The sequence below is a fragment of the Occultella aeris genome (assembly GCF_902703175.1).
Taxonomy (GTDB): Bacteria; Actinomycetota; Actinomycetes; order Actinomycetales; family Beutenbergiaceae; genus Occultella; species Occultella aeris.
The window spans coordinates 1-108,801 of the sequence record NZ_CACRYJ010000036.1; the positions used below are offsets into that span (position 1 = coordinate 1).

Sequence of the window (108,801 nt, forward strand, 5' to 3'; positions counted from 1 at the left end):
GCTGGGGGTGGGGGCCGATCTGTCCGGTGCTCAGGTGGTGGGCGATGAGGTCGGCGAGGATGTCCGAGCGCAGTTGTTCCAGAGTGCGGGGGTCGCCTGTGGCTTTGGCGGTCGCGGCCGCGGCGTCCAGAGTGAGGTCGAAGGTGAGGGCGTCGGCGGCCGGCCAGTACAGGGTCTGGCTGGCCATGCCGTCGGCGACCATCCGGGCCCGGGAGACGTACCGCTTCTCGGACGCGACCTGGGCGCGTTGGGTGAAGCTGGCCGGGTCTGCCTGCGCGACGGCGGTGGCGATCTCACGCTGGAGGCGGTACCGGGTCCACCCCGGTGCCTTGGGCAGGATCTCGGCCTGGACCTCCAGCGCCGGTTCGGCGTCCAGCACCGCGACGGCGGTCGCGATCAGGTCCGCTTTGGCGGCGTCGATGTGCCCGGCTGCCAACGCGTCACCGGTCGGCGCGGCGATCGTGGTCTGCAGCTTGCCGACGCTGATGAGCCGGTTCGCCTCCCGCTTGGAGCACCCGAGCCGGGGGGCGATCTCCTCGGCGGCGATGCTGGAGCGGAAGTTCGTCTTGCGGTCCAGCACGGCGGGCTTGTCCATGCTCATCGGGACCCGTCCGGCGAGCTCGGCGGACGCGGCCCGGACACCGGCCGCGCAGGCGGACTCCAGGTGCCGCCACAGGGCGATGAGTTCGACGAGGTCGTACTCATCGATCCCGGACAGGTCCCGATCGGGACCCAGCGCCCGTTCGAGCTCGGCCAGGGTGAAGGAATCCACGCGTGGGCGGTCGGCGAGGGCCTCGAAATCGACCGGGGGAATCTCATCGGAGCCACCCGACCCGCAGAGGTCGGCGTCCTCGACGGGGAACTCCTCGACCCGGTCGAACAGGGCGTAGGAGGCCTCCAGCCAGGCCCGGTCGGTGGCCAGCTCGGCCACGTCCCAGGGCGGGGTCCCGACCTGGCCCCCGACCTCACTGCCACTCGACTCGTACACGTGTTCTATCCTAGGAGCCCACCCCAGAATCCGCAAGATATCAACGAAAATGTGGACTCCGAGACATCAGCCCGCACCCTGTGGATGAGGCTTCATCAACAGATCAGGTGGAGGATGCGGCAGCCGTATTGGTGTCGTTCGGACCGGTCGTGGACCCGGCTCAACGGATCGGTTGGAGGTGGTCGCGGTCCTGGTCCTGTTCGGACCGGTCGCGAGCCCGGCTCATCGGATCAGGCGGAGGCTGCGGTCCTTGAGCGGATCAGACCGGTCGCCAACTCGGTCAGTGGATCCGTGCGCAACGAGTAGTACGCCCAGCGTCCACGTTGCTCCCGCGCAAGCAGTCCGGCGCTGACCAGGATCTTCAAGTGGTGACTCACGGTCGGCTGGGACAGGCCCACCGGCTCGGTGAGGTCGCACACGCAGGCCTCACCATCGGGCTGCGCGGCGATGATCGCAAGGAGCTGGACGCGGGTCGGGTCGGCGAGCGCCTTGAATCCCTGTGCGATGTCCCGAGCGGTCGCCGGGTCGAGGGCGGCGTCGCCGGCGGGAGGCGCGCAGCAATCAGCGCCAACGGAGGCGAGTCCGACGGTGGTCGACATGGGTCCATTCTGGCATAGATTGACAATCTTCGATGCGTAGCCCAACCTTGCCATATTGATGTTTCTCGATGGGAGCGCAGAGATGAGCAGCACAGCGGACGTCAGGCGGGACGAGTTGCCGATCGTGGTGATCGGAGCCGGGCCGGTGGGGCTCGCCGCCGCGGCGCACCTGCTGGAACGCGGCCTCGAACCGCTCATCATCGAGTCCGGCGACGGTCCAGGGTCCGCCATCGCCTCCTGGGGCCACGTGCGGCTGTTCTCGCCCTGGCGGTACGACGTCGACGGCGCGGCGCGGCGGCTCCTGGAACCCACGGGCTGGCTGATGCCGGACGCCGAGGCGTTGCCCACCGGCGCCGACCTGGTCACGCGCTACCTGACCCCGCTGGCCCAGACCGATGCGATCGCATCCCGGCTACGGACCCGAACGCGCGTCGTCGGAGTCAGCAGGGACGGCGCCGACAAGACCCAGAGCCTCGGACGCGACCGCCGGGCCTACCTGGTGCGGGCCGTCGTCGGTGAGGGACCCGACAGCGTGGACATCCTCGCCCGCGCAGTCATCGACGCCTCCGGCACGTATGGTCGGCCCAACCCGCTGGGTCGGGGTGGTCTGCCCGCTGTGGGCGAGGATCGGGCCGGCGAGTATATGACCGGGCCGCTCCCGGACGTCCTCGGTGCCCAGCGGCACCGGTTCGCAGGCCGCCACACTCTCGTCGTCGGCATGGGGCACTCCGCCGCGAACAGCCTGTTGAGCCTGGTAGAACTGGCCGAGTCCGAGCCAGGCACCACGATCACGTGGGCGATCCGGGGCGGCTCGGCCCGTCGCCTGTTCGGCGGCGGGGCCGACGACGAGCTGCCTGCGCGCGGCCTCCTCGGGACCAAGCTCCGCGACGCCGTCGACGCCGGCCGGCTGCAGTTGCTCACCAGGGTTCGCATCGAGGAGCTCCGTCCGAGCGGTGACACGGTCAAGGTCCTCGGCCACACCAAGGACGACCGCCTCGACCTCGACACGCATGCGATCGTCAACGCGACCGGCTTCCGCCCCGACCTGGACATGTTGCGCGAGGTTCGCCTCGACCTCGACCCCGTCGTGGAGGCGCCGACGGCGCTGGCGCCCCTGATCGACCCGAACCAGCACTCCTGTGGCACCGTTCCTCCGCACGGGGAGCGCGTCCTGGCGCACCCCGACGACGGGTTCTACCTGGCCGGCATGAAGTCCTACGGCCGTGCGCCCACCTTCCTGTTGGCGACCGGGTACGAGCAGGTCCGCTCGATCGCCGCCGCACTGTCGGGGGACCGGGTCGACGCGGACACGCTCCAACTGAGCCTGCCCGCTACCGGGGTCTGCTCCACCGATCTGCCGGGAGACTCCGACGGCGGGTCCGGCTCGTGTTGTGGTGCGTCGCCCGACGAGCCCCAACTCGTCACGCTGGGAGTAGGCGCGGCAGCGGGTGTCGGGTTCGCCACCGGCGTGGTGCACGGTCGCTCGGGCGATACGCCGAGGGACTGAGCCCGGGTCGGTCGCAGGCCGCATCCCGGCCCCGGCCCAGCACCCCACCCGGCGTACTCGAGCGCCCGGCGAGCGCCATCCCCTAGGCTGACGGCGAGACGGGGGTGGGGCGCGATGCTACGGGTGACGCTGCGCGGGTCGGGCGTGCCGACGGTGGTGCTCGGGTCCGGAGACACCCTGCTCGTGGGTCGATCGCCGGACAGTGCACTGCCCGAGGTCGACGCGGACACCCAACTGCATCTCACGGCCCTCGCGCTGCCCCGGGTCGCACCGCACGTCTCCCGCGTGGTCGGTGAGGTCCAGGTCGGCGAGGAGGTCGTCCGGCTCCGGTGGCGCGGCAGCACCGGCGCCCAGCTGTCCTCCCTGTTCGACGCCCCCGGCGGCGCGCGTCGGGTAGCCCTCTCCGAGGGCATGGCCGCCCTGCTCGACGAGGGCGAGAACCACCTGCTCGTCCTGCGCGGCCGGCAGACGCCCACGGGGACCTTCACCGACCTCGTCCTCGTCGTGGACGTCGAGGAGGTCCGCGACGAGCCGGCGCCGGTAGCGCTGGTCGCCGAGGGCGACCCCGACGGCGCCGCCACCGCCGACGCACCGCACCTGGAGCGCTGGTCGCGAGAGTGGTACGTCGCCCTGGCCCTCGCCGAGCCCTGGTTGACCGGCGCGGACGACTACCCCCGGCCGCCTTCGAACCGGGAGATCTACGAGCGCATCCTGCACTGGCGCGGCCACGCCTGGAACCTCGAACGCGCGCAGCGCGTGGACGACGCGATCCGCTCCGTGGCCCGCCTCGCGTTCGGCCCGGACGACGACCCGTTCACCGTGACGGAGGGCCGCGTGCAGAACGTGAGGTTCGCCGTCGGGCGCCGTGCCGCGGAGGTGCGACTGGTGACGACGGCGGATCTCGAGGCCGTTCACGACGCCCGTTCACGCGGTGCCGGCCTCAATCCTGGGGCTCCGACCGCGCTGTAGCGGCGGAACGTTCCACCCCCTGTTCGCTGGCTTCTCCGGCGGCGGCGCTCCTAGCGTCGAAGGCAGGTCGACAAGGCGTCGACGAAGCCGCAGGAGGACACCATGACGTACGACCGCTCGCAGTTCTACGGCATCGACACCGAGTACTCCCGGGACGCCTCCCGGAACATGGACACCGGCGCCCAGGACCTCAAGTCCATGGTCGGCAACGTCTCCGCCATGCTCGAATCCGTGCTCTGGATCGGGCCCGCCGCCAGCAAGTTCAAGCAGGACTGGGACGGCTCGCTGCGCCCCGAGCTCGAGGCTGCCACGGACTCCCTCAGCGAGAACGCGGCCGAGCTGCGCCGCCGCGCGGACCTCCAGGACGAGGTCTCCAGCTGACGTCGCCGGCCGCAGCCGGGGCGGAAGTTTCCACCCCCACAGCGCTGGCCCCGGCAGCGACCCGGTGCCTAGCGTCATCGACCAGCAGCACCGGCCACCCGCACCACCGGGCCGGGCACGACCCAGCAGTTCCGACAGACCAGAGCGACTTCCAGAAGCAGAGAGGAGACCGGCGATGACCGGGTTCCAGGGCGCCGACGTCAGCGCACTCGACGAGATGGCCCAGAAGGCCCAGGAGGGTGCCGACTACGCGAAGATGATCGCAAAGGCGCTGAAGCTCGTGGTCAAGGCACTCCGGGCGATGAGCTGGACCGGCTGGGCCGCCGCGTTCGCCAACTACCTCGAGTTCACCGTGATCCCGTGGATCGAGACCACCGGTGAGGCGCTCGAGCGGTTCGCCAACATCCTCAAGGCCGCATCGGCCCTGCAGAAGTCGGTCAGCGGCGACTCGCCATCGGTCTCCATCCCGGCGAGCGCCTACACCAGCCCGAACATGCCGGCCACGACGGCGGTCAACCCGCCGATGCTGTCCGCGCCGCTGCCGGCCATCTCGAACGGGCAGATGCCCACGGGTGCCGTCGGTGACGGGGCCGTGGTGATCACGCCGACCGGCGTCGGCTCCCGGTCCAGCTCGCTCGGCAACACCGGATCGAGCGGCGGTGGCGCCACGATCATCACCCCGGACGGGCTGACCATCCGCTGGGACGGCACGGGCACCCTCGGCCTGTCCACGGGCGGCTCGGCCTCCGGCTCCACGAGCCTGCCCACCGCGATCTCCGCCCAGGGCGCGGCCTCGGCCGCCGTCGGCGGGGGAGCTGCGGCGATCGCCCCGGTGGCCGCTGCGGCGCTCGCCGCGGGCGGCTCAGGCTCCGGCCCGACGGCGTCCGGCGGCTCCGGCTCGTCGGGCTCGCTCGGCGCGGGGTCACTGGGGTCGACGTCGCTGGGCTCCCCGGGTTCGTCCGGAAGCTCCGGTGGTGGGTCCGGCTCGAGCGGTGGCTCTGACACTGGACCCGGCGGCATCGGCTCCGCCGGCGGCGGGCTCGGCTCGGGTGGCTCCGGGTCGGCCGGTTCCGGTGGCTCGGGCCTCGGCTCCGGATCCCTCGGCCGCGGCGGCCCTGGCATCACGGCGGGTGACCCGGCGACAACATCGGCACCGGTCACCTTCGGTGCCCCGGGCGGGTCCAGCATCGGCACCGCCACCGGCGGCTCGCCCCCGCTGCTCGGCGCGGACACCGTGGCCGGCGGCTCCTCGACCAACCCCGCTCTCCTCGCGGCACCCCTCGGGCTCGCCGGACTGGGCACCGCGGCACTCGGTGCCCTGCGCCGGAAGGACGGTGATCTGCCCGAGGGGTTCGACGACGAGGACTGACCCCCCGACCTGACCGCACGACCAGCAGCGACCAGTACGACCAGCAGTCACCAGTTCCGACCAGCACGAACCACCCAAACCGCTGAGCGACTCAGCGCCTACGAAGGGACACACCATGAGCACCACCGTCTACGGCATGGACATCACCGCCGCACGCGACCTCGTCCGGGTGATGAACTCCGACGCCGACGTGATCAACCAGCTGACTGCGCAGCTGACGCAGCAGCTCGAGGCGACCCCCTGGTACGGACCCGACGCGCAGCGATTCACCAGCGACTGGCAGGGCCAGTACGTACCGGCCCTGCAGAACGTGGTCCAGGCGCTCCAGGAGAACGCCACGATCCTGAGCCAGCAGGCCGACGACCAGGAGCGCGCCTCCTCCTGACCCGGCCCTCGCCGTCGACCACGGCGGGCTCCGCCGACGGCCGGCTCCCCTCCCCGGGAGCCGGCCGTCGCGCTGTCCGGGCAGCGTTCGGCCGCCGACTACGACGTGGTGATGGGCGCGGATTCCACGTGAGCGATAGCCCAGTCCAGCGCATAGTCGGCGACCTCTTCCCAGCCCGGTTCCGCGCAGATCCAGTGCGAACGCCCCGGGAACTCGTGGTACTCGGTCAGGGAGGGGGACTTGGCCCAGTGCTTCGCATTGGACTTGTTCACCGACGGCGGCATGATGTGGTCCTCGCTGCCGCCGATGAACAGCAGCGGAGCGCGCTCGATCGAGTAGTCGACCCAGGTCTCCTGCGGACCCGGCTTGAGGTTCGCAATCAGCCCGTACGCCCACACCCAGTTGCCGGGCGCCGCGATCGCGTACTTGCGCCACACCGCGTCGGAGTCCTCCCTCGACAGCGTGTTCGCGAACGCGTAGTGGAACTCCTCCGGAGTGAACGCGACGGCCTTGTGGAAGTTCGCCGGGTTCTTCAGCGCCGGGAAGAGGGAGCGCACCTGCGACAGCGGGCTCACCCGCACGCCCTCGGTCGGGGCGGAGTCGACCACGACGGCTGCTGCGCCGAGGCCGCGCGCGAGGAGCAACTGGGTCAGCGCCCCGCCGAAGGAGTGGCCCATGATCACGGGCGGCCGGGGCAGCGCCTCGATCTGAGCCGCGAGGTGGTCGACGGTCTCCGGAACGGTCACGTTCGCGATCACGTCGGGATTCTTGCGGAGCTCTTCGACCTCGACCTCGAAGCCGGGGTAGGCGGGGGTGAGCACGGTGAAGCCCTTCGCTTCGTAGTGCGCCTTCCATCCTTCCCAGCTGCGTGGAGTCATCCACAGTCCGTGCACGAGGACGATGGTGTCCGGGGTTGGTGGGTGCGACATGATCCTGCTCTCTGTGTAGGGGGTGGGTGGTCAGGCCTCGACGAACGCGAGAAGGTCCGCGTGCAGCCGGTCACGGTCGGTGTCGGGCAATCCGTGTGCCCCGCCCTCGTAGACCGTCAACGTCGCACCTGGGATCAGCGCGGCCGAGCGTTTGCCGCCGACCTCGAACGGGACGATCTGGTCGTCGTCGCCGTGGATGATCAGCGTCGGCACGTCGACCTTGGCCAGGTCCGGACGGAAGTCCGTTGCCGAGAAGGCGGCGATGCACTCGTACGCTGCTCGATGTCCGCACGCCATGGACTGCAGCCAGAACGCGTCACGAACACCTTGGGAGACGTCGTTGTTGCGGTTGTTGCCGAAGAAGGGACCGTCGGCGAGGTCGCGGTAGAGCTGGGAGCGGTCGGATGCCTCGCCGGCTCGAATCCCGTCGAAGACAGCGAGCGGCAATCCTCCGGGATTGTCGTCGCCCTCCAGCATGAGCGGCGGCACCGCCGACACGAGAACCAGTTTGGCGACACGCTCGGTGCCGTGTCGTCCGATGTACCGGACGATCTCCCCGCCCCCGGTGGAGTGGCCCACCAGGGTGATGTCGGTCAGGTCGAGGAGGTCGATGAGGCACGCGAGGTCGTCGGCGTACGTGTCCATCTCGTTGCCGTGCCAGGTTTGGCTGGAACGCCCGTGTCCGCGGCGGTCGTGCGCGATCGCCCGGTGGCCGTTCTCGGCGAGGAAGCGCGCGGTTGCTTCCCATGCGTCGGAGTTCAGCGGCCAGCCGTGGCTGAGGATCACCGGCGAGCCGTCGGTGCCCCAGTCCTTGTAGAAGATCTGTGCGCCGTCCTCGGTGGTGATGAATGACATCGCGGACTCCCGGCTCGAAGGGTGAGGGACTCCACCGATCGTGCCGACCTAGGGCTTCGACCGAACCACGTGGTCCTCGTAGTCGTCCTCCGTGTCTGCAGGAGCGAGCCTCTCGGCGAGCTGGCGACGGGAACTGACGCCGAGCTTCCGGAACACCTTCCGGAGGTGATAGTCGACGGTGTTCGTGCTGATGAAGAGCGTGGAGCTGATCTCCTGGTTCGTGCTTCCGGCAGCGGCCATGCTCGCGATCGTCTCCTCACGCGGAGTGAGTGAGGCGACTCCGGAGACCTCGGTTCGCGGCGCGTGCTCACCGGTTGCCGCGAGCTCCGACCGCGCGCGGTTCGAGAAGCTCGGTGCTCCGGCCCGTTCGAAGATCGATAGCGCCGCACGCAGCTGCTGCCTCGCGTCCCGTCTGCGTTTCATCCGCCTGAGCCACTCGCCGTAGAGGAGCCGGGCGCGGCCGAGGTCGCCGGTCGCGGTGCTCTGCTCCAGCCATCCGATGGCCGACACGAACAGCGCTTCGGCATCGGAGTCCGGCGCGAGCAGGGCGTCGCAACGGTCGGCAACTCCACGGATCCACGGTGTGCCGCTGACGGCGGCGTGGTGGCGCAGCCTGCCGGCGGCCGCGGCGGCGGCGTCGGGGTGGCCGCTTCGAACCGCTGCCTCGATGTACTCGGGCCACTGTTGGTAGGTGACCTGCAGGAAGGGTCGCTCGATCATCGGCTTGAGTCGCTTGTACGCGTCGACGTAGTGGCCCTCCGCGATGTCCCGCACGCTGAGCCCGGTCATCGCGATCGTCCAGGCGCCACCGAAGCCGGTGCCGATCGTCGCCTCTGCGATCGCCTCGACCTGCGCCCGGGGTGCACCTACCCACGCCAGGTAGGAGGCGTTGACCACCTGTTCCCCGGGGTAGCCGATCGCGCGGCGCAACTCCCGCACCTGTTCGACGTATCGACCGGCGGCGATCGGGTCGCCACGGACGAGCTCGAGGATGCTGAGCACCCAGAGCGAGGTGTCGAGGACCCTCAGGGAGCCGACATCGCGGGCGGCACGAGCCGTACGCTCGAGCAGCTCCACGCTCGCCCGCTCGTCCCACAGACCCATTCCGAGCGCGACGCCGAATCCGAGTTCGAGCAGCGTGGCGTCGTCGCAGGCCTGCAGCATCTCGACGGCGGCGCGCATGGCCGGCACCGCCTCGTCGTATGGGAGCAGGATGTGCGCGCTCAGCGCGCCGAGTGCGATGGAGAGCGGCCCGTCCTGGGACTGGGCGCCCGCGCGCAGGCGCAGCCCGAGCTGCTCGAGCGAGACGCCCTCCATCATCCACTCGGTGGTGAGCGCGAACTCGAACGCGCGGATGAGCGTGCGTTGCTCCAGCTCCGGCAGTGCGCCGTGGAAGGCGTCGGCCGCCGCGAGGAGGTCGGCCGGGGCGCGTCTGATGCCGATCGGATCGCCGAGGAAGACTGCGAGCATCGCGCGCAGGCTTGTCGATCGCCCCCGCCCGATCGTGTCGAGCGCTCGTTCGTCGAGGTCGTCGAGGAGAGAGAACGCGAACTGTGCAGCGCCCGCTCCTGCCGCCGCCTCGGCCGCCGCGATGAGGCGGCCGTTGCGGATACCGGCGTCGGAGGTCAGCTCGGCGGCACGTGCCAGCGAGTAGGCACGCGACGACAGGCCTCCCCGCATCCCCGCCCGGTCTGCGGCGGCCTCGAGTCGGTCGGCAACCGCGTCATCAGTGCCCGTGGTGGCGGCAGCGGCGTGCAGCGCCTCCACATCCGGCAGACCTCGCTCTGCGGCGACACGCGCGAGCGCGTCGTGAACCCGGCGGCGGTCGGTCCCGGGGAAGGCGCTGTAGACCGCGGACCGCACGAGGGGGTGCCGGAAGCGAACGGCGCTCCGGTGCACAGCGACGAAGCCCGAGTGTTCAGCCAGGTCCGCCACCTCGCCCGCCAGGCCGATTCGGCGTGCGGCGCCCTCGATCAGGTCCGTCGAGCCGGTGGGCTCCGCAGCCGCCAGCAGCAGCCAGGTCTGTACGCTCGCAGGGTACTCCCGCAGTTCTCGGGTGTAGTGCTGCTCGAGTCGCCGGCCGATGGGGAAGGGTTGCTCGGCGAGGGAGGCGTCCGTCAACTGCTCGACGGTGAAGTCGTGAGACAGGTCGATCATGGCCAGCGGGTTGCCTCCCGTCTGCTCGGCGATCTGGGCCGCCAGATACGGATCGAAGACGCCGGACGTCGATTCGCGCAGGAGCTGCACTGCCGACAGCGGGTCGAGTCCGCCCAGGCGGTGAGTGGGCACACCGGCAGTGATCAGGTCGAAGGGGCCGTCGTCACGCGCCGAGAAGAGAAGCACGACGGACTCGGCCTTCAGCCGCCGGGAGACGAACGCCAGCACTTCCAGGGACTCTCGATCGAGTTGGTGGGCGTCGTCGATCACACACACCACCGGTCCGTCCTCACCCGCCGCCGCGAGGAGGGAGAGCATGCCGAGGCCCACGAGGTAGCGATCGGGCGGGGGGCCGTCTGCCGCTCCGGCCGCCACTCGCAGCGCGTCCCGTTGATGTGCCGGCAAGGCGCCGAGGAACGGCTGCAGCGGCGTGCCCAGCCGTTGCATTCCTGCGAACGGAAGAGCCGACTCGGCCTGGAACCCGTCCACACGCAGTAGGAGAGCGCTCTCGATCGACTCCGTCACGGTGCGCAGGAGCGCAGTCTTGCCGATCCCGGGTTCGCCCCGAAGAACGAGCGCCGCGCTCACGCCGTTGCGGGCACCTGTGACCAAGCCCTCGATCAGCCGGATGTCGTCGGCCCTGCCATACAGAGGCGAAGCGGACCGGTGCTGTGCGAAGGGCACCATGCGACCTCCCTTCGTGGAGGCTCGGACGGCTTGCTGGTGCGCCAAGAGTGTCGGAGAGCTGGATCGCTTGTCGAGACCCGGCCGGCAGGTTCCTTGAAGCGGCCGGCGACGCCGCCGTGCGGCAGCACGCGGCGGAAGTTTCCACCCCACCGTGCCTGGACCGCGGTCGCAGGCACTCATAGCGTCATCGGCAGGACAGATCCGGCCAGTGATGAGGAGCCCGCCGTGTGGCGAGTGAGTGTGCGACCGAGTGCGGAGAGCAGGCTCTCCCCGGTCGACGTGGTGGTCACCGCGGACGCCGGCGGCAAGGTCGGCGACCTCGCTGCGAGCCTGGGCACACACCTCGGTGGCGGCGCCGGTCAGCTGCTGCTGGCCCCGACGACCGGCGGACGACCCTGGTCCGCCGACACTCCGCTGTCCCAGGCGCCGCTGCGCGACGGCGACATCCTCGAGGTCGCCTCGGTCCCGGCCGAGTGGCTGACCCGCCCCGGCCGGACCGGCACCGCCCGCGCCGTCGTGCACGTGGTCGCCGGCCCCGACGCGGGCACGCAGATCCCGATCACCGGCGAGGTCGCCACGATCGGCCGCTCCGCCGATGCCGCCGTCCACCTCAACGACCCGCTGGTCAGCCGCCACCACGCCCAGATCCTGCTCACCGACACCCCCGTCGTCGTCGACCAGGGCTCCGCGCACGGCACCCGCGTGGCCGGGCGGGCCGTGAACCGGCCGCAGGCGCTCGCCTGGGGCGAGCAGATCACGGTCGGATCCTCGGTGCTGGTGATCCGGCAGGCGGGCCGATCCGGCACCGACGCGGGGCCCGACGGCGGGGGCGAACGTGGCGTACTCCGCTCGCCCCGGTTCGGGGTGCGGGTCGAGGCGCTCGAGCATGGGATCCCGGTGGCCCCGGCGCAGGTCCGCAAGATCCAGGTCCCCTGGCCGATGATGCTCCTGCCGATGCTCATGGGTGGCGCCATGTTCGCGCTGATGCGCAACCCGTTCTCCCTGATCTTCATGCTCGGATTCCCCACGATGATGGGCGTCAACTACCTCATGCAGGTGCGCACCGCCCGCCGCGAGCACGCCGAGCAGGCCGCGATCTGGCGCGAGGAGGTCGACGGGATCCTCACCCTGATGGACACCGCGGCACGCTCGCAGGCGGAGCAGGCCGCCGACGACGAGCCCGAGCTCGACGTCGTCCTGGCCCGGGCCACCTCCCGCGACCATCGGCTCTGGACCCGCCAGCGCGAGGATGCCGACTTCCTCACCGTCCGCGCCGGCCGCGGCCCGCGCCCGGCCCTGGTCACCGCGAAGCTGCCGGGCACCCAGGGCGACCGGGTGCTGCGCGCTGAGGCCGCCGCGGCGATCAACGACCGCGCCACCCTGCCCGAGCAGCCGGTCCCGGTCCCGCTCGCGCAGGCGGCGCTGACGGCGGTCGTCGGAGCGACGGCGGACGTCGACGCCTGGGTGCGCGCCGCCGTCGTGCGCCTTGCGGTGACCCACTCCCCGAACGAGGTGCGCTTGGCCGCGGTGCTCGGCGCCGACCGCTCGCACGTGGAGTCCTGGCTGCGCTGGCTGCCGCACGCCGCCCCGCTCGCCGGCGGCACCGCGTGCGTCAGCGTCGGCGCCGGCGACGGGCAGCGCCTGCTCGAGGAACTAGCCGTCGCCGAACCGGCAGGCCTGCACACCGTTCTTCTGGTCGACGGCGGCGCGCAGGTCTCCCGCCGCCTCGTCGAGGCGGTGGCCGGGGTCGCGCAGGACCCGGAGCGCCGACTGCACCTGATCTGGATGGGGGCGAGCCTCACCGAGGTGCCGGCCGCGACCGACCTGGCCGTCGACCTGACCAGCTCGACGCTGCAGCGCGCCGCCCGCGGTGGCGTCGAGGAGCTCACCCACCGCGACGCCCTCGACCTGACCACGGCCTGGCGGGCCGCGCGGGCGCTGTCCGGGTACAAGGACGAGGCCGCGGTGGTGGCCGCCGAGTCGATGCTGCCGCAGCAGGTCCGGCTGCCGGGGCTCACCGGCGACCTCGTGGATCCCGACGACGTGGAGCGCCTCATCGAGCGCTGGGCGGCGAGCACCGGGCTGCGTGCCCAGCTCGGCACCGGCGGCGACGGCGTCATCTCCATCGACCTGCGCGAGGACGGCCCGCACGGACTGGTCGCGGGCACCACCGGCGCCGGCAAGAGCGAGCTGCTGCAGTCCCTGATCGCCTCGCTCGCGATCAACAACCCACCGTCGCGGATCACGTTCCTGCTCGTGGACTACAAGGGTGGCGCCGCGTTCCGCGAGTGCGCGCAGCTGCCGCACTCGGTCGGCTACATCACCGACCTCACCCCGGCCCTGGTGCAGCGGGCCCTGACCTCCCTGCACGCCGAGCTCACCGCCCGCGAGCACCTGCTCGCCACCTACGGCGCGAAGGACCTGATCGCCCTCGAGCGCAGCCACCCTGAGGCGGCGCCGCCGAGCATGCTCATCTGCGTCGACGAGTTCGCAGCCCTGCTCGCCGAGGTGCCCGAGTTCGTGGACGGAATGGTCTCGATCGCCCAGCGTGGCCGGTCCCTCGGCATGCACATGCTGCTCGCCACCCAGCGCCCCGCCGGTGTGGTCACCCCGCAGATCAAGGCGAACACGGACCTTCGGATCGCGCTGCGGGTGGCCTCGCCGGACGACTCCACCGACGTGATCGACGCCCCGGACGCCGCGCACCTGTCCCGGCGCACCCCCGGCCGGGCCTGGCTACGGCGCACCGGCCACGGCACTCGCGAGCTCGTCCAGGTGGCGTTCGTGGGCGCCCACGAGGAGCTGCACGAGGTCGGCGACGCCGTTCGGGTGGCCCCGTTCACGGCCCGCGACCTGCCCGGCCCGGCCCGCTCCGGTGGCACCCGGATGCACCCGAGCACCGACCTGGAGCGGATCGTGGCCACCGCCACCACCGCATTCCTGCGTACCGGCCGACCGGCCCCGAAGAAGCCGTGGATCCCGCCGATCGCACCCGAGCTGCCGATGGTGTGCACCGCGCCCGGCGAGCTCGCCCTCGGCGCCGGCGCCCGCGACGAGGCCCTCGTGGCCGGCGGCGCGAGCGACGTGGTCCGCGCCGTGCAGGCCACCGGCCAGGTGATCCTCGGCATGGTGGACCGCCCCGCGCAGCAGTCCCAGGTCCCGTTCGTGGTGGACTACGCCCGTTCCGGGCACCTGCTCGTGTTCGGGTCCTCCGGCGCCGGCAAGACCGAGCTGCTGCGCACCCTGGCCGCCTCCGTCACCGCCGGCAGCCAAGGCAACTCCGGCACGGCGGCCGTCGCCGACTGCGTCTACGGCATCGACGCCGGCGGTGGCGGACTCACCGTCCTGGAGCGGCTCGACTCGGTCGGCTCCGTGGTCGTGGAGCAGCAGCTCGAGCGGATGCTGCGGCTGATCAGGATGCTGCACCGCACCGTCACCGAGCGCAACGCCGCGCTGGCCTCGCGCGGGGTCGCGGACCTGGCCGCGCTCGCCGCGACCGGGGTGGACCTGCAGCGCATCCACCTGCTCATCGACAACCTGCCGGCCGTGATGGACTCCCTCGAGGGCGGCGGCGCGGCCCGGCGCCAGCATGGCGAGCAGCTGCTCACCATCCTCCAGGAGGGACGCCGCGCCGGCGTGCACATCACCGCGACCGCACCGCAGCGCACCGGGCTGCCGAGCCAGTTGCAGGCCGCCTTCGGGCAGCGTCTCGTGATGCGGATGACCGTCACCGACGACTACGCCATGCTCGGGGTCCCCGCAAATGTGCTCGACGGCGAATCCCCGGCCGGGCGGGCACTGTCCGGTAAGGACGAGGTCCAGATCGCGACCCTCGGCGGCGCCGGGACCCCACTGCAGGCGCAGCGCCTGGACGAGCTGATGGCCGTGGTGGCCGAGCGGTACGCCGGCGAGCCGCCGGCCGCCGTGCCGGTGCTGCCGACCCGGCTGCCGCAGCACCTCCTGCCCGCGCCCACGGCCGACGAGCTCTGCCTCGGCGCCGAGGAGAGCTTCGTGGCCCCGGTCAACCTGGCCCTGCGGGCGGCGCCGCTGCTGATCACCGGCCGGTCCCGATCCGGCCGCACCAGCGCGTTGCTCGGGGTGGCGCAGCTCGCCCGCCGCTCGAGCGCCCCGCCGGTGCGGATCGTGTTCGCCGGGCCGCGCGCCCAGGCTGTCGTGGCGGTGCCTGGCGGCACGCTGTCCGCCGCGGAGGTGTCCGACGACGTCCTGGCCACTCCCGAGGAACTGCTCGCCTGGGTGGAGGGTGGCGGCATCCGCGCAGACGGCGCCACGGACGACGACTGGACCCTCCTGCTGCTGGACGACCTGCACGAGTGGGAGCGCGCCTGGGAGGCCAACGGCCCCGAACGGCGTGCGCTCGAGGCGCTCGCCGCCCACCTGACGTCCATGCCGGGCGGAAGCACCGCCGTCGTCGGCGTTGCGGACCCGGACGACGCCCGCTCCCGCCAGCACATCCCGGGCGTGATCGCCCTGCTGCGACGCTCACGCCGTGCGGTACTGCTGTCCCCGGAGATGGGCGACGGGTCGCTGGTGGCGGCGCAGATCCCGATGAACAGCCACGAGCCGCTGACCGGCGCCGGTCGAGGGCTCCTCGTGAACGGCGGATCGTCGCACGTTCTCCAATTAGTATCGGCCTCGGTGGAGGGGGCCCGATGATGGCACGGAGCAAGCGCAGTCCGATGACCTGGTGGCGCTCGCGCACCGCGGGCCGCGGCCGTGACCGCGGCTTCGTGGAGGCCGGCGTGGCCGCGGCCGGCGGCCTGCTAGTGGTGGGCGCCGTCGTCGGCAACGGGGTGGCCGCCGCGCTGATCGACATGTCCGACGGGCAGACCTGGTTGGCCGACGACGACGGCCGCGTGGTGCAGATCAATCCGGCGACGGGTCAGCCCGAGCGGCGCCTGATCATCGGCGAACCCGGCAGCGAGCTTGAGGTCTCCCAGCGGGACGGGCAGCTCATCGTCACCGACCTGACCACCGGGATGATCACCGCCGTCGACCTGGCCAGCCTCGTTGCCAGCGGCGCCCGCGGCGTGGACCCCGAGACAGAAGTGCTCGTCGGGGGAGGCCAGGTGGTCCTGGTCGACCTCGAGCCCGGCACCGTCCGGGCCGTGGACCCGCTCACCCTGCGCGATCTGGGCCGACCCTTCCGCACCGATGACCTCGCCGACGCCGTGATCGACGACGAGGGGTCGGTCTGGATCATCGGCACCGGCGGCACTCTGACCGAGCTCGACTACTCCCCGGACGCGGCCGAGTTCGTCACGTCGACGTCCCGGCCGGTCGCCGGGGCGGGCCCGCAGTCCCGGCTGGTGCCGCACGCGGCCGGGGTGACCGTGTTCGCTCCCGACCAGGGCTCTGTGGTGCAGGTCGGCGCCGGGCGGGATCTCGCGGTCAGCGTCGCGGCCTTGGAGGGCACCGTCGCCGAGGCGGACTACGCGCCGGCCGACCTGGTCCCGGCCTCGGCGGAGGAGGCCGGCCGGGTGTTCCTGCTCACCGACGGGCGGATCCTGAACGTGGATGTCGGCGGTCTCGGTTGTGAGCGGCCTGGCAGCCCGGCCGTGTTCGCGGCCAAGGTGTACGTGCCGTGCCTGGGCAACGGCCGGGTCATCGTTCTGGACTCGGCCGGCGCCCGGGCCGGGGCGGACATCGTGGTTCCCGGTGGTGGCGACCCGACCCTGGTGGTCGACGACGGGCGGCTCTACGTGAGCACCCCGGCCGACGGCCGGATCGTGGTGGTCCAGCCCGACGGGTCCACCCAGATGGTCGACGTCGCCGCGGCCGAGGTCCCGGTCCAGGCCGTGGACCGTCCCCCGCCCGCGAGACCCACGCTGCCCGTGACGACTCCGCCGGTGAACAACCCGCCGGTGAACAACCCGCCGGTCAACGTGCCGCCGCCGGCCACGCCCGACCCCGATCCGACCAGTGATCCGACCGACGGCGGGAACGGCAGCAACGGGAACGACGCCGACCTGGCGCCCTCCGGCCTCGCCGCACAACTGCGGGCCGACGGCACGGTGACGCTCACCTGGACGCCGCCGGTGACCACGCCCGAGTCGGTCCGGGTGACCAGCTCGGACGGTGTCGCAGACCGGGCGGTCGCGCCCGGCGCCACATCCGTCGAGGTGCCCGGCCTGTCCTGTGGCTCGATGATCACCCTCACCGTGACCGCGACCCACTCCGGCGGCAGCACCGGCGTCGGCTCCACCGGGATCCGCACCGCCGACTGCGTGACCGGAGTGAACCCGGCCGACCTGGCGCCCACGGACGTGCAGGCGGCACTTCGCGCCGACGAGAGCGTGCGGGTCACCTGGACGGCCCCCGTCGAGCTGGCGAACGAGATCCGAGTGACGAGCTCGGACGGCACCGCGAACCAGACGCTCGCCGCCGACGCCACCACGGTCGACCTGACCGGGCTGACCTGCGGGCGCAGCGTCACCATCACCGTGACCGCGTACCACGACGGCGGCATCACCGGCGCAGCGAGCGGCACGGCGACGACCGCGGTGTGCGCGGTGGACCCGGCCGACCTGGCCCCGACTGGGGCGAGCGCGGCCCTGCGCGCCGACGACAGCGTCCGGGTCAGCTGGACCGCGCCCGCGGTCGCGCCGAACGACTACCGCGTCACGAGCTCCGACGGCGCGGCCAGCCAGATGGTCGCCGCCGGCGCGGCGTCCGTGGACCTGTCCGGCCTGACCTGCGGCCGCACGCTGACGTTCACGATCACCGCGAACCACGACGGTGGGCAGACCGGTCAGGCGACCGCGAGCGCACGCACTGCCGACTGCCCGACGACTCCGCCGCCCACGGTGGAGGCGACCGCCCCGTCGAACGTCGGCGCGACCCTGAACGGCGACAACACCGTGACGGTGTCCTGGACGGCTGCCAGCTCCGGCGCGGACGAGTACCGGGTCTCGCCGAACGGCGGCGCCGCGACGTCCGTGACCGGGACGTCCGCGACCCTGACCTTGGCGCCTGGGACGTACACGTTCACCGTCACCACCCAGCTGGACGACACGAGCGCCACGTCCGCGGCGAGCAACGCCGTGACCGTGGCGGGGGCACCCGGAGCCCCGGGCACGCCGTCGATCAGCGGCGTGACGAACAACGGCTCCCAGGTGCAGGCGAACGTGTCCTGGTCCGCCGCCCCCGCGAACGGCGCCGCGGTGACCTACACGGTCACCTACACCGGCGGCTCGCTCACCACGACGGGCACCTCGACCGCGCTCACGATCAACTGCTCCGGTGCGTCACCGTGTGCCGCCGGCGGCACCCTGGACGTGAGCGTCACCCCGTCGAACGCGATCGGCACCGGACCCGCGTCGTCGGGGTCCGCGAGCGTGCCCGCGCCGCCGCCCACCGCGCCACGGAACGGGGATGCGGTTGTTTCGGGGATCTCCAACGCGAGCGCGAATGAGGACGCGCAGGTCTCGATCGGCCTCAACCCTCCGTCGCACTGGGCGAGCGACCCCGCAGGTTGTCGCCTGGTCCTGGGGGGCGTGTTGAGGGGAACCTACGACGTCGCATGCAACGCCACCTATTACTCGGTGCGGAACGTGCACGCTGGCGGCGATGCGACGGCCTACCTGGTAGCGAACAGCAACGGCGCGGTGTCAGCGACGTACTCGACGTTCATCCTCGGCCGCGACGACCAGTACTGGTGCAACGACCGAGGGGTCTGCTACCAACCGAAGTCGAATCCTTACGTGGACGACGACCCCGTGGTCGAGGTCACGCCGATTCCCTGGGCGCCGCCCGAGGTGCCCAGCCCACCCGTCTTCGCCGCCGGCTTCGGCCTGCTCGGTGCTGCCGGTCTGCTGCGCACCCAGCGCCGCCTGGCCGGCCTCCCGGTCACCGGTGCGGCCGTCACCAGCATGACCGGCATCCATCCCGCCCCGGCCAGAGCGAGCACGCCCACGGTGCCAGCGACCGCCGTCGACCCTGATCGATCCGACCCGACCGGAGACGAGCCCCGATGACTGAGAACCCCCTGGCCCCCACCGAGGCCGACGTCGCCCGGTTCCGCCTGTTGCACGATGCGGTGGTCGACGCCGTGTCCGTCGCCCTACAGGGCAAGCGGCCGGTCATCGAGCTGGCCACCGTGTCCCTGTTCGCGGGCGGGCACGTGCTCCTCGAGGACGTCCCCGGCACCGGCAAGACCACTCTGGCCCGGGCGATCGCCGCGGCGCTCGGCGGCTCCTCCCGGCGGATCCAGTTCACGCCGGACCTGCTCCCGGCCGACGTCACCGGAACGTCTGTGTTCGAGCCCGGCACCGGCCAGATCAGCTTCCGCCCCGGCCCGGTGTTCACGAACGTGCTGCTCGCCGACGAGATCAACCGGGCCGCCGCGAAGACCCAGTCCGCGCTGCTCGAGGTGATGGCCGAGCGGACCGTCACCGTCGACGGGATCGGACACACGGTGCCCGACCCGTTCGTGGTCATCGCCACCCAGAACCCGATCGACCTGGACGGCACCTACCGGCTCCCGGAGGCCCAGCTCGACCGGTTCCTGGTGCGGATCACGCTCGGCTACCCCGACGTCGAGCACGAGCTGGCCGTGCTGCGGCCGGGCTCGCGCGCCGGCGTGGTCGAGGAGGTCCCCGAGGTCACCACCGCCGAGGCAGTGGCCGCCGCCTCCCGCCAGCTGCGGCACCTGCATGTGGCCGAACCGATCCTCACCTACATCCGCGCCATCGGGGCGGCCACCCGCGCCGACTCCCGGCTCCGGCTCGGGGCGAGCACCCGGGCCCTGCGTGGCCTCGTGGCCGCCACCCAGGTCTACGCCGCCGCGCAGGGCCGCCACTTCGTGGTCCCGAGCGACGTGCAGCGCCTCGCTGGTCCCGTGCTCGCACCCCGCCCGGTGCCCGCATGACGCGGAACGGGCCACCCGTTCCGGTCCGGCCCTGCCCCCAACTCCCGGTCGGGCTCCCTCCCCAACCGGCCCTCCTCCGCGGTGCGATTCCGCGGATCATTCGCCCGATCCGCCGCACAATCGCACGCTCGCGACTGAGGGCTCCGGTCGAGCGTGTGGTTCTGCGGCGCTTGCGGGCTGTCCGCCGCACAATCGCACGCTCGCGGATGATCGGTCGGCGGGATGGCCGGGCAGTGGGGTGGCCGGCTGGCTGACCCGTCGGAGCCGTCGCTGGTCGGGGGCGGTCCGATGAGGCTGACCGGCCGCGGGTGGGCCGTCCTGATCTCGACAGCGATGCTGCTCGGGTTCGGGCTGTGGGCCCGGTATCCGGGCCTCGTCGGGCTCGGCGCGGTCCTCGCCGTAGCGCTGATGTGTGCGCTCGTGACCGTGCTGGTCCCCGCGCCGCTGCGGATCCGACGCCGGGTGCGCCCGCCGCGGGTGGCCCGCCTGGAGGAGTGCTCGGCGACGGTCGAGGTCACGAACGCGTCCACGTGGCTGGCCCAGTCGGTCACCGGGCACGACCTGGTCGGGGGGCGGCGCACCCCGTTCGTTCTTCCCCGGATGGCACCCGGTGCGACCGTCAGCACCGACGTGCCGATCCCCACGACCCACCGCGGCGTGATCGACTTCGGTCCGCTGACCCTGCACCGGTTCTCGTTCCTGGACCTGATCGAGGTCGGCCAGGAGCACGGGGACAGCGCCTCGGTGCTCGTGGAGCCGCGGATCCTGGACGCGCTCGGGCTCCCGGCCGGCGCCCGCCGTGGGCACATCGGCGCCGACGAGCGGATCGCCCACGGCGGCACCGACCTCGTGGGGCTGCGCGAGTACGTGGCCGGTGACGACCTACGCCGGCTGCACTGGGCCACCAGCGCCCGCCGCGCGACCCTCATGGTCCGCGAGGACGCCGACCCCTCGGCCCCGCACCTGACCGTGCTCCTCGACGACCGGGCCGATTCGTATGTCGCCTCCGACGGCGAGGACTTCGAGGACGCCGTCGACGTCGCCGCCAGCCTGCTCGCCGCGGCCGCCGGGGTCGAGAGCCCGGCCCGCATCGTCACCCTCAGCGCCGGCCTCGACGAGCAGCTCCCGGCGCCTGCCCCCGCGACCGGTCCGGCCGGGCTCGACCCGCACGTGCTCGGCGCCCTCGCCAGGCTCGAGACAAGCGACGGCGAGCACAGCGCCGGTCTGTTCGCCGGCTCCCCGGATGTGCTGGCGGTGATCACCGGACCGCGCAGCGACCTCGGTGACCTGCTGCTCACGGCGTCCGGAGCGCCGTCGGGCGCGGTGCTCGTCGTGGATCGGCGGCCCGAGGCGCTCGTCTCCGCCCAGCAGGGCGTGCTGGTGCTGCGCGGCCCGCGCGCGGAGGAACTCGTGCACGGCTGGCGGACGGCGGTGGCCCGATGAGCAGATTCGTCACCGCGGCCTGGTCCGCGCTCGTGGTGGCGCTGTCCACCCTCCCGCTCGCCGCCGGGTACTCCGCGCCGCTCGCGATCGGGGTGCTGATCGGCTGTGCGATCGTCCCGTTCGGCGTCGCTGGCCTCGGCAGGGTCGTCAGGATCGGCCGCGGCTGGGTCGCCGTGGCGGGCACGGTGCTCGCCGTCAGCGCCGCACTGATCCTGCTCGACGGCGTCGACACCGAGTCCCAGGCGGTGCCCGGGTGGCGCGCCAGCCCGGCGCTGAGGGTGCTCGGCCCGTTGATCGACTCGGTGCCGCGGCTGCTCACCGCGCCCCGCCCAGCACCGGCGGACGTGGGCTACCTGGTGCCGACGGCGCTGCTCGTCTGGATCGTCGCCCTCGGCGTGGCCGTGGTGGCCGTCGGGCGCGCCCGCGCGACCGCGGCCCCGCTCGTCGGTGCCGTGGCCCTGCAGGTGGCGGGTGGACTGCTCACCGCCGGTCGCGGGGACTCCAGCGGCGCGGTCGCCCTGGCCACCGCCGTCGTGCTGCTGCTCGGCTGGGTGCTGCTGCCCTCGCAGGCGCGGGCCTCGGCCCGGGTCGGCGGAGTGGGTGCCACGGAGGCTGCCGGGGCGGCTGCGCCGACCGCGGCAAGCGGGCCCGGGGCGGCTGCTGCGCCCACGACCACCTCGGCCACAGCGCGCCGTGGCCTGCTGGTGCCCGCGGTCGCTGCCCTGATCCTCGCGTCGTTCGCCCTCACCGCGGTGGCGGTACCCACCGTGCGGTCCTTCGAGCCGCGCACGCTGGTGCCGCCGCCGGAACTTCCGCTGGCCGCGACGAACCCGATCCCCACCCTGTCCCTGTGGAACTCCCGGCCGGACACCCCGGTGCTGAGCGTGAGCCCGGACGGCGCGAGTCTGCCGGAACGGCTCACCATCGCCGCGCTGCCCGATTTCGACGGCGCCGCCTGGACGATCGACGCCCGGCTCCGTGCCGTAGGGGTCGTCGACGATCCCGACCTGGATCCCGGCACCCGGCAGCGGGAGGTCGCCTACGTGCTCACCGACTCCGCGCTCGGTGGCGTGTGGGTGCCGTCCGCCGGGATGGCGCAGTCCGTGTCCGGCGCCGACGTGCTGATGGACACCGACACCGGCGTGCTCCTGGCACCCGAGGGCCTTGGCGACGACCCGGTCACGATCCACGGACTCGTCGACGCACCCGTCGACACCGAGATCGGCCGGGCCGGGACGCCGATGGCCGAGGTCGCCGCCCGGTACCTCGAGTTGCCCCGGATCCCAGCGTCGCTGCGCGAGGAGTCGGCGGCGCTGATCCAGGGCACGACCTCCCGCTGGGAGCAGGCGCTCGCGATCGCCGAAGGTGTCCGGGGGGAGCGGACCCTGGACGTGGGGGCACCTTCGGGATCGTCCTACGGGCGCATCCAGGAGTTCTTGTTCCTGCCGGCGGCCGACGGCGGCCAGGTCGGCACGTCCGAGCAGTTCGCCGCGTCCTTCGCGGTGCTCGCTCGCGCCGCGGGCCTGCCCACCCGCCTGGTGATCGGGTTCGACCTCACCGACGCGGTGGCCGGCGCCGACGGTTCCGTGACGGTGACCGGCGACGACGCGCGCATGTGGGCCGAGGTCTACTTCGCCCGCGCCGGCTGGGTGGCCCTCGACGCGAGCCCGGCCACCAGCACCGACACCGGCGACCTCCCGGAACCGCCGACCAGCGACGACCAGCCCGATCGACCGGAGGACGTCGGCGCCGAGGACGACCAGGACACCGAGGAGAACGTGGCCGAGCCCGGTGACGACGCCGACGGCCGAACCGCAATGAACCTCGTCACCGGCCTGACCCTGCTCGCCGGTCTGGCGCTGCTCGGGGTGTTGGCCGTGGCCGGGCTGGCCACGGCCCGCGCGGTGCGCCGGCGCCGGTGGCGGGCCGGCGGAGCCGTGGGCGCCTGGGCGCAGGTGCTCGACGCCGCCGTGCTCGCCGGGCGACCGGTGCCGCGCTCGAGCGCCGCTCCCGACGCGGCGCGCGTGCTGGCCGGCGCGGGTGAGACCGGACATGCGGCGCGAGACCGGACCCTGGGAGGTCCGGTCTCGGGGGGATCGTCCGGTCTCGAGGGCGATGGCGGTGGCGACCTTGGGTCGGGCGGGGTCGCGGCGGCCCCGGAGGGCCGGGGCGCGACCGCGCTGATGCTGGCCGAGCGTGCCGAGCGAGCCGCGTTCGGACCGGAGCCACGCGCGGTGGCGAGCACCGCCGTCGGGCAGTCGGTCCCGGCCGGAGCGCTATCGGGGGCGACGTCCGACTGGGAGCTGGCCACCGCCGTCGAGCGTGACCTGCGCGCGAGCGCGAGCGCGTGGCGGCGCGCGGTGTGGTGGGTCTCGCCGGCGGTGTTCGGAGGCCGCAGGGCCGACCGGTAGCGGTGGCCGGCAGCACCCCAGCGGCTCGCCACCCAGCGGGCGGCGGTTCCAGGACGGCGAGCGTGCCGGTGGATCAGGCGGGTTCTAGGCTGTCCGGGTGATCCGACTCAGTGCACCCAGCGTCCCGGCCGACCCGACCTCGAAGGAGCGTCTCGCCGCCCGTGGTCTCGACTACCGCACCGTCGACACCGCCGACCGCGCCGCGTTCCTGAACGCGATGCAGGCCGTGACGCGCGGGTTCCTCGGACCGGAGATCACCGGCGCGGCCGTCGCCGAGGAGTCCGAGCCGACCGAGGGTCGACGCTACATCGGCATCTTCGACGCCGGCATCGCGCAGCCGCAGGTGCCGGTCGCGACGACCGACTCCTGGGTCACCCCGCTGAGCGTGCCCGGCGGCGAGCTCGACATGTGGGCCATCAGCGGCGTCACCGTCGCCGGTACCCACCGGGGCCGCGGGATCGCGCGGGCCATGCTCGAGGGCGAGCTCCGCGCCGCCGCCGACGCCGGGCTCGCCATCGCAGGCCTCACGGTGACCGAGACGACGCTCTACGGCCGATACGGCTTCGGCGCCGCCGTCCCGATGAGCACCTGGACGATCGACACCCGCCGCGCCGGGTGGGCCGGCCCCGACGTCGACGGCCGTGTCGAGTTCGTCTCCCGGGAGCAGCTCGCGAGCGACCTCGGACGGGTGCACGAACGGGTGCGTACCCGGCGCGGTGGGGAGATCGCGGCGTGGCCCCGGCGGTGGCGCCAGGCCGCGGGCTTGTCGACGTCGGTGAAGGACGGCGACCACGCCCGCGGCGTGCGCTACGTCGATGCCGACGGCGAGGTCCGCGGCGCCCTCGCCTATCGGGTGATCGAGAACGAGCGCGAATTCACCCAGTCCCGGCTCAACATCGGCGCCCTCGTCACCGAGACCCCGGACGCTGCCGCCGCACTGTGGGGATACGCGGTGCAGCATGCGCTCGTCGCGGAGGTCACGGCGTCCTTGCGGCCGACCGACGACCCGGTGCGCTGGCTGGTGCGGGACGAGCGCGGCGCGGTCCAGACCATTCGCGACCACGGGTGGCTGCGGATCCTGGACCTTCCGCAGGCGCTCCAGGCACGGACGTACTCGGCCGCCGCGGACGTGACGCTCGAGGTCACCGACCCGCTCGGACTGACGAGTGGGACGTGGCGGGTGCGGACCGCACTCGATGGCGGGGTCGAGGTGTCGCGCGTGAGCCCGGGGGAGTCGGCTGCTTCGGCGGAGTCGGGCGCTTCGGGTGCGTTGGCGGAGTCAGGTGCGACCGGCGTCGCGGACGTGCATCTCGGCATCGCCGAGCTGTCCGCGGCCTACCTCGGTGGCACACCCCTGACCGGGCTGCTCGCGGCGGGTCGGATCGCGGGGGATACGGCCGCCGTCGCCGCCCTCGATGCCGCCCTACGCCCCGCCCAGCCGCCGACCCTCAGCATCTGGTATTGAGCCGCGCACGCTCTGCGGCGCCCGTCTCCGCCGCTGACCAACATCCCTGGACATCACCTAGCACCTATCGCGCTCACATCGCACCGTCCGACGGTGCGATCTGACCGTGGTGGGTGCAATCTCAGCGTGGCGGGTGCGATCAACGGCAGAGGGTGTCGGTGGAGCCGGCTTCCAGGCCGGTCTCGGTGATGGCGTACCCGACGATCGCGTAGCAGTCGCCGGTGGCGTCCGGGTCGAGGCCCTCGACGACGTACTCGCCGGGGTCCGACGTGAGCTGCTGGAGCACGCTGGCCGGGGAGCCGTCCGCGGGGACGCTGACGATGAGGAGGTAGTCGACCTCGGACGGGGCAGGTGCCCAGGTCAGCAGCACCGAGGTGCCCTGTGGCGTGAGCACCGGGTTGACCGGAGCCAGGTCCGGATTGCCGACGGTGGGCTGCGGCGGGGCGTCCCCGGTCTGGACGTCGGTCGGAGCCTCCGGTACGTTCACGCCGGTCTGCGAGGGAGTCGGGTCCGGCTCCTCCTCGCCGCCGAGCAGCGCGGACCCGATCCCGAACGCCGCGCCGACCAGCAGTGCGCCGCCGACGAATGCGACGATCCGCCGCCACGTCGTCCCGGACCCCTCGCCGGCCTTGGCCGGGGCGCCGGCCGGGGGCTCGGGCGCAGGTTCCGGGCTGAGGCCGGTGGCGCCGTCGTCGACCTGGGCAGGCGAGCTCTGGTGCCCGACGTGCGCGAGCACCGAGGGGGCCAGCGGCGAGGGCTGGGGTGCCGGTTCCGGTGCGGCCGGCGGTTGCCCGGGTGCTGACGTCTGGACGGAAGCCGCCGACGGCGGCGCGTCGGTACCCGTGGTGCCCGGCGCCCACGAGGGCGGTGCGTCGCCGGCCGCCGACGGCGGTGCCGCGGTCGCGGCAGCGGTACCGGCGGGTGGGGCTGTCCCGGTCGGTGTGCTGGGCGCGGTCGGGACGACGGAGGGCGCCGCGGCCGCTGCCGCAGCGGGCGCCGCGGCTCCGCTCGCCGGGTCCCAGGACCGGTCTTCGGTCCGGATCGAGCGCAGCCGGTCCAGCGCCTGGGCGGCCGTGGGACGCCGCGCGGGGTCCGCGTGCAGGCCGGCCTCGATCAGGTCGCGCAGCCCGGCGGGCAGATCGTCGCTCTCCAGCGGTCGGCGCGCGCCGGTGCGGACCCGGCGCAGGTAGGACAGCGCCGTGTCGTCGTGCGGGTCGAGCGCAGCGAACGGGGCCCGCCCGTCGAGCAGCGTGAACAGGGTGGACGCGAGGGACCAGACGTCGTCGGCCTCGGTCGGGGGCAGGCCGTCGAGCACCTGGGGGGAGGCGTGCCGGTAGCTGAACCGCTCCACGGAGGCGGTGTGCCCGGCATCCGCCATCCGTGCGATGCCGAAGTCGCTGAGCACGTAGGACGTCGGCAGCAGCAGGATGTTCTGCGGCTTCACGTCCCGGTGCAGCACGCCGCGCGTATGCGCGAACGCCAGCGCGTCGGCCACGGCGGTGCCGGCGGCCACGACCTCGGAGACCGGCAGGGCGCCGTGTGCACGGACCCGGTCGTGCAGCGACCCGAGATCGTGGAAGTCCATGATCAGGCAGGGGTCGCCGTCGGAGGTCGTGGTGGTGTCCAGCACGTTGACGATGTGCGGGTGCTGGCGACCGAGGGACACGGTGATCGCAAGTTCGCGCTCGAACCGGGCGGCCGCCGACGGATCCGCGGCGATCACCTTGATCGCGACGTCCCGGTCGAGGCTGTCCTGACGCGCCCGGTACACGACGCTGTCACCGCCGGTCGCGACCTCGACCAGGTGGGAGTAGCCCGCGACCGACACCGCCGACGGTGACGCCGGGGTCCGGTCGACCGGGCCGCCGGCAGAGCGGGTGGGGTCGTTCGCACCGGCGGGACCGGACCGTCGGCGGGACGTGGCGCCGACCGCTTCCGCCAGCGGACGCGGGGCAGCGGGTGCCCAGTCGTCGTCGGACACGCGGACCCCCTCCCCGGACGGGCGCCTTCGGCCTGGCACCTGAGACCGAGAATAGGCGGTGCCCGGCGCGATCGTGGCGTGGCCGGTGGTGGAAGGTTCCGCACGCGCTGCTCTGGCTCACGGCTCCTGGTGTCGTCGAGCACTCGTCCTCGCCCGGCACGCCGAAGCTGGTCCCTTGCTACGGTGGCCGGATGGCACGTCGTCCCGGTATCGACCGCCGAGCCGAGCCGTGACGAGTCCCGACGACGAACGGGTCCTGACCTGGATCCGTGACGTGCTCGGCCGCGACGTACGGATCGGCGAGACCGTCCCGTTGACGGGCGGCCTGTCCGAGGCGATGTTCCGCCTCGACCTCACCGGCACCGACGTCGCCGCCGCCGTGGTCCTGCGGCGCTGGCCGAACGACGGTGACTGGCAGCGCGACTCGGTGCGTCGGGAAGCCACCGCGCTGACCCTGCTCAGCGGCCGCAGAGTCGGAGCCCCCGAGCTGATCGCCACCGACCCGGCGGGGGAGTGGACCGGTCGCCCCGCCAACCTGATGACCCACCTCCCCGGTGCAGGTCAGCTCCGTCCTGCGGATGTCGAGCGGTGGACCGGTGAGATGGCGGCCCGGCTGGCGCTGATCCATGATCAGCCGCGCGATCCGCACCAGCCGATCAGCAAGAAATGGGTCGACCTGGACGACCAGGACCGACGCGCCTGGCTGGCCGACCTGCCCCATGGCGACGAGGCACTCTCCCTCGCGCGTGCCGCCACCGTTCCCGTCAGGGAGGTGTTCGGCCACGGTGACTACCAGCACTTCAACCTGCTCTGGAACCGGGGACGGCTCACCGGGGTCGTCGACTGGACGATGAGTGGGGTGGCCGACGCGGGTCGGGACGTCGGTCACTGCGCGCTCAACCTTGCCGTGCTGTACGGGCCGGACCGGGCCGGGCGATTCGTGGCGCACTACGAGGCGATCACCGGGACGCGCGTCGATCCGGCATGGCTGATGTCCGAACTGCTCGACTTCTCACCGGCGTGGCCCGAGTTCATCCCGCGGCAGGTCGGCGGTCGCGTCCCGGTCGACCGGGCCGGCATGCGTGGCCGGGTCGAGGAACTCATCGTCGAGGTCCTGCGCGCCGCCGGCTGATTCCAGCGGTCGCGCCCGGTTCCGCACGTGCATCATCGGCTCGCAGCGCCGAGCGCGGGCGATGGTGCCAGACTCGTCCAGGGGCAGCGGGGCGAGCGAGCGACCTCGCAGGCAGCGACGGGGAGGCACCCGATGGCGTCGACGACGAGTTCTGCCGAGGCCCTGCCGGTCGGCAAGGTCCGAACGATCTTCGCCGGCCTCATGCTGGCGATGCTGCTCGCCGCGCTCGACCAGACGATCGTCGCGACGGCGCTGCCGACGATCGTTTCCGACCTCGGCGGGGCGGAGCACCTCTCCTGGGTGGTGACCGCGTACATGCTCGCGAGCACCGCGACGACGGTGCTCTGGGGCAAGCTCGGCGATCTCTACGGTCGCAAGGCTCTGTTCATCGCCTGCATCCTCATCTTCCTGGCCGGCTCCGTCCTGGCCGGCACGTCGCAGACCATGGGCCAGCTGATCGCGTGGCGCGCCCTGCAGGGGGTGGGCGGCGGCGGTCTCATGGTCCTCTCGCAGGCCATCATCGGCGATGTCGTCCCGCCTCGTGAACGCGGCCGCTACCAGGGCCTCTTCGGTGCCGTCTTCGGCGTCTCCTCGGTGGCCGGGCCACTGCTCGGCGGGTTCTTCGTGGACAACTTCGACTGGCGCTGGGTCTTCTACATCAACGTCCCGGTCGGGATCCTGGCCCTGATCGTCGTGGCGGCGGTCCTGCCGCACATCGAGGCCGGTCGCAAGCCCCACGTCGACTACGCCGGCATCATCCTGCTCGGCGGCGTCTCCACGGTGATCGTGCTCGTGACGAGCCTCGGCGGCACCACCTGGGCGTGGAACTCCGCGCCCGTGTACCTGATGGTGGCCGCCGCCGTCGCGGGCATCATCGCATTCATCGCCGTCGAACGACGCAGCCCCGAGCCGGTGCTTCCGTTGCACCTGTTCAGCAGCCGCGTGTTCACGGTCGCGGCCATGATCGGCTTCGCGGTCGGCTTCGCGATGTTCGGCGCGATCACCTACCTGCCGCTGTACCTACAGACGGTGAAGGGGTCGACCCCCACGGAGTCGGGCCTCGAGATGACGCCGATGATGCTCGGGCTGCTCATCACCTCGATCGGGTCCGGGCAGCTGATCACGCGGACCGGGCGCTACAAGATCTACCCGATCCTCGGCACCGCGATCACGTCCTGCGGGCTCTACCTGCTCTCCCTCATGGGCCGGGACACTTCCACGCTGCAGGCGGGACTGAGCATGTTCGTGCTCGGCGCCGGGCTCGGGATGGTCACCCAGGTCCTCGTCATCGCCGTCCAGAACGCCGTGAGCTACCGCGACCTGGGTACCGCGACGTCCGGTACGACGTACTTCCGGACGATCGGCTCGTCCATCGGGGTCGCGGTGTTCGGAACCATCTTCGCGAACCGGCTGGCCGCGAACCTGGCAACCGCAGTGCCGTCGCAGGCGCAGGGCGCGTGCGGCCCCGAGACGCTCGTCGCTTCTACGCAGGCGCTGGACCAGTGCCCCGCGAACGTCCAGGACTGGTTCCTGGACGCCTACGCGGACTCATTGCACACGGTCTTCCTCTGGGCGGTGCCGGTCGCGCTGATCGCGTTCGGTCTCACCTGGTTCCTCCCGGAGGTCGAGCTGCGCACCGCCACCCGTGGCGGCGATGTCGCGACGGCGGGGCAGTCCGCGGGCTCGTCGTTCGCGTTGCCGAGTTCGCGCACCTCGCTCGAGGAACTGCGCATGATCCTGTGGCGTCGCGTCGGGGCTCGCGACCCGTTGCAGGTCTATCGGGTGATCGACAGCGACTATGCCCTCACTCCGGAGCAGTGCTGGATGGTCACCAGAGTCTCGCTGAAGGGCACGCGGTCGGTTGTGTTGATGGCCGAACGCAGCGGTGCGACCGCCGATCGGGTCCGCGAGATCGCCGAACAGTTGGCGGCTCGAGAGCTCGTCCGGCTCGACGGGGACACCGTCGCGTCCACCCCGGCCGGCGATGCCGTGGCCGAGGAGCTCCGCGAGCGGGAGCGCGACCGGCTGCGCCGCTACGTCGCCGAGTGGCCGGGGGGCGACGAGCCCGAGGTCGACCAGCTGGTGGAACAGCTCACCGCGCAACTGCTGGCCGACCCGAGCGACGTCGTCGCTGGGCGCTGAGGCGGCGCGCAGTCCTCAGACCGGGCGCCGGGCCGGCTCGGTCGCCGAGAGGAGGTAACGAGCGGCGGCCTCGGCTGCGTCCGCCGTCGGGGTCTGCGTCGAGCGCACCGCGAGGTGGACGGACTGGTCGGCGCCGATGAGGTCGTCATCGGTGCGGATCTCGAGTCCCCACGAGCGCAGCCGCTGCCCGCGGACCGCGTCGGTCACGAGGAACAGCCGCCGACCGTCGTCGAGGAACGCGACGGGGACGGGTCGCCTCGGCAGGCTGGTCGCCTCGGCGAGGTTCCCGACGGCGTCCCTGACGGCGGCGATCACGGGGTCGGTGGTGTGGGTGGTTGTTTCGAGCATGGTGGTCATGGGTGTCTCCTGAGGTTCGGTGTCGGCGGCGGCACCCGACCGGCGACGGCGGTCGGCCGCATCCGATGTATCTCGAGCGGCGTTCGGCTCCGGGGTTCTCGCGCGTGGAATGTCGCGCGTGCTGCCCGGGCGTGTCCGCCGCGTTCGAGGGGTGCCGGCAGCGCATCCATCGATGGTGCGCGTCTCGCCGGTCAGTGGGGTAACCATACCGAGCGTCCGGACATTCCCGTCCCGTCGGCACCCGAACCCGCACTCGGCGAGGACTACCCCTTCAGCCCCGTGGTCGTGATGCCACGGATCAGGTACTTCTGCGCGAACGCGAAGAACAGCATGATCGGGATCAGCGAGAGCACGGACATCGCGAGCAGCATCCCGATCCCGCTGTTGGACTCGGCGTCGACCATCGAGCTGAGAGCCACCGGCACCGTGAACACGGACTGGTCGGTCAGGTAGATCAGCGGCGTGAAGAAGTCGTTCCAGGTCCAGATGAACGTGAAGATCGTGGTGGTCACCAGGGCGGGTCGCATCAACGGGAAGATCACGTACCAGAACGTGCGGAACGGCCCGGCGCCGTCGATCGCCGCGGCCTGGTCGAGCTCGCGGGGGATGCCCCGGATGAACTGGACCATCAGGAAGATGAAGAACGCGTCAGTGGCCAGGAACTTCGGCAGCACCAGCGGCACGAACGTGTTCACCAGGTCGAACTGGGAGAAGATGATGTACTGCGGGATCACCAGGACGTGCATGGGCAGCATGACCGAGACCAGCACGATCCCGAAGTACAGGTTCCGGGCCTTGAAGGTGAGCCGGGCGAGCGCGTACGCGGTCAGCGAGCAGGAGAACAGGTTGCCCACGATGGAGCTGATCGTGACCACGAACGAGTTGCCGTAGAACACCCAGAACGGGCGGGTCAGCGAGTTCCACCCGTTGACGAAGTTCTCGAGCGTGAACTGCTCCGGGAGGAGCGGGCCGGTGAGGATCTCGCTCTCCGGCGTGAACGCGCTCGTGACCATCCAGACCAGCGGATAGAGCATGAACGCGACGAACACCATGAGGCCCGCGTGCCTGGCGACGGACCGCCCGCGTCGGCGTGGCCGGCGCCGGGCGGAGCTGCTGGCCGGGGCGCCGGTGGTGGCGCTGGGCGTGAGGGTTTGTGTGGTCATCATCAGTCTCCGTAGAACACCCAGTACTTGGACAGCAGGAAGTGCCCCGCGGTCATGACTCCGATGAAGACCAGCAGGACCCAGGCCAGCGCGGAGGCGTAGCCCATGTCGAAGGCCGTGAAGCCCTGCTGGTAGATGTAGAGCGTGTAGAAGAGGGTGGAGTCCACCGGGCCTCCGGAGCCGCCGCTGACCACGTGCGCCTGGGTGAACGCCTGGAACGCCCCGATCGTCTGCAGGATCAGGTTGAAGAAGATGATCGGCGTCAGCAGCGGCACCGTGATGGAGCCGAACTGGCGCAGCACCGAGGCGCCGTCCACCCGCGCCGACTCGTAGAGCTCCTCGGGTATCTGGCGCAGGCCGGCCAGGAAGATCACCATCGGCGACCCGAACGTCCACACGTTCAGGATCACGAGGGTGCCCAGCGCCGTCTGCGGGTTCTGCAGCCAGCTCGAACCCTCGATCCCCACCAGCGCGAGCGCTGAGTTGACGAGACCCGAGTGGCCGAACAGCTCACGCCAGAGCACCGCCACCGCGACACTCGAACCCAGCAGCGAGGGCAGGTAGAACGCGCTCCGGTAGAAGGTCAGCCCGCGCATGCCCCGATCCAGGATCAGCGCGAGCAGCAGCGCGAACGCGAGCTGGAGCGGGACCGAGACCAGCACGTACGTGAGCGTGACCCGGACCGACTGCCAGAACCGGTCGTCGGTGAGCATCCGCTCGAAGTTCGCGGTCCCGATGAACTCCGGGCTGGACAGGACGTTGTAGTCGGTGAACGCGAGGTAGAGGGAGGCGAGGGTCGGCAGGGCGGTGATGCCGACCAGTCCCACCAACCAGGGCAGCATGAAGACGTGCGCCGCCCGCCCCTGGCGGTTCAGTCGGCTCTTGCGCCGGGTCGGCGCCGTTGCGGTGGCCATGAGTGATCGCTCCGGTCCGGGTGCTGTCGCGTCAGGACGCGCGGTCGATGGCTGATTGGAGCTCGGCGATCATGGCCGTCGCGGCGTCGATGGTGGTCGACTGCTCCAGGGCCACCTGCTCGCTGACCCGGGTCAGGATCGTGCGCCAGGTGCTCGAGCCGGCCGGCGCCTCGAAGCGCGGGTTGCGCTCCAGCGCCCGGTCATGGGCGACGGCGTCGAGCATCTGCTGCTCGTCCGGCGAGGCGAACTCGGCGACCTCCGCCGCGACCCGCGGGTTCACCGGTGCGCCCATGGTCAGGCCGGTGATCCGGAGCGTGTCGGTGTTGTTCACGCTGAAGTTCAGCAGGGTGCCCGCGGCCTCGAGGTTGGCCTCGTCGATGCCGCCGAAGATCGCCAGCCGCGGGGTGTACAGGTAAGGGTGACCCGGGGTGGCGTCCGCGGCGACGGGCATGGTGCGGAGCTTGAACGTGGCCTCGGGGAAGAACTGGGCGTCGTCGATGATGTGGTTCGAGTTGCCCAGGTAGGTCAGTACCCGCTCGCCGATCAGCGCCCAGTCCGCGCCGACGCCGTCCTGTTCCGAGAGGGACGGTGCGGCACCGTTCTTGCGCAGGTTCTCCCAGAAGTCCAGCCAGCTCGCGATGCCGTCGGCGGTGAACCCGATCTGGCCGTCCCCGGTCCACAGCTCCTCGCCGCGCTGGCGCAGCCAGGCCTCCAGGGTGAGGTCGTGATCCGGGCCGTAATTGACGGCCCAGTTGCCGTTCGGGTTGTTAGCGGCGTAGTCGATGGCGAACTCGGTGAAGCCGTCCCAGGTCCAGTCGGCACCCTCGGGCAGGGTGGCACCGTCCGCCTGCGCCATCGTCTCGTTGTAGCGGACCACCGGCACGAAGATCCCGAGCGCCATCGTGTTGTGCACGCCGTCGAGCCGCAGCCCGTCGATGTCGTCGGCGTCGTAGTCGCTCAGGTCGAGGGTCTCGAGCCCGTCGAGGTCGTGGAACATGTCGTTCGCGTAGTAGGTCATCACCTGCGCGGAGGGCACCCAGAACAGGTCCGGCACGTTGCGTGCGGCCATCTGGGTGGTCATCCGCTCCTGGAACGCGGTGTACTCGGCGAACTCCGTCTCGACCGTGATCTCGGAGTGGTCCTCCATGAACTGGTTCAGGGCGTTCGTGTAGTTCTCCTGGCGCACGTTGTTGCCCCACCAGGCGTAGCGCAACGTGGCCGAACCTCCGGCGTCCGTCCCGCCGCTTCCTCCGCCACCACTGCCGCCGCCCACGCCCGAGCAGGCGGCGGCTGTGCCCGTCAGCCCCGCGACGGCGGCGAACTTCAGCACGTTCCTACGGCTCATCTCACGCATCGTTGCGTCTCCCTCATCGGTGAAGTACGGCGGTCCCGTCGTCGGGACCGTCGGTCGAACTGATGCTAGTTTCGGCACACTTGCCGGTCAATAAATCAAGCGAACTTGTTTGACAATCATGCAGACCGCGGCGAGGCCTACTCGAGGACGAGCACCTCGAACCTGCCGACGGTCGGGGTCGTGAGCCGGATCCCGCCCTCCGTGGGGGACACCGGCACGTCCACGCCCGCCACCAGCGCCCGGGCCCGAGGCGGTGGTCCGGACCACGGCAGCCTCAGCTCGACCGGGGCGATCGGCACCGGATCGAGGAAGCGCTGGACGGCGTCACCGCTGCGGTTCAGCAGGTGCACCACCGTGCCCGCGTCCGACCTGCCGCGGACCACCTGGAGCTGCTCGGGGATCCCGGTACCGATCGGGCGGGCGCCCAAAGCACGGACCCTCGTCGCGACCTCGTCGCGCACGGCGCGCAGACCCTGCTCGCGATAGACCCGTCCGACTGTCCATGGCAGGTGGGCCACGGTGCCGGTGGCCGTGCCGCGGGAGACGGTGCGTTCGGCGTAACCGGGGTGATCGGCCTCGGTGTGGCCGTAGCACTTCTCCGGCGGGCCGTACGGCGCCCGGCCGAGGGTCGGCAGGGCTACCGAGGCGTCCGGATGTGGCTCGATGACGTGCAGGGCGCCGATGACCGGAGCGGGCCGGCCCCACGGGTGCCTCGACGGCGTGGTGCCGGGCAGACGCACGTACGCCGCCCGGGTCGCCTCCACCGAGGTCAGGCTGGCGAGGTGGCGCCGCACCGGGGAGCCGGCCAACTGCCCGGTGCCCGCCGCCAGCGCGGACGAGCCGGTGGCGAGCACGGACCCGCCGGCGGCCACGAACACGTCCAGGGCGGCCACCGCCTCCGGAGCGAGTTCGCCCACGTCGGCCAGGACCACGACGCGGTATCCGGTGAGCGAGCCGACGCCGTCGCCCGGGGACCCGAGGTCGGCGATCCGGGTGCTGCTGAGCACGTCGAACGGCAGGTGGGACTCGCTGAGACTCAGGTACAGGCCCTCGAACTCGGAGCGGACGCCCTCGGCGCGGTCCGGCGCGACCCGGTCGCCCCGGACCAGCAGCACGTCGGCGTCGGGCCGCAGCCCGGCGTAGACGTCGGCATGGTCGCGGTGGAACCGGGTGAGCTCGCCGGCGACCTCGATGTTCTCGTATGGACTGTCGCCCGGACGGCCCATCACATAGGTGGACGGCACCGCGCCGTGTGCGATCGCCTGGATCAGGAACTGCGCGAAGTGGTTCGGTTCCTCGCCGGCGAGCCGGTACGGCATGTCCACGAATCCGACGGAGTTGACCAGCACCGGCACCTGCGGCCGGTACGCCTTCGCCGCCGAGACGTGCTCGGCGGTGAGGTGGTGCCAGAGCGGACGCCCCACCCCGTTGTTCGCCTCGTGGAAGACGATGTCGGCACGGTCGCCGAGGGTCAGCGCCGCACCCGGGGCCAGGGACCGGATGTGGGCCCGGAGCCGGGCGGTGAGGTCGTCCAGGGTGAGGCGGGCGTAGTCCTGCCAGGTCCGGTAGCCGGGGGAGGAGGGCTCCAGCGGCAGCGGGGTGCCCGGCGCGAAGGCGGCGAAGCCCGCCCGGCAGGCCAGGCAGTGGCACACGCCCCAGTAGGTGCGGGAGTAGTCCACCTCGTTGAAGGACATCCAGTTCAGGAAGAAGCCGGCGATGTCGTAGCGGGTGAGCACCTCGGTGATCACCTCGAACACCTGCTCCTGGTAGTACGGCCCGCTCGGGCACACGCTGACCAGGCCGTTGTAGACCTGGTTCTCGCCCTCGGCGTTCACGAACAGCCATTCCGGGTGCTCCTCGGCGCGCCGCCGGTCCACCTTCGAGAAGTCCATCCGGCCGAGCACTCGGATGCCGCGCTCGGCCGCGGCCGAGACCGCGTCGCCGACCAGGTCGCCCGAGGTGCGCCCAACCAGGGTCGGGTTCGGGGTCTGGCTCGCGAGCGCCGTCGGGTAGTTCGAGACGATCCCGCCCACCGACAGGAGCCAGACGTTCGCGCCGAAGCCCTCGAGGAAGTCCAGGACCTCGCCTGTGTCCAGATCGGCATCGATCTCGCGCAGGTTCGTCTGGAAGGTGCGGAAAGGAGCGCGCCACCACTCGGTCCCCGGTTCGGGGCTCGCCTTCACGGGCTGGGCACCGGCCAGGGCGGACGGGGCGTCGACGGCGGTCACTTCGCGGCCCGTCCGGCCGCGTTGCCGAGGACCCGGTGCAGCGCGGAGTGGTCTGCCTCGCCGAGCCCCTGGGCGATCGCGGCGTTCATGAACTCGTGCGCGGAGGCGGTGTGCGGCAGCGGCAGGTCCATGGCCCGCGCAGAGCCGAGGGCGAGGCCGAGGTCCTTGCGGTGCAGCCGGATCCGGAAGCCGGGGTCGTAGTTGTGATCGACCATCCGCTGCCCGTGCACCTCGAGGATGCGCGAGGAGGCGAAGCCGCCCATCAGTGCCTCCCTAACGACGGCCGGGTCGACCCCGGCGGCCCCCGCGAACGTCAGACCCTCGGCGACGGCCTGGATGGTCAGCGCGACGATGATCTGGTTGGCGACCTTCGCCGTCTGCCCGGCGCCGACGTCGCCCACGTGGGTGATGGTGGCGCCGAGGACCTCCAGCAACGGTGTCGCCCGCTCGAACGCGGCCGTGGTCCCGCCGGCCAGGATGGTCAGGGTCCCGGCTCGCGCGCCGACGTCCCCGCCGGAGACCGGGGCGTCGAGGTACCCGCCGCCGGCGCCGGTGATCCGCTCCGCGAAGGACCGGGTGGCGACCGGCGAGATTGAGCTCATGTCGATGACCAGGGCGCCCGGGCGCAGCGCCCCGGCGACGCCGTCGGTCCCGAACAGGACCTCTTCGACGTCCGGGGTGTCCGGGAGCATGAGGATGACGACGTCGGCCTCCTTGGCCGCGTCCGCGGCGGAGCCCGCGCGGTGCCCGCCCGCCTCGACGAGGTGCTCGGTGGACTCCTTCACGCGGTGGAGGTGGACGGTGTGGCCGGCGGCGATCAGGTTGGCCGCCATCGGGGCGCCCATGACGCCGAGCCCGATGAATCCGATCTGCACGTGTGTCTCCTTCGATGGGGGTGGCCCCGCTCAGGGCAGGGCAGGGTGCGGTCAGGTCCAGGTCAGGTGCGCGACCTCGAGGACGTCGACGGCGGGCACGCTCACGTGGACCCGACCGTCGGCGACGTGCGCCGGCGCCCAGGTGTCGGCGAGGAGCAGCCGCGCGGTCGCGCCGGTGGCGCCCGGTGGGAGGGCCACCGAGATCTCCTGCGGCGGCAGCGGGATGGTCTCGCGGTTCTGCCCGCGCATGGCCATCGGGTTGTTCAGGTTCACCAGGGCAACGGCCATCGACGTCTCGTCCGTGCGGACGGCGACGTCCAGGAGCCCCTGACCCTCGATGAGCACCCGCGGCTCGCCGCCGAGCGCCCAGGCGACGGCGTTCTGGATGAGCCGGGCGTGGTCGTGCTGCATCGCGGCCCAGAGGATCTCGCCCACGTTGAACGCCAGGTACACGCTGCGTCCGCCACCGGGCTGCTCGCGGCAGACGACCGCGGCGGAGCCCTCCCCACCGCGGGGGTAGACCTCCTCCATTGGCAGGTCCGGGTAGTCCGGCACGAACCGGAACGGGACCGAGGTGAGGCAGCCGCCCGGCGTACCGGCCGCCGTCGGCGTCTCGATCGGCTCGACCCCGACGAGGTGGGTGCCGCCGACCACCCGGGTGGCCCCGTCGAACCCGACCGCGACCGGGTGCTGCGGGTCGAGCGCGATGTAGTTGTTCTTGACCGGCCCGCGCGGGGCCTCGGTGAGACGGACGCCGAGCACGTCGCCGAGGGCGAGGCGGGAAGCCGCGCCGTCGGTCACGAGGGACGACTCGTGCGCGGCCACCAGACTGCCGCCGCCTGCTACCCACTCGCGGATCACCGCGCAGTGCGTCTCGGAGAGGGCCCGGCAGTTCGGCAGGATCAGGACCCGGTACGGGGCGAGCCGTTCGAGCGTGAGTTCTTGGTCCGCGATGTAGTCGAACGGCACCCGAGCCTCGACGAGGGCCTGGTAGAAGCCGTCCTCGTCCGCGCTACCGGCGGTGTAGCTCGCCCACGGGTTCGTCGGGTCGAGCCGGACGTTGTCCAGGACGGCGACCTCGCTCGTGATCTCCATGCCGGCGAACACCTCGGCGACGCGCTCGTGCAGCGTGAACGCCGCCACGATCGGCGCCACCCAACGGGTGTCGAACACGTTCGCGTTGAACTTCGTGTACCAGGGCAGCGCACCGTGGACGAACCCGTCGGCCATCCAGGTCACGATCTCGTGCGGGTCGGCCACCGAATCCTTCCACCGGTACTCGCCGTGCTCGGGGCCGACCGACGTGATCAGCGCGACCGGGCGGTCCGGGAACATGCCCCGGCTGCGCTTGCCGATCCGCCCCGACCACCACAGTGCCTCGTTCTCCGACCGGCCCTGCTTGTCGATGAAGAACATCGGGCACCGGTCGTCGACGAGGTCGCGGACGAGGTCCCGGGTCAGCATCGCGCCGCGGTTGGGGATGAACCGGGCGTGCGGGCGGACCTCGCGCACCGCGTCGTCCCAGAGCACCACGAGCTCGGAGAGCTGCCGGCTGCGCCACGTGGTGTAAGCGCGCCAGGCCGGGTCGGTGCGGTCCTGCGTGCGCGGCAGGTGCAGGCCGGTGTCATCGAAGAACTGGCGTTCGGCCCCTTCGGAGTACGAGATCGCGGAGGGCCCCTCCCAGCGGTTCGCGAACACCGCGTCCACGTCGTAGTCGCGCACGATCTCGCGGGCGACGTCGGTGATGAACTCGCGGTGGTAGCTGCTGAACGGGTCGGTCAGCCAGATGTCCGGGAACGCCCAGTGCGGGATCGCGTTGCCGTCGGCGTCGCGGGCGAGCCACTCCGGGTGGGCCTGCGCGGCGTCGGCGTGGATGGCGTGTGGGTCCACCCGGGCCATCACGTGCATGCCCAACTGGCGGGCACCGTTGACCAGCTCGCCGAACGGGTCGGTGTCCGCGAGGAACTTGCTTCGGTAGTGGAACGGGATCTGGGTGGGGTAGAACGCCATGTAGCCGCCGGCACTCAGGCACAGCGCGTCGGAGCGGGACTCGCGCATCACCGAGATCCAGAACTCCGGGTCGAAGTGCAGCGGATCGTCCTCGACGAAGGTCAGCTGCGTCCACCGGGTGGCGGTGCGGAACCAGTCCAGCGAGCGCTCGGCGGCGGGATCCCGCGGGAGGGGGACGAGCCCGGGCTCGTGATCCGTAGTCAGCATCGTTGCGACCTCTCGTTCGACGTCCTCGTAGTATTGTCTGACAAGATAGCAAGTACAACATGTACTGCCTAGAGTCTTGGAGTGTGAGACGTGCAGCACCTCGGCTACGAACTCAGTGCCAACGTGTCCCTGTTGTGGACCGAGCACGACTACCTCGATCGGTTCGCCGCCGCGGCGGACGCAGGCTTCGGCGCGGTGGAGACCTGGTGGCCGTTCCCGGACGCCGAGCCGACCGCCGCGCAGGAGGCGGAGCTGCTGCGGTCGATCGAGGCCGCCGGGGTGCGCCTGCGCGGGCTGAACTTCTTCGCCGGGGACATGCCCGCGGGCGAGCGGGGGATCGCCACGAACGTGGCCCGGCGGGCGGAGCTCACCGCGAACATCACCGCGGTGCGGCGGATCGCCGAGGCCACCGGGTGTGACCGGTTCAATCTGCTGTACGGGCAGGTGGCGGACGACGAGGACCCGACGGCGCAGCACGCCACCGCGCAGGAGGCGGTCACCATCGCGGCCGCGGCCCTGGCGGACCAGGGCGGGGTGGTGCTGATCGAGCCGTTGGCCGCCGGGCTGAACGGGGCCTACCCGTTGCACACGCACGAGGACGTGATCGCGCTGCTCGAGGGCCCGTTGGCGGGCGTGGCGGGCGTCGGTCTGCTGTTCGACACCTTCCATCTGGCCATGAACGGGGTGGACGTGGTCGCCGCGGCCGGGCGGTCCGCGGCGCACATCGCCCATGTGCAGATCGCCGATGCACCCGGCCGTGGCGAGCCCGGATCGGGTGACCTCGCCTGGGACGAGGTGTTCGCGGCGCTTCGGGCGGCCGGCTTCGCGGGGCCGGTCGCCGCCGAGTACCGGCCCACCGGGTCCACCGCGGACTCCCTGGCGTGGGTTCGCCCGTGAGCGGGGGTGGCATCCCCTACAGTGGCTCCGGGCGGCGGGGTGGCCGATCCCTAGACTCGTCTCATCGTCAGACAATCTCCCGAGGTGATCGCATGAGCGCAGGGCAGTTCCAACTGGGTCCGTCCTCGCTCACCGATGCCCTCTACGAGTCCGTCCGAACCAGGATCATCAGCGGGGACATCGCTCCCGGTGAGAAGCTGACCGAGCAGCGCATCGCCGACGACTACCGAGTGGCGCGGCCGACCGCGAAGGCGTGCCTGGAGCGGCTCACCGCGCTCGGGCTGCTGCGCCGGTCCGCCCACAAGACAGCGGTGGTGCCCGAGCTCGACGAGATCGACATCACCGACCTGTTCTTCACCCGCGAGATGTTCGAGTGCACGGCCGCAGACCGGCTGGCGCAGGCGCGGACCGTGCCGGAGGCGGCCCGCAAGGCCCAGACGGCGATCGAGTCAGCCGTCCGTGCGAAGGCCTTCGACGATCAGGTGGTGGCGGACATCGAGTTCCACTGGGCGCTCATCAACGCCGTCGACAGCCCCCGGTTGGCCCGGGTGTACGAGATGGTCAGTGGCGAGGTGCACCTGACGATGGGGCAGTTCAAGGCGCACCGGCGCACCGCCCCGTCGACGGTGGCGGCAGAGCACGCACTGATCCTCAAGGCGATCGAGGACGGCGACCGAGCCGCGGCCCGCGAGCAGATGGCCCATCACCTGCAGCAGGCGCGCGACCGGGTCCTCGCCCAGGTGCTCGCCTCGCGCGAGGAAGCCCCGGCCTGACCGCGATCGGCGACCGGGGCAGTTCTGCTCCCCGAGTTGCATCGCCGGCCCGCCTGGGTCACGGTGGAACGGACCGAGGCGCACGCGCGTGGTTCTCCGCTGCCGTCAAGCGTCCCCATCGAAGTCATGAGAGGGAGCACCTATGCTCACCCTGACCGAGAACGCCCAGTCCGCAATCAAGACCATCGCCTCCGAGTCGGGCCTGCCCGAAGAGGGTGGTGTCCGCATCTCCATGGCCGAGAACGGCAGCGAGCTCCAGATGGCCCTCGCGCCGGAGCCCGCGGCCGGCGACGACGTGATCGAGAACGCCGGGGCTCGGGTCTTCGTGCCCACCGATACCGCGGCGCTGCTCGCCGAGCAGGAACTCGACGCGGCGACCACCGAGCAAGGCACCGGCTTCACCCTGCGCCAGCAGGCATAGGGACGTCTCCCGCCGGTCGGCCGACGGCCGGCCGGCGGGAACAGTACCCCGAACGGGGTGAGGCCGGCCCGGCGGGGCCCGCGTAATGTGCGCGGCTATGACCACCGCCCCTGCCACCGGCCGTCCGGCCTGGCTGCTGCCGACCCTCGCCGGATACCGACGGCGATGGCTCGGCAAGGACGTCGCCGCGGGCCTGTCCGCGGGTGCGGTCGTGGTGCCGCAGGCGATGGCGTACGCCACCGTCGCGAACCTGCCCGTCGAGGTCGGGCTGTACACGTGCATCGTCCCGATGATCGTGTACGCGCTGCTCGGGGGCAGCCGGGCCATGAGCGTCTCCACGACGTCGACGATCGCCACACTGACCGCGACGACCCTGGTCTCCGCGGGCGTCGCGACCGGTGCGGACAACGCCGAGGACGCCCTCGGGTCCCTGGTGACCCTGACCCTGCTGGTGGGCGTCGTGCTGCTGGCTGCACGGCTGCTCAGGCTCGGTTCGCTGGTCGAGAACATCAGTGACGCCACGGTGCTCGGCCTGAAGATCGGGGTCGGCGCAACGGTCGCCGTCGGGCAGCTGCCGAAGCTCCTCGGCGAGACCGGGAACGTCAGCGGCGAGGGCTTCTTCAGCGGGCTGGCCGCGGTCGGCCGGGCCTGGGACAGCGTCAACGGTGTCACCGTGGCGCTGTCCGCAGCGTCGATCCTCGCGATCATCCTGCTCAAGGCCTTCGCGCCACGGGCACCGGGTGCGCTGATCGTCGTCGTGGCCGGGATCCTGATCGTCGCACTCACCTCGGCGCGGGACGCCGGCCTCCAGTTGATCGACCCGGTCCCCTCCGGCCTACCGGTGCCGACCTTGCCGGACCTCGACAAGCTCGGCGCGCTCGTGCCCGGCGCGTTGGCGATCGCGGTCATGGTGTTCATGGAGACGGCGGCCGTGGCGAAGGGCATCCGCAAGCCGGCCGACCCGATGATCGACAGTGACACCGAACTCCTCGCCGCCGGCGCCGCGAACATCGCCGGCGGCATGTTCGGCACCATGCCCGCCGCGGGCGGGTTCTCCCAGAGCGCCGTCAACGAGGGCGCCGGGGCACGCTCGCAGCTCGCCGGACTGGTGACCGTCGCGCTCGCCGTGGCGGTCGCCCTCTTCCTCGGCCCGGTGCTGAGCCTGCTCCCGCAGGCGACGCTCGCGGCCGTGGTGTTCGTCGCCGTCGTCGGCCTGATCCAGATCCCCACCTTGGTGCGGTGGGCTCGGATCAGCCCGCGTGACTTCTGGATCGCGAGCGTGGTGGCCGCCGTCGGCCTGACCGCCGGGCTGCTCGCAGCGGTCGGGTTGGGGGTGGTGCTGACCCTGGTCCTCGTGCTGCGCGAACTCAACATCCCCAAGCTCGACGTGACCGGACGCCGGGGCGCCACCCTCGCGGTCCACCTCGGGCGCGGCCTCTACACCGCGAACGCCCTGGAGAACGAGCGCGCCATCGTGGCCCTGGCCACGGCACAGGACGAGCCCATCGACACCCTCGTCCTGGACGTCGAGCGGCTCGAGGTCGTCACCATGACGGTGCTGAGCGCGCTTGAGGACCTCGACCGCGACCTGGCCGGCCAGGGCGTCGAACTGCACCTGGCGCGACTACCCGGATCCGCCCTCGACGTCGCCAAGCACGTGCCCTGGTACCAAGGGCTCGCGGCGGCCGGCCGCGTCCACGAGAGTGTCGAGGACGGACTGGCCGCCGCGGCGGACTGAGGCGTGGCCCAACCGGCCGATCAGGAGGTCCCGGCCGTGCTCTGGAGCTTCTCCATCACCTTGTTGATGGTGAACGAGGCGGGCTCCTGACGCGGCGGGAACTCCACGAACGTCTGCAGCATCGAGGCCACGTGTGCCTGGGCCGGCACGAACAGGAAGATCCGCGACATCATCCAGTCGTAGTACGTGTTGGACGTCCGGTCGGCACGTTCGTACGGGTCGGTCCGCAGGTTGAACAGCTTCGGTGCCCGCAACTCCACCCATGGGTCCAGCCACACGGCCAGCGTCCCTTCGGTGCGCTGCTCGAGGAACACGATCTTCCAGTTGTCGAACCGCAGCGCGGTGAGGTCGCCCTCGTCGGAGACGTAGAAGAAGTGATTCCGCGGGCTCTCCTCTGTGGCTCCGGTGATGTAGTCGAGCTGGTTGTGACCGTCGAGCTGCACGTGATAGTCGATGCCGTTCAGTTCGGTCCCCGCCGCCAACCGGTCGACGATGTCGGTGTCCCCGGCTGCCGCGAGCAGGGTGACGAACCAGTCGTTGTGGCTGACGATGCCGTTCAGGGTCTTTCCTGCCGGGATGTGCCCGGGCCAGCGCACCATCGCGGGCACCCGGTAGGCACCCTCCCAGTTCGAGTTCTTCTCGTTCCGGAACGGGGTCATGGCGCCGTCCGGCCAGCTGTTCATGTGCGGGCCGTTGTCCGTGGAGTACATGACGATCGTGTCCTCGGCCAGGCCGAGCTCGTCGATCAGGTCGAGCAGGCTTCCGACGACGTCGTCGTGGTAGAGCATCGCGTCGTGGTACTCGGACTGCCACCGCCCGGCGCGTCCCTTGTCCTGCTCGCGCACATGGGTCCGGAAGTGCATGTGCGTCGCGTTGAACCACACGAAGAACGGCGTGTCATCCGCGGCCTTGGCGCGGATGAAGTCCGACGCCGCGTCCCGGAACTCCTCGTCGCAGGTCTCCATGCGCTTCTTCGTCAGCGGACCGGTGTCCTCGATGCGCTGCGTACCGTCCCCGTTGGCCCAGGAGTGGATCACACCGCGCGGTCCGAACCGGTCGTGGAAGTTCGGGAAGTCCTCCGGTGAGGGGTAGTCACGGTGCTCGGGCTCCTCCTCGGCGTTGAGGTGGTAGAGGTTGCCGAAGAACTCGTCGAACCCGTGCATCGTGGGCAGGAACTCGTCCCGGTCACCCAGGTGGTTCTTCCCGAACTGGCCGGTGGCGTAGCCCTGGGCCTTGAGCGCGGTGGCGATCGTCGGGTCCTCCGCACGTAGACCCACATCGGCCCCGGGCATGCCCACCTTGGTCAGCCCGGTGCGGTACGGGTTCTGCCCGGTGATGAAGGCGGCCCGGCCGGCGGTACAGCTCTGTTCGCCGTAGTAGTCGGTGAACTTCACGCCCTCGTCGGCGACCCGGTCGATGTTGGGCGTCCGATAGCCCATCACCCCGTCGGAGTACGTACTGAGATTGGTGAGACCGATGTCGTCGCCCCAGATGATCAGGATGTTCGGCTTGTCTGCCACGATGAGCTCCCTCGATTCGGCGGCGGGTAATCCCCACAAGGATCGAATCACCGCGCAGGCCCGCACAGATCATCCGTCCCGGGTGAGCCCGCGCGCCCCTGCCATCCGTAGCGTCAGCCCACGTGGGCGGCGTGAGGTCCGTCCGGAGAGGGGAGGCGACAATGTCCGAAGCACTGCCGTCCTGGCGCGAGGGCCCCACCCGCGCCGCGATCGTCGAGTTCATCGACGCGGTCACCACCGAGGGCAGCCCTGACTTCGTCCCACCCGAGGGCAGGGTCGCGGTCTTCGACAACGACGGCACGCTCTGGACCGAGAAGCCGATGGTGGTCCAGCTGCACTACGTACTGCAACAGTGGAAGGCCGCAGCGGAGGCGGACCCGAGTCTTGCCGAGAAGCAGCCGTACCAGGCCGCAGTCTCCGGGGACCTGGCCTGGCTCGGCGCGGCCGTGGACAAGCACTACGCCGGGGACGACTCGGACCTTGGTCTGATCATCGCCGCGGTGTCCGCCGCCAGCGCCGGCTCGAGCGTCGAGGAGTACGAGGCGTCCGTGGCTGCGTTCTTCCGGGACGCGCGGCACATGACCATGGACCGGTCCTACGCCCACACGGTGTACCAGCCGATGGTCGAACTCATCCGGCTGCTGGACGCCCACGACTTCCGCACCTACATCGTCTCCGGCGGCGAACGCGACTTCATGCGCCTGATCGCGCAGGACTACTACGGGATCCCGACCCAACGGGTGGTCGGCACCGGGCTGGGTCTTGAGTACGACGCCGAGCACAACGTGGTGCGCTACAAGAGCGCCCTGGCCTTCTTCGACGACGGCCCCGAGAAGCCGGTGCGGATCTGGATGCGCACCGGACGGCGGCCGATCCTGGCTGCCGGCAACTCCAACGGGGACGTCCCGATGCTCCGGTTCGCCCAGGGCAATCCGCGCAGCCTGGCCCTGCTGGTCAACCACGACGATGACACCGACCGCGGCGACGCGCCCTACTCCAAGGGCGCCGAGAAGGCGATCGAGGCGGCGCCGGCACACGGGTTCACCGTGATCAGTGTCCGCGACGACTGGTCGCAGGTGTTCCCGGCCGACAGCCAACAGGGCTGAGGCGAGCCGACCGCACGAGCCGGGTTCCGCCGTCGGGCAATGACAACAGCCCGGCTCAGCCGTCCTTCGCGCAGCGGAAACCGATGTGGGACATCCCGGTGTCCTCCGCCTGGGGCGAGCGGGCGGCGGGGCGGAACCGGAGGCAGTACTCGGGCGAGCAGAGCTGCGACCCGCCCTTGAGGACCCGGCGGGGGATCGCGAACCCCTCCTGCGCGCTCGCGCTCGCGAGCAGGTTCGTGCGCTTGCCCGGGTCCACCGGATTGTCGGACAGACGCAGGTGGCGCGGCGTGTAGTAGTCCGTCGTCCACTCCCACACGTTGCCGATCATGTCGAAGAGGCCGTAGCCGTTCGCCGGGTAGGACCCGACCGGCGCGGCGTCGCCGACACCCTGGTTGTCGTAGGGGAAGCGCCCGAGCCAGGTGTTCGCCTGGGCGACGCCGCCGGGATACGGTTCATCGCCCCACGCGAACCGCTCGCCGTCCACACCACCGCGCGCTGCGTACTCGTGCTCGGCCTCGGTCGGCAGCCGCAGGCCCGCCCAGGTCGCGTACGCCGTCGCGTCCTCGAAGGCCACGTGGATGACCGGGTGGTTCTGGCGGTCGTCGACGGAGGATCCCGGGCCGAACGGCCGGCGCCAGTACGCGCCCGGCTGCCAGCGCCACCAGTTGCGCCAGTTCCGCAGGTCCACGGGGCCGTCGGTCGGGGTGAACACCATGGCGCCCGGCACCAGGTCCGCTGGGTCGGCGCCCGGGAAGTCCTTCGGATCCAGCTCGCGTTCGGCCACCGTGACGTAGCCGGTCGCGTCCACGAAGCGCGCGAACGCGGCGTTCGTGACCTCGTGCCGGTCGATCCAGAACGGCCCGACCGCGCGGGAGTGCACGGGACGCTCGTCGGGATAGAACTCCTCCGAGCCCATCAGGAACGTGCCGCCGTCGAGGTGGACCATGTCGTGGGTGGTGGTCGTCATGGTCGTGGGGGCTCCTTCGCTCGGCATCGTTCGGGAGTCTATGGGCAATGCCCGACGGCGGGCTCACCGCGCGTGGGCGGCTGGCGGCTCGGGCGTCGGCGAACGTCAACGCCCGACGGCGGTGGTCGCCTCGAGCGCGCCGCGCAGGGCCACGATGGTTGCGACGGGCAGGTCGCAGACGAAGCCGCGGCACACGTACGCCGCGGAGCCGCCGCGCAGGAGGGGGCGGTCGGCGAGGAGTGGATGCGGACTTGGGCCGGACCCACCTGCGGCCGGCGCCGGTGCGGCGGCCGGGTCCGCGCCGATGGCCGTCCGGTGTGCGCCGGTGGCCGCCGGGGATCCGAACGCGAGCACCAGGCCGGGTGCGGTGCTCGAGCGTGCGAGCCGGACCATCTCCCCGGCGAGCGCGTCGGTACCGACCACGGCGACCTGCACCGGTCCGGCCGTCGCCGCCTCGGCGACGGCGAGCGTCCACCCGGCGAACCGGGCGTCACGCCGGGCCACCTCGCCGCCGGCGGCGATCGCCGCGTCGGCCTCGGCCCGCCACCGGCCGGTGAGCGCGGAGAACGTCAGCAGCGCGCCGGCCAGAGCCGATGTGCCGGACGGCTCGGCGTTGTCGCCAAGGCCACGAGGGCGGATCACCAGCATCTCGGCGTCATCGGCGGTGTCGAAGAAGCCGCCGACGCCATCTGCGAAGTGGGCCAGCGCCGTGGCGAGGACCGCCTCGGCCGCGTCCATCCAGCGCCGCTCGCCAGTGGCCTGGTGCAGCGCGAGCAGACCCTCGGCGAGGTTGCCGTGGTCGTCGGCGACCCCCGCGGCCGGACCCGCGACGCCGTCGCGGGAGGTCCGGAGCAGCCGAGAGCCCGAGGAGGTCTGCGGCACCACGTGGACACGCAACAGGAACTCCGCGCACCGGGTCGCCGCAGCCACCCACTCCGGCCGCTCCAGCAGCGCCCCGGCCTCGGCCAGTGCCGCGATCGCCAGGCCGTTCCAGCTCGTCACCACCTTGTCGTCGCGGGCCGGCTGCGGCCGCACCGCCCGGGCCGCCAGCAGTGCCGCCCGCCAGGCGGGCCACTGCTCCGGCGGCTCGCCGAGCAATCGCAGCGTCGAGCGGCCCGCCTCGAACGTGCCCTCGGCGGTCACGCCCAACAGCTCGGCCGCAGCGACGCCGTCGGGCCCGAGGACCTGTTCCACCTCGCCTGGCGACCACACATAGGTCTGGCCTTCCTCGCCGTCGGTGTCCGCGTCCAGCGCGGAGGCGAAGCCGCCCTGTTCGGTGCCGAGGTCGCGCAGCACGAACTCGGCCGTCTCGGTGACCACCCGCCGGGCCTCCTCGGAGCCGGTGGCCCGGAACAGGTGCAGGTAGACGCGCAGCAGTTGGGCGTTGTCGTAGAGCATCTTCTCGAAGTGCGGCACCACCCACGCCGCGTCGACCGAGTAGCGCGCGAAGCCGCCGGCGAGCTGGTCGTAGATGCCGCCGCGAGCCATCGCGGTGCAGGTCGCCTCGGCCATCGCGAGTGCCCGCTCGGACCCGGTCCGCGCCGCGTGCCGGAGCAGGAACTCGAGGACCATCGACGGCGGGAACTTCGGCGCCGAGCCGAAGCCGGCCCGGCGGGGGTCGAAGTCGAGCCTCAGCTGCCCGACGGCGTCCGCGAGCTGGGCCTCGTCGATCGGCATCGGCGCACCTACGTCGGCCAACGCGCGCAGGTCGTCGGCGATCTTCGCACCGCCGTCCACGACCGCGGAGCGGTTGTCCCGCCACACCTCGGTCACGGCATGCAGGAGCTGGAGGAACTGTGCCCGGGGGTAGTAGGTGCCGCAGTGGAACGGCTCGCCGCCGGGGGTGAGGAAGCAGGTCATCGGCCAGCCGCCGGCGCCGGTCATCGCCTGGGTGGCGCGCATGTACACGGCGTCGATGTCCGGGCGCTCCTCACGGTCCACCTTGATCGCGACGAACTGCTCGTTGATCGCGGCGGCCACGTCGTCGTCCTCGAACGACTCGTGCGCCATCACGTGGCACCAGTGGCAGGCGGCGTAGCCGACGGACAGCAGGATCGGCACGTCCCGCTCGCGGGCCTCGGCGAGGGCACCTGGGCCCCACTCCTGCCAGTGCACCGGGTTGTCCGCATGCTGGCGGAGGTAGGGGCTGGTCGAGTGGGCCAGTCGGTTGGCCATTTTCATAACTCCTCACCGGTGGTGGCTGACACGGTCTCGAGCCGATGCTGCACGAGAGCTATACCCGACGACGCTCCGCAGAGGCAGTTGCAGGGCCTGACCGCCTCCAGCCTAGGCGGGAGGCAGTGTTCGGTCGTCCGCGCAGGAGCGTCAGGTGGGCGAGATGAATCGATGTCCAGGAATACCTTTCGGTCTCAGCGGGCCCCGGGCTATCGTCGCCTCCCATGGCCTTCTAGCGGGGGAGACCACGGTCCGTGGGCACCGACGTCGACGGATCTGTAGGGGACTGAGGGGCGGCCTGGGCCATGCAGGCAAGAACCTCCGCGAGAACCACGACCGGGTAGGGACCCGGTTGCGCAGAATCGGGGAGGAACCATGCGCACACCAAGGATCATCGGGACAACCGCAGCGATCACACTCACGCTCACCGTTGCCGCCTGCGGCTCGGGTGACGACGGCGCGGGATCGGGCGACGGGGCCCTGGTCGGCGAGGGCAGTGGGGCGGACTGCCAGATCGAGACGGCGGTCCCGGTGGGGGCGGCACTGTCACTGACCGGAGGAGCCGCCAGCTACGGCGAGTCGCAGCGCAACGGCCTGGAGCTGGCCGTGGCGCAACTCAACGAGCAGGGCGGCGTCACCTACGAGCTGGCCGTCGAGGACGACCAGACCGACCCGCGCCAGGGCATCACCGTCTTCGAGAACTTCGTCGGCGACGACACCAGCATCATCATCGGCCCCACCTTGTCCAACGGCGCCTTCCAAGCCCAGCCGATCGCCCAGGAGGCGGGCGTGCCGGTGCTGGCCATCTCCAACACCGCGTCGGGGATCACCGAGCAGGGTGACTACATCTTCCGGGACTCCCTGACCGAGGCACAGGTCATCCCGCAGACCATCGCGCTGGCCACCGAGACCTACGACCTGGAGCAGGTCGTGGTCATGTACAGCAACGACGACGCCTTCACCGAGTCCGGGTACGAGGTCTTCGCCTCCTCACTGGAGTCCGAGGGGGTCGAGATCAGCGACACCCTGACCTTCTCGGTCTCGGACACGGACTTCCGGCCGCTGCTCACCGAGGCGCTGGCGGCCGAGCCCGACGCACTCGTGGTGTCCGGCCTCATCGAGGCGGCGATCCCGTTGGTCACCCAGGCCCGCGACCTCGGCATCGACGCGCCGATCATCGGCGGGAACGGCTTCAACAACCCGCAGCTGATGACCGACGCCGGCGCGGCAGCCGAGGGTGTGGTGGTCGGCGCCGCCTGGAACTCCACCTCCGACATCCCCGAGAACGTCGAGTTCCTCGCGGCGTACGAGGAGGAGTTCGGCCGTGCACCGGACCAGTTCGCGGCTCAGGCGTACGCCGCCATGACGATCATCGACGTGGCCGTGCGGCACAACTGCTCGGGCGAGCGCGATGACATCCAGGACGGGCTGAACAACATCGTCGACCTGCCAACGGTGCTCGGTTCGCTGACCATCAACGACGACCGTGATGCCGAGCACGAGGCGGTCGTCCAGGTGGTCCAGGACGGCGCATTCGCCGTCCTCGGCTGAGGCGCGCGTCCGGCGATGGACATCCAACAGCTCCTCAACGGGCTGTTCATCGGCTCGATCTATGCCCTGTTCGCGATCGGCTTCACCCTGGTCTTCGGCGTCCTCGACCGCCTGAACCTGGCACATCCGGCGGTCTTCACCGTGGCCGCGTTCGTGGGGATCGAGCTGGTGGAGGTCGGTGGGCTCTCGATCTGGGCCGCGCTGCCGGTCGTGTTCGTGGTGGGCGGCCTGCTCGGTCTGGTGATCGAGCGGGTCGCCTTCCGGCCGCTGAAGGGCCGGCCGGATGCTCACTTCGCAGGCCTGATCTCCTCCATCGCGCTCGCTGGCATGTTCATCGCGCTGCTGCAGTGGCGCTACGGACCCGACACCAAGCGGTTCCCCGCGGAGTCCTTCCCGGACACCACGTACAAGATCCTCGGCGCCCAGGTCACCGGGGTGCAGGTCGCGATCCTCGTGATCACCATCGTGCTCGCCGTCGGGCTGCACCTGCTGGTCGGCCGGACCAGGCTCGGCCGCGGGATGCGGGCGACCGCGGAGAACCCGACGGCGGCACGGGTGGTCGGCATCGACGTGGACCGGGTCAGCGCGACGACGCTGGCCATCTCCTCCGCGCTCGGCGCCGTCGCCGGCGCGCTGTTCGCCATGAACGTGAACAGCGCGCAACTGGGCATGGGCAGCGCGATCGAGCTCAAGGGTCTTGCCGTGATCGTGGTGGGTGGGATGGCGTCACTGCCCGGCGCGCTGGTGGGCGGCCTGCTGCTCGGTCTCGCGGAGGTCTTCACCGTGCAGTACATCGGCTCGAGCTGGCGCGACCTGGTTGCCTTCGGGCTGCTGTTCCTGATCCTCGTGGCGCGGCCCCAGGGCCTGTTCGGCACCCGGAAGGTCCGGGAGGTCTGATGCCCGGCGACGCCACCTTCGTGTTCATCGCCATCGGCGGGATCTTCGCGTTCTCCTTCTACGCCGTGCTGGTCGCCGGGCAGCTCAGCCTGGGCCAGGCCGGCTTCGCCGCCATCGCCGCGTTCGGCTCGGCCAGCCTCGCGCCCGCGCCGGAGGAGGTCGGGGACATCCCGGCCCTGCTGATCGCCGTCGCCATCGGGATGTCTGTTGGGGCGCTCGCCTCGATCGTGCTGGGCCTGCCCACCATGCATCTGCGCGGGGTGTTCCTGGCCATCGCGACGCTCGGGTTCGCGGAGGCCGTTCGCATTCTCATCATCAACACCGAGTCGCTCGGCGGCGCCCAGGGGATGTCGGTGCCGAAGGTGGTCACCCCGGCGATCGCCTGGGTGTTCCTGGCGCTGGTCGCGTACTGGTTCTGGCGGCAGGGCCCGTCCCGGTACGGCCGGGCCCTCGCCGCGATCCGTGAGGACGAGCTGGCCGCTCGGGCGATGGGCATCGACGTGGGGCGGCACCGCCTGCAGGCGTTCGTCACCTCCGGCGCCGTAGCGGGACTCTACGGCGTGCTCTGGGCGTACTTCGTGCGCCTGATAGCCCCGGAGGACTTCTCCTTCACGACGGCGATCGACGGCCTGGTCACGGCCGTGGTCGGTGGGTCGACGCTCTTCGTGGGCCCGATCCTCGGCAGCGTCTTCCTCACCCTGGTGCCGGACCTGCAACGGGCCATCGGGATCGACGCCGGATGGATCCGCCCGTTCCTGGCCAGCCTGTTGCTGCTCCTGGTGATCCTGTTCCTGCCCGGCGGTCTCGCCGGCCTGATCCCACGGCGGGTACGGATGCCGGCCATCACGGGCACCGACCTCGGCAGCGAGGTCGCCGGGCTGGACCCGCGGCGGCACCCCGCCGGTGGCGAACCGGTGATCCGGTTGCGAGGGCTGAGCAAGGACTACGGCGGCGTGCACGCGGTACGCGACGTGGACCTCGAGGTCACCGGTGGCGAGATCGTCGGGCTGATCGGCCCCAACGGGGCGGGCAAGACCACCCTGGTCAACATGATCAGCGGCCTGACCCGCGGGTCTTCGGGAACGGTCGAGGTCCTGGGGGTGCGGCCGGGACGCACCGCCGTGCACCGGATCGCAGCCGCCGGGGTGAGCCGCACCTTCCAGCACTCCCGGCTGTTCCCGCGGCTGACGGCGTTGGAGAACGCCCTGGTGGGCAGCCATGTGGTGGCCCGGCCCACCTTCGTGCGCCGGCTCCTCTGGCTGCCGTCCGCCCGGTACGACGAGCGGCAGGCGCTCCAGCATGCGGCCCGGTGCCTGGCGCGGGTGGGGCTGGCGGACAAGGGCGCGGCGGTGGCCTCGGCGTTGTCCTACGGTGACCAGCGACGGCTGGAGATCGCCCGGGCGCTCGCAGCCGACCCGTCCCTGCTGATCCTGGACGAACCCGCTGCGGGCATGAACCGGGTCGAGGCCGAGCAGCTCTCCGACCTGATCGGCGCGTTGGGGCGGGACGGACTGACGATCCTGCTGATCGAGCACAACGTCGGGATGGTGATGCGCACCTGCAGCCGGATCGTGGTGCTGAACTTCGGGGAGGTCCTCGCGACCGGCACCCCGGAGCAGATCGCGGGCAACCCCGAGGTGGTCACGGCCTATCTGGGCAGTACCGAGACCGAGGAGGAGTCACGGTGACCGAACCGATCCTGATGGTCGACGACCTGCGTGTCCGGTACGGCCGGGTGGAGGCGGTGCGTGGGGTGACGTTCGAGGCGGCCCCAGGATCACTGGTGACACTGGTGGGCGCCAACGGTGCCGGCAAGAGCTCGATCATCAACGCCGTCTCCGGGATGGTGCGCCCGCGGGGCGGCCGGATCACGTTCGAGGGAAGGGACATCACCCGGACGCCCGCGCACCGGCTGGTCGCCGCCGGGCTCGTCCAGGTGCCCGAGGGCCGGCAGATCCTCGGGACGCTCACCGTCGAGGAGAATCTCCAGCTCGGTTCACCCGGCCGTGGCGGCATCGCCGAGGTCTACCAGCGGTTCCCGGTCCTGGCCGAGCGGCGGCGACTACAGGCCGGATCGCTCTCCGGAGGCGAACAGCAGATGCTCGCCATCGGTCGCGCCCTGGTGACCCGGCCACGGTTGATCCTGCTGGATGAACCGTCGATGGGGTTGGCGCCGCTGGTGGTGGACGAGGTGTTCCGGGTGATCGGCGAGATCCGTGCCTCCGGCACCACCGTGGTCCTGGTGGAGCAGAACGCCCGCCGAGCGCTGCGCGCCGCCGATCACGGCTACATCCTGGCCAGCGGGGAGATCGTGCACAGCGGGCCGGCCGCCGAGCTGTTGGACGACGACCGGGTGGTGCAGGCGTACCTCGGGGTCGAGACCTGAGCCTCGTCGCGGACTCCGCTCAGCGCTAGTGGTGCGGCTCCGACGTACCGGGTACGTCGCAACCACACCGCACGGGCCCCTGCGGTCAGAGCCGGTCGTCCTCCGGAGCAGGCAGCGGCCGGGACTGCTCCGCGGCCCGCATCGTCGCGCTGGCGGCGAGGGCTACCAGGGCGGCCGTGATGCCGGCCCCCATCACCACGAAGTAGCCGCCGCGCGGGCCGAAGGAGTCGATGGCCTGCCCGGACAGCGAGGTCCCGAAGGCGAAGCCGAGCCCGATCGCGGTGCCCACCCAGGTCAGGCCCTCGGTCAGGCGGGACCGTGGCACCAGCGCCTGCACGAGCGCGTTACCGGTGATGATCGTCGGCGCGATCGCGAATCCGGTCACGAACATCACCGGCGCCAGCACGAACAGCGAGTCCACCCAGACGAACAGCGAGACCCCGAGCGCGAGCAGGATCACGCCGCCGACGAACCGCTTCCACAGCGGCGAGACCCACTCCCGGGCGCCGTACAGCAGGCCGGAGAGCAGCGACCCGGCCGCCATCACGGCCAGCATCACACCGGCCCAGGCCTTCGCGCCGTGGGCCTCGGAGAACGCGACCGTGGCCACGTCCGAGGCGCCGAAGATGATCCCCATCGCCACGAACACCAGCGCGATCACGACCATCGGCGCCGAGCGCATCACCGAGCGGTGCTCGCCGTGCGGCGGGCGGCCGGACGGCGGCGGTTCGGTGGCCCGCTGGGACAGGAACCAGAACCCGCCGGCGCCGGCGGCGACGATCGCGGTGACCAGTCCCGCCGTCGGGCTGATCGAGGTGGCCAGGAACGTGGCGAGCACGGGCCCGATCACGAACACCAGCTCATCCAGCGCCGACTCCAGCGAGTACGCGGTGTGCAGGTCCCGCGGGCTGTCGACCACGCGGTTCCACCGGGCCCGCACCATGGCGCCCATCGAGCCCACCGTGGCTCCGCTGAGCACGGCCGCCAGGTACAGCCAGAGTTCGTCCGCGCGGACGCTGCCGACGATCGTGATCGCGGTCAGGCCGACCATCGCGATCGCCAGCGACTTGCGCATCACCTTCGCCTGCCCGAACCGGTCCACGAGCTTGGCGATCTGCGGCGCGCAGATCGCCTGGGCAAGCGCGTAGGCGGCGGCCACCCGCCCGGCCAGCCCGTAGGTGTCGTAGACGGTGGAGATCATCAGCACGATCGAGATCGTCACCATCGACATGGGGAGCCGGGCGAGGACACCGGCGGTGGAGAAGGCGAGGGCGCCGGGCCTGCTGAGCACGCGGCGGTAGGGGGCGAGCACGCCTGATTCTTGCACCGACTCCCACCCGGAATTGGCGCCGGGGTAGCGTGCGGTGATGAGGATCACCAAGCGTGAACATTCCTGCCTGATCGTGCAGTCCGACGGCGCCACCCTGATCATCGACCCCGGCTCGTTCTCGACCCTGCCGGACCCGGGTGAACTCGGCCCGGTCGTGGCCGTCGTCCTCACCCACGCGCACGCCGATCACGCGCACCCCGAGCACCTGGCCGCACTCCACGTCGCCAACCCCGACGCCGTGTTCCTCGGCCCGCCCGCGGTCGCGGCCGCCATCGCGGACACCCCGGTCCAAGTGGTGCAGGCCGGGCAGTCGCTGCGCGTCGGCCCCTTCGACCTGACCTTCCACGGCGGCGTGCACGCCCGGATCCACCCCTCCATCCCAGCAGCGGACAACGTCGGCGTGAGCGTGAACGACGTCCTCTACCACCCGGGCGACTCGGTGGAGCCCGCCGTCACCGGGGTGCCGGTGCTCGCCGCTCCGATCAGCGGGCCGTGGCTCAAGACCGGTGAGGTGATGGACCTCGTCGCCGCGGTCGCAGCCGCGCACGTGGTGCCGATCCACGAGTCCCACGCCTCCGCCGTCGGGCAGCAGTTGGCGGGCCGGCTCGTCGGCGGGGCCGCCGAGGCGGCCGGCGGTCGGTACCAGGCGCTGGCGGTCGGGGAGTTCCTCGAGGTCTAGCAACCGCCCGACGGCGGTGGTCGGGTCGGCCGACCGCTCACCGTCGCCGACCGCGAGGTTGTTGGCCTGCTCGCGTGCGCAGGGGCCAACAATCCCACGTTCGGCCGGGCTCAGGTGGGCTCAGTCGGCGAGCGCCTGGCCCACCACGTCCTTGGCCGCCTGCTGCACCTGGGTGAGGTGCTCGGCGGAGACGAACGACTCCGCGTAGATCTTGTAGACGTCCTCGGTACCGGACGGACGGGCCGCGAACCACGCGTCCGCCGTCGTCACCTTCAGCCCGCCGATCGCGGCGCCGTTGCCGGGCGCGGCCACGAGCCGGTCCGTGATCGGCTGCCCGGCGAGCTCGGTCGCGGACACCGCCTCGGGGGCGAGCGCACCGAGCTTGGCCTTCTCCTCCCGGGTGGCCGCCGCGTCGACCCGGGCGTACCAGCTCTCCCCGAACTCGGCGACCTGCTCGTCGTGCAGCTGGCTGGGGGAGCGGCCGGTCACGGCCTGGATCTCGGAGGCGAGCAGAGCGAGCAGGATGCCGTCCTTGTCCGTTGTCCACACGGAGCCGTCCCGGCGCAGGAACGAGGCACCCGCGGACTCCTCGCCGCCGAAGCCGACGGACCCGTCCAGCAGGCCCGGCACGAACCACTTGAACCCGACCGGCACCTCCATGAGCGCGCGGCCGAGCCCACCGACGACCCGGTCGATCAGCGCCGACGAGACCAGGGTCTTCCCGACCCCGGTGCTCGGGCCCCAACCGTCCCGGTGTGCGTACAGGTATGCGATCGCCACGGCCAGGTAGTGGTTCGGGTTCATCAGGCCCGCGTCCGGGGTGACGATGCCGTGCCGGTCGGCGTCCGCGTCGTTGCCGGTCGCGATGTCGTACGGGGCGGCCGCACCATCGGCGCGCATCGTGTGCACCAGGGACGCCATCGCCGACGGCGAGGAGCAGTCCATCCGGATCTTGCCGTCCCAGTCGAGCGTCATGAACGCCCAGCGCGGGTCCACCACCGGGTTCACCACGGTCAGGTCAAGGCTGTGCCGGTCCGCGATCGCGGCCCAGTAGTCCACGGAGGCGCCGCCGAGCGGGTCCGCTCCGATCCGGATGCCGGCCGAGCGGATGGCGTCCAGGTCCAGGACCGAGTCGAGGTCGTCGACGTAGGTGAGCAGGAAGTCGTGCTTGTGCACGGTCTCGGAGGAGACGGCGCGCTCGTAGGGCACCCGGGCGATCGCACCGACGCCGGAGCGCAGCAGCTCGTTCGCGCGGCGGGCGATCGCGCCGGTCGCGTCGGAGTCGGCGGGGCCGCCGTGCGGCGGGTTGTACTTGAAGCCGCCGTCACGCGGGGGGTTGTGCGACGGCGTCACCACGATGCCGTCAGCGAGTCCCGGCCCGTGGGTGCGGACGCCCTCGGCGGAGCCGGCGCCGTTGTGCCGCAGGATCGAGTGGGAGACGGCGGGCGTCGGGGTGTAGGAGTCGCGCGCGTCGATGCGCACGTCCACCCCGGCGGCGGCGAGGACCTCGAGAGCGGTCCGGGTGGCGGGCTCCGAGAGGGCGTGGGTGTCCCGGCCCAGGTAGAGCGGGCCGTCGGTGCCCTGCGCCCTGCGGTACTCGAGGATCGCCTGGGTGATCGCGACGATGTGCGCCTCGTTGAACGCGGTGTCCAGGCTGGACCCTCGATGGCCGGACGTCCCGAAGACGACCTGCTGGCTCACCTCGTCCGGGTCCGGGGTCCGGTCGTAGTAGGCGGAGACGACGGCGTCGACGTCGATGAGGTCCTCGGGTAGGGCGACCTGCCCAGCGCGCTCATGCATGCCCTTGATCCTGCCACCGCAGGGGCAGGCTGGCGACCGACCGGGTGCATTGCCGGACCGGGGCTCCGGTCCGGTCGGCGTTCGATCGCCTGCCCCGTCGCTCGGTAGGGTGGCCGCCATGGCCAAACGCAAGAAGTCCGACGGCGTCAACTCCAAGGTCGCGGCTCGTCGCGCCGCGCGCAAGGCGGCTCAGGCAGCGAACGCCGCAGGCGGCGCGACCGGCGCCGACGACGGTGGCCGGCGCGCGTTCGCCGATCTGCCCGGCGAGGCCGACTGGGTCGCGATGCGCGAGGTGGTGCCAGCCGCGACGGCGACCGCGCGCACGAACGCCGAGTACGGCTCGAAGGACATCGTGGTCGCCTCACTGATACCGGGCATGCTCCCGGCGCTGCACCGCACCGACGGCGTGATCATGGTGGCGCTGCAGACTCCGTCCACCAGCGGCGACCCGAGCCGGGACGTCGCCGCCGCGCTCATCGAGATCCTCGACACCGAGCCCGGCACCAGCCTCGACCACTTCGAGCTGCCCGGCCCGGGGCCCCGCCTGCAGGACGTCCTGGACACCGACCACCCGTTCGAGGTCACCGTGCACGAGGGCTTCGACTTCGTGGTGCCGGACGGTGTCGATCCGGAGCCGGAACTCAAGGCAGCGCTGGAGGAGTTCGCCCAGTTGACCGTGCCCACGGTCAAGGTGCCCGGCGTCGAGGCCGCGTACTGGTGCCGGATGGGCGCCCGGGAGTTCCTGCGCTGGTCGCGGACCGAGGACGAGGAGCAGCTGCTCGACGCCCTCGCCCGGTTGCACGCGAAGCGCGAGTCCGGCCTGGACGCCGACGCCCGGTTCATCGGGGCGTTCCGCTCCAGTGGGCTCGTGGTGCCGGTCTGGGAGCTGGCCCGGGGCACCGAGGCGGAGGAGATCGAGGACCTCCTCGGTCCCTATCAGGAACGGCTCGTCGCGGCGCTCGCGGTCGGTGAACCGCTGACCGCGGACGAGCGCCGGGCGCGAGCCGGGATCGTGTCCCGGCAGGTGACGCTCCGGTAGTGGAAGAGTCAATGGGTCTGAACGCTCCAATCGCGTTAGGGTAAAGAAGTGAGCAGCGAGTCAGCCGGGGGCAGTGGTTCCCTACGCGTGATCCGCCGCCGCGCCCCCGAGGGTGCGCGCCATCCCGTTCCGTCCGCCCCGGACGATCAGCGGGTGGCCGTGGTGATCCCCGCCAAGGACGAGGCCGAGCGGATCGCCGCGACCGTGCGTGCGGTCCGGGCGATCCCGCACGTGGATCTGGTGCTCGTGGTCGACGACGGCTCCGAGGACGACACCCAGCACCTGGCCCGGGGCGCAGGCGCCGTGGTGGTCCGGCACTCCCACAACCGTGGCAAGGCCTCCGCGATGGAGACCGGCGCCGCGGTGGTGGCCATGCGCGACGCCGAGACCGGCCCGGCGCGGCTGCTGCTGTTCGTCGACGCCGACCTCGGTGCCACCGCCGTCAACGCGGCCCCGCTGGTACCGCCGGTGCTGCACGGCAAGGCGGACATGTCGATCGCCACCCTGCCGAAGCAGGCGGGGGCCGGCGGCCGGGGCATCGTCACCGGCCTGGCGCGTCGCTCCATCCACGCCGCGACCGGGTGGGCGCCGGCCCAGCCGCTGTCCGGGCAGCGCTGCCTGACCCGGGCCGCCTTCGACGCGGCCACCCCGCTCGCTCGCGGCTGGGGTGTGGAGACCGGGATGACGATCGACGTGCTGCTGCAGGGCTTCGCCGTGGTGGAGGTGCCCTGCGACCTGCGGCACCGGGCCTCCGGCAGCGATCTGAAGGGCCAGCTGCACCGGGCGGCGCAATACCGGGACGTGGCGATGGCTGTGGCCGCACGCCGCTTCCGTCACTACAAGCAGAAGGTCAGCCGGGACGACCCCGGCGAGGTACCCGGACCCTCCGGACAGGCTGGGCAGGCGGAGCCGCCGCAGTTCTGACCGGCTCGCCCGGCTCCTGGTTGGCCCGGATCAGGTCGGCCGGCTCAAGGGCGAGCATCCAGGTGGCACACGCGGCGAGCAGCAGCGGCACCGTGACGGACACCCCGATCGCCGGGATGGCGATCCCGGAGTCGTTGACCACCAGGCCGAGGCCGAGAGCAACACCGATCGCGATGATGCCCGGCGGCAGCATCGGGGCGTCCCGGCCCATCCTGGAGATCGGAGTACCGGCGGAGAGCCAGTCGTACCCGCCACCACCGGGTGAGGTGATCGCGCCACGGATCGGCCTTGCCAGCACGAACACGACGGTCAGCACGCCGCAGATCGCCAGGATCGTCAGCGGCCGGTTCCCGAACAGGATCGTGATGTTCTGGTCCAGCTTGCGGGCGATCACCGGCCACAGGCCGCCGTCGAGCACCGTCTGGAAGAACCGGCCCAGGTGGGTGCGGTCATCGGCCGGCCGCAGCCAGTCGATGAACGCGAGGCCGATCGTCGCGGCCGCCGCCACCGCGAGGACGCCGAGGACCCGCTTCCAGGTGAGCCTGATGCCCGCCGCCATGAGCGCCAGCAGCCCGTACGCAGGCAGCAGCGCCGGCGGCCCGCCGAAGTCCGCGCCGATCCCCGGGGCGCCGTCGATGGCCGCCGCGAACACCCCGATCGCGAGCACGATCACCCCGGCGAGCTTGCGCCGTCCGGCCCGCACCAACGGGTTCGCGATGGCGACCGTGACCAGCAGGGTGGAGACGGTGAACAGCGAGAACGAGGTGTTGTTCATGCCGTAGAACCGGCCGGCCACGAGGGTCGGCACCCCCATGACGGCGGAGATCTGCAGGGTGGCTCCGGTGACCACGTCCACCGTGAGCACCCCCGCCGTGACCGCGGCGACCCAGGTCGCCGGGCCGAGGACGCGCCGGCGCCACGGACCCACGAGCGCGATCGCGACGATCAGGGCCACCCAGCCGAGCGTGATCACGGCCAGGCCGAGTGCCGGTGGCGTGCTGCGCCACCACGGCAGCAGATTCGCCAGGAACGACGAGACCGGGAGCGCGCCGATGGACAGCGCCACCACCCGGAGCAGCCGGAGCACCCCGGACCGGGCGACCACGAGGTTCTCGTCCGGCCGGCCGCGCCGGCGTGGGAAGCGCCGGGCCAGGAACGCGCGGATCCGGGTCGCGGCCGGCCGCTTGAGGCCGAGCGCCACGGCGGCGAACAGGGCCAGGTTGAGGATCACGAGGATGAGGTAGTAGCTGGCCACCAGCGGGCGGACGGCCTGCGCGTGCAGCTCGTCGTCGAGCAGGACCTCGATGCGCTGCGCGGCTGTGCTCGAGTCGGGCAGCGCCCGCGCCGGTGCGCCGATGGTGACGCCGCTGGGGATCGCGGCGGTGATGCCCAGCAGCCCGGTGATCGTGGCCTGCTGGTCGGTGGCGAGCACGTAGCCGTCCTGACGGGTGGAGGAGGACGTGAGCAGCGCCGGCTCCTGGTCCGCGCCGCTGATCGCCAGCACCCGCAGCCCCGGGCCGGACCCGGAGTCGGAGATCCCGGACAGGACGATCACCGGGTCGGTCCCGGAGTCCCGGATCCCTTGGATGATCGCGGCCACGTGCTCGTCCGCGACCTGGACCTGGTTGTCGTGGTACTGCTGGGTGGTGACCGGGCCGGGTGCGTCCTGGACCTCGCCGGCGTCGATGACCACCAGCCGGGACCGCTCGAGGGCGATGGTGGTCTGGACGGTCCACTCCTGCGCGCCGGTGGGCCGGCGCATGTGATCGGCGGTCTGGCCGGCCGCGTCGGCGAGGGCGATCGCGGCGCCCGGGCCTATGCTCGTCGCCGGGGTCTGGGTGCCTACCGTCGCGTCTCCGAGCAGTCCGAGCCGGGCGTCGAAGTTCTCCTCGGCGGCCGCGGCCTGGTAGTCGGCCCAGCCCGGCACCGACCCGTCCGGGTCGGGTTCGAGCAGGTCCCGGCACGGTCCGGAGGTGTCCGCGGCTCGGGTGCCGGCCGAGATCGCGAGCCAGCCGTCCGCCGGGCAGGAGCTGGTTCGCACGCTTCGGACCACGAGCGAGCCGACCGAGTCCTGGGACAGCGACCACAGGGCAGGGGTCATCGGGGTCACGTCCGCCCAGGCCAGACCGGCCACCCCGATCACCACGACGGGCCGGTCGGGGTCGACGTCCCGCGGCTGCCCGCCCGCCAGCGACGGCTCGACCGCCCCGGTGACCCCTCCGGAGGCTGCCGCGACCCGCGATGGCGACGCTGCGCCGTCGGGCGTTGCGCCCGCGACCGACGGTGGGGTGAGCATGAGCAGCACCACGGCGGACAGCGCCACCACCAGGGCGCGCCATAGGCGCGCCACGGTGCGGGCGCTCGGTGCCCGCGTCGTCGCGGCGGCCGGGTTCGGAGTGCTCGAGGTCATCGAGGCTCAGCGTAGAGGCGCGATGCGGAGGAATCGTGCCCTGGTGCGGGGGATTCGTGCCGCCGGACCATCAGGAGCGTCCGTTCGGCACGGGTGTGATTGCGCTCTCGGCGATCCGTGGACATCGGCTCTAGCGCGCGTGGGAGCCGTCCGGTACTGTTGCGGCTTGAGGTTGCAGTGCATCGCACGTCTTGACGTCGACCTTCGCAGGTCGGCGTCGTTCTTCTTACCGGAGAGTGACGAACGACACCGTGGCCGCGGGCTCGACAAGCGGGCCCGCGACAACACTCCCGAAGGAGAACAATTATGACTACCGGAATCGTGAAGTGGTTCAACGCCGAGAAGGGCTTCGGCTTCATCGCCCCCGAGGATGGCAGCGCCGACGTGTTCGCGCACTACTCCGCCATCGCCACGAGCGGCTACCGCACGCTCGAGGAGAACCAGCGTGTCGAGTTCGAGGTGACGCAGGGCCCCAAGGGTCCCCAGGCCTCGGACATCCGTCCCGTCTGAGTCTGACTCGCGGGGCCGTCTGAGCCCCCCGTTCGAACTCTGCGAAGCGCACCATCCCCTCGGGGGTGGTGCGCTTCGCGCATTCCGGGTCCGGAACCCGCGCGCGCCCGGCATGGCTCAATTCGAGGGCGCGGCGTTCGGGGCCGACGTGGCACCCGAACCGGACTCCTCGACATTGTTCGTGCGGACGTACAGCCCGGCCGGCTCCACGCGCACCCGCAGCCCGACCGCCTCACCGATGAGATCGCCGTCGACCTGGACATGCGCGGGCTCCTCGATGAGGACCCGGACCTGCTTGCCGCGCCAGAACTCGATCGTGCTCGGACTGTTCGGCAGTTGCCGGCGGATCCCGAGGCCCTGCCCGACGACCTGCCCGAACAGCGAGGCCCAGCCGAACAGCCCGCCCCGCGTGTCCAGGGCCGCGATGTCGAGCCAGCCGTCGTTGATCTGCGCGTCGGGCAGCAGCACGATCCCGCCGGGCAGGCGGCCACAGTTCGCGAACAGCAGGCTCCGCAGTCGCAGGTGCTGACCCGGTTCCTCGTCCACGGACATCCGGAGCCGGACCTTGCGCCCGTGCAGGTGGCGGGCGCCGGCCAGGAAGTATGCGAACCAACCCACCCGGGCCTTCAGCTCGTCGCCCGCCCCGGCCACCATCGCCGCGTCGAAGCCGACGCCCGCCATCACCAGGAACAGGTGCTCGTCCTCCCCGGGGTCCAGCGCCGTGTCGATCGCAGCATCAGAGTCGGCTCCGGGTTCGTCGTCCTCACGGGCCGGGCGCAGCCGATCCGGCCGGACCCAGCCGATGTCGATCGGGTGGTCGGTGCCGGTCAGCGCGGTGCGGATCAGGCTGCGGGCGCCGTCGACCGGCAGGTCCAGGTTGCGGGCGAGCAGGTTCCCGGTGCCCAGCGGCAGCAGCCCCATCGGCGTGCTGGTGCCGACCAGGGCCATCGCCACCGAGCGCACGGTGCCGTCGCCACCGGCAGCCACCACCACCGAGGCCCCGGCGGCGAGCGCCCGCCGCGCCTGACCGAGACCTGGGTCGGCCACGGTCGTCTCGTACCAGAGGGGTTCGGGCAGGCCGGCCTCGGCGCAGACCTGTTCGACGGCGGTGCGCAGCTTGCGAGGATCGGTCACCTTGATCGGGTTCACCACGAAGGCGGGCGGCCCGGTGGGCGCTGTGGATCCAGCGGGTTCGGTGCTGCCCGTGCCGAGGGAGGGCACGCGCTGGCTGCGTTCGGAGATGCGGCGCAGCAGCACCAGGCCGACCACCACCGCCGCGACCGCCAGGACGAGCGCGACGACGCTCACCACCTGTTCCCACGTCATGGCTGCACGGTAGCCCCGACCACGCCGGCCGGGCCGATCCGCCCCGCACACGCCGGTGCTCGGGACCGATACGCTCGTGCGTGTGATTGATCTGAAGAGCCTGCGCGAGGATCCGGACGTTGCACGAGCGAGCCAGCGGGCCCGTGGAGAGTCCCCCGCGCTGGTCGACAAGGTCCTCGATGCCGATGCCAGGCGGCGCTCACTGCTCACCGAGTTCGAGCGGCTGCGCGCGGACCAGAAGGAGGTCTCCCGCTCTGTCGGCAAGGCCACGCCCGAGGAACGCCCGACGATCCTGACGAAGGCGAAGGAGCTCTCCGACCACGTCAAAGCGGCCGAGGCGGACGCCGACCGTGCTCGTGACGACCTGGACCGGCTGCTTGCCGGCTTCCCGAACATCGTGCTCGACGGCGTGCCGGCCGGCGGCGAGGACGACTACGTGGTGCTGCGCACCGAGGGCGCCCCGCGCGACTTCGCCGCGGAGGGTTTCACCCCGCGTGACCACCTGGAGATCGGCGAGCTGCTCGCCGCGATCGACACCGAGCGCGGCGCCAAGGTATCCGGGGCCCGGTTCTACTACCTCACCGGCATCGGCGCCCGCCTCGAGCTGGCCCTGCTGAACGCCGCGATCGACAAGGCCGTGGGTGCGGGCTTCACCCCGATGATCACGCCCACCCTGGTCAAGCCGGAGATCATGGCCGGCACCGGGTTCCTCGGCGCGCACGCGGACGAGATCTACCGACTCGAGGCGGACGACCTGTACCTGGTGGGCACCTCTGAGGTTGCCCTGGCCGGTTACCACTCCGGCGAGATTCTCGATCTGAGTGCTGGTCCGAAGCGGTACGCCGGCTGGTCCGCGTGCTACCGCCGGGAGGCCGGCTCCTACGGTAAGGACACCCGCGGCATCATCCGGGTGCACCAGTTCCACAAGGTCGAGATGTTCTCCTACGTGCCGGTCGAGGAGGCCGAGGCCGAGCACGCCCGCCTGCTCGCCTGGGAGGAGGAGATGCTGGCCGCCGCAGGCCTGCCCTATCGGGTCATCGACACCGCCGCGGGGGACCTCGGCACCAGCGCCGCCCGCAAGTTCGACTGCGAGGCCTGGCTGCCCACCCAGGGCCGCTACCTGGAGCTGACCTCCACCTCGAACTGCACCACGTTCCAGGCCCGCCGCCTCGGCATCCGCGAGCGGACGCCGTCGGGCCAGACGCGCCCGGTCGCGACGCTGAACGGGACCCTCGCGACCACCCGCTGGATCGTCGCGATCCTGGAGAACCACCAGCTGCCGGACGGCTCGGTGCGGGTGCCGGAGGGCTTGCGCGGCTACCTCGGCGGGCTCGAGGTGCTCGAGCCGGCCGGCGGATCGGCCACCGCATGAGCGTCGCGTTCACGCCGGAGGCGATCGCGGACCTGAGTCCTGGGCCACAGCTGCTGGTCGCCCTGGACATCGACGGCACCATCCTCGGTCACGACGGCACGATGTCCGACGGCGTCGTCGAGGCGGTCGCCGACCTCGCCGCGAGCGGCACGCACGTCGTGCTCGCGACCGGCCGGTCGCTGCAGGCCGTCACCCCGGTGCTCGCGCACCTGGGCCTGGGGACGGGGTGGGCGGTCTGCTCCAACGGCGCCGTCACCATCCGGCTGGACCCGGAGCTGGAGGGTGGCTACGAGATCAACGACGTCGCCACCTTCGACCCCGAGCCGACCCTGCGCCTGTTGCGCGAGCACGCACCGGACGTGCTGTTCGCCGTCGAGGACCTCGGCCGCGGGTTCAAGGTGACCGCGCCGTTCCCGATGGGCGAGCTGACGGGGGAGGTGCGCGTCGTCGACTTCGAGGAGTTGTGCGCGGCGCCGGCCTCCCGGCTCACGCTGCGCGCCCCCGACCTGGACGCGGACGACTTCCATGACCTCGTCGAGCGCAGCGGCCTGCACGGGGTGAGCTACGCCGTCGGCTGGACGGCGTGGCTGGACATCGCGCCGGAGGGCATCTCCAAGGCGAGCGCGCTCGACGTGGTGCGTCAGCGCCTCGAGGTGCCGGCGGGATCCACCCTGGCCGCGGGGGACGGGCGCAACGACATCGAGATGCTCGGCTGGGCCGGCGTCGGGGTCGCCATGGGCGGCGCCGACGCGGACACGCTGGCCGCGGCGGACGTGCATACCGGACCGGTCGAGGAGGACGGGCTGGTGCCGATCCTGCGGGCCGTTCTGCACGGGGACGGCGTTTAGGGCACACTCCGATCCGTGGCCCCAGACATCGATGACGTGGCGAGGGCGGCGGGAGTCTCGACGGCGACCGTCTCGCGGGCGCTGCGCGGGCTGCCCAATGTGCGTGAGTCCACCCGTGCACGAGTGCGTCAGGTCGCGATCGAGCTGGGGTACGCGCCGTCGGCCTCGGCGGCGTCACTGGCATCGGGACGAACGCGCACGGTGGGCCTGCTCACCCCGTGGTTCCGGCGCTGGTTCCATGCTGCGGTCACCGAGGGTGCCGAGCGGGCGCTGCGGGCCGACGGCTTCGACGCCCTGCTGTACTCCTTCGAGCTGGACGAGGAGTTCCGGCGCTCGCGGGTCGACCCGTTCGTGCTGCGCCGGAGGGTGGACGGGGTGCTCGTCGTCGGCATGACGCTGGACGCCGACGAGATCGCCACCCTCGCGGGGTTGGAGGTGCCCCTGGTGTTCGTCGGAGCAGGTCCGCCGGATCGGGTCACGGTCGGCATCGACGACGAGGCCGCGGCCCGCGTGGCCACACGCCACCTGCTCGACCTGGGGCACACCCGGATCGGGTATCTGGGTGGCGCCCCGGCCGAACGTGCGACGTGGTCTCCGCCGGTGCTCCGGCTGGAGGGCTACCGGGCCGAGCTCGCGCGGGCGGGCATCGGGGTCCGGCCGGAGTGGCTGGTCCACGGTCACTTCGGGATGACCGGCGGGCGCACCGCGTGCGGTGGACTGCTGGACGCACACCCGGACATCACGGCCGTGTTCGCGGCCTCTGACGAGATGGCGTTCGGTGCGATGCACGCGATCCGCGACCGCGGCCTGCGCGTGCCCGAGGACGTCTCGGTGATCGGGATCGACGGCCATGACCTCGGTGACCTGGTGGGTCTGACCACTGTGGCGCAGGACGCCGTCGAGCAGGGGGCCGCTGCGGCCGCGCTCATCCTGGAGATGCTCACAGGCACGCCGGTCGGCAATCGGCTCACCTACCCGACGACCCTGGTAGAGCGCTCTTCCACTGCAATACCGCCGATCTGACCTGTGATGCGATTGTTATGCGCTCCGGGCCGGAAACGGTTGCAGGCATCGGCCGTAAGCGCTTGCATGGGGTAGGCGATAGTGCGGGTCCCGCGCTGTCGTGTTTCCGACGTGTAGCAGGAGGACAACTCGATGATGAGGACGACGGCTCGGCGTACCGGCGCCGCAGTGGCGGGAGGCCTGGCGTTCGCGCTGGCCCTGACCGCGTGTTCCGGTAGTGACCTCGGCGGCGGGGGCGGCGACGGTGATGACGGCGGCGGCGACGCGGCCTGCGAGGACTACGCCGACTACGGCACGTTCGAGGGCGACGAGGTCACCATCCTCTCCTCGATCCGTGAGCAGGAGGCCGACCAGATGGAGGACACCTTCGTCGACTTCGAGGAGTGCACCGGCATCGACGTCGTCCACAACGGCATCGGTGAGTTCGAGACCCAGGTGGTGGTGCAGGCCGAGGGTGGCAATGCGCCCAACCTCGCGATCATCCCGCAGCCCGGCCTGCTCGCCCGCCTCGTGAACGACGGCTACATCGTGGAGCCGAGCGAGCAGACCGTCACCAACGCCCAGGAGGGCTGGACCGAGGAGTGGCTCAACTACGGCACCGTTGACGGCACCTTCTACGCCGCGCCGCTGATGGCGTCGGTGAAGTCATTCGTCTGGTACTCCCCGACCGCGTTCGAGGAGAACGGCTACGAGGTACCCACCACCTGGGACGAGCTGATCGCGCTCTCCGACCAGATCGTTGCCGATCACGGCGCCGACGGCGTCGTGAAGCCCTGGTGCGCCGGCATCGAGTCCGGTGGGGCGACCGGCTGGCCGGCCACCGACTTCATCGAGGACATGGTCCTGCGTGAGGCGGGCCCCGAGGTCTACGACCAGTGGGTCACCCACGAGATCCCGTTCAACGACCCGCAGATCCTCGCGGCCACCGAGCGGGCCGGTTCCATCCTGCGCAACGAGGACTATGTCAACGGTGGCATCGGGGACTCCCGGTCGATCGCGACGACCTCGTTCAACGACGGTGGGCTGCCGATCCTCGAGGGCAACTGCTTCATGTACCGGATGGCCTCCTTCTACGAGGCACAGTGGCCCGAAGGTACGGACGTCAGCCCCGAGGGTGACGCGTTCGCGTTCTACCTGCCGGGTGACGACGCGGACTCCAAGCCGCTGCTGACCGCCGGTGAGTTCGTCGGCGCGTTCGACGACAACGAGGCGACCCAGGCCGTGCAGGCGTTCATGTCCTCCGGTGAGTGGGCGAACCTGCGCGTCACCATCGGCGGCGTCACCAGCGCGAACAACGCGGTGGACCCGGCGAACGCCTCTTCGGACGTGCTGCGGCTGGCCATCGAGCTGCTGCAGGACCCCGACGCGGTGACCCGCTTCGACGGTTCCGACCTGATGCCCTCGGCCGTCGGTGCCGGTTCGTTCTGGACCGGGATGACCGAGTGGATCGACGGCGCGGACACCCAGGCCGTGCTCGACCAGATCGAGGCGTCCTGGCCGGCGAGCTGATCCGATGAGTTGACGCGCGTGGGGGCGGAACCTGCTGGGTTCCGCCCCCACGCGCGACGTGTCGGTCCGCTCAGTTGACGAGAGGAGAACCAACGGTGGACTTCTTCCTGAATGACAAGTTCGGCCAGATGCTGCTCGTGATCATCGCGTTCGCGGCGCTGATCGCAGTGCTGCTCGCGATCGCCTGGGCCGCCGACAAGTGGGTCGGCAAGGGACGGCGGTGGGCCGCGCTCGCGGTGTTCGGTGGACCGGCTCTGCTGCTGCTCGTGGTCGGCCTCATCTACCCGGCGATCCGCACGTTCTACATGTCCTTCTACGATGCGGGCACCGACAACGCCGTCGGGCTGCAGAACTACATCTTCACGGTCACGAACACGGGTGCCGTGATCGCGTTCCGGAACACGTTCATCTGGGTGATCCTGGTGCCGATCCTGTCCACCGTGATCGGGCTCGTCTACGCCATCCTGATCGACAGGTCACGGCTGGAGAAGCTCGCGAAGTCGCTGCTGTTCCTGCCGGTGGCGATCTCGTTCGTGGGGGCGGGCATCATCTGGAAGTTCGTCTACGAGTACCGGGGCGCCGCCCAGGAGCAGATCGGCCTGCTGAACGCGTTCATCACGTGGCTCGGCTTCGAGCCGGTCCGGTTCCTCCAGGACGCGCCGTGGAACACGCTGTTCCTGATCGCGGTGATGATCTGGATCCAGGCCGGGTTCGCGATGGTGGTCCTGTCCGCGGCGATCAAGGCGGTGCCGACGGACATCATCGAAGCGGCCCGGCTGGACGGAGTGAACGCCTGGGAGATGTTCCGGAACATCACCGTGCCGAGCATCCGGCCCTCGCTCGTGGTGGTGCTGACCACGATCTCGATCGCGACGTTGAAGATCTTCGACATCACCCGGACCATGACCGGGGCCCGGTTCGACACCCAGGTGCTCGCGAACCAGATGTACGACTACTCGTTCGTGTTCGGTGACAACGGCGTCGGTTCGGCAATGGCGGTGGTCATCTTCATCCTGGTCATCCCGCTCGTCGCGTTCAATATCAGACAGATGGCCAAGAACAGGGCGGTGCGAGGATGAGCGTCGAGGCAGGCGTCCCGGAGGTCGCAGAGGTAGCCACGCAGCGGCCGAGCCAGCGGTCGACGGCCACGAAGTTCCGCTCCCTGGTGGGCAACCGGATCGGTAGCGTGGTCGCGGTGGTCATCGCGGTGCTGTGGACCATCCCCACGTTCGGGTTGTTCATCTCCTCGTTCCGCCCGGAGGAGGACATCAAGTCGAGCGGGTGGTGGACGTTCCTGTCCAACCCGGAGTTCACCCTGGACAACTACCAGGAGGTCCTCTTCGGGCGTGCCTCCTCGGGGTCGCTGTCCGACTACTTCATCAACTCGTTGGTGATCACCGTGCCGGCCACGGTGATCCCGTTGGTGCTCGCGACGATGGCCGCGTATGCGTTCTCGGTGCTGGATTGGCGGGGCCGGGACTGGGTCTTCGTCGCCGTGTTCGCCCTGCAGATCGTGCCGTTGCAGATGGCGCTGATCCCGTTGCTGCGGATCTTCTCCTCGAGCGGCCTGCTGGACACGTTCCCGTACCTGTCCGTGTGGGTGGCGCACTCCATCTTCGCGTTGCCGCTCGCAGTCTTCCTGCTGCACAACTTCATGTCCGATGTGCCCAAGGAACTCGTGGAGGCGGCCCGGGTGGACGGCGCCGGTCACGTGTCGGTGTTCCTGCGGATCATGCTGCCGCTCATGGCGCCGGCGATCGCCTCCGTCGCGATCTTCCAGTTCATCTGGGTGTGGAACGACCTGCTCGTGGGCCTGACGTTCACCGGCGCCAACAACGCGATCCAGCCGCTCACCGCTCGTCTGGCGGAGATGGCCGGTTCGCGCGGCCAGGACTGGCAGCTGCTCACCGCGGGCGCGTTCGTGTCCATGGTCCTGCCGCTGATCGTGTTCCTGTCCCTGCAGCGCTACTTCGTCCGGGGCCTGCTGGCCGGCTCGGTCAAGGGCTGACCAGCCGAGGCTCGCGCCGTGCGTTCGCTGAGATCGCACCTGTGCCTCTGACCTCACACCGAAGGACGGTGCGAGGTCGAGGCCGTGGGTGCGATCTCAGCGCGTCAGCTGGCGCCGCTACAGGTACTGGCCGGTGCCGTGGTTGCTGCGGTCGTCGCCGGCCGGCCCGGGCGCCCCCATGGACGGGTGCGAGACGCCCGGAGGGAGGGCCCGCATCCCGACGAGTTGGTTCTGGGCGGCCATCTGCTGCGCCACCAGGGCGGTCTGGATGCCGTGGAACAGGCCCTCGAGCCAGCCCACGAGCTGTGCCTGCGCGATCCGGAGCTCGGCGTCGGAGGGCGCCCGGTCGTCGGTGAACGGCAGCGTGATCCGGTGCAGCTCGGCGACCAGGTCCGCGCTCAGCCCAGCCTCGAGCTCGTGCAGCGAGCGCTCGTGGATCTCGGCGAGGCGCTCCCGGGCGGCCTCGTCCAGGGGTGCGCTGCGGACCTCCTCGAGCAGCTGCTTGATCATCGTGCCGATCCGCATCACCTTCGCGGGCTCCTCGACGAGCGCGGCCGGGTCTGCGCCCTCCTCGGTCGCGACTCCGAGACCGGAGGCGGACGCCACCACGACCCGCGGCCGCTCGGGCTTGCTCCCGGATCGTTCGTCGGCGACGGTGCGGGCCTCATCAGCTGCCTGGTCGGCATCGTCGGAGCGCTCGCCGAGGAGGGTCTCCTGCATCGCTTCGTCGGGGCTCGCGGTGGCCTCGGTGGCAGCCGTGGTCACGTCATCGGTCCGGTCATTGGTGGGCTCGTCGCTGCTCATGCGTCCATCATGCCTGCCTGGCCCCCGCGGGCGCAGGTCGTGACGATAGCCTGCAGGCATGAACTGGTTGACCAACGCCGCGCACACCCGCTGGCTCGAGGCCGAGGCCGATTCCCTGCTCGCGTTCGCCTCCGGCGCACTCACCGACGAGGGCTTCGGCTACCTCGACGGCGAGGGCCGGCCCGTGCCCGCGGAAGGCTCGCACCTGTGGGTCACCTGCCGGATGATCCACTCCTTCGCCCTCGGCGCTCTGCTCGGCAGGCCAGGCTCGGCGACCATGGTCGACCACGGAGTGCGCGCCCTCGCCGAGCACTTCCATGACAAGGAGCATGGCGGCTGGTACGCCCAGGTCGGACCCGACGGGCCGATCGACAGCACGAAGGCCGCGTACGCGCACGCGTTCGTGATCCTCGCCGCCTCGAGCGCGGCGGCAGCCGGTCGGCCGGGCGGCAAGGAGCTCCTCGCCGAGGCGCTCACTGTCTCGCTCGAGCGGTTCTGGCGGGACGAGGACGGCATGGTCGTGGAGTCCTACGACGCCGGCTTCACCCGGCTCGAGGACTACCGCGGTGTAAACGCGAACATGCACACCGTGGAGGCCTACCTCGCGGCCGCGGACGTCACCGGTGACGACGCCTGGCTCGAGCGGGCAACCCGGATCACCAAGCGCGTGGTCGACGACTTCGCCCGCAACAACGACTGGCGCATCCCCGAGCACTTCGATGCCGACTGGAAGCCGTTGCCCGACTACAACATGGACCACCCGGCGGACCCGTTCCGCCCGGCCGGCGCCACCATCGGGCACTGGTTCGAGTGGAGCCGGCTCACGCTGCACGCGCGCGCGGCCTGGCAGTTGCGGGGCGTCTCGCCGGAGGACTGGATGCTCGACGGCGCCCAGGCGCTCTTCGACCTCGCCGTCACCGAGGGCTGGGACGTCGACGGCGCGGACGGCTTCGTCTACACGGTCGACTTCACCGGCAAGCCGCTGGTCACCGAGCGGATGCACTGGGTGGTCACCGAGGCCCTCGGCGCCGCCGCCGCGCTGTACCGGGTGACCGAGGACCCGAACCTCCCGGCCTGGTACCAGCTCTGGTGGGAGTACGCCGCCGTGCACCTGATCGACGAGGAGGGCGGCTCCTGGATCCACGAGCTCGACTCCGACAACGAGCCGAGCGCGACCGTCTGGAACGGGAAGCCGGACATCTACCACGCCATCCAGGCGACCCTCATCCCGCGCCTGCCGCTGACCCCGCCGATCGCACCGGCCCTGGCGCAGGGCCTGCTCGACAAGGTCTGAGCCGCTGCTGGGCGGGCGGGCGGAGACGCAGTCAGGGAACGAGCAGGACCTTGCCGAACACGGCGCCGTCGGCCATGAGGCGGTGCGCGTCCGCGGCCCGGTCCAGCGGCAGCCGCTCGTGCACCACCGGGAACACCCGGCCGGATGCCACCAGCGGCCACGCCTGCTCACGCACGCTCGCGACGATCTCGACCTTCTCCGACCGCGGCCGCTTGCGCAGCAGGCTGCCGTGCACGCCGGCCCACCGGCCCATCAGGCGCCCGATGTCGAGGGTGGCTTTCGTGCCCTGCTGGGCGGAGATGATCACCAGCTGACCATGGGTGGCGAGACTGGCGAGGTTGCGCTCGAGGTAGCCGGCGCCGATCACATCCAGGATGAGGTCCACCCCGGCGCCGTCGGTGACCCGATCCACCACCTCGGCGAAGTCCTCGGTGCGGTGGTCGATGCCGACGTCCGCGCCGAGTGCGACGCACCGGGCCACCCGCTCGGGCCCGCCCGCGGTGGTCAGCACCCGCGCCCCGAGCGCCTTCAACAACAGGATCGAGGTGGTGCCCACCCCGCCGGAACCACCGTGCACCAGCACCGTCGAGCCGGCCGCGGACTCCGGCGTCAGCCCGGCCACTCCGGCCAGGTTCGACCAGACGGTGCAGATCGCCTCCGGTAGCCCGGCCGCGTCCACCAGGTCCAGCTCCGCGGGTACCGGCAGGAGGAACGCGGCAGGCGCGACCGCCTTCGAGGCGTAACCCCCGCCGTCGAGCAGCGCGCAGACCCGGTCACCGACCGACCAGCCGCTCACTCTCGGACCGAGCGCCGCGATCGTGCCGGACACCTCGAGCCCCGGCCAGTCCGGCGCGCCCGGTGGCGGCGGGTGGTGCCCCTTCAGCTGGAGCAGGTCGGCCCGGTTCACGCCGGCCGCGGCGACGTCGATGAGGACCTCGCCGTCGCCCGGCACGGGGTCGGGCACGTCGGCGGGGAAGAGCACTTCGGGGCCACCGATGCCGGTGGCGAGCACTGCGCGCATGATCCCAACGTAGAGCCAGAACACGCCGACGGCGGAGGCGACGCCGCGTACACGGCCTCACCTCCGCCGTCGGGCGGGGTTGTGCGCCCTACTGCCCGCCGAGGCCGGTGGTGGCCACGCCGCGCACGATCTGACGCTGGAACAGCATGAACACGACCAGCAGCGGCAGCGCCGCCAGCAATGCGGACGCCATCGTGCGGGCGTACTGCAGCCCGTAGGTCTCCGTGACCGTGGCGATACCCACCGGGATCGTCATCAGCGAGGAGTCCGAGACCACGATGAACGGCCACAGGAAGTTGTTCCACGCCCCGATGAACGTGAAGATCGCGACCGCCACCAGGATCGACTTGGACAGCGGCACGACGATCGTGGAGAACGTCCGCCAGGGCCCGGCGCCGTCAACCCGGGCCGCGTCCAGGAGCTCCTGCGGGATGGCGTCGAAGAACTTCTTCAGGATGAACACCATCACCGGCGCGACCACCTGCGGAAGGATGATGCCGGCGTAGGTGTCGACCATCTGGAAGGACAGCATCTGCTGGAACAGCGGAACGATCAGGATCTGCCCGGGCACCATGATCGAGGCCACCGTGATCGCGAACGCGATCCGCCGGCCGCGGAACATGGTCCGGGAGAATGCGTAGCCGGCCATCGCTGAGACCACCAGCGTGATCACCGTGACGAGCACCGCCGTGATCACCGAGTTCAACATCCAGATCGGCAGGTCACCCTTGGTCAGGACGTTGATGTAGGCCTGCAGCGACCAGCCGCTCGCCGGCCACAGGGTTGCCGCGCTGGCCGCGTCGGTCTCGGTCTTGAACGAGGTGATGATCGCCCACACGAACGGGAGCAGCCAGACCACCGTCATCATGATCAGGGCGATCATCGCGAGCGTGCGGGCCGTGGTGCTCGAGCCGAGCAGGAGCCGGGTGGAGCGCTGGTTGTCCGCCCGGCGGATCGCCCGCCGGGTGGCAACCTCCGGCAGCACGAGAGTGTCGGTGGCCATCTCAGGACTCCTTCCGGCCGGCGAAGAACCGGGTCAGGGACAGGATGACGATCAGCGCGAAGAAGATGTAGGAGATCGCCGACGCGTACCCGAGCCGGTAGTTCACGAAGCCCGTGTCGTAGATGTAGAGCAGGATCGAGCGGGTGGCACCGTTCGGCCCACCCTGGGTGAGCAGGTAGATCTGGTCGAACACCTTGAGCGAGGCGAGGATCTGCAGGGCCAGGACGAGCCAGGTGGTGCGCCCGAGCTGCGGGATCGTGATCGAGAACAGGCGCCGCCAAGCGCCTGCGCCGTCGATCGCGGCGGCCTCGTAGAGGTGTTCCGGGATGGCCTGGAGCGCGGCCAGGTAGAGCAGGAAGTTGAACCCGACGGTCCACCACACGGTGGCCGCGATGATCGCGATCATCGCCCAGTTCGGGTCGGTCAGCCAGCCCACCGGCTCCAGCCCGAGGGCGGTGAGCCAGGTGTTGAACAACCCCAGGTCGGGCTGGTACATCCAGGCCCAGACCTGCGTCACCACGGCGACGGGCAGCAGGAACGAGGCGAAGAAGGCGAACCGCCAGAGCCATTGGCCGGGAAGCCCGGTGAACACCAGCAACGCCATCACCAGGGCCACCAGGACCAGCGGGATGGTGCTGCCGACCGTGAACAGGACGGTCTGCCACAGGGTCTGCCAGACCTGCGCGTCGCCGAAGGCCTCGACGAAGTTCGCGATCCCGACGAAGCCGGGTTCGGTGCCGATCAGGGTGCGGTCGGTCAGGCTCATCCAGATGCCGTAGATGATCGGCCAGACCAGGAAGACGAGGAAGACGACTGCGAACGGAAGCATGAACCAGTAGCCGCTGCGGCCGCTGTGGAGTTGTTCGGCGCGTCGCTCGGCTTCGCGCGTTGAGCGGCGCAGGTCCTTACGGCCTGCGCTCGGGGCGGACGACGGCGTCGCTGCCGTCGCGTCGGAGGTGGTGGCACTCATGGGTTGCTCTCCCGCCCTACGCCGGTGCCGGCGTCTCGAGGAACGTGTTCATCTCGCCGACCATCATGTCGACGGCGTCCTGCGCGGTGCCGAGGCCCTGCAGTGCGGTCTGCATCGCCTGGGACATGCGGTTCTGGAAGTCGCTGCCGGAGCCCGCGAACCACACCGGTGGGTCGAGGAAGATCCAGTCGGCAGCCTGGGCGTAGTTCCGCTGCGGAACCAGGTCCTGGTACTCGTCGGACTCCACCACCGGGATGAGAGAAGGGATGTGCCCCGCGTCTGCCCAGCGCAGCCCCCGCTTGAGGATCGCGCCCAGAACCTCATAGGTCGCCTCGCGTCGTTCCGGGTTGGCGACCAGCTGCCTCGGCAACACGTAGGAGTGGGAGTCCCCGAACGCCGTCGGCGTGCCGAAGATGATCGGCACGGTCGCGCCGCCCAGATCCGGGATCGCACCCTGCAGCGAGGTCTTCTCCCACACGCCGGAGAAGATCAGCCCGGTCTGCTCGGTACTGAAGTTCGCGATCGCGGAGCCGTAGTCGCTGTTGCTCGCGGCGACGGTGCCGTCGAGCATCGACTGCATGAACTCGAGCACCTCGACGGCGGCGCCGTCGTCGAAGCCGACGGGCTGGCCCGGCGTGAACTCGTAGTCGGCGCCGGTCTGGCCGTAGAACCCCCAGAACATGCGCCACGGCTGTGCGGCGTCACTGAGGTACCCGTAGGAGAGGCCCTGCGCGCCGGTCACCTCCGCCATCGCGCGGCCGGCGTCCAGGAGGGCGTCCGGGTTGTCGATCTCGACCAGCGTGCCGTCCGGGTTCAGCAGACCGGCCGGTTCGGCGATGGCCGGGTTGTAGAACGTGATGAACGGGTGCGTGTCCAGCGGCAGCGCGTATAGCTCGTCCTGGTAGAGAGCCCGCTCCCACAGCGCGGCGGGGAAGTCGGACTCGGTGATGCCGACCTGCTCGAGCAGGTCCAGGTCGAACGGTTCCAGGAGCCCGCCGGGCGCGTACCCGATCAGTCGGGACAGGTGCATCACGGCCGCCTCGGGGGCGCGGCCACCGGTCGATGCCATGGCGAGCTTCGTGTAGTACGGCGCACCCCACGCCAACGTGGTCCGGTCGATCGTGATGTGCGGCAACTCCTCCCGGACGCCTTCGACGATCTCACCCATGATCTCGCCGTCCGACCCGCCGAGAAGGTCCCAGATGCGCACGAGCGTGCCGGACGAGGTGGCGCTCGCCACGCTTCCTGCGCAACTGCTCAGTGCACCTGCCGAGAGCAGTGTGCCAGCGCCGAGAGCGCCTTGCAGCACCGATCTCCGACGCGGCCCACGGGCTCCCGACCCGGGAGAACGTAACGCTGAATTCACGGTCATCTTTGACCTCCAGGTAGGCGATGCGCACGTTAACAGCCGCACAGGATCGTCTTTGTGTCCGATGCAACTTCTAACGTTGAATACAGTGATGTACCGCACATCGGCTGTCAAGTGGAGGTGGACCGTGTCGCAAGACCGCAGCGGTACAGAAGACGGCGCGCCCGCACGGCCGGCGCGCCGGCCGAACGTGAAGGACGTGGCCGCGCTCGCCGGCGTGTCCTGGAAGACGGTCTCGAACGTGGTCAACGGCACCGCCCCGGTGCGGGACAGCACCCGCGAGCGGGTGCAGCGAGCCATCGATGAACTCGGTTACCGGCCCAACGCGGCGGGCCGCAATCTGCGGCAGGGGCGAAGCCGGCTGCTCGCCCTGGCGATCCCCGAGATCCGCCTCTCGTACTTCGCGGACCTGGCCCACGCCGTCATCCTCGCCGCGAAGGCCCGCGGCTACACGGTTCTCATCGACGAGACGTTCGCCGAGCCGGGCCACGAGCAGGTCGTCGCCGAAGGGTTCCGGGTCGACCTCCTCGACGGCGTCATCTTCTCTCCGCAGGCGCTTGCCGACTCCGACCTCGTGGCCGCCGGCGGACGGCTGCCGATGGTCATGCTCGGCGAGGCCACCCTGCCCGTGGACGGCGGCGCGGCCGCGGCCGACCACGTCGTGATCGACAACGTGGTCTCCGCCCGCGAGGCCACCGAACACCTGATCGCGTCGGGGCGGCGCCGGATCGGGTTCCTGGGAGTGCGGGCCACCGAGACCAACGGCACCGGGGTGCTGCGGCACGCGGGCTACGCGGCCGCCCTCGAGGCGCACGGACTCACCGCGGAGGCCTTCCCTGCTCCGACCTACTCCCGCCCCGGCGGTGCCGAGGTGGTCGGCGGGCTCCTCGACCGGTTCACCGGCCCCGACGCCCTCGATGCGCTCGTCTGCGCGAACGACCTCCTCGCCATCGGGGCCATGCACGTGCTGCGCGCGGCCGGGCTCCGGGTGCCAGAGGACGTGGCCGTGCTCGGCTGGGACGGTACCGAGGACGGCATCTACTCGAACCCGACCCTGACCACCGTGGCACCAGACCTGTCCGCGCTCGCGGAGTTGGCGGTGGATCTGGTGCTCGCCCGGGTGGACGGCTCGACGGTGACGCCGCAGGTGCACACGGTCGGGCACCGGCTGATCGTCCGGGAGAGCACGAACGGGCACCCCGGGAACTGACCGGGGCTTGACCAGGGCCTCAGGCGATGGCCTAGGCTTGCCGGTGGCCCGCCTACAACGTTGTATCTCGAGGAGAGATAGATGTCCGACATCCCCCGCCCGGAGTACCCCCGCCCGCAGATGGTCCGGCCCGACTGGCTGAACCTGAACGGCACCTGGCAGTTCGAGATCGACGGCGGTGACTCCGGCCTCGAGCGTGGTCTCGTCACCTCCGACCTCAGCGGGAGCATCACCGTCCCGTTCGCCCCGGAGTCCGAGCTCTCCGGCGTCGAGCACGTCGACTTCATGGACGCCGTCTGGTACCGCCGCACGGTGACCGTCCCGGCCAACTGGTCCGGACGCCGGGCGCTGCTGCACTTCGGCGCCGTCGACCATGACACGACCGTGTGGGTGAACGGCACCGAGGTGGTGCGCCACCGCGGCGGTTTCTCCCCGTTCACCGCTGACCTGCACGGTGTGGCAGCGCCCGGTGAGGAGGCCACCATCGTGGTCCGCGCCCGCGACCCGCGCCACGCGAACCAGGCCCGCGGCAAGCAGGCCACCAAGTTCAAGAACTCCGAGTGCAACTACACCCGGACCACCGGCATCTGGCAGACCGTGTGGCTCGAGCCGGTGCCGCACACCCACCTGCGCCGTCCGCGGATCACCCCGGACCTCGCCTCGACCAGTTTCACCGTGGTGGCCGCGCTGTCCGGCAACGTGCCCGGCTACCAGGTCCGCGCCGTGCTCTCCGACGACGCCGGCGAGATCGCCACCGCGACCTCCCGCGCCGACCTCGACCTCGCCCCGAGCCTGCACCTGGCGGTGCCGCAGGACCGGGTCCGGCTCTGGTCCGTGGGTCAGGGCAATCTATACGGTGTGCGGGTCGAGCTGCTCGACGCCGACGGCGCCTTGGTGGACTCGGTCGACTCCTACGCGGGCCTGCGCTCGGTCGCGATCGACGGCAACCGGATCCTCATCAACGGCGAGCCCGTGTTCCAGCGGCTCGTACTGGACCAGGGCTACTACCCGGACGGGCTGATGACGGCGCCCTCCGACGCGGCCCTCGTCGAGGACATCGAGCTCTCGCTGAACGCCGGCTTCAACGGCGCCCGGCTGCACCAGAAGGTCTTCGAGGAGCGGTTCCTCTACCACGCGGACCGGCTCGGCTACCTGGTCTGGGGCGAGTTCGGGGACTGGGGCATCGGCGGCGGCGGACCGATCACGGACCACCAGCGGGTCACCGCCTCGTTCATCACCCAGTGGCTCGAGGTCCTCGACCGGGATGTCTCGCACCCCTCGATCGTCGGGTGGTGCCCGCTGAACGAGACCTGGCAGGTGCTGCACGACCGCATCACCGACCTCGACGACGTCACCCGCGGCATGTGGCTCGCTACGAAGGCGGCCGACCCCTCGCGCCCGGTGCTGGACACCTCCGGCTATTCCCACCGGGTCCTGGAGACCGACGTCTACGACTCGCACAACTACACCCAGGACCCGGCCGCGTTCGCCGAGGAGATGGGGGACGTGGCAGGCGGGACGCCCTGGATCAACACCCACGACGGGCGCACCATCTCCCAGGACTACAACGGCCAGCCCTACTTCGTCAGCGAGTACGGCGGCATCTGGTGGAACCCGGACGCGCTCGCGGCCGCGGGCGACAACCGTGAGGAGTCCTGGGGGTACGGCCAGCGGGTCGCCGACGAGGAGGAGTTCCAGGTCCGGTTCGCCGGCCTGACCGACGTCCTGCTCGACGACGTCAACATGTTCGGCTACTGCTACACGCAACTCACCGACGTGTTCCAGGAGGAGAACGGCATCTACCGCTTCGACCGCAGCGTCAAGCTCGATGTGGACCGCGTCCGCGCCGTGCAGCAGCGGCCGGCCGCGATCGAGGCGACCGCGCGGGTGGCCGCACCGGGCAGCGCCGGCTGAGCCGGTCTTCGCCAACCTGCCCGACGGCGAAGGTGGGCCCGCCTACGCGGCCCACTTTCCGCCGTCGGGCAGTCGCGTTTGGCTTCACGGTGGCCCGATGGGCCACAATGGACCGGGCGCCGGGAGGGTTGACAGAGCGGCCGAATGTGACGGTCTTGAAAACCGTTGTGCCTCAACAGCACCAAGGGTTCGAATCCCTTACCCTCCGCCAACGACAGCCCCGGACCCGCATGGTTCCGGGGCTTCGCGTTGCAATGGCGCCGTTTCTGGTCCCGTGTGCAGTTGGCACCAGAGTGCACAGGTGCGCCCTGGTATGCTTGAAATTAGGACCAAGACAGGACACGCTGGCCCCTTGGGATCAGGAGGTTGAGGATGCCTAAGAAGCGCACGAAGTTGCCACGCGGGATCGACCGCCGGACCGGCGGTATGTACCGTGCCCGGGTGACCTACGAGGGTCGCCAATACGCGATCGGCAACTACTTCACCATCGGCGATGCCAAGGCTGCGCTGTCCATAGCCCGCTCGGAGATTGCCCGCTGCGTGTTCATAGCACCCACCGAGCGACGCAAGTCGGTGCGGGACGCCGCGACCCGTGAGCGTGTCGAGTCCGTGACTGTGCGGGAGTGGGCGGACGACTGGCTCGTCCGGCTCGCGGACGAGGGTAGGTCGCCCGGCACGACCCGGTCCTACCGCTCGACCCTGGACGTGCACGTGCTGCCGACGCTCGGTGACGTACGCATGGTCGATGTGGTTCCCGAGGACATCGACGTGCTCCTCAAGGCGGTGCGGGCCAAGCGCGGGCCGTGGGCGAACGTGGCCCGGACGGTGCGCACCATGTTCCGCGCTGCCGTCGCCGCGAAGATCGGTGGCGTAACGGTATCGCCCGTGAACGTGTCCATCCCGAAGGACACCCGCGCGAGCGCCTCCATCGACACCGAGGAGGTCGCTTCGCCTGCCGAGGTGCGAGCCATGGCAGCGGCGATGCCGCAGCACCTGCGCATCGCCGTCCCGCTGGCCGCGTGGTGCTCCCTGCGGCTCGGCGAGGTGCTTGGTCTGCAGCGCCGCGACCTAGAGCACCTAGACGACCCGGCGCGTGCCGTGCTGCACGTGCGTCGTCAGTGGCACACGAAGACCTCACCCCCGGGCTACACCGATCCCAAGGCCGGGTCGCGGCGTTCCATCGCGATCCCTGCCGTGGTGCTCTCGGACCTATGCGAGCACTTGGCCGCGCACGCCGGGCCGGGCCGGGAGGGTCCGGTCCTGCCGAGCACAAGGAACCCGCAGGCTCCGATCTCGCAGACCTCCTTCGACAAGGCCTGGCGGGTCGCACGGGATCAGGTGCGACCGCGCTTCCTGTTCCACAACCTGAGGCATACCGGCCTGACCACGTACGCCGCCCAGGGCGCCACACTCGAGGAGCTGAAGCGGCGCGGCGGGCACCGTAGCACCGACGCGGCAATGCGCTACCAGCATGCGACGGCGCAGCGGGACAGAGCGCTTACGGCGCGTATGAGCGTCGAGGTCGAGGTCGAGGACGCGGTGTGACCGGGAGGATTTGCTAACCCGAATCATGTGCGCGGACCGGGCCTTGGGGTTCCTCACCGTGATGTCACACGCGGCTACCAGACGATTGCCGTAGGGCCGGTGTCTGGCCAGACTCGGTCCAGGTGATCGGCGGGAGGCTCTCCATGCGGCTGCCCACCGGGTGATCTGGTGTGGCTCACTTTCGGTCTGCAGTCCGCGGGTCACCGTGACGAGGCGTGGCTCAAGAAGGGACTGCCCAGCTCGTAGTAGCAATGCCCACCTCGCCGTCCGCATCGGATCGAGCACAGGCGGGAGCAGCGCATGAACTACCGGTCGGAGCGCGTCATCATTGGGGTGGATCCCCACAAGTTGTCGGCGACGATCGAGGTCGTCGACCAGCATGAACAGCGACTCGGGTCGGTTCGGTTCACCACCGACCGGGCTGGCCATACCGCGATGCGCACCTAGGCGAACACTTGGCCGAACCCGGTCTGGGCGGTCGAGGGAAGCAACGGCGCCGGGCGACCGCTGGCCCAACGATTGCTCGAGGACGGCGGGCATAACCGCAAGACCGACGCGCACGATGCACACGCGGTCGCCGCTGTTGCGGTCCGCACAACGACCCTGAGGGTGCTGCAGCTCGATGGCGAACTCGAAGCACTACGGATGCTCACCGACCGTCGCGAGGCACTGACTCGCCGGCGGGTCCAGACCGTCGACCGACTCCAGGCTCTGCTCGCAGAACTCCTGCCAGGACAGGCGAAACGCGACATCACCACCGGTCAGGCCAAGACCATGCTCGCGTCGGTGCGTCCCCGGGACATCGCCGGCAAGACCCGCCGCCGCATCGCCGCCGAAGAGCTCGCCGAGCTGGTCGCGGTCGAGGCCAAGATCAAGAAGTCCACCGTCGAGCTCAAAACCATCGTCGTGGCCCGCGGCTCACGCTTGATGGATCTGCACGGCGTCGGCCCCGTCGTCGCTGCCCGCGTACTGGCCGACGCCGGCGACGTGACGCGCTTCGCTGACCGCAACCGGTTCGCGTCCTGGACCGGCACCGCACCCTTGGATGCCTCATCCGGTGAGCAGAACCGGCACCGTCTCTCACGGGCCGGGAACCGGCGGATGAACCACATGATCCACATCGCAGCGATCAGCGAGATCCGTCTCAACACCGACGGCCGGGTCTACTACCGACGTAAGCGAGCCGAGGGCAAGAAGCCGCTCGAGGCGATCCGCTGTCTCAAGCGCAGGATCTCCGACGCGATCTACCGCCAACTGCTCGAAGACGCACAACGTGCAGCCGTCGAAGACGTTGGCACGGGTCCGGGAGGGCACTGCAGGGCGTCTCAAGAATCCAGCGCGGTCGACCTACCCCTGCACATCGACACTTCGGATCAGCCACTTCCCGGACCCGCGGACAAGACGCTACGCCAAACCGGTTGACAACAGAAGGGAGCCGGACGGGGTTCTCGAGGGACCAGTGGTCTGATCGCAAAGTGCTCGCCTCGCCAAACTCATGAACCTCCCGGCCCGGATCACGTCCTACGCTCGTCGTCTACGACGGCACCTGCCGCTCAACTGGCCCTGAGAAGCAGCCCGGACCACGTTCTACGACGCTGTGCTACACGCCCGAGACTGGGCGACCTGAAATCAGTCTGAAGCGCCCCTGCCGCCGCACAATCACAGTGGAAACACCGGTCAGGCCGGGCAGCCACAACACGCCCACAGATGCCGTCATCACGCCGGAATCGACCTCAGGCGTCGACCTACAACTCATCGGTGGATCGAGGCAAGGGTGGCATGTTGCCCACGGTGTCTCCACAAGCTCTCGATGTCTGCGGACCGCGAGAACTGGTGGACGCTGATGTCGGTGCGCCGGCACCGGTCATCAGGCAACCCTGGAGTGCGGACAGTTCCGGTCGGACGAAGCGCAGCACGCATGTGGCCGTAGTCCTACCGATCCGCGTCCGCAAGCGGCTGGCTCGCGTGAGGTAGCGACTCCGGGAGGTTCCCGGGGCCGATCACACGGGAGACCTCTACCATGGACAACGCTAATACTCGTGCTTTCGGTACCACCGTCTACAGCACCAGCGGCACCGCACCCTTGCGGATCGTGCCGCTGAAGCGGAACGATTATGCGGTGTGGCTGGAGTTAGAGGACGGCTCGGGCCAGATCTACAACCGTGCCGGGCTGGCATCGGTGATGGGCGGTGGCGGGTTCGCGCTTTCGACGTCGGGCACCGCGCCGGTCCGGGTCGACGTTCACGACGCTCGGACCGTGCGTGTCTCGTTCGAGGATGGCAGTGGGCAGGCTTATGACCGCGGATGGCTTCTGAGGGCGCTGGCTGAGCACAGGCAGGATCTTGACCTCTGAGCTAGCGGCGGTGACCCGCACCCGCCCAACGGCTGATCGCCCGCCGTGCCAGAGGGGCGACTACTGCTTGCTGCAACTGTGGGCGTTCCTCATGTACGGGTCTTGCGTCGACGTCGGATTCCTGCCCGCCGGGCGATCTGACCAACGCGTGGCTCACTCAGCCCGTAGTGCTCGGCGACGGCCCGGTACGGTAGACCCGCTTGAGCCCAGGCGACCACCTCGGCATCGCGCGCCGAGAGGATCGGATCCGTATGGTGACGTCGGACAAGATTGCGAAGACATTCGCCGCTGCAGGTCCTGCGTGTGGTCCTCTCGCCAGGAAGATCGCACCACTGTGCCCTGCATTCCTCGCAAGTCCGCACCACGACGTGATGATCTCGGGGAGCGAGGAGCGGTTGGCCACGCCTAATCCGCTGCCAGTGCATCTGGCACACGCCACGGGAGAACTCGACCGAGTCGCACTCGACCACCGCGCACGTCCCGGGCATGACACCGATCATGGCCCCTTCTGTTTGGCTGTGCACCGCCCATCCACAGCAACCCACACGAAGTCCTGCCGCTGAGCAGGTTGTTGAGGCACAACAGGAATCATGTCGGGCCCACGTTCGGTGCTGACGTCGCTGCTGCTCACCATGCGGTGTGGGCCAGTTCCGGGGTTCGTGGCCAATGCGTGTCAGATTCCGGCGAAGGTGGTAGGCGCTCATCAGGGAGGGCAAGGGCGGATGCGAGGTGCGCCTCGGTATTGCACAGTCGTTGGCGACGACGTGGCGGCAGGTTCGCGCCGATCTGATCGTCGAGGCCTTCCCGTGCGTGTGCCGCCGACCCCCAAGTTTGGCGGGTTAGCGAGCCCCTGAAGCGGGAGGGTCAGCCGGGAGCGGTGCGGGCGCGGAGTTTCTGCTGCGGCAGCACGCTGACGGACAGTACGACCAGGATGGCAACGGCCCACAGCCCGGTCCTGGCGGCGCCCCGTTCGGTGGCCGATCGCCCCGATGGCGACGACGCACACTGACAGCAGGCCCACCACGAACGCCGGCCACTCCCCCAGCCGGTCCGCCGGGGTGAGCGAGGTGCGCAGGGGAAGTTCGTCGACCATCTGCTCGGCGGTGAACAGGCCCGTCTGCTGCAGCACCTCACCGGTAGGGCTGATGAAGCCACTGACCCCGACGGTGGAGATCTGCACCACCGCCCGACCGTGCTCGGCCGCTCTGAACCGGGACATCGCCAGCTGCTGTGTCGACTCCTGCGTTAGTCCGAAGGATGCGTTGTTGGTGGGGATCACGATGAGCTCGCCGCCTGCCAGCACTCCCTGCCGAATGAGGTCGTCGTAGGCAACCTCGAAGCAGATCGCGGTGGCGACCGGCACGGTCCGGCCCAGGCGGGCGATCTCCACCGGCATCAGGGCGGTGCCGGTGCCGGCGACCATGTCCGTCGTGACAAGGTCCACGGTCGAGGTCAGCCGCCGGAAGAACTCCCGGTAAGGGATGTACTCGCCGAACGGCACCGGCCTTTGCTTGGTGTAGTTCACGTCGGCACTCGCGCCGATCCCCGGCTCCCACAGGATGTAGTCGTTGTACCGCAGCCCGGGCGAGAACCGTTGAGTGCCCAACAGGATCGGTGCACCAATCGTGCGTGCCGCCTCGTCAAGCATGGACGCGATCTCCCTGTCCACGCGCGGATCGATGTCCGACGCGGACTCAGGCCACAGCACGAGGTCGAGTTCGCCAGGAGCCACCTGCTCGAGGAGAGCGCGGGTGCCCTCCGCGTGATTGGCTGCCACACCTCGCGCTTGGGACATGGCCTCGGCGCCCTGCGCGGGCACGTTGCCCTGCACGGCACCGAGGCGCAGGGTGCCCGCTTCCGCGTTTGCGTTCACGGGGACAAGCACGGGTAGGAAAGTCAGCGCCAGTGCGGCGGCAAGTGCCCGGCCGGCTGCGGCGAGCCGCCGACGGCGCAGGTGCAACAGGGCGACGGCTAGCAGCGCCCCGAGTGCCACCACCATGCCGCTGACCAGCGTCTCCCCGCCCAGCGGTGCCAGACGCAGAAGCGGGGCATCTGTCTGAGAGAACGCGAGCGTCCCCCAGGGAAAGCCACCGAAGGGCCATCGGCCTCGGACCTGCTCGACGCCCACCCACAGGACAGCCGCCGCCACCACCTGCAACCAGATGTGCTCGCGTACCTTGGCGCCGCGGCGCACCCAAACCCAGGCGGCACCGAACGCGCCGAGGTACAGCGCCTCGAAGACCGACAGCGCGATCCACCCGATCGGTTGGCCCACTGCCTCGTTCGCCCACCACACGTGCGGCAGGAAGAACGCGACCCCGTAGAGGCCACCCACGACAAAGCCCCACCGGGCCGAATCCCGCAGCAGGGCCAGCAAGAGCAGCGCGACGCCGACGAACGCCATCGGCCACCAGGACCTGCCCGGGAACGCAGTCTCGGTCGCCAGCCCACCGGCGACGGCCAGCACCGCCGACCACAGCCGGGAGAGATCTCGCCGGCGCGCAGGGTCCCGGCCCCGTAGGACGGGACGGAGCGCAACGCACCGAATCGCAATCGGGCTCATGCGAGGTAGGAGAGCGCGGTCGTCATACCTATCTCAGCGTGGCAGATGTTGTTGCAGTGCCCACGCGCTGGCCCGGGTTGTCCGCCTGCAGCGTCTGCATGCCTCGAGTTTGGTGTCCGCGGACTCTGCCCTGCCGTCGGCGAGGGGTCGAGCACTGGCCTGGTGATCCTTCGTCCGACCTGATGGGAACTTCTGGGTGCACCTGCTGCCGGGGCACTTCATCGAGTGACCAGGCGACCGCGGCGTCACGGCGCACCAATGGCGAAGGTCGCTTCGCGGCGGTGGTCCGCGGTCCCGGTGATCTGCCCGGTGTCATAGTCGACCTGCAATGCCTGCACCGAGCCGAAAATGGCTTCCTCGACGCTGACGACGTCGGCGGACCAGCCAAGTTCGTCCAGTCGCGCCGCCAGGTCGGCCGTGGGTTCCACCTCGACGGTGAGGATGCCGTCCTGAAGATGGAATCGTGGTGCCGCGACAGCCTCTTCGAGGGATTGCTGGTGCAAGCTCCCGCGCGTGATTACATTCGCCAGGATGTTCGGGATCTGGTGTCCGCCCGGCGATCCGATGCCGAGAACTGGCCGATCTTGGTTGTCCAGGACGACGGTGGGTGCGGCCCAGCTGACGGACCGCCGTCCTGGCTCGGGCTGGTTGCTCGGGGTGTCGATGGTCTCGAAACGGGAGAGCTGGTTGTTCATGAAGAAGCCGCCGACTGCCTGGGCATCTGCCCCGCCCCAGAAGTTCGTGATCGTATTGGTCATGGAGACCATCAACCCGGCACTGTCGACGACGGTCAGATGCGTGGTGTTCCCGGGCACCAACGGAGCCATGGCACTCGTGCTTGCGCTGCCAGTGTTGACCTGCTGGGCCAGGGTGGCGTTACGGGCGGGGTCGGTCAACTCCTGCACGGGGACGTCGACGAATGCCGGGTCACCGAGGTGGGCCAGCACACTCTCGTCGGCGATCTGCCAGGCGAGGGAGAGGTCTTCGACGTAGTCGGCCGACCCCGGTTCGGCGTCCCCGACGCCCAGCGCTTGGGCCGTCTGCAGCATCTGGATGAGGGCGACGCCGGGCAGCGCGGGTGCGGCGGAGAGGATCGTGTGGTCGCCGAAGGCACCACGCACTGGCTGTGCCCTGACCACCTCGTAGGCGGCGAGCGAAGCCGCGTCGATACCGTCCACCCGTGTGACCTGCTCGGCCAGCGCTCCGGTGTAGAAAGAGGTCGGTCCTTCGCTGGCAAGTGTGCTCAGGGTGGCGGCGAGGTCCTCTTGTACGAGTTCGTCACCGGCCGCCAGCGGTCTGAACCAGCCGTGGAACTGTGGTTGCCCGTCGATCGCAGCCGGTCCGTAGTCGCTGCGCATCCTCAAGGCCAGGAACTCGGTGATGGGGAACCCGTCCGCGGCCAGGCCGATGGCCGGTTGCAGCAGGTCTGCCCACTCGACCTGGCCGCGATCTTGGTGGAGAGCGGACATGCCCGCCACGAAGCCGGGGATCCCGGTCCCGGACGCCGGGATCACCCCGTCCTGTGCCACCACCTCGCGGTAGTCGTAGCTCTGCGGCTCGGCGCCAGGGGGCACGATGATGGCCGACCCTCCGCCGCCGAGACCCGAGGCGAAGGGCTCGACGACAGACACCGCGAAGGCGGCAGCGATTGCGGCATCGACTGCGTTTCCGCCGTTGGAGAGCACGCTCATGCCGGCCTCGACCGCAGCCGGGTGGGCGGCGCTTACCGCGTAGGACTCGAGCACCGGAGCCTGCTCCGTCGGACTGGTGGTGACCGCCGGCGGCGACACGGGGGCCGGGGTCTGCCCGGCGGTTCCGGTCGTCGGGGCGACAGGGTCGACAGGCGGACTTGCAGTGCAGGCGACGAGGAGCACGATCACGGCGAGGCTGACACCGGCGCGAATGGTTGACCCGCGGTGGAACGGCATGGAACTCCTTTACGTGGTTGGACGGGCAGGCGGGCGACGTAGGTTCACTCGGACAGGCGGCTCCGCGCCTGATCCAGGAGGCAGGGTGCGGGGTTTGGCCGGAGGCGAGCCGCGTGCCCACGGGCGGCGCAGCAGTTGCTCCAGGGGGCCGCGTGGAAAGCGGGCGGTCCACGCCGTGGCGAAGAGGACCGCCCCGGTCGCGATCGCGAGGCTGATGAGGACTCCCTCGCTGAGAACATGTGGTTCGGGACGCACGAGCATGGCCAGGACCAGCAGGTGCCCGACGTAGATGGTCAGAGCAAGTTGGCCGGTCGCTACGAGGACCCGCAGCCGACGACGGACAAATGCGTCGCCGCGAAGGAGCACGCCGAGGACGAGCACGGCGCTTCCGGTGCCGCTGACCAGCCACAGCGGCATCTGTGAGTGTGCGACGGAGGTGACCAGTCGATCGAACCCGATGGCATCGCCGGGCTCGCCCACCCAGGAGATGAGGGCGAGGGAGAGCGCCCGGCCGGCGAGCGTGGCAAGCGCCCCGGCGACGATCATGCGCCGCTGCACCGATCGGTCACGGAGATCTTGGCGCGCGAGCCACATCCCGAACAGGAACGGACCGAGCCAGGTGATGACCGGGTAGGGACTGGAGAACAGGATGCTGTGCACGATCTCCGGAGGCGAGTCCAGAAGGGTAGTCGGTCGCGGGTCGTAGGTGGTGCCCTGCGCCATCTGCAGCCCGATCCAAGCTACGGGCCCTAGGACACCAGCGGTGAGTGCACCGGTGAGCAGGACGCGGTCCGGCGCCCGAAGCAGTGGCACGGCAAGCAGGAAGAGCACCGCGTAGGTGGGCAGGATCACGCTCACCTCGTGGTCCAGCAGTTGCAGGGCGAGCCCACCGAGCAGCAGAACACCCGTGCGCCACAGCAGCGCAGGCCACGGGATCCGGCTTCCAGGTGCTCGAGTGCGGCGGGTGAGCAGGGTGATGCCAAGCCCGGCCAAAAGCACGAACAGCAACGACGCTCGACCAAGGGGCAGCCGATGGACTACGTCGGCGAATCCCTGCCCGGTGCGTGGACCGACGTTGACCACGATCATGCCCAGTACCGCGACCGCGCGTGCTGCGTCCACTCCCGAGATCCGGCTGCTTCCGCCTCGTTGCGGCTCACGTGGTGATGATGGACGGGTGAGTTCCGTGCCTGTGCTCACTCGTGCTCCGATCTGGCTCCTATCGCCTCGGGTCCTGAGCCGCACACGGAGAGGGATCGAGCCGTGGCCTCGTGCCTTAGCGCGTAGGTTCATCGGCCCAGCCAGTCCACCGCACCGGGCAACCTTGGGCGGTCGCAGGCCTCATGGGTTTCCTCCAGAGGCGTGGCGCCATGAGGCCACTCCTGTTCGTGGGGAGAGTGAGGCCCCGCGTGCGACCACGTAGGTACCGTGTTCTCGTTGATGGCGACCTCGTGCACGTGGCTCACGCACTCGGTGGCACCGATCGGCGGTGACTTCGGCCAGCCGCGTGAGCACCACGGATGCTGCAGCCGCAGCGAGCGAGGCGCTTGGTCGATGCCGGCGGGCCGTCACAGATCCGCGCGCATCTGCTCCATCTCGGCGATCTCCGCCTCCTGGTCGCTGATGATCGTCTCCGCAAGCTCGAGCGCCTGCGGGTTCTCCCCAGAAGACAGCTCCTCCTGCGCCATCTCGACCGCACCCTCGTGGTGGGCGGTCATCAGGTCGAGGAAGCGGCGATCAAACTCGGTCCCGGACAGCGACTGCAGTTCCTCCATCGCCTCTTCCTGGCTCATCCCGTCCATGTCCATCCCGTCCATGTCACCGTGGTCCATTCCGTCCATGGGCATGGTCTCTTCGCCCCACGTCTCGAGCCAGGAGGTCATGCGTTCGATCTCTGGGCCCTGGGCAGTGGAGATCCGCTCGGCCAGATCACGCACGTCCTGGGTCTCGGCCTGCGCGATCGCGAGGTCGGCCATCTCGATTGCTCCCTGGTGATGGACGATCATCATCTGGGCGAACGCCACGTCGGCGTCGTTGTTCGTCCCTTCGACCTCACCGGCGGAGTCCGTCTCCGTCTGAGTCTGTGCCGGGCCGCTGTTCGACTCGTCGCCAGAACCGGCGTCGGAACAAGCGGCAAGGGTGATGGCCAGGGCGAGGGCGCCACCGGCGGCGGTCAGCAGGCTCTTGTGCTTCACAGGTCCTTCTTCAGATAGCGAGGCAGAATCCGGGCAGTCGCCGGCGCCATTGACCCGAATGGGGTCGTACGCGGCGACGTTCAGTCAGTTAACGCCGAGCCGCGGCAGTGATGCCACCTAAGCGGCTCGGCTTCATCAACCCTTCATCGAATCTTGCGCACCTCCCCCAGGAACTCGCCTGCGGGCGCCGCGGAGGGCACACAGCCACTGGGGGTCTTCACGGAATCTTGATCACGGGCCGACCATTTTGGTGCGCACAGTGGTTCAGACTGCGGGAACAGTAGTTGGGAGGTGAGTGATCTCGGCTAGCACATGGGGGCTGCTGGCGGCGATGTGCCTGGTGTTCTTGGGCATCGGCGTGTGGGCAGTCTCACCGACCCGAAGGCTCGGGTCGGTGAGACTGCCCGCCCTGGCGCCGTCGAAAGAACAAGCGAGGACATGAGCGACCCTCCGTCGGTACGGTCGTCCGACGCCTGATGGCATCGGTCCGTGCAGACCGACACCTCGCCTACGAATGCCTCCTGAGCCTGATGAGACACGTCCCGGACGCCTTTCGGCTTGATCTCGCCGGGCGTCTCCCGTCGTGTGCGACGGTGAGGATTCGCTCAAGGACTAAGAATTTCCGCCCGGAGACGCAACGGGTTCAGTGGATCGGCGGCCCGGTGGTCAGCGGGTCTCGACGAGATCGGTGTCCTGGCGGCGTCCGGGCTTGTTCAGCACCGGTTTGGCGTCGCTGGCGGCCGCGACGCTGGCGGCGGGGCTGAGGTCGAGGCGCCGGAGGAGTTGGGCGTTGGCTGCGACGACGATTGTGGACAGGGACATCAGGATCGCACCGATCTCCATGGGTAGGACGAAGCCGATCGGAGCCAGGACTCCGGCGGCCAGGGGCACGGCTGCGATGTTGTAGCCGGCGGCCCACCAGAGGTTCTGCTTCATCTTCCGGTATCCGGCGCGGGAGAGTTGGATGACGGAGAGGACCGAGCGGGGGTCGTCGGAGGCGAGGATGACGCCGGCGGAGGCGATCGCGACGTCCGTGCCGGCGCCGATCGCGATGCCGACGTCGGCCTGGGCGAGGGCTGGTGCGTCGTTGACGCCGTCACCGACCATGGCCACGGTGCGGCCCTGGTGTTGGAGCTCGAGGACCTTCTCGCTCTTGTTTTCCGGGCGGACTCCGGCGAAGACCTGATCGATACCCAGGTCGGCGGCGACGGACTTGGCGACGGGTTCGGCGTCGCCGGTGATCATCACGACGTGCACACCGAGGGAGTGCAGGGCCTCGACCGCCTCGCGGGATTCCTGGCGCACCTCGTCCTCGAGACCGAGGGCTCCGGCGACCTGCCCGTCGATGAGGACGTGCAGCACGATCGCGCCCCGGTCGGACCAGGCGGAGGTTTCCGGGAGTGGGTCCAGGTGATGCTCGGTCAGCAGGTTCGGGCCGCCGACCGCGACGGTGTGTCCGTCGACGGTGGCGCTCACCCCGACGGCGGTCGAGGCGGAGAAGCCGGTCGCGCGGGGGACGTGCAGGCCGCGCTCCTTCGCCGTGGCGGTGATGGCTCGGGCGAGCGGGTGCTCGCTGTCGGCCTCGGCGGCCGCGGCGAGGGCCAGGAGTTCGTCTTGGTCGCGTCCAGTGGTGTGGATGTCGTGCAGCGCGGGTTCGCCCTTGGTGAGGGTGCCGGTCTTGTCGAACAGGACCGCGTCGACGGTGCGCATGCGTTCCAGGGCGGCCCGGTCCTTGATCAGGACGCCCGCACGGGCGGCGCGCTCGGTGGAGATGGACACCACGAGCGGGATCGCGAGGCCGAGAGCGTGGGGGCAGGCGATGACCAGGACGGTGATCGCACGGATCACGGCGAAGTCGGGTGAGCCTATGAGCGACCAGACGGTGATCGTGATGATCGCGGCGGCCAGGGCGAACCAGAACAGCCAGCCAGCGGCCTTGTCGGCCAGGAGTTGGGCGCGCGTGGTGGACGACTGTGCCTCGGCGACCAGGCGCTGGATGCCGGCCAGGGCGGTGTCGTCACCGACCGCGTCGACCTTGACCCGTAGTGCGTTGTCGGTGGCGACCGTCCCGGCCACGACGTGCGCGCCGACCTCGCGGCGCACGGGCCGGGACTCCCCGGTGATCATCGACTCGTCGACGTCGGCGGCCCCGTCGACGACAGTCCCGTCGGCCGGGATGCGCCCGCCGGGGCGCACGATGACGACGTCACCGAGCCGCAGTTCCGCAGGGGCGACGCTGACGATCTGGTCGCCTTCGACCTTCTCCGCCTCATCGGGCAGGAGCGCGGCCAGGGAATCCAACGCGGAGGACGTCTGCGCCAGGGAGCGCATCTCGAGCCAGTGCCCGAGCAGCATGATGACGACCAAGAGCGCGAGCTCCCACCAGAAGTCCAGCTCGTGGGACAGCACGCCGAGCGTTGAACCCCAGGAGGCGAGGAAGGCGACCGTGATCGCCATCCCGATGAGGAGCATCATCCCGGGCTTGCGCGCGCGGATCTCCGCGATGGCGCCGGTCAGGAACGGACGGCCACCCCAGAGGTAGATGACCGTGCCCAGGACCGGCGCCACGTAACCCAGTCCCGGGACGTCGGGCAAGGAGTAGCCGAGCAGATCGGCGAACATGCCGCTGAGCAGAACCGTGGGGATCGCGAGCAACAGGTTGATCCAGAACAGCCGACGGAACATTGCCACGTGGTCGCCGTGCCCGGCGTGTCCGGAGTGGTCTTGGTGGTCGTGGGCCATCTGCCCGGTGTCATGCCCGCCGTGATGGTCGTGGGCCGTGTCCGTCCCGTGCTCTTGGCCGTGACCGGTGGGCTCTGGGTGGGCAGGTTCTGGGCTGCCGCCGTGGTCGTGGTGGCCGTGACCGGTGGTGTTCATGAGCCGGGAGTCCCTTCCGATCCAGAAGACGAGGCATACCCAGGGGGGGTATGTGCGCACAACGATAGACCTATCGCTGGTATTCCGCGCGGCAAACGTCCTGATCCAGGCGGCGTTCCCGACGGTGCCCGAGCCGGGCAAGGCACGCGGGCGTCGTCGTCCGGCGGTTTCAGGGGAGTTCGCTGATGTCTACGGCATCCTGCTGGAGGAGCCAGCTCAAGGGTTCGGTAGTGGTGAGGCGATTATCGAGGTGTACTTCGAAGTGCAGGTGGGGTCCGGTGGAGTTGCCGTTGGAGCCGACCCCGGCGATGGTGTCGCCGGCCTGGACCCGCTGCCCCTCGCTGACGTTAAGCCCGGACGTGTACATGTGGTTGTACCAGGTGTAGATGGTTTGTCCGTCGATCTCGTGCCTGAGCACGATGAGCATGCTGGAGCGACCGTCCTTGCCGGGTCCGACGTAGTCCACGACGCCGTCGGCGACCGCCATGATGGGAGTGCCGGCTGGTGCAGCGAGGTCGACGCCGGTGTGGAACGAGGGGCCGCCGGTGATCGGGTCGCGGCGGTTGCCGTACTGGGAGGTCTCGCGGTAGGTGCCTTGGGCCAGGGGCATAATCACGGCGGGCTGCTCGGGGATCGCCGCCGCAAGCGCACCGTTGGCGTACCTACCGGACGTGCCGGTCAAGGAGGTCCGCTCCGTGGCTCGGGACACCCGCTCGGCGGTCGTCCGTGCCGAGGCCAGCGGGTCAGCCGCCAGTGCCGTGGTCATCGGTGGTTGCCCAGGATCGGCCAGCACGTCCAGGGCGCTGGTCTGCGCCAGTGGTGTCGGCGGGCCCGACTCCGGCGTGGGCGGTCGGGGCAGTCCGACCAACGGGGAGGCGATCGTAACCAGTGCCAGGACCAGCAGGATCGACGCGCGCGCCAGGTGCTGGCGCGCGAGGCCACCTGGGCCGGGCGAGGGTCGGTGCGGAGAACGCTCGAGTTCGCGCAGTTCGCGGCGAGTCGGCGGGGCGGGCGGGCTCGAGGCAGCACCAGATGACGTCACACACACTCCCAACAGCAGGCAGCCCATCCATGGACCGAGCGGATACGGCTACCGGGTCAGGTATTCGACTCACCGGCTTCTATCACGAAACGATAACGACGCCTCGGTGGTGCTCCCGTGAAACTCGATGAAGATCCGATGAAAGAGCACCGAAACGGCAGATGGGTCGAGAATCGCGCGCCGGCTGGCCGAAGATGGGGCCATGACTGACGCAACCACGGAGCCGGCCGGACCGGTGCGGGTCCTGGTCGTCGACGACGAGGAACCCCTTGCTGGGGTCGTGGCCAGCTACCTGGAACGGGACGGGTTTGAGGTGCGCACCAGCGGCGACGGGCAGCAGGCCCTGGCGCTGGCCGAGCGGTGGGACCCCGGTGTGGTGGTCCTGGACCTAGGACTGCCCGGTCTGGACGGGGTCGAGGTGTGCCGGCGCATCCGGGTGTTCTCCGACTGCTACATCGTGATGCTCACGGCCCGCACCGAGGAGGTCGACACCCTGGTGGGCCTGTCGGTGGGGGCCGATGACTACGTGACCAAACCGTTCAGCCCACGCGAGCTGGTGGCCCGGGTGCGCACGATGCTGCGTCGCCCCCGCCAGGCCACCACGGCCGGCCCGGTCAGCGAGGTGCTGAGGGTGGGCGATCTGACCATCGACGTGACCGGGCGTGAGTTACGCCGCGACGGGTCGCTGGTGGAGTTGACCCGCACCGAGTTTGACGTCCTCGCCGCGCTGGCCCGCCACCCGCACGTCGCCTTCTCCCGGGCACAGTTGATCGAGGACGTGTGGGGCCCGGGATGGGTCGGGGACGAACACCTGGTCGACGTGCACGTCGGTCACGTGCGCCGCAAGTTGGGCGATGACTCCGCCGCTCCGCGGTACATCAGGACAGTCCGCGGAGTCGGTTACCGGATGGGCCCGGGCCAATGAGGGGCCTCGTGCCGTCCGGGTGGGGCCTGGGACCGCGGTTGATCGCGTCCATCCTGGCGGTGGTTCTGGTCGCAGCGGGCACCGCGTGGGCGGTGGCGGCGGTGATCGGGCCGATCATCTTCCACGACCACATGCTCCAGGCCAGCCACCACGACGTCGCCGAGCATGCCGAGCTCGCGTTCCGGGCCGCGTCGGAGCTGTCCCTTGCCCTGGCACTGCTGGTCGCGTTGGTCACCTCGGTGATCGTGACGCTGTTCCTGACGGGGCGGATCGGGCGCTCACTGGCGAGCGTGCGGGATGCGGCCAGCGAGATCGCCGACGGTGACTACGGCGCCCGGGTGCCTCAGGTGGGCGTGGGGGTGGAGTTCGACGACCTCGCGACCGCGTTCAACACCATGGCCGCCGACCTGGAGCAGATCGAGGGAACCCGGCGCCAGATGCTCGGCGACCTCGCCCACGAGATGCGCACCCCGGTCGCGACCCTGAACGCCTACGTCGAGGCCGTCACCGATGGCGTCGCACCGGCGAGCGAGGCGACCTGGTCGGTGCTACGCGAACAGGTGACCCGCCTCGAGCGACTCGCCGAGGACGTCAACCTGGTCACCACCTCCGAGGAGGGACGCCTGAGCATGCACCGGCGCAGCATCGACGTCGCCGAACTCCTCACCGCGGCCGCCACTCAGGCGGCGCAAGGCTACGCCGCCAAGGATGTGCACCTGCACGTCGACGCCTCGCCCGCCGCCGACAGCAGCGTGCATGCCGATGCCGACCGGATGGGACAGGTGCTGACCAACCTGCTCGACAACGCTCTGCGCCACACCCAGCGCGGCGGTCACGTCTGGCTACGGGCCGTGCGCGTGGGAGAGGTGGTCCGGGTGATCGTGCGCGACGACGGCGACGGCATCAGCAGTGAGCACCTGCCGCATGTGTTCGAACGCTTCTACCGTGGCGACCGGGCCCGCGACCGTGCCCACGGCGGCTCCGGGATCGGGCTGGCCATCGTCCGCTCAATCGTGCGCGCCCACGGCGGCACGGTGCACGCGACCAGCCCCGGCCACGGCCAGGGAGCCACCTTCACCGTCGAACTACCCGCCGTGCTGTAACCAGACCGGGACAGCGTGACGGCGCGCTCGGGTGGGCGACGCGCGGCCGGCTCAGGGTGCGTCCTCGTTCCGACCGTCAGCGCTGAAGTCCGAGGTCTTGCCGGCCCGAGCGTCTCGGGCGCGTGGGAAGAGTGCCGCCACCACCCACACACCCGCGCCCAGGATCGCCAGACACATCACCGCGAGTAGCCACCACGTGCCGAGCGCCACCGCCCCCACCTCCCTCGTTTGCACTGCTTGCCAAAGTCTGTGCCAGAGCACACGGCAAAACCGTGGACCTACGGTCAAGATTCACTGAAGACCACTGACCAGCACGGTGAGCCGCGCCTCCCGACCGGCAAAGCCCATGGGTCGCGGGCAAGTTTCGATGAAGGGTTGATGAAGCCGGCTGCCGCAGGTAGCACCACGACCGCGACACGGCCTTAACTGACCGAGTGTGGCCTGGCACGACCCGCCCGGGTCGGTGCCAAGGTGCCGCTTGTCTGTCCGAACTGTCTCTACCTGTGAAGAAGGACCCGTGAAGCACAAGAGCCTGTTGACCGTGGCCGGTGGCGCCCTCGCCCTGACCCTTGCCCTGACCGCCTGCTCCGACCCCGGCTCCGGGGAAGAGGTGAGTACCAGCCCGGCACAGACTCAGACGGAGGCGGACTCCGCCGGTGAGGTCGACGAGGAGCACAACGACGCCGACGTGATGTTCGCCCAGATGATGATCGTCCACCACGAGGGTGCGATCGAGATGGCCGACCTGGCGATCGAGCAGGCCGAGTCCCCGGACGTGCAGGACCTGGCCGAGCAGATCTCCGCGGCCCAGGGCCCGGAGATCGACCGGATGACGTCCTGGCTCGAGGCCTGGGGCGAGGAGGTCACGCCGATGGAGGGCATGGACCACGGCGGGATGGACATGGACGGGATGAGCCAGGACGAGGCCATGGAGCAACTGAGCTCGATGTCCGGGACCGAGTTCGACCGCCGCTTCCTCGTGCTGATGACAGCCCACCACCAGGGCGCGGTCGAGATGTCCCAGGAGCAGATCTCGGCCGGGCAGAACCCGCAAGCGATCGAGCTCGCGGAGACGATCATCGCCGACCAGGAGGTCGAGATCGCCGAGATGGAGCGGCTGCTCGGCACCCTGTGAACCTCACTCTCCCCAGCAACTGTCGACCACAGGGATGACATGTCGATCCTCAACCGCCGCAGCGCCCGGACCGCCACCACCGCACTCACGCTGCTCGTCGCATTGACCGGGTGCTCGGCAGGGCGTGGCCAGTCCCCACCACCGGTGGATACCAGCGAGGGCGTGGGACATGTACACGCGGTCGCCACGAACATGGGCGCCGACACCGGTACCTACGTCGCCACGCACACCGGGTTGTACCTCGTGGGTGAGGAAGGCCTGGTCCGGGTGGGCGAGACCCGTTCGGACTTGATGAGCTTCACCGTCATCGGACCGGACACCTTCCTGGCTAGCGGCCACCCCGCCCCGGGCGAGGGCGGGCCGAGCAGCCTCGGGCTGATCCGAAGCACCGATGCCGGGCTCACCTGGGCCGAGGTCTCCCTCGGCGGTGAGAGCGACTTCCACGCACTCACCGCCGTCGACGAGCGCATCTACGGACTGGACGCCACCACCTCCACCCTGCGGTGGAGCACCGACCAAGGCACGAGGTGGCAGGAAGGCGCGCAGATCACCGCGGCCGACCTCGACGCCGACCCGGCCGCCCCCGACCGCGTGCTGGCAACCACCCCCGACGGCCTCATGCTCAGCGCCGACGGCGGCGCGACCTTCGCCCGCACCCATGAAACTCCCGAACCGCTGGTGCTCATCGACCACGTCACAACCGGCGCCGGCAGCGTCCTGCTCGGGCTGGATGCCGCCGGTGTGCTCTGGCGCGAACTGCCTCGCGGCTGGAGGTCCATGGGCCCGGGCATCGGTACACCTGAAGCATTCTGGGCACTGGACGAACAGACGCTGACCGCCAGCGCTGACGGTGCCGTGCACCGGTCCACCGACGGTGGGGCGACCTGGAGCGTCATCGCCACAATCGACTAATCCAAGGAACCGACCGGCTTCAGCGTGGGTCGAGCAGAGCGAACACCGTCTTGGTCACGAGCTCCGGGGCCTGCGCGGGGTCGAGTCGCCCGGCCGAGACTTCGGCTCCGGCGCCGTGCAGGATCTGGTGCAGCATCGCCACCAGCCACGAGACCGGCATGTCGGTGCGGAAGTCACCACGCTCTCGGCCGTGTTCGATCAACAGCTGTACGCGGGCGGCTGGGCCTTCGTGGAGCTGGCGGATGCGCTCGGCGGAGAGCTCGTCCTGGGCCGCGACCACCACTGCCCGCGACTGGTCCACCAAGCGCCAACTGCTGCGGATCAGCCGGGCCAAGGTCGCGCGCGGGTCACCGTCGACGTCAATCTCGGCGAGGACTCGCTCCCCCCGCTCAAGAACCCGTGCCACGACCGCATCGACCAGTGCCGGACGTGAGGCGAAGTGTCCGTACAAGGTCACCCGGCCGAGCCCGGCCTCCTTGGCAATGTCAGCCATGGTCGCTCTTGGGTCCCGAGCGAGGCAGGTGATCGCCGCCCCGATGATGCTCTCGACGTTGCGCACCGCATCGGCGCGCCGTGACATCTCACCAGTTGCCTTGGTCGCCACCAACTACCCCCTTCTCGAACACGTGCGTATGAGTTAGGGTACCAACCCAAGAACTCGAACACCAATGTTCGACTTAGGAGAACCGATATGTCCACGACTCGCGCCACGGCGCAGACCGCCACAGTCCCCCACCCGAAGCGCTGGATCGCGCTAGCACTGCTGGGCACGGCCCAGTTCATGCTGATCCTGGACGTCACCGTGGTGGCGATCGCGCTCCCACAGATGGGCACCGATCTGGGCCTTTCGCGAGGAGTCCTGACCTGGGTCGTCGCGGCCTACACGGTGACCTTCGGCAGCCTGATGCTGCTCGGCGGCCGCGGCGCCGATCTGTTCGGGGCAAAACCGATCGTCTACGGCGGCCTCGTCACCTTCGTGGCCGGGTCGTTGGCGGCGGGCCTGGCCCAGAGCGCCCCGATGCTGCTCAGCGGCCGGGTCGCACAGGGCCTGGGGGCGGCGATGCTCTCGCCCGCGGCGCTGTCGGTGGTCGTCCGACTCTTCTCCGGCGACGAACGCAACCGCGCTCTGGGCATCTGGTCAGCGCTCGGTGGTGGTGGCGCCGCGGTCGGTGTGCTGCTCGGCGGGTTGATCACAGCCGGGCCGGGATGGCCATGGGTGTTCTTCATCAACGCGCCCGTCGGCGCGGTCGTGCTGGTCGGGCTCTTGCGGGTGCTGCCGCCACTGCGGCCCGCGGCGCCGGCCCGAGCGGGCCTGGACGTGCTGGGCGCAGTTCTTGTGGCTGGGGCGACCGGGCTGGCGATCTTCTCCCTGACCTCAGCCGGCGAACTCGGGTGGGCCACAGCGCGGACCATCATCCCCGCCGGCGCGGCGGTGGCGCTCTACCTGCTCTTCGGCTGGCGGCAGAAGACCGCCGCGTCCCCACTCATGGACCTCGACCTGCTCGGGAGGCGATCCGTCGCCGCAGGGGTGTTCGTCATCCTGATCGCCACCGCACTCATGGTCGCGGTGTTCTTCCTCGGCACCTTCTACTTCCAGCGGTCGGCCGGGCACGGACCCTTGGTCACCGGACTACTGTTCCTGCCGGTCGCCCTGGCCACCATGACCGGCGCCAACCTCGGTGGGCGCCTCATCGCCCAAGTGGGGGCGCGCCGGCTCGGTGCCTGCGGCATGCTCGTCGCGGGAGCGGGCCTACTGGTACCGGCCCTCTGGTCGACAACCGCGGCAACCACGATCGGGGTCACCTTCGGCGCGTTCGGCATCGGCACCCTGTTCGTGGTGGCATCGGCCACCGCCCTCGGCCAGGTCGCTCCGCAGGAAGCCGGTGTCGCCTCCGCGCTGCTGAGCACGTTCCACGAGTTCGGTGCCTCGCTGGGCGTAGCGACCGTCTCCAGCATCGCCGCCCTGAGCCTCGACGGGGGCGGGGACGCCGGGTTCCGGCAGGCGTTCATCGCCGCGGCGATCGCGGCCGTGGCCGCGGCCGCCATCTCCGCAGTCGTCATCCCGGCACGCCGCAAAGCGCCATGACCCGCCTACATTGCCCGGGGGCGAGCGCGCATCAGCGGCCGTGACCAGCCCCCGGCACGACCGGGTGTGATCAGGTCAGCTGCAGGGTGGTCACGCAGGTCGCGCTGTCAGCTCCTGTGGTGTACTCCACGACTCCGGACTTCCCGTCGTAGGACACCTCCACCGTGCCGGCAGCCCCGCGCGGCACCCACAGCCCCACGAAGCCGTTCTCGAAGGTGGTCCGGACCTCATCCACGAGCACCTGCCCGGTGCTCTCATCGGTGACTCGGACCTGGACATCCTGCTCGACCAGCTCACCCTGACAGGTGGTCAGGCTGTGGAAATAGCACTCGTGCGTCTGCGCAACGTAGGGCGCAACGGCCAGGTAGAACACATCCTCCGGCATATCCAGGGCGACGTCAGCCGTGGCGTCGGTGAGCACCAGCTCCTCCGCCCGCACCGAGGCCATCAGGTCTACCGGTCGGTCCACGGCCGCGAGACTGTCGAGGTGGTCAACGATCTCCCGGGCGTCCAACCCTTGCAGTCCGTGCTCAGCCAGCAGCGACTCGTCCTGGGCAGCGTCTGCGACCGGCTCCTCCGAGTCCGCCGCGGTACCACAGCCTGCCAGGACCATGACGGCCACCGCAGCCACGACCAGAACACGTACGCGCCTCACAGAGACCCCACTTTCCAATCCGTCCGACCGGCGACCGGCGAACCGGGACCGCGAACATCGACCGTAGCCGGCAGCGGAGCAACCCCATGCGGGCCTTAGGTCCCATTCGCAGGCCACCACTGATGAAGATTCGTTCAAGGTCGTTCGAGTGGCGCCAACAGAAGCTGCGTATCGCTACCCTGGTGATACCCCATAGGGGTATACATCCGAGTTGCGAGGAGATTCAACCAATGTCCACAACCACCACCTACGCCGTCACCGGCCTCACGTGTTCCTGCTGTGCCAAATCCGTGACTACAGAGTTGAACAAGATCGACGGTGTGCATGACGTCCAGGTCGACGTTGTCCCCGACAGCGCCTCCCGGGTGACCCTCACCAGCAGCAGCGACATCGCCGCCGATGACGTCCGCGGCGCGATCGAAGCCGCCGGCTACGCACTCTCGGACCCCGCGACCGCCTGACCAAACATCGCACGGTCGCGGCCTGACGCCAACTGTCAGGATCCGCGACCGCGCGAGCCTCGAGCGCCCTACCTCACTCCGCAGCCACGGGCGACACCGTCAGATCAGCTGACGCGGATGAAGATCGGGTTGGAGTTCCAGATCTGACTGGCGTGCAGTGGTGTCCCCGGGCTGCGTGCGGCGATGTGCTGGTTCCCGCCGAGGTAGATGCCGATGTGACCTGGCCACCAGACCAGGTCGCCGGGGCGCGCCTCGGCGGCGCTCACCCGAGTCCCAGCGCCGCTCTGTGCGCTAGAGGTGCGCGGCAGGGTGATCCCGACCTGCGCGTACACGTACTGGGTGAACCCCGAGCAGTCGAACCCGGCCGGCGTCGTGCCGCCGTAGACGTAGGGAGTGCCCACGTACCGGAACGCAATATCGACGATGGCATTGCCAGAGGCCGACGGAGCGGCCACAGGGGCAGCGGCGACTTCCTGCTCGGGGGCGTCCTCGGTGGCGGTGCGCTCGGTCGTGCGCGAGGCCGGCCGATCCGTCGGGCGCTCGACGACCGGCGCGGGCGGCGGGGGCGGTGGCGGTGGCGCTTCGGACGTAGCGACAGCCGCGCCGAAGGACCACTCGGCATCTGCGGCGACGGTGACCGTCGGGGAGGTCGTCACGTCGACCTCTCCGGCGGAGGACGCTGTCAATGCCGCCATCGTGATCGGTGCGAGATCGTGGCTCGGCGCGGCAATGCTCGCCGAAGCGCTCAGCGTCAAGATGACGCCCGAGGACGCTGCTGCGACAGCAGTACGCCGGGCCACTGGGCCAGTGATCGCCTGCCCGAACGCGGACAGTGGGGTGGTTGGTCGGCGCGCTGCACGATGCCGTGCGCCTGCGTTGCTCTCAGTCAATAGGAAACCTCTCCGGACGCCTTCGAGGTTAGCTGTCGGGTTCGGGTCGAGAGATCTACCCGGTCAGCTCGACCTCACGGTCGAGCGGGACTTCACCCCAAGGTGCGAACACCAGATGAGTGGGTCCCCCGTCCCTGTCGATTCTTGTGATGGGACCTCGCTCAGTGACAGGGTTCGGCGTACTGATCGAGGGCTCGTCAACGGAGGGGTCGGCGAGCAAGCCCGAGCCTAGCCCGACAGATCACAAAGTGATCACGAACCTGCGCTACCACGCCTCGAATCAGGATCCGCGCCGGGGCAACACCGCCCCCGGGGTCCGCGTGACCGACTCGCGTGTGCGCACTGCTTCAGCAACTCAAGGGTCGATCCATCTCGGGCCAATTTGGCGAGATATCACCAGTTCTCGGCCGGCGCATCACCTCTGTCCACACAGCCGCTCCACGGGTAGAACCCGCGGACAGACCCGACTGTATGAAGATTCCCTGAAGAACTCTCTCGCGCGATCGAAGACTTGGACACTTCGTCAGCTTGCCGCGAAGGACTCGGACATACAGGTGGAGACAGACGTCGCTTCGTCGAGCGACGTCGCTGCAGGTCATAGGCTCCCTCGTTGGACAGCCTCGGCGAGAACCTACAGTTGCCACTGCGCCCATTCGAGACGCTCGATCGGGCTCGACTCGCTGTCTCCACGGTGTCGTTGACGGAAGGTCCCAATGCGGAGGATCGTCGACGGGTGCGCCTGCTCGTTTCGCTTGGCGAGCGAGTTGGCCTCGCTCTGCGAAGGTCTTAGCCCAACGACTGCTGGAGCTACGCTCGTGCGCCGTAATTGGCCTCTCGAGTGAGCGGACTGACCGGCTTGCCGGCGCGGGCGAGGTCGCTGGCCTCGATTCGGATGAGTCGCCCGAACCGTCTGCCCTTCAGGTCGCCTCTGGCGATCATGCGTCGGATTGTGTCGGTCGAGCAACTCAATGCCTCTGCCGTCTGACGGATGGTCAGGTAGGTGCTCATCTGTACGCCCATACCTGATCCACGCAGTTTGGTGATGCGTGAGCCTGCAGGCGGTAGCCCGACGCAGCCCAACACCGTTTCGCTATCGGGCCAATCGCGTCGAAGCCGAGCACGCGAGTGATGCCCAGTGAGGGGCCCAGCGCACCGGCGACATCGCGCTTCAAGCGCACTGACTGGATTGGCAGCGAGGCGGACGTGAGAAATGATCGAAACGCGACAACGGGCGACGTGGCGATCGCGGCAGTGATGGTGCTTGCCCTGCTGGCCGTGACGGCAATCCTCCTTCGCGGCGACGACGGCACTCTGCGGTGGTTCGCGGTTCCGACTGGGTTGGGGGCAGCCGGCTTGTTGGTCTGGGCGGCGGGCACCGCCAGGTCTAGTGCTCGCGCGCGGTGGTCGGTTCGCGTGGATGGGGTGGCCGAGCAGATGGCGCAGGTCGCGACGTGGTGTGGCCGCCTCGGCGGGCATCTCGAGCAGCCGAGGTCGGCCGAGATCACCAGGGCAACGAAGGTCCGGGTGGCGCAGGCCATCACGCAGGGCGAGGCGGCACTGGCGGCGTGGAGCGCGGCGCCGGTGCGACGCCGGACGGTGGGCCGACTTCAGAGCGTGGCCGCGCGACTCCTGCCTGAGATGGAAGCTGCGGACCTGCGGGCCAGCCATGAGCGCACGATCGCCACGCACGGGAGGATCGCGTGACGCCGCTGGGACCTGATGACACCTGGTTGGACATGCCGGAGGCGGCAGTGCTCCGCGAGATCGCCGGGGGAGTCTTGGCCCTCGCACTGCTGGCCTCGGTGGCGATTCTGGCCGTGGGCAGCCTGGTCTGGGCACTGGAGCGCGCCGGCGTAGTGGCGATGACGCAGCAGGGGTTGGCGAGGATGGGCCGGGCGATGGTCGGGGCGGTCGTCCTGGGTGGCCTGTCGGGTCTCGTGGGCTTCGGCGCCAGAGTGTTCGCCCTTGCGATGGGCTGAGCAGAACCGCATCCTGCGGGCCGGGGAGGGTTGACGTTGCGCCTTATCAGGTGGGGCATTTGCCGCACCTGATAAGGCGGCACGGTCAGGGTCGGGCGGGCGTGACGAAGCGCGCCGCCTATCGGGCGCCGTGCCCTGGGCCCGGTGGTGGACGTGTGGTGGGGAACGGCTCGTCGTCGACCAGGAATGGGCTCAATGATGCTGAACAGCAGGCTGTATGGGGGGGCCGGGTTCGCCAGCCGTGCTGGTGGCGTGGTCGGAGCCGCCGCCGATCCCGACGTGACTTTCGATTGGGACTTCTTCCCGTTCATGGACACGCTGCGCGAGGCGGTCGGTGGCGTCCTGGCGGTTGTGCTGGTGATCGACGTGGCGGTGCTGGTGCTGTGCGCCATCGCGTGGGCAGCGGGACGGATCGCCGGCTCCAGGGGCATTCAGCAGGCGAGTGCGATCGGGATGCTCATCGCCGTGGGGGTTGCGGCGATCATCGGTGGCGCCAACGCCCTGGTCCGGTGGGGCGCCAACGTCGATCTCGGGTTCTGAGCGTGAGAGGGCGCGTGGCACCGGCAATGCACGCACCGGCTGCGACGAGCGGGCCGACCCGGCTGCGGCTGGACGTCGCGAGGTCCCTGCTCGACCTCCTTGAGCTGCAGGCGAGACTGCTTTCGGCGGCGGCGACCGCCTCGTCCGAGGCGGCGCGGAGGCTGGCATCGGGTTGGCGGGTAGTGCCGGCGCTCGCGGGGGCCAGCCTGACTGTGGTGTTGTGCACGGGTGCGTGTGGACCGTTCGATCTCAGCTGCAAGATCGACGCCTGGCAGTCGGGGTGGCTGGAGGGTCTGAACGCCACGTTCGCGACGGTGACGCAGTCGATGATCCAGGGGGTGTTCACCTCGAGCCTGTCCACGCTCGGGACGGCGTCGTGGAATGTGGGGATCACGACGGTCAACCGGTTGGGCGCAGTGATGGCCATCGTGGTGGTGGCCTTGTGCGCGGTGCAGATCACGATGACCCTGTTCGCGCGGCAGCGCTCGGGGGTGACCCGGGCCGTCTTCGGGGCGTTGCTGGCGTGGCCGGTCTGCACGGCGAGCGTGTGGTTGGCGATCCGACTGGTAACGGTCGCTGACGGTCTGGCGGACGTGGTGATCGAGAGTTCCACGGCCCTGACCTCCCTATCGAGGTTGGTGGATCTGGCGTGGGTGGGCAGCGTCGTCACCGGCAACCCGGTCGGTGTTGCCATGGTCGGCCTGTTTTTCCTGTTCATGGTGTTCATTCCCACGGTGTTGCTGACGTTCGTGATGGCGTTTCGCAACTACGCCCTGGTGGTGGCGGTAGCGGTAGCGCCGGTGTCGTTGATGGTCTGGGGCCTCGATGCTCTGCGCGGCATGGGACGCGGCTGGGTGAAGATGATCACGGCGCTGGTGCTGACCAAGCCGGTGATGGCGATCGCGATCTTGATCGCGGGCGAGATGGTGGGGGCCGGCCTGGCCACGGGCGGAATCGGGCCGTTCATGACGGGCGTCGTGGGCTTGTTCGCAGCCGCATTCGCCCCATTCCTGGCGATGGGAATGGTCACCGGCGCCATGGCCATCGGAGACGGCGTGGCAGCGCGCGGTGTCGAACAACGCCTCGGCCGGGCTGGCGCCGCCGCAGCCGGGCGCGGCGCAGCCGGATTGGGCCGGTTGGGCTGGCAGAAGGGCAAACCCCACCTGTCGCAGGCCACCTCGGGAGTGACGTCGCGACTGGGGACATCCATCAACTCCTTCTTCGGCACCTCGACAGGAAGCCCGGCCCCTGGCCCCCAGGCGAGCCCGGGCGGCGCACCGCCCTCGAGCGCGCCGGCAGGAAGCGGCCGCCAGGCCGGTGAGGCAGCGGGGGGCGCTGCCGGTGAGGGCGTCGGTGGCGCGGCTGGTGGGGTGGCCGGTTCGGTGGTGCCGGGCGTCGGCAACGTAGCCGGTTCCCAGGTCGGGCGCCAGGCCGGCCGAGCAGTCGGGCAGAGCGCAGGCGGCGCGGCCGGTGGGGCCATGGACCGGAGCACACACGGCGAGGGTGTCGGGGGACCGGGACAGGCAAGCGCAGGAACGATGCCGAGTGGGCAGCCAGGTGCAGGGCAGGGCGGCCGCCAGCCGGGTCAGGCAGCGAGCGAGACCGCCGGTGGCCTCACAGGTTCGACGGCGCAGGTCTCAGGCAGCGTGGGCCGGCGCGAGCACGACCGTACGGTCGGGCAGAGCGCTAGCGGCGTCGCCGATGACTTCGCCGGTCAGCCGGATGCGGGTGAAGAAACACCACGAGTAGCCGGCCGGCGGGATGAAGGCAGGACGCCGGGCCGGCAGGCCGGTGTGGAGGCGCCGGCCCCGCAGAGCGGTCGCCGCGAGTCGACTGTGTCGGGTGGTGCCGGTCTGATGGAGGGGTTGCGGTGAGTGGCGCGAGCGTGAACGCCGACGGGGTGCCGTCGGCGCTGCTGGCACCGGTGCGCCGCAGCGGTGTGGCCCTGGGCCTCAGCGGCGGCCAATTGGCGATCACTGCGACAGCGGTGACGGTGGCGCTGGTGGCGAACGTCGCCGGTGGCTGGTCGACGGTCGCGCGGGTGTGGTGGGTGTGGCTGCCGCTGCTGGCCCTGGGCGTGGGCTCGTGGCATGGGCGCTCGTTCCTGGAGCGGATCGCAGTGGAGGCCCTGTTCGGCGCGCGGGCCGGCCTGGGCAAGACGGCCGCGGCCGTGGACGTGGCGACGTACCGTACCGAGTCCCGGGTGGAGATCCCCGGTGCGATCGGGCACCGGATGCACCTGTTGGAGCTGGTGGGGACCTCGTTTCCGGGCGCGTGCATGGTTTGGGACGCGGCGTTGGGGACCGCGACAGCGGTGCTGCGCATGCCGACAAGGGCATGGCATCTGACCTCCCCGGCCGAACAGGCGACCCGGTGCGCGGCGCTGGGCCGGGCGTGCCGGTCGCTCTCGACATTGACCGGGGTGATCCGGGTCGTCACCTATGCGCGGACAATTCCCCGCACCCTGGATCACCTGCGGCCGGAGCAGGACCGGTCCCTGTCGGACTTCGCCACCGTCGAGTACGGGCAACTGCTGGACGGCGCCGCGTTGGGGGCCGCCCCGTACCGGGACATCCTGGTCGCGATCACCCTCGACAAGGCTGCGGTGGCCGCCGAGGTCAAACGCGCTGGTGGGGGCCGGGCGGGGGTCTCGAGGGTCCTCGCGGACCGGGTGAAGGACTTCGCGGCCGACCTGCCGGGCTGCGGGGTCGACCTGTCGGGTTCGGCGTGGATGTCCGGGGCTGCGATCCGGGCCGCGTGCCGGCTGGCGTTCGACCCGGTTGCGGCGAGCTGGTTGGACCCCCGGGAGGGGATCTCGGCGGACTACCTGGTGGTCACCTCGCCGGTGGAGCACCGCGATCACCTCGAGGTGGACTCGGCCCTGGCGCGCACGTGGTGGGTGGAGCGGTGGCCGAGCGAGCCGGTGCGCGGTGGGTTCTTGGCGAGGTTGATCGCCACGGGCGGGTTCTGGCACACGGTGACGCAGGTGTGGGAACCGGCGGATGTGCGCGCCTCGCAGAAGCGGCTGGACAATGACCAGTCCGCGATGGACACCATGGAGCGGGTCAACCGGGCGTTGAAGCGGGATGCGTCGGCTGCCCAGGTGGCCGAGCAGCGCGCGTTGGAGACCAGGCGTGCTGACCTGGTCGAGGGGTACGGCGATGTCCGCTACAGCGTCTACGTCACCGGCATCGCCGGCGATGCCGACGGCCTGGAGGCGATCGGGCGGTGGTTGCGCCAAGCAGCCCCGGACACCGGGATGAACCCACTGCCGGCGCAGCAGTGGGCGGCGTTCGCCCAAGCGGCCCTGCCGTTGGGGATCCCCACCCGCGGCGGCAGGCAGGGGCTTCGCCGATGAGGACCCCTCGGAGTGCCACGGGCGCGGGTCGGCGGCTGCAGATCCGGGCCTACCCGCAGCTGCAC

Annotated in this window: 85 protein-coding genes, 1 tRNA gene and 1 riboswitch; of the genes, 50 read left to right on the forward strand and 36 right to left on the reverse strand. The window is 70.6% G+C overall.

Translation table 11 applies throughout. The annotated features are described in order from the left end of the window. A partial coding sequence (locus HALOF300_RS13140) for a DUF222 domain-containing protein (RefSeq protein WP_156741393.1) occupies positions 1–988 on the reverse strand: 988 nt, incomplete at its 3' end. Positions 989–1,218: 230 nt separating this feature from the next. Continuing rightward, positions 1,219–1,587: an ArsR/SmtB family transcription factor gene (locus HALOF300_RS13145; RefSeq protein ID WP_156741394.1), complete on the reverse strand. Its 369-nt coding sequence runs from the start codon at positions 1,585–1,587 to the stop codon at positions 1,219–1,221. Between the two features lie 82 nt (positions 1,588–1,669). On the opposite strand from HALOF300_RS13145, the gene HALOF300_RS13150 reads away from it, so the two are divergent. From HALOF300_RS13150 to HALOF300_RS13170, 5 genes are all read left to right on the forward strand, one after another. Beyond that, the gene (locus tag HALOF300_RS13150; protein WP_156741395.1) at positions 1,670–3,094 is read left to right on the forward strand and encodes an FAD-dependent oxidoreductase; all 1,425 of its coding nucleotides are present in this window, start codon (positions 1,670–1,672) and stop codon (positions 3,092–3,094) included. A 114-nt stretch (positions 3,095–3,208) separates the two neighbouring features. Next, the gene (locus HALOF300_RS13155) at positions 3,209–4,063 is read left to right on the forward strand and encodes a hypothetical protein (protein ID WP_156741396.1); all 855 of its coding nucleotides are present in this window, start codon (positions 3,209–3,211) and stop codon (positions 4,061–4,063) included. 102 nt (positions 4,064–4,165) lie between these two features. Beyond that, entirely contained in the window at positions 4,166–4,444 is a 279-nt protein-coding gene (locus tag HALOF300_RS13160) for a hypothetical protein (protein ID WP_154792650.1), read from the forward strand. Positions 4,445–4,619: 175 nt separating this feature from the next. After that, on the forward strand, positions 4,620–5,813 hold the full coding sequence (locus tag HALOF300_RS13165; protein ID WP_156741397.1) for a hypothetical protein: 1,194 nt from the start codon (positions 4,620–4,622) through the stop codon (positions 5,811–5,813). Positions 5,814–5,928: 115 nt separating this feature from the next. Further along, entirely contained in the window at positions 5,929–6,198 is a 270-nt protein-coding gene (locus HALOF300_RS13170) for a hypothetical protein (RefSeq protein ID WP_154792652.1), read from the forward strand. Between the two features lie 98 nt (positions 6,199–6,296). On the opposite strand, the gene HALOF300_RS13175 is transcribed toward HALOF300_RS13170, so the two are convergent. Genes HALOF300_RS13175 through HALOF300_RS13185 form a run of 3 tightly spaced genes read right to left on the reverse strand, consistent with a single transcriptional unit; the run spans position 6,297 to position 10,826 of the window. Further along, the gene (locus tag HALOF300_RS13175; RefSeq protein WP_156741398.1) at positions 6,297–7,127 is read right to left on the reverse strand and encodes an alpha/beta hydrolase; all 831 of its coding nucleotides are present in this window, start codon (positions 7,125–7,127) and stop codon (positions 6,297–6,299) included. Positions 7,128–7,157: 30 nt separating this feature from the next. Continuing rightward, positions 7,158–7,982: an alpha/beta fold hydrolase gene (locus HALOF300_RS13180; RefSeq protein WP_156741399.1), complete on the reverse strand. Its 825-nt coding sequence runs from the start codon at positions 7,980–7,982 to the stop codon at positions 7,158–7,160. A gap of 48 nt (positions 7,983–8,030) precedes the next feature. Beyond that, positions 8,031–10,826 carry a helix-turn-helix transcriptional regulator gene (locus HALOF300_RS13185; RefSeq protein ID WP_156741400.1) on the reverse strand — a complete coding sequence of 932 codons (2,796 nt, stop codon included), beginning with the start codon at positions 10,824–10,826 and terminating at the stop codon, positions 8,031–8,033. Positions 10,827–11,051: 225 nt separating this feature from the next. On the opposite strand from HALOF300_RS13185, the gene HALOF300_RS13190 reads away from it, so the two are divergent. The 6 genes from HALOF300_RS13190 to HALOF300_RS13215 all read left to right on the forward strand — a co-directional run bounded on the left by HALOF300_RS13190 (position 11,052) and on the right by HALOF300_RS13215 (position 25,032). Then, a complete protein-coding gene (locus tag HALOF300_RS13190) occupies positions 11,052–15,500 on the forward strand; it encodes an FtsK/SpoIIIE domain-containing protein (protein ID WP_156741401.1) in 4,449 nt (1,482 codons plus the stop codon). Further along, positions 15,497–18,820 (forward strand): hypothetical protein, encoded by a 3,324-nt coding sequence (locus tag HALOF300_RS13195; RefSeq protein ID WP_156741402.1) that lies wholly within the window; start codon positions 15,497–15,499, stop codon positions 18,818–18,820. The genes HALOF300_RS13190 and HALOF300_RS13195 overlap by 4 nt, the downstream gene beginning before the upstream one ends. Further along, on the forward strand, positions 18,817–19,713 hold the full coding sequence (locus HALOF300_RS13200; protein WP_156741403.1) for an AAA family ATPase: 897 nt from the start codon (positions 18,817–18,819) through the stop codon (positions 19,711–19,713). Before HALOF300_RS13195 ends, HALOF300_RS13200 begins: the two co-directional genes overlap by 4 nt. A gap of 288 nt (positions 19,714–20,001) precedes the next feature. Further along, on the forward strand, positions 20,002–21,156 hold the full coding sequence (locus HALOF300_RS13205) for a DUF58 domain-containing protein (protein ID WP_197522532.1): 1,155 nt from the start codon (positions 20,002–20,004) through the stop codon (positions 21,154–21,156). Continuing rightward, positions 21,153–23,567 (forward strand): transglutaminase-like domain-containing protein, encoded by a 2,415-nt coding sequence (locus HALOF300_RS13210; protein WP_156741405.1) that lies wholly within the window; start codon positions 21,153–21,155, stop codon positions 23,565–23,567. Before HALOF300_RS13205 ends, HALOF300_RS13210 begins: the two co-directional genes overlap by 4 nt. A gap of 97 nt (positions 23,568–23,664) precedes the next feature. After that, positions 23,665–25,032: a GNAT family N-acetyltransferase gene (locus HALOF300_RS13215; RefSeq protein WP_156741406.1), complete on the forward strand. Its 1,368-nt coding sequence runs from the start codon at positions 23,665–23,667 to the stop codon at positions 25,030–25,032. 139 nt (positions 25,033–25,171) lie between these two features. On the opposite strand, the gene HALOF300_RS13220 is transcribed toward HALOF300_RS13215, so the two are convergent. Further along, on the reverse strand, positions 25,172–27,013 hold the full coding sequence (locus tag HALOF300_RS13220) for a serine/threonine-protein kinase (protein WP_156741407.1): 1,842 nt from the start codon (positions 27,011–27,013) through the stop codon (positions 25,172–25,174). A 229-nt stretch (positions 27,014–27,242) separates the two neighbouring features. Between HALOF300_RS13220 and HALOF300_RS13225 the strand changes: the two genes are divergently transcribed. Together HALOF300_RS13225 and HALOF300_RS13230 are read left to right on the forward strand one after the other, a co-directional pair. Further along, positions 27,243–28,145, forward strand: a complete 903-nt coding sequence (locus HALOF300_RS13225) for a phosphotransferase family protein (RefSeq protein ID WP_156741408.1) — start codon at positions 27,243–27,245, stop codon at positions 28,143–28,145. Positions 28,146–28,277: 132 nt separating this feature from the next. Then, positions 28,278–30,287, forward strand: a complete 2,010-nt coding sequence (locus HALOF300_RS13230; RefSeq protein ID WP_156741409.1) for an MDR family MFS transporter — start codon at positions 28,278–28,280, stop codon at positions 30,285–30,287. Between the two features lie 15 nt (positions 30,288–30,302). On the opposite strand, the gene HALOF300_RS13235 is transcribed toward HALOF300_RS13230, so the two are convergent. The 7 genes from HALOF300_RS13235 to HALOF300_RS13265 form a co-directional block, all read right to left on the reverse strand. Then, complete coding sequence (locus HALOF300_RS13235; RefSeq protein WP_156741410.1) at positions 30,303–30,644, reverse strand: hypothetical protein; 342 nt, start codon at positions 30,642–30,644, stop codon at positions 30,303–30,305. Positions 30,645–30,907: 263 nt separating this feature from the next. Beyond that, on the reverse strand, positions 30,908–31,807 hold the full coding sequence (locus HALOF300_RS13240) for a carbohydrate ABC transporter permease (RefSeq protein ID WP_156741411.1): 900 nt from the start codon (positions 31,805–31,807) through the stop codon (positions 30,908–30,910). Positions 31,808–31,809: 2 nt separating this feature from the next. Then, positions 31,810–32,721, reverse strand: a complete 912-nt coding sequence (locus tag HALOF300_RS13245; RefSeq protein WP_156741412.1) for a carbohydrate ABC transporter permease — start codon at positions 32,719–32,721, stop codon at positions 31,810–31,812. A 31-nt stretch (positions 32,722–32,752) separates the two neighbouring features. Continuing rightward, positions 32,753–34,066, reverse strand: coding sequence for an ABC transporter substrate-binding protein (locus HALOF300_RS13250; protein WP_197522533.1), 1,314 nt, complete (start codon positions 34,064–34,066; stop codon positions 32,753–32,755). 146 nt (positions 34,067–34,212) lie between these two features. Further along, the gene (locus tag HALOF300_RS13255; RefSeq protein ID WP_197522534.1) at positions 34,213–36,303 is read right to left on the reverse strand and encodes an alpha-amylase family protein; all 2,091 of its coding nucleotides are present in this window, start codon (positions 36,301–36,303) and stop codon (positions 34,213–34,215) included. Then, on the reverse strand, positions 36,300–37,178 hold the full coding sequence (locus tag HALOF300_RS13260) for a 2-hydroxy-3-oxopropionate reductase (RefSeq protein WP_156741414.1): 879 nt from the start codon (positions 37,176–37,178) through the stop codon (positions 36,300–36,302). The genes HALOF300_RS13255 and HALOF300_RS13260 overlap by 4 nt, the downstream gene beginning before the upstream one ends. Positions 37,179–37,229: 51 nt before the next feature. Continuing rightward, positions 37,230–39,395: an alpha-amylase family protein gene (locus HALOF300_RS13265; RefSeq protein WP_156741415.1), complete on the reverse strand. Its 2,166-nt coding sequence runs from the start codon at positions 39,393–39,395 to the stop codon at positions 37,230–37,232. Between the two features lie 90 nt (positions 39,396–39,485). Here HALOF300_RS13265 and HALOF300_RS13270 point away from each other — a divergent pair, with 90 nt between their 5' ends. From HALOF300_RS13270 to HALOF300_RS13285, 4 genes are all read left to right on the forward strand, one after another. After that, positions 39,486–40,292, forward strand: coding sequence for a TIM barrel protein (locus tag HALOF300_RS13270; RefSeq protein ID WP_156741416.1), 807 nt, complete (start codon positions 39,486–39,488; stop codon positions 40,290–40,292). A 92-nt stretch (positions 40,293–40,384) separates the two neighbouring features. After that, on the forward strand, positions 40,385–41,065 hold the full coding sequence (locus tag HALOF300_RS13275; protein WP_156741417.1) for a GntR family transcriptional regulator: 681 nt from the start codon (positions 40,385–40,387) through the stop codon (positions 41,063–41,065). Positions 41,066–41,207: 142 nt separating this feature from the next. Then, complete coding sequence (locus tag HALOF300_RS13280) at positions 41,208–41,486, forward strand: HesB/IscA family protein (RefSeq protein ID WP_156741418.1); 279 nt, start codon at positions 41,208–41,210, stop codon at positions 41,484–41,486. Between the two features lie 97 nt (positions 41,487–41,583). Continuing rightward, positions 41,584–43,224: a SulP family inorganic anion transporter gene (locus HALOF300_RS13285; protein WP_156741419.1), complete on the forward strand. Its 1,641-nt coding sequence runs from the start codon at positions 41,584–41,586 to the stop codon at positions 43,222–43,224. A gap of 20 nt (positions 43,225–43,244) precedes the next feature. Here HALOF300_RS13285 and HALOF300_RS13290 read toward each other — a convergent pair whose 3' ends face one another. After that, on the reverse strand, positions 43,245–44,744 hold the full coding sequence (locus tag HALOF300_RS13290) for an arylsulfatase (RefSeq protein WP_197522535.1): 1,500 nt from the start codon (positions 44,742–44,744) through the stop codon (positions 43,245–43,247). Positions 44,745–44,905: 161 nt separating this feature from the next. Here HALOF300_RS13290 and HALOF300_RS13295 point away from each other — a divergent pair, with 161 nt between their 5' ends. Next, positions 44,906–45,850 carry a haloacid dehalogenase-like hydrolase gene (locus HALOF300_RS13295; protein WP_156741420.1) on the forward strand — a complete coding sequence of 315 codons (945 nt, stop codon included), beginning with the start codon at positions 44,906–44,908 and terminating at the stop codon, positions 45,848–45,850. 55 nt (positions 45,851–45,905) lie between these two features. Here HALOF300_RS13295 and HALOF300_RS13300 read toward each other — a convergent pair whose 3' ends face one another. Together HALOF300_RS13300 and HALOF300_RS13305 are read right to left on the reverse strand one after the other, a co-directional pair. Next, entirely contained in the window at positions 45,906–46,796 is an 891-nt protein-coding gene (locus tag HALOF300_RS13300; protein WP_156741466.1) for a formylglycine-generating enzyme family protein, read from the reverse strand. 126 nt (positions 46,797–46,922) lie between these two features. Continuing rightward, positions 46,923–48,992 carry a thioredoxin domain-containing protein gene (locus tag HALOF300_RS13305; RefSeq protein ID WP_156741421.1) on the reverse strand — a complete coding sequence of 690 codons (2,070 nt, stop codon included), beginning with the start codon at positions 48,990–48,992 and terminating at the stop codon, positions 46,923–46,925. A 375-nt stretch (positions 48,993–49,367) separates the two neighbouring features. Here HALOF300_RS13305 and HALOF300_RS13310 point away from each other — a divergent pair, with 375 nt between their 5' ends. Genes HALOF300_RS13310 through HALOF300_RS13325 form a run of 4 tightly spaced genes read left to right on the forward strand, consistent with a single transcriptional unit; the run spans position 49,368 to position 53,826 of the window. Beyond that, on the forward strand, positions 49,368–50,543 hold the full coding sequence (locus HALOF300_RS13310; protein ID WP_156741422.1) for an ABC transporter substrate-binding protein: 1,176 nt from the start codon (positions 49,368–49,370) through the stop codon (positions 50,541–50,543). A gap of 15 nt (positions 50,544–50,558) precedes the next feature. Next, positions 50,559–51,440 (forward strand): branched-chain amino acid ABC transporter permease, encoded by an 882-nt coding sequence (locus HALOF300_RS13315; RefSeq protein WP_231955337.1) that lies wholly within the window; start codon positions 50,559–50,561, stop codon positions 51,438–51,440. Then, positions 51,440–53,128, forward strand: a complete 1,689-nt coding sequence (locus tag HALOF300_RS13320; protein WP_156741423.1) for a branched-chain amino acid ABC transporter ATP-binding protein/permease — start codon at positions 51,440–51,442, stop codon at positions 53,126–53,128. Before HALOF300_RS13315 ends, HALOF300_RS13320 begins: the two co-directional genes overlap by 1 nt. Then, on the forward strand, positions 53,125–53,826 hold the full coding sequence (locus HALOF300_RS13325) for an ABC transporter ATP-binding protein (protein ID WP_156741424.1): 702 nt from the start codon (positions 53,125–53,127) through the stop codon (positions 53,824–53,826). Before HALOF300_RS13320 ends, HALOF300_RS13325 begins: the two co-directional genes overlap by 4 nt. A gap of 85 nt (positions 53,827–53,911) precedes the next feature. On the opposite strand, the gene HALOF300_RS13330 is transcribed toward HALOF300_RS13325, so the two are convergent. Beyond that, positions 53,912–55,204 carry an MFS transporter gene (locus HALOF300_RS13330; protein WP_331716228.1) on the reverse strand — a complete coding sequence of 431 codons (1,293 nt, stop codon included), beginning with the start codon at positions 55,202–55,204 and terminating at the stop codon, positions 53,912–53,914. Here HALOF300_RS13330 and HALOF300_RS13335 point away from each other — a divergent pair. After that, a complete protein-coding gene (locus tag HALOF300_RS13335; RefSeq protein WP_156741425.1) occupies positions 55,194–55,835 on the forward strand; it encodes an MBL fold metallo-hydrolase in 642 nt (213 codons plus the stop codon). The genes HALOF300_RS13330 and HALOF300_RS13335 overlap by 11 nt on opposite strands. 120 nt (positions 55,836–55,955) lie before the next feature. Here the strand turns inward: HALOF300_RS13335 and pgm are convergent, their stop codons facing one another. After that, the gene (gene pgm / locus HALOF300_RS13340) at positions 55,956–57,635 is read right to left on the reverse strand and encodes a phosphoglucomutase (alpha-D-glucose-1,6-bisphosphate-dependent) (protein WP_156741426.1); all 1,680 of its coding nucleotides are present in this window, start codon (positions 57,633–57,635) and stop codon (positions 55,956–55,958) included. Positions 57,636–57,753: 118 nt separating this feature from the next. Between pgm and HALOF300_RS13345 the strand changes: the two genes are divergently transcribed. Then, positions 57,754–58,674 carry a DUF5926 family protein gene (locus HALOF300_RS13345; protein ID WP_231955339.1) on the forward strand — a complete coding sequence of 307 codons (921 nt, stop codon included), beginning with the start codon at positions 57,754–57,756 and terminating at the stop codon, positions 58,672–58,674. 87 nt (positions 58,675–58,761) lie between these two features. Then, positions 58,762–59,598, forward strand: a complete 837-nt coding sequence (locus HALOF300_RS13350) for a glycosyltransferase family 2 protein (protein ID WP_231955364.1) — start codon at positions 58,762–58,764, stop codon at positions 59,596–59,598. Here the strand turns inward: HALOF300_RS13350 and HALOF300_RS13355 are convergent. Beyond that, positions 59,525–62,008 carry a hypothetical protein gene (locus HALOF300_RS13355; RefSeq protein ID WP_156741427.1) on the reverse strand — a complete coding sequence of 828 codons (2,484 nt, stop codon included), beginning with the start codon at positions 62,006–62,008 and terminating at the stop codon, positions 59,525–59,527. The genes HALOF300_RS13350 and HALOF300_RS13355 overlap by 74 nt on opposite strands. A 306-nt stretch (positions 62,009–62,314) precedes the next feature. Between HALOF300_RS13355 and HALOF300_RS13360 the strand changes: the two genes are divergently transcribed. Continuing rightward, positions 62,315–62,518, forward strand: a complete 204-nt coding sequence (locus HALOF300_RS13360) for a cold-shock protein (RefSeq protein ID WP_154792686.1) — start codon at positions 62,315–62,317, stop codon at positions 62,516–62,518. A 117-nt stretch (positions 62,519–62,635) separates the two neighbouring features. Here the strand turns inward: HALOF300_RS13360 and HALOF300_RS13365 are convergent, their stop codons facing one another. Then, on the reverse strand, positions 62,636–63,844 hold the full coding sequence (locus tag HALOF300_RS13365) for a diacylglycerol/lipid kinase family protein (protein WP_156741428.1): 1,209 nt from the start codon (positions 63,842–63,844) through the stop codon (positions 62,636–62,638). 82 nt (positions 63,845–63,926) lie between these two features. On the opposite strand from HALOF300_RS13365, the gene serS reads away from it, so the two are divergent. The 6 genes from serS (at position 63,927) to HALOF300_RS13395 (ending at position 70,604) form a co-directional block, all read left to right on the forward strand. After that, on the forward strand, positions 63,927–65,216 hold the full coding sequence (serS, locus tag HALOF300_RS13370) for a serine--tRNA ligase (protein ID WP_156741429.1): 1,290 nt from the start codon (positions 63,927–63,929) through the stop codon (positions 65,214–65,216). Next, complete coding sequence (locus tag HALOF300_RS13375; RefSeq protein ID WP_156741430.1) at positions 65,213–66,064, forward strand: HAD family hydrolase; 852 nt, start codon at positions 65,213–65,215, stop codon at positions 66,062–66,064. The genes serS and HALOF300_RS13375 overlap by 4 nt, the downstream gene beginning before the upstream one ends. A gap of 15 nt (positions 66,065–66,079) precedes the next feature. Next, positions 66,080–67,087: a LacI family DNA-binding transcriptional regulator gene (locus HALOF300_RS13380; protein WP_156741431.1), complete on the forward strand. Its 1,008-nt coding sequence runs from the start codon at positions 66,080–66,082 to the stop codon at positions 67,085–67,087. A 135-nt stretch (positions 67,088–67,222) separates the two neighbouring features. Continuing rightward, positions 67,223–68,596 carry an ABC transporter substrate-binding protein gene (locus tag HALOF300_RS13385; protein WP_197522542.1) on the forward strand — a complete coding sequence of 458 codons (1,374 nt, stop codon included), beginning with the start codon at positions 67,223–67,225 and terminating at the stop codon, positions 68,594–68,596. Positions 68,597–68,691: 95 nt separating this feature from the next. Continuing rightward, on the forward strand, positions 68,692–69,675 hold the full coding sequence (locus HALOF300_RS13390) for a carbohydrate ABC transporter permease (protein ID WP_231955341.1): 984 nt from the start codon (positions 68,692–68,694) through the stop codon (positions 69,673–69,675). Continuing rightward, entirely contained in the window at positions 69,672–70,604 is a 933-nt protein-coding gene (locus tag HALOF300_RS13395) for a carbohydrate ABC transporter permease (RefSeq protein WP_156741433.1), read from the forward strand. The genes HALOF300_RS13390 and HALOF300_RS13395 overlap by 4 nt, the downstream gene beginning before the upstream one ends. Positions 70,605–70,721: 117 nt before the next feature. Here the strand turns inward: HALOF300_RS13395 and HALOF300_RS13400 are convergent, their stop codons facing one another. After that, complete coding sequence (locus tag HALOF300_RS13400; RefSeq protein ID WP_231955343.1) at positions 70,722–71,408, reverse strand: bacterial proteasome activator family protein; 687 nt, start codon at positions 71,406–71,408, stop codon at positions 70,722–70,724. A gap of 58 nt (positions 71,409–71,466) precedes the next feature. Here HALOF300_RS13400 and HALOF300_RS13405 point away from each other — a divergent pair, with 58 nt between their 5' ends. Continuing rightward, entirely contained in the window at positions 71,467–72,702 is a 1,236-nt protein-coding gene (locus tag HALOF300_RS13405; RefSeq protein ID WP_156741434.1) for an AGE family epimerase/isomerase, read from the forward strand. A 31-nt stretch (positions 72,703–72,733) separates the two neighbouring features. Here the strand turns inward: HALOF300_RS13405 and HALOF300_RS13410 are convergent, their stop codons facing one another. From HALOF300_RS13410 to HALOF300_RS13425, 4 genes are all read right to left on the reverse strand, one after another. Continuing rightward, on the reverse strand, positions 72,734–73,723 hold the full coding sequence (locus tag HALOF300_RS13410; RefSeq protein WP_156741435.1) for an NAD(P)H-quinone oxidoreductase: 990 nt from the start codon (positions 73,721–73,723) through the stop codon (positions 72,734–72,736). Between the two features lie 88 nt (positions 73,724–73,811). After that, a complete protein-coding gene (locus HALOF300_RS13415; RefSeq protein WP_156741436.1) occupies positions 73,812–74,726 on the reverse strand; it encodes a carbohydrate ABC transporter permease in 915 nt (304 codons plus the stop codon). Between the two features lies 1 nt (position 74,727). Beyond that, positions 74,728–75,696 carry a carbohydrate ABC transporter permease gene (locus HALOF300_RS13420; protein ID WP_156741437.1) on the reverse strand — a complete coding sequence of 323 codons (969 nt, stop codon included), beginning with the start codon at positions 75,694–75,696 and terminating at the stop codon, positions 74,728–74,730. Positions 75,697–75,712: 16 nt separating this feature from the next. Beyond that, positions 75,713–76,936 (reverse strand): extracellular solute-binding protein, encoded by a 1,224-nt coding sequence (locus tag HALOF300_RS13425; protein WP_231955346.1) that lies wholly within the window; start codon positions 76,934–76,936, stop codon positions 75,713–75,715. Positions 76,937–77,192: 256 nt separating this feature from the next. On the opposite strand from HALOF300_RS13425, the gene HALOF300_RS13430 reads away from it, so the two are divergent. From HALOF300_RS13430 to HALOF300_RS13455, 6 genes are all read left to right on the forward strand, one after another. Beyond that, the gene (locus HALOF300_RS13430; protein ID WP_197522537.1) at positions 77,193–78,275 is read left to right on the forward strand and encodes a LacI family DNA-binding transcriptional regulator; all 1,083 of its coding nucleotides are present in this window, start codon (positions 77,193–77,195) and stop codon (positions 78,273–78,275) included. A gap of 81 nt (positions 78,276–78,356) precedes the next feature. Continuing rightward, positions 78,357–80,189, forward strand: coding sequence for a glycoside hydrolase family 2 protein (locus HALOF300_RS13435; protein ID WP_156741440.1), 1,833 nt, complete (start codon positions 78,357–78,359; stop codon positions 80,187–80,189). Positions 80,190–80,311: 122 nt separating this feature from the next. Further along, positions 80,312–80,400 (forward strand) — tRNA-Ser (locus HALOF300_RS13440). Positions 80,401–80,561: 161 nt separating this feature from the next. Beyond that, positions 80,562–81,734, forward strand: coding sequence for a tyrosine-type recombinase/integrase (locus HALOF300_RS13445; protein ID WP_156741441.1), 1,173 nt, complete (start codon positions 80,562–80,564; stop codon positions 81,732–81,734). A gap of 519 nt (positions 81,735–82,253) precedes the next feature. Next, entirely contained in the window at positions 82,254–83,156 is a 903-nt protein-coding gene (locus HALOF300_RS13450) for a transposase (protein WP_231955348.1), read from the forward strand. Positions 83,157–83,754: 598 nt separating this feature from the next. Beyond that, positions 83,755–84,087 carry a hypothetical protein gene (locus tag HALOF300_RS13455; RefSeq protein WP_156741442.1) on the forward strand — a complete coding sequence of 111 codons (333 nt, stop codon included), beginning with the start codon at positions 83,755–83,757 and terminating at the stop codon, positions 84,085–84,087. Positions 84,088–84,790: 703 nt separating this feature from the next. Here the strand turns inward: HALOF300_RS13455 and lnt are convergent. The 6 genes from lnt to HALOF300_RS13485 form a co-directional block, all read right to left on the reverse strand. Further along, positions 84,791–86,554 (reverse strand): apolipoprotein N-acyltransferase, encoded by a 1,764-nt coding sequence (gene lnt / locus HALOF300_RS13460; protein WP_269455289.1) that lies wholly within the window; start codon positions 86,552–86,554, stop codon positions 84,791–84,793. 341 nt (positions 86,555–86,895) lie between these two features. Further along, positions 86,896–88,578, reverse strand: coding sequence for a gamma-glutamyltransferase (locus HALOF300_RS13465; protein ID WP_156741444.1), 1,683 nt, complete (start codon positions 88,576–88,578; stop codon positions 86,896–86,898). A gap of 9 nt (positions 88,579–88,587) precedes the next feature. Beyond that, complete coding sequence (locus HALOF300_RS13470) at positions 88,588–89,700, reverse strand: DUF418 domain-containing protein (protein ID WP_197522538.1); 1,113 nt, start codon at positions 89,698–89,700, stop codon at positions 88,588–88,590. A 446-nt stretch (positions 89,701–90,146) separates the two neighbouring features. Continuing rightward, positions 90,147–90,773, reverse strand: coding sequence for a DUF305 domain-containing protein (locus HALOF300_RS13475; protein WP_156741446.1), 627 nt, complete (start codon positions 90,771–90,773; stop codon positions 90,147–90,149). Positions 90,774–91,439: 666 nt separating this feature from the next. After that, the gene (locus HALOF300_RS13480) at positions 91,440–93,650 is read right to left on the reverse strand and encodes a heavy metal translocating P-type ATPase (protein ID WP_156741447.1); all 2,211 of its coding nucleotides are present in this window, start codon (positions 93,648–93,650) and stop codon (positions 91,440–91,442) included. Between the two features lie 169 nt (positions 93,651–93,819). After that, positions 93,820–94,692, reverse strand: coding sequence for a M23 family metallopeptidase (locus HALOF300_RS13485; protein WP_197522539.1), 873 nt, complete (start codon positions 94,690–94,692; stop codon positions 93,820–93,822). A 202-nt stretch (positions 94,693–94,894) separates the two neighbouring features. Between HALOF300_RS13485 and HALOF300_RS13490 the strand changes: the two genes are divergently transcribed. Both HALOF300_RS13490 and HALOF300_RS13495 read left to right on the forward strand, forming a co-directional pair. Beyond that, entirely contained in the window at positions 94,895–95,617 is a 723-nt protein-coding gene (locus HALOF300_RS13490) for a response regulator transcription factor (RefSeq protein ID WP_156741449.1), read from the forward strand. Between the two features lie 38 nt (positions 95,618–95,655). Continuing rightward, a complete protein-coding gene (locus HALOF300_RS13495) occupies positions 95,656–96,720 on the forward strand; it encodes a sensor histidine kinase (protein ID WP_231955353.1) in 1,065 nt (354 codons plus the stop codon). Positions 96,721–96,771: 51 nt separating this feature from the next. On the opposite strand, the gene HALOF300_RS13500 is transcribed toward HALOF300_RS13495, so the two are convergent. After that, a complete protein-coding gene (locus tag HALOF300_RS13500) occupies positions 96,772–96,930 on the reverse strand; it encodes a hypothetical protein (protein WP_156741451.1) in 159 nt (52 codons plus the stop codon). A gap of 307 nt (positions 96,931–97,237) precedes the next feature. Here HALOF300_RS13500 and HALOF300_RS13505 point away from each other — a divergent pair, with 307 nt between their 5' ends. After that, on the forward strand, positions 97,238–97,855 hold the full coding sequence (locus tag HALOF300_RS13505; protein WP_156741452.1) for a DUF305 domain-containing protein: 618 nt from the start codon (positions 97,238–97,240) through the stop codon (positions 97,853–97,855). 39 nt (positions 97,856–97,894) lie between these two features. After that, on the forward strand, positions 97,895–98,767 hold the full coding sequence (locus tag HALOF300_RS13510; RefSeq protein WP_156741453.1) for a F510_1955 family glycosylhydrolase: 873 nt from the start codon (positions 97,895–97,897) through the stop codon (positions 98,765–98,767). Between the two features lie 19 nt (positions 98,768–98,786). Here the strand turns inward: HALOF300_RS13510 and HALOF300_RS13515 are convergent, their stop codons facing one another. Further along, positions 98,787–99,347 carry a TetR/AcrR family transcriptional regulator gene (locus HALOF300_RS13515; RefSeq protein ID WP_156741473.1) on the reverse strand — a complete coding sequence of 187 codons (561 nt, stop codon included), beginning with the start codon at positions 99,345–99,347 and terminating at the stop codon, positions 98,787–98,789. A gap of 111 nt (positions 99,348–99,458) precedes the next feature. Between HALOF300_RS13515 and HALOF300_RS13520 the strand changes: the two genes are divergently transcribed. Next, positions 99,459–100,853 (forward strand): MFS transporter, encoded by a 1,395-nt coding sequence (locus HALOF300_RS13520; RefSeq protein ID WP_156741454.1) that lies wholly within the window; start codon positions 99,459–99,461, stop codon positions 100,851–100,853. Positions 100,854–100,923: 70 nt separating this feature from the next. Here HALOF300_RS13520 and HALOF300_RS13525 read toward each other — a convergent pair whose 3' ends face one another. Continuing rightward, on the reverse strand, positions 100,924–101,484 hold the full coding sequence (locus tag HALOF300_RS13525; protein WP_231955357.1) for a CueP family metal-binding protein: 561 nt from the start codon (positions 101,482–101,484) through the stop codon (positions 100,924–100,926). Between the two features lie 254 nt (positions 101,485–101,738). On the opposite strand from HALOF300_RS13525, the gene HALOF300_RS13530 reads away from it, so the two are divergent. Then, complete coding sequence (locus HALOF300_RS13530) at positions 101,739–101,969, forward strand: heavy-metal-associated domain-containing protein (protein ID WP_156741456.1); 231 nt, start codon at positions 101,739–101,741, stop codon at positions 101,967–101,969. Between the two features lie 104 nt (positions 101,970–102,073). Here the strand turns inward: HALOF300_RS13530 and HALOF300_RS13535 are convergent, their stop codons facing one another. Both HALOF300_RS13535 and HALOF300_RS13540 read right to left on the reverse strand, forming a co-directional pair. Beyond that, a complete protein-coding gene (locus HALOF300_RS13535; protein ID WP_231955360.1) occupies positions 102,074–102,664 on the reverse strand; it encodes a C40 family peptidase in 591 nt (196 codons plus the stop codon). A gap of 198 nt (positions 102,665–102,862) precedes the next feature. Beyond that, positions 102,863–103,049, reverse strand: a riboswitch (cyclic di-AMP (ydaO/yuaA leader). 617 nt (positions 103,050–103,666) lie between these two features. Beyond that, positions 103,667–103,867: a helix-turn-helix domain-containing protein gene (locus HALOF300_RS13540; protein ID WP_156741458.1), complete on the reverse strand. Its 201-nt coding sequence runs from the start codon at positions 103,865–103,867 to the stop codon at positions 103,667–103,669. Between the two features lie 120 nt (positions 103,868–103,987). Here HALOF300_RS13540 and HALOF300_RS13545 point away from each other — a divergent pair, with 120 nt between their 5' ends. From HALOF300_RS13545 to HALOF300_RS13565, 5 genes are all read left to right on the forward strand, one after another. Next, positions 103,988–104,563, forward strand: coding sequence for a hypothetical protein (locus HALOF300_RS13545; protein WP_156741459.1), 576 nt, complete (start codon positions 103,988–103,990; stop codon positions 104,561–104,563). Then, complete coding sequence (locus HALOF300_RS13550) at positions 104,560–104,838, forward strand: hypothetical protein (protein WP_156741460.1); 279 nt, start codon at positions 104,560–104,562, stop codon at positions 104,836–104,838. Before HALOF300_RS13545 ends, HALOF300_RS13550 begins: the two co-directional genes overlap by 4 nt. 279 nt (positions 104,839–105,117) lie before the next feature. Next, positions 105,118–105,378, forward strand: coding sequence for a DUF6112 family protein (locus HALOF300_RS13555; protein WP_156741461.1), 261 nt, complete (start codon positions 105,118–105,120; stop codon positions 105,376–105,378). A gap of 182 nt (positions 105,379–105,560) precedes the next feature. Continuing rightward, positions 105,561–107,252: a hypothetical protein gene (locus tag HALOF300_RS13560; RefSeq protein ID WP_156741462.1), complete on the forward strand. Its 1,692-nt coding sequence runs from the start codon at positions 105,561–105,563 to the stop codon at positions 107,250–107,252. Continuing rightward, complete coding sequence (locus HALOF300_RS13565; protein ID WP_156741463.1) at positions 107,249–108,736, forward strand: SCO6880 family protein; 1,488 nt, start codon at positions 107,249–107,251, stop codon at positions 108,734–108,736. Before HALOF300_RS13560 ends, HALOF300_RS13565 begins: the two co-directional genes overlap by 4 nt. Positions 108,737–108,801 lie beyond the last annotated feature (65 nt).

Bases quoted from the DNA above. Each gene is read 5' to 3' on its own strand.
- HALOF300_RS13145 (WP_156741394.1), bottom strand. From the start codon at position 1,587: ATGTCGACCACCGTCGGACTCGCCTCCGTTGGCGCTGATTGCTGCGCG.
- HALOF300_RS13150 (WP_156741395.1), top strand. From the start codon at position 1,670: ATGAGCAGCACAGCGGACGTCAGGCGGGACGAGTTGCCGATCGTGGTG.
- HALOF300_RS13155 (WP_156741396.1), top strand. From the start codon at position 3,209: ATGCTACGGGTGACGCTGCGCGGGTCGGGCGTGCCGACGGTGGTGCTC.
- HALOF300_RS13160 (WP_154792650.1), top strand. From the start codon at position 4,166: ATGACGTACGACCGCTCGCAGTTCTACGGCATCGACACCGAGTACTCC.
- HALOF300_RS13165 (WP_156741397.1), top strand. From the start codon at position 4,620: ATGACCGGGTTCCAGGGCGCCGACGTCAGCGCACTCGACGAGATGGCC.
- HALOF300_RS13170 (WP_154792652.1), top strand. From the start codon at position 5,929: ATGAGCACCACCGTCTACGGCATGGACATCACCGCCGCACGCGACCTC.
- HALOF300_RS13175 (WP_156741398.1), bottom strand. From the start codon at position 7,127: ATGTCGCACCCACCAACCCCGGACACCATCGTCCTCGTGCACGGACTG.
- HALOF300_RS13180 (WP_156741399.1), bottom strand. From the start codon at position 7,982: ATGTCATTCATCACCACCGAGGACGGCGCACAGATCTTCTACAAGGAC.
- HALOF300_RS13185 (WP_156741400.1), bottom strand. From the start codon at position 10,826: ATGGTGCCCTTCGCACAGCACCGGTCCGCTTCGCCTCTGTATGGCAGG.
- HALOF300_RS13195 (WP_156741402.1), top strand. From the start codon at position 15,497: ATGATGGCACGGAGCAAGCGCAGTCCGATGACCTGGTGGCGCTCGCGC.
- HALOF300_RS13200 (WP_156741403.1), top strand. From the start codon at position 18,817: ATGACTGAGAACCCCCTGGCCCCCACCGAGGCCGACGTCGCCCGGTTC.
- HALOF300_RS13205 (WP_197522532.1), top strand. From the start codon at position 20,002: ATGAGGCTGACCGGCCGCGGGTGGGCCGTCCTGATCTCGACAGCGATG.
- HALOF300_RS13210 (WP_156741405.1), top strand. From the start codon at position 21,153: ATGAGCAGATTCGTCACCGCGGCCTGGTCCGCGCTCGTGGTGGCGCTG.
- HALOF300_RS13230 (WP_156741409.1), top strand. From the start codon at position 28,278: ATGGCGTCGACGACGAGTTCTGCCGAGGCCCTGCCGGTCGGCAAGGTC.
- HALOF300_RS13235 (WP_156741410.1), bottom strand. From the start codon at position 30,644: ATGACCACCATGCTCGAAACAACCACCCACACCACCGACCCCGTGATC.
- HALOF300_RS13240 (WP_156741411.1), bottom strand. From the start codon at position 31,807: ATGACCACACAAACCCTCACGCCCAGCGCCACCACCGGCGCCCCGGCC.
- HALOF300_RS13245 (WP_156741412.1), bottom strand. From the start codon at position 32,721: ATGGCCACCGCAACGGCGCCGACCCGGCGCAAGAGCCGACTGAACCGC.
- HALOF300_RS13250 (WP_197522533.1), bottom strand. From the start codon at position 34,066: ATGAGCCGTAGGAACGTGCTGAAGTTCGCCGCCGTCGCGGGGCTGACG.
- HALOF300_RS13265 (WP_156741415.1), bottom strand. From the start codon at position 39,395: ATGCTGACTACGGATCACGAGCCCGGGCTCGTCCCCCTCCCGCGGGAT.
- HALOF300_RS13275 (WP_156741417.1), top strand. From the start codon at position 40,385: ATGAGCGCAGGGCAGTTCCAACTGGGTCCGTCCTCGCTCACCGATGCC.
- HALOF300_RS13280 (WP_156741418.1), top strand. From the start codon at position 41,208: ATGCTCACCCTGACCGAGAACGCCCAGTCCGCAATCAAGACCATCGCC.
- HALOF300_RS13285 (WP_156741419.1), top strand. From the start codon at position 41,584: ATGACCACCGCCCCTGCCACCGGCCGTCCGGCCTGGCTGCTGCCGACC.
- HALOF300_RS13295 (WP_156741420.1), top strand. From the start codon at position 44,906: ATGTCCGAAGCACTGCCGTCCTGGCGCGAGGGCCCCACCCGCGCCGCG.
- HALOF300_RS13300 (WP_156741466.1), bottom strand. From the start codon at position 46,796: ATGGTCCACCTCGACGGCGGCACGTTCCTGATGGGCTCGGAGGAGTTC.
- HALOF300_RS13305 (WP_156741421.1), bottom strand. From the start codon at position 48,992: ATGGCCAACCGACTGGCCCACTCGACCAGCCCCTACCTCCGCCAGCAT.
- HALOF300_RS13310 (WP_156741422.1), top strand. From the start codon at position 49,368: ATGCGCACACCAAGGATCATCGGGACAACCGCAGCGATCACACTCACG.
- HALOF300_RS13315 (WP_231955337.1), top strand. From the start codon at position 50,559: ATGGACATCCAACAGCTCCTCAACGGGCTGTTCATCGGCTCGATCTAT.
- HALOF300_RS13320 (WP_156741423.1), top strand. From the start codon at position 51,440: ATGCCCGGCGACGCCACCTTCGTGTTCATCGCCATCGGCGGGATCTTC.
- HALOF300_RS13335 (WP_156741425.1), top strand. From the start codon at position 55,194: ATGAGGATCACCAAGCGTGAACATTCCTGCCTGATCGTGCAGTCCGAC.
- pgm (WP_156741426.1), bottom strand. From the start codon at position 57,635: ATGCATGAGCGCGCTGGGCAGGTCGCCCTACCCGAGGACCTCATCGAC.
- HALOF300_RS13345 (WP_231955339.1), top strand. From the start codon at position 57,754: ATGGCCAAACGCAAGAAGTCCGACGGCGTCAACTCCAAGGTCGCGGCT.
- HALOF300_RS13355 (WP_156741427.1), bottom strand. From the start codon at position 62,008: ATGACCTCGAGCACTCCGAACCCGGCCGCCGCGACGACGCGGGCACCG.
- HALOF300_RS13360 (WP_154792686.1), top strand. From the start codon at position 62,315: ATGACTACCGGAATCGTGAAGTGGTTCAACGCCGAGAAGGGCTTCGGC.
- HALOF300_RS13365 (WP_156741428.1), bottom strand. From the start codon at position 63,844: ATGACGTGGGAACAGGTGGTGAGCGTCGTCGCGCTCGTCCTGGCGGTC.
- HALOF300_RS13375 (WP_156741430.1), top strand. From the start codon at position 65,213: ATGAGCGTCGCGTTCACGCCGGAGGCGATCGCGGACCTGAGTCCTGGG.
- HALOF300_RS13385 (WP_197522542.1), top strand. From the start codon at position 67,223: ATGAGGACGACGGCTCGGCGTACCGGCGCCGCAGTGGCGGGAGGCCTG.
- HALOF300_RS13395 (WP_156741433.1), top strand. From the start codon at position 69,672: ATGAGCGTCGAGGCAGGCGTCCCGGAGGTCGCAGAGGTAGCCACGCAG.
- HALOF300_RS13400 (WP_231955343.1), bottom strand. From the start codon at position 71,408: ATGAGCAGCGACGAGCCCACCAATGACCGGACCGATGACGTGACCACG.
- HALOF300_RS13405 (WP_156741434.1), top strand. From the start codon at position 71,467: ATGAACTGGTTGACCAACGCCGCGCACACCCGCTGGCTCGAGGCCGAG.
- HALOF300_RS13410 (WP_156741435.1), bottom strand. From the start codon at position 73,723: ATGCGCGCAGTGCTCGCCACCGGCATCGGTGGCCCCGAAGTGCTCTTC.
- HALOF300_RS13415 (WP_156741436.1), bottom strand. From the start codon at position 74,726: ATGGCCACCGACACTCTCGTGCTGCCGGAGGTTGCCACCCGGCGGGCG.
- HALOF300_RS13420 (WP_156741437.1), bottom strand. From the start codon at position 75,696: ATGAGTGCCACCACCTCCGACGCGACGGCAGCGACGCCGTCGTCCGCC.
- HALOF300_RS13435 (WP_156741440.1), top strand. From the start codon at position 78,357: ATGTCCGACATCCCCCGCCCGGAGTACCCCCGCCCGCAGATGGTCCGG.
- HALOF300_RS13445 (WP_156741441.1), top strand. From the start codon at position 80,562: ATGCCTAAGAAGCGCACGAAGTTGCCACGCGGGATCGACCGCCGGACC.
- HALOF300_RS13455 (WP_156741442.1), top strand. From the start codon at position 83,755: ATGGACAACGCTAATACTCGTGCTTTCGGTACCACCGTCTACAGCACC.
- HALOF300_RS13465 (WP_156741444.1), bottom strand. From the start codon at position 88,578: ATGCCGTTCCACCGCGGGTCAACCATTCGCGCCGGTGTCAGCCTCGCC.
- HALOF300_RS13480 (WP_156741447.1), bottom strand. From the start codon at position 93,650: ATGAACACCACCGGTCACGGCCACCACGACCACGGCGGCAGCCCAGAA.
- HALOF300_RS13490 (WP_156741449.1), top strand. From the start codon at position 94,895: ATGACTGACGCAACCACGGAGCCGGCCGGACCGGTGCGGGTCCTGGTC.
- HALOF300_RS13510 (WP_156741453.1), top strand. From the start codon at position 97,895: ATGTCGATCCTCAACCGCCGCAGCGCCCGGACCGCCACCACCGCACTC.
- HALOF300_RS13515 (WP_156741473.1), bottom strand. From the start codon at position 99,347: ATGTCACGGCGCGCCGATGCGGTGCGCAACGTCGAGAGCATCATCGGG.
- HALOF300_RS13520 (WP_156741454.1), top strand. From the start codon at position 99,459: ATGTCCACGACTCGCGCCACGGCGCAGACCGCCACAGTCCCCCACCCG.
- HALOF300_RS13530 (WP_156741456.1), top strand. From the start codon at position 101,739: ATGTCCACAACCACCACCTACGCCGTCACCGGCCTCACGTGTTCCTGC.
- HALOF300_RS13535 (WP_231955360.1), bottom strand. From the start codon at position 102,664: ATGGCGGCATTGACAGCGTCCTCCGCCGGAGAGGTCGACGTGACGACC.
- HALOF300_RS13540 (WP_156741458.1), bottom strand. From the start codon at position 103,867: ATGAGCACCTACCTGACCATCCGTCAGACGGCAGAGGCATTGAGTTGC.
- HALOF300_RS13545 (WP_156741459.1), top strand. From the start codon at position 103,988: ATGCCCAGTGAGGGGCCCAGCGCACCGGCGACATCGCGCTTCAAGCGC.